This is a genomic window from Pseudomonas frigoris (assembly GCF_047758635.1).
Classification (GTDB): domain Bacteria; phylum Pseudomonadota; class Gammaproteobacteria; order Pseudomonadales; family Pseudomonadaceae; genus Aquipseudomonas; species Aquipseudomonas frigoris.
In genome coordinates this window covers 1,719,883-1,834,551 of record NZ_CP180479.1, presented here as the reverse complement: position 1 = coordinate 1,834,551, position 114,669 = coordinate 1,719,883, and the positions used below count along the sequence as shown (strand labels likewise).

The 114,669-nt window shown below is 57.2% G+C and carries 99 protein-coding genes, 4 tRNA genes, 3 rRNA genes, 4 pseudogenes and 1 riboswitch (2 of these 111 cut by a window edge); of the genes and pseudogenes, 47 read left to right on the top strand and 63 right to left on the bottom strand.

All coding sequences use genetic code 11. The features are described from left to right. Window positions 1-637, bottom strand: the 5' portion of a protein-coding gene (cysM, locus tag ACMXYH_RS08285) for a cysteine synthase CysM (RefSeq protein ID WP_415766803.1). Its footprint begins 266 nt before the window's first position; only the first 637 of its 903 coding nucleotides appear in the window; the start codon lies at window positions 635-637; its stop codon lies beyond the left edge, outside the window. A 344-nt stretch (window positions 638-981) separates the two neighbouring features. Between cysM and ACMXYH_RS08280 the strand changes: the two genes are divergently transcribed. The 6 genes from ACMXYH_RS08280 (at window position 982) to ACMXYH_RS08255 (ending at window position 7,965) form a co-directional block, all read left to right on the top strand. Next, a complete protein-coding gene (locus ACMXYH_RS08280; protein WP_415766802.1) occupies window positions 982-2,262 on the top strand; it encodes an HlyD family secretion protein in 1,281 nt (426 codons plus the stop codon). Window positions 2,263-2,301: 39 nt separating this feature from the next. Continuing rightward, a complete protein-coding gene (locus ACMXYH_RS08275; RefSeq protein ID WP_415766801.1) occupies window positions 2,302-2,487 on the top strand; it encodes a response regulator transcription factor in 186 nt (61 codons plus the stop codon). Window positions 2,488-3,011: 524 nt separating this feature from the next. Then, window positions 3,012-3,323: a hypothetical protein gene (locus ACMXYH_RS08270; protein WP_415766800.1), complete on the top strand. Its 312-nt coding sequence runs from the start codon at window positions 3,012-3,014 to the stop codon at window positions 3,321-3,323. 57 nt (window positions 3,324-3,380) lie between these two features. Continuing rightward, a complete protein-coding gene (locus ACMXYH_RS08265) occupies window positions 3,381-4,535 on the top strand; it encodes a JmjC domain-containing protein (RefSeq protein ID WP_415766799.1) in 1,155 nt (384 codons plus the stop codon). A 32-nt stretch (window positions 4,536-4,567) separates the two neighbouring features. Beyond that, window positions 4,568-6,655, top strand: a complete 2,088-nt coding sequence (locus tag ACMXYH_RS08260; protein ID WP_415766798.1) for a peptidase domain-containing ABC transporter — start codon at window positions 4,568-4,570, stop codon at window positions 6,653-6,655. A 29-nt stretch (window positions 6,656-6,684) separates the two neighbouring features. Beyond that, the gene (locus ACMXYH_RS08255) at window positions 6,685-7,965 is read left to right on the top strand and encodes a TolC family outer membrane protein (RefSeq protein WP_415766797.1); all 1,281 of its coding nucleotides are present in this window, start codon (window positions 6,685-6,687) and stop codon (window positions 7,963-7,965) included. A 34-nt stretch (window positions 7,966-7,999) separates the two neighbouring features. Here the strand turns inward: ACMXYH_RS08255 and ACMXYH_RS08250 are convergent. The 3 genes and pseudogenes from ACMXYH_RS08250 to ACMXYH_RS08240 form a co-directional block, all read right to left on the bottom strand. Further along, window positions 8,000-8,404 (bottom strand): annotated as a pseudogene (locus ACMXYH_RS08250) (DUF1016 N-terminal domain-containing protein); the annotation flags it as partial. Between the two features lie 188 nt (window positions 8,405-8,592). Further along, window positions 8,593-10,023 carry a histidine kinase sensor domain-containing protein gene (locus ACMXYH_RS08245; RefSeq protein WP_415766796.1) on the bottom strand — a complete coding sequence of 477 codons (1,431 nt, stop codon included), beginning with the start codon at window positions 10,021-10,023 and terminating at the stop codon, window positions 8,593-8,595. Beyond that, on the bottom strand, window positions 10,010-10,732 hold the full coding sequence (locus ACMXYH_RS08240; RefSeq protein ID WP_415766795.1) for a response regulator transcription factor: 723 nt from the start codon (window positions 10,730-10,732) through the stop codon (window positions 10,010-10,012). Before ACMXYH_RS08240 ends, ACMXYH_RS08245 begins: the two co-directional genes overlap by 14 nt. 214 nt (window positions 10,733-10,946) lie before the next feature. Between ACMXYH_RS08240 and ACMXYH_RS08235 the strand changes: the two genes are divergently transcribed. The 4 genes from ACMXYH_RS08235 to ACMXYH_RS08220 all read left to right on the top strand — a co-directional run bounded on the left by ACMXYH_RS08235 (window position 10,947) and on the right by ACMXYH_RS08220 (window position 15,630). After that, window positions 10,947-13,700: a response regulator gene (locus ACMXYH_RS08235; protein WP_415766794.1), complete on the top strand. Its 2,754-nt coding sequence runs from the start codon at window positions 10,947-10,949 to the stop codon at window positions 13,698-13,700. Window positions 13,701-13,721: 21 nt separating this feature from the next. Then, on the top strand, window positions 13,722-14,714 hold the full coding sequence (locus ACMXYH_RS08230; protein ID WP_415766793.1) for a 2-hydroxyacid dehydrogenase: 993 nt from the start codon (window positions 13,722-13,724) through the stop codon (window positions 14,712-14,714). A gap of 77 nt (window positions 14,715-14,791) precedes the next feature. After that, the gene (locus tag ACMXYH_RS08225; RefSeq protein ID WP_129437562.1) at window positions 14,792-15,226 is read left to right on the top strand and encodes a hypothetical protein; all 435 of its coding nucleotides are present in this window, start codon (window positions 14,792-14,794) and stop codon (window positions 15,224-15,226) included. Next, a complete protein-coding gene (locus ACMXYH_RS08220; RefSeq protein ID WP_134422728.1) occupies window positions 15,226-15,630 on the top strand; it encodes an META domain-containing protein in 405 nt (134 codons plus the stop codon). Before ACMXYH_RS08225 ends, ACMXYH_RS08220 begins: the two co-directional genes overlap by 1 nt. 111 nt (window positions 15,631-15,741) lie before the next feature. Here ACMXYH_RS08220 and ACMXYH_RS08215 read toward each other — a convergent pair whose 3' ends face one another. Next, complete coding sequence (locus ACMXYH_RS08215) at window positions 15,742-16,209, bottom strand: TlpA disulfide reductase family protein (protein WP_415766792.1); 468 nt, start codon at window positions 16,207-16,209, stop codon at window positions 15,742-15,744. Window positions 16,210-16,323: 114 nt separating this feature from the next. Between ACMXYH_RS08215 and arsC the strand changes: the two genes are divergently transcribed. From arsC to ACMXYH_RS08200, 3 genes are read left to right on the top strand one after another with little or no spacing between them, the layout of a single operon-like run. After that, window positions 16,324-16,677: an arsenate reductase (glutaredoxin) gene (gene arsC / locus ACMXYH_RS08210; RefSeq protein ID WP_129437568.1), complete on the top strand. Its 354-nt coding sequence runs from the start codon at window positions 16,324-16,326 to the stop codon at window positions 16,675-16,677. Next, window positions 16,674-17,270, top strand: coding sequence for an NAD(P)H:quinone oxidoreductase (wrbA, locus tag ACMXYH_RS08205; RefSeq protein WP_111451702.1), 597 nt, complete (start codon window positions 16,674-16,676; stop codon window positions 17,268-17,270). The genes arsC and wrbA overlap by 4 nt, the downstream gene beginning before the upstream one ends. A 1-nt stretch (window position 17,271) precedes the next feature. Continuing rightward, window positions 17,272-17,697, top strand: a complete 426-nt coding sequence (locus tag ACMXYH_RS08200) for a DUF2069 domain-containing protein (protein ID WP_347802256.1) — start codon at window positions 17,272-17,274, stop codon at window positions 17,695-17,697. Between the two features lie 99 nt (window positions 17,698-17,796). On the opposite strand, the gene ACMXYH_RS08195 is transcribed toward ACMXYH_RS08200, so the two are convergent. After that, on the bottom strand, window positions 17,797-18,471 hold the full coding sequence (locus tag ACMXYH_RS08195) for a DNA-3-methyladenine glycosylase I (protein WP_415766791.1): 675 nt from the start codon (window positions 18,469-18,471) through the stop codon (window positions 17,797-17,799). Window positions 18,472-18,609: 138 nt separating this feature from the next. Next, a complete protein-coding gene (gene ttcA / locus ACMXYH_RS08190; RefSeq protein ID WP_129437571.1) occupies window positions 18,610-19,434 on the bottom strand; it encodes a tRNA 2-thiocytidine(32) synthetase TtcA in 825 nt (274 codons plus the stop codon). 371 nt (window positions 19,435-19,805) lie between these two features. On the opposite strand from ttcA, the gene ACMXYH_RS08185 reads away from it, so the two are divergent. Together ACMXYH_RS08185 and ACMXYH_RS08180 are read left to right on the top strand one after the other, a co-directional pair. Beyond that, window positions 19,806-20,408, top strand: coding sequence for a Yip1 family protein (locus ACMXYH_RS08185; RefSeq protein ID WP_008147981.1), 603 nt, complete (start codon window positions 19,806-19,808; stop codon window positions 20,406-20,408). Window positions 20,409-20,566: 158 nt separating this feature from the next. Then, window positions 20,567-21,061 (top strand): SprT family zinc-dependent metalloprotease, encoded by a 495-nt coding sequence (locus tag ACMXYH_RS08180; RefSeq protein ID WP_033055255.1) that lies wholly within the window; start codon window positions 20,567-20,569, stop codon window positions 21,059-21,061. Between the two features lie 120 nt (window positions 21,062-21,181). Here the strand turns inward: ACMXYH_RS08180 and ACMXYH_RS08175 are convergent, their stop codons facing one another. Together ACMXYH_RS08175 and ACMXYH_RS08170 are read right to left on the bottom strand one after the other, a co-directional pair. Continuing rightward, complete coding sequence (locus ACMXYH_RS08175) at window positions 21,182-22,363, bottom strand: CaiB/BaiF CoA transferase family protein (protein WP_129437573.1); 1,182 nt, start codon at window positions 22,361-22,363, stop codon at window positions 21,182-21,184. A gap of 144 nt (window positions 22,364-22,507) precedes the next feature. Next, window positions 22,508-23,842 carry a dicarboxylate/amino acid:cation symporter gene (locus ACMXYH_RS08170; RefSeq protein WP_415766790.1) on the bottom strand — a complete coding sequence of 445 codons (1,335 nt, stop codon included), beginning with the start codon at window positions 23,840-23,842 and terminating at the stop codon, window positions 22,508-22,510. A gap of 339 nt (window positions 23,843-24,181) precedes the next feature. Here ACMXYH_RS08170 and ACMXYH_RS08165 point away from each other — a divergent pair, with 339 nt between their 5' ends. Next, window positions 24,182-25,180: an AraC family transcriptional regulator gene (locus ACMXYH_RS08165; protein ID WP_415766789.1), complete on the top strand. Its 999-nt coding sequence runs from the start codon at window positions 24,182-24,184 to the stop codon at window positions 25,178-25,180. A gap of 108 nt (window positions 25,181-25,288) precedes the next feature. Here the strand turns inward: ACMXYH_RS08165 and ACMXYH_RS08160 are convergent, their stop codons facing one another. The 4 genes from ACMXYH_RS08160 to ACMXYH_RS08145 form a co-directional block, all read right to left on the bottom strand. Next, complete coding sequence (locus ACMXYH_RS08160) at window positions 25,289-25,543, bottom strand: DUF6124 family protein (protein WP_149631650.1); 255 nt, start codon at window positions 25,541-25,543, stop codon at window positions 25,289-25,291. A 448-nt stretch (window positions 25,544-25,991) separates the two neighbouring features. Further along, window positions 25,992-27,338 (bottom strand): ATP-binding protein, encoded by a 1,347-nt coding sequence (locus ACMXYH_RS08155; RefSeq protein WP_129437583.1) that lies wholly within the window; start codon window positions 27,336-27,338, stop codon window positions 25,992-25,994. Further along, window positions 27,335-28,012, bottom strand: a complete 678-nt coding sequence (locus ACMXYH_RS08150) for a response regulator (protein WP_008029360.1) — start codon at window positions 28,010-28,012, stop codon at window positions 27,335-27,337. The genes ACMXYH_RS08155 and ACMXYH_RS08150 overlap by 4 nt, the downstream gene beginning before the upstream one ends. A gap of 116 nt (window positions 28,013-28,128) precedes the next feature. Further along, window positions 28,129-28,731, bottom strand: coding sequence for a hypothetical protein (locus tag ACMXYH_RS08145; RefSeq protein ID WP_415766788.1), 603 nt, complete (start codon window positions 28,729-28,731; stop codon window positions 28,129-28,131). A gap of 144 nt (window positions 28,732-28,875) precedes the next feature. Here ACMXYH_RS08145 and ACMXYH_RS08140 point away from each other — a divergent pair, with 144 nt between their 5' ends. Beyond that, window positions 28,876-29,667: a dienelactone hydrolase family protein gene (locus tag ACMXYH_RS08140; protein ID WP_415766787.1), complete on the top strand. Its 792-nt coding sequence runs from the start codon at window positions 28,876-28,878 to the stop codon at window positions 29,665-29,667. Between the two features lie 97 nt (window positions 29,668-29,764). Beyond that, window positions 29,765-30,490, top strand: coding sequence for a 4'-phosphopantetheinyl transferase family protein (locus tag ACMXYH_RS08135; RefSeq protein WP_415766786.1), 726 nt, complete (start codon window positions 29,765-29,767; stop codon window positions 30,488-30,490). 126 nt (window positions 30,491-30,616) lie between these two features. Here ACMXYH_RS08135 and ACMXYH_RS08130 read toward each other — a convergent pair whose 3' ends face one another. Beyond that, window positions 30,617-32,227 (bottom strand): ATP-binding protein, encoded by a 1,611-nt coding sequence (locus ACMXYH_RS08130; protein ID WP_415766785.1) that lies wholly within the window; start codon window positions 32,225-32,227, stop codon window positions 30,617-30,619. Then, window positions 32,224-32,937, bottom strand: coding sequence for a response regulator (locus ACMXYH_RS08125; protein ID WP_415766784.1), 714 nt, complete (start codon window positions 32,935-32,937; stop codon window positions 32,224-32,226). The genes ACMXYH_RS08130 and ACMXYH_RS08125 overlap by 4 nt, the downstream gene beginning before the upstream one ends. Before the next feature lie 739 nt (window positions 32,938-33,676). On the opposite strand from ACMXYH_RS08125, the gene ACMXYH_RS08120 reads away from it, so the two are divergent. Next, window positions 33,677-36,571, top strand: a complete 2,895-nt coding sequence (locus ACMXYH_RS08120; RefSeq protein ID WP_129437593.1) for a ribonucleoside-diphosphate reductase subunit alpha — start codon at window positions 33,677-33,679, stop codon at window positions 36,569-36,571. Window positions 36,572-36,822: 251 nt separating this feature from the next. Here the strand turns inward: ACMXYH_RS08120 and flgE are convergent, their stop codons facing one another. The 6 genes from flgE to ACMXYH_RS08090 all read right to left on the bottom strand — a co-directional run bounded on the left by flgE (window position 36,823) and on the right by ACMXYH_RS08090 (window position 41,899). Further along, the gene (flgE, locus tag ACMXYH_RS08115; RefSeq protein ID WP_415766783.1) at window positions 36,823-38,127 is read right to left on the bottom strand and encodes a flagellar hook protein FlgE; all 1,305 of its coding nucleotides are present in this window, start codon (window positions 38,125-38,127) and stop codon (window positions 36,823-36,825) included. Between the two features lie 31 nt (window positions 38,128-38,158). After that, a complete protein-coding gene (flgD, locus tag ACMXYH_RS08110) occupies window positions 38,159-38,881 on the bottom strand; it encodes a flagellar hook assembly protein FlgD (protein ID WP_415766782.1) in 723 nt (240 codons plus the stop codon). A gap of 15 nt (window positions 38,882-38,896) precedes the next feature. Further along, window positions 38,897-39,340 (bottom strand): flagellar basal body rod protein FlgC, encoded by a 444-nt coding sequence (flgC, locus tag ACMXYH_RS08105; protein ID WP_007937507.1) that lies wholly within the window; start codon window positions 39,338-39,340, stop codon window positions 38,897-38,899. 3 nt (window positions 39,341-39,343) lie between these two features. Continuing rightward, on the bottom strand, window positions 39,344-39,751 hold the full coding sequence (flgB, locus tag ACMXYH_RS08100) for a flagellar basal body rod protein FlgB (protein ID WP_007980125.1): 408 nt from the start codon (window positions 39,749-39,751) through the stop codon (window positions 39,344-39,346). 341 nt (window positions 39,752-40,092) lie between these two features. Then, window positions 40,093-40,920, bottom strand: a complete 828-nt coding sequence (cheR, locus tag ACMXYH_RS08095) for a protein-glutamate O-methyltransferase CheR (protein ID WP_008147958.1) — start codon at window positions 40,918-40,920, stop codon at window positions 40,093-40,095. A gap of 46 nt (window positions 40,921-40,966) precedes the next feature. Continuing rightward, window positions 40,967-41,899 (bottom strand): chemotaxis protein CheV, encoded by a 933-nt coding sequence (locus ACMXYH_RS08090; protein ID WP_008147956.1) that lies wholly within the window; start codon window positions 41,897-41,899, stop codon window positions 40,967-40,969. Window positions 41,900-41,981: 82 nt separating this feature from the next. On the opposite strand from ACMXYH_RS08090, the gene flgA reads away from it, so the two are divergent. The 4 genes from flgA to ACMXYH_RS08070 all read left to right on the top strand — a co-directional run bounded on the left by flgA (window position 41,982) and on the right by ACMXYH_RS08070 (window position 44,591). Continuing rightward, window positions 41,982-42,743 (top strand): flagellar basal body P-ring formation chaperone FlgA, encoded by a 762-nt coding sequence (gene flgA / locus ACMXYH_RS08085; RefSeq protein ID WP_046046517.1) that lies wholly within the window; start codon window positions 41,982-41,984, stop codon window positions 42,741-42,743. 166 nt (window positions 42,744-42,909) lie between these two features. Beyond that, window positions 42,910-43,236: a flagellar biosynthesis anti-sigma factor FlgM gene (gene flgM, locus ACMXYH_RS08080; protein WP_129437605.1), complete on the top strand. Its 327-nt coding sequence runs from the start codon at window positions 42,910-42,912 to the stop codon at window positions 43,234-43,236. Window positions 43,237-43,284: 48 nt separating this feature from the next. Further along, entirely contained in the window at window positions 43,285-43,752 is a 468-nt protein-coding gene (locus tag ACMXYH_RS08075) for a flagella synthesis protein FlgN (RefSeq protein WP_123368748.1), read from the top strand. 92 nt (window positions 43,753-43,844) lie between these two features. Next, a complete protein-coding gene (locus ACMXYH_RS08070; protein WP_129437609.1) occupies window positions 43,845-44,591 on the top strand; it encodes a flagellar brake protein in 747 nt (248 codons plus the stop codon). 72 nt (window positions 44,592-44,663) lie between these two features. Here the strand turns inward: ACMXYH_RS08070 and ACMXYH_RS08065 are convergent, their stop codons facing one another. The 4 genes from ACMXYH_RS08065 to ACMXYH_RS08050 form a co-directional block, all read right to left on the bottom strand. Beyond that, the gene (locus ACMXYH_RS08065) at window positions 44,664-46,034 is read right to left on the bottom strand and encodes an MFS transporter (protein WP_415766781.1); all 1,371 of its coding nucleotides are present in this window, start codon (window positions 46,032-46,034) and stop codon (window positions 44,664-44,666) included. Window positions 46,035-46,105: 71 nt separating this feature from the next. Continuing rightward, window positions 46,106-47,347: a glutamine synthetase family protein gene (locus ACMXYH_RS08060; protein ID WP_415767666.1), complete on the bottom strand. Its 1,242-nt coding sequence runs from the start codon at window positions 47,345-47,347 to the stop codon at window positions 46,106-46,108. Window positions 47,348-47,688: 341 nt separating this feature from the next. Beyond that, the gene (locus tag ACMXYH_RS08055; RefSeq protein WP_415766780.1) at window positions 47,689-48,381 is read right to left on the bottom strand and encodes a sensor histidine kinase; all 693 of its coding nucleotides are present in this window, start codon (window positions 48,379-48,381) and stop codon (window positions 47,689-47,691) included. Beyond that, window positions 48,378-49,982 carry a response regulator gene (locus ACMXYH_RS08050; RefSeq protein ID WP_415766779.1) on the bottom strand — a complete coding sequence of 535 codons (1,605 nt, stop codon included), beginning with the start codon at window positions 49,980-49,982 and terminating at the stop codon, window positions 48,378-48,380. The genes ACMXYH_RS08055 and ACMXYH_RS08050 overlap by 4 nt, the downstream gene beginning before the upstream one ends. Window positions 49,983-50,188: 206 nt before the next feature. On the opposite strand from ACMXYH_RS08050, the pseudogene ACMXYH_RS08045 reads away from it, so the two are divergent. Next, window positions 50,189-53,591, top strand: a pseudogene (locus tag ACMXYH_RS08045) (chemotaxis protein CheB). A 7-nt stretch (window positions 53,592-53,598) separates the two neighbouring features. Here ACMXYH_RS08045 and ACMXYH_RS08040 read toward each other — a convergent pair. From ACMXYH_RS08040 to ACMXYH_RS08020, 5 genes are all read right to left on the bottom strand, one after another. Continuing rightward, the gene (locus ACMXYH_RS08040; RefSeq protein WP_415766778.1) at window positions 53,599-54,138 is read right to left on the bottom strand and encodes a hypothetical protein; all 540 of its coding nucleotides are present in this window, start codon (window positions 54,136-54,138) and stop codon (window positions 53,599-53,601) included. A gap of 258 nt (window positions 54,139-54,396) precedes the next feature. Next, window positions 54,397-54,512: ribosomal RNA gene (gene rrf / locus ACMXYH_RS08035) — 5S ribosomal RNA — on the bottom strand. A gap of 173 nt (window positions 54,513-54,685) precedes the next feature. Next, window positions 54,686-57,577, bottom strand: a 23S ribosomal RNA gene (locus ACMXYH_RS08030). Between the two features lie 315 nt (window positions 57,578-57,892). Next, window positions 57,893-59,431, bottom strand: a 16S ribosomal RNA gene (locus ACMXYH_RS08025). Together the 16S, 23S and 5S rRNA genes form the textbook arrangement of a ribosomal RNA operon. Window positions 59,432-60,058: 627 nt before the next feature. Continuing rightward, a tRNA-Arg gene (locus ACMXYH_RS08020) sits at window positions 60,059-60,135 on the bottom strand. 292 nt (window positions 60,136-60,427) lie between these two features. Between ACMXYH_RS08020 and ACMXYH_RS08015 the strand changes: the two genes are divergently transcribed. Together ACMXYH_RS08015 and ACMXYH_RS08010 are read left to right on the top strand one after the other, a co-directional pair. Continuing rightward, window positions 60,428-60,661 (top strand): hypothetical protein, encoded by a 234-nt coding sequence (locus ACMXYH_RS08015; RefSeq protein ID WP_415766777.1) that lies wholly within the window; start codon window positions 60,428-60,430, stop codon window positions 60,659-60,661. Between the two features lie 22 nt (window positions 60,662-60,683). Further along, entirely contained in the window at window positions 60,684-60,863 is a 180-nt protein-coding gene (locus tag ACMXYH_RS08010) for a PA3371 family protein (protein ID WP_415766776.1), read from the top strand. Here the strand turns inward: ACMXYH_RS08010 and phnN are convergent. Together phnN and ACMXYH_RS08000 are read right to left on the bottom strand one after the other, a co-directional pair. Continuing rightward, window positions 60,838-61,410: a phosphonate metabolism protein/1,5-bisphosphokinase (PRPP-forming) PhnN gene (phnN, locus tag ACMXYH_RS08005; protein WP_415766775.1), complete on the bottom strand. Its 573-nt coding sequence runs from the start codon at window positions 61,408-61,410 to the stop codon at window positions 60,838-60,840. The genes ACMXYH_RS08010 and phnN overlap by 26 nt on opposite strands. A 120-nt stretch (window positions 61,411-61,530) precedes the next feature. Continuing rightward, on the bottom strand, window positions 61,531-61,686 hold the full coding sequence (locus tag ACMXYH_RS08000) for a hypothetical protein (protein WP_165353230.1): 156 nt from the start codon (window positions 61,684-61,686) through the stop codon (window positions 61,531-61,533). Window positions 61,687-61,796: 110 nt separating this feature from the next. Here ACMXYH_RS08000 and ACMXYH_RS07995 point away from each other — a divergent pair, with 110 nt between their 5' ends. Then, on the top strand, window positions 61,797-62,123 hold the full coding sequence (locus tag ACMXYH_RS07995) for an Arc family DNA-binding protein (RefSeq protein ID WP_003178899.1): 327 nt from the start codon (window positions 61,797-61,799) through the stop codon (window positions 62,121-62,123). Between the two features lie 100 nt (window positions 62,124-62,223). Here the strand turns inward: ACMXYH_RS07995 and mgtE are convergent, their stop codons facing one another. Further along, a complete protein-coding gene (gene mgtE / locus ACMXYH_RS07990) occupies window positions 62,224-63,666 on the bottom strand; it encodes a magnesium transporter (RefSeq protein WP_150657158.1) in 1,443 nt (480 codons plus the stop codon). 319 nt (window positions 63,667-63,985) lie between these two features. On the opposite strand from mgtE, the gene ACMXYH_RS07985 reads away from it, so the two are divergent. Then, a complete protein-coding gene (locus ACMXYH_RS07985) occupies window positions 63,986-64,504 on the top strand; it encodes a cell envelope protein SmpA (RefSeq protein WP_415766774.1) in 519 nt (172 codons plus the stop codon). Window positions 64,505-64,523: 19 nt separating this feature from the next. On the opposite strand, the gene ACMXYH_RS07980 is transcribed toward ACMXYH_RS07985, so the two are convergent. The 7 genes from ACMXYH_RS07980 to ltaE all read right to left on the bottom strand — a co-directional run bounded on the left by ACMXYH_RS07980 (window position 64,524) and on the right by ltaE (window position 70,493). Next, window positions 64,524-64,600: transfer RNA gene (locus ACMXYH_RS07980), tRNA-Arg, on the bottom strand. Between the two features lie 71 nt (window positions 64,601-64,671). Continuing rightward, window positions 64,672-64,748: transfer RNA gene (locus tag ACMXYH_RS07975), tRNA-Arg, on the bottom strand. A 107-nt stretch (window positions 64,749-64,855) separates the two neighbouring features. Next, window positions 64,856-64,946, bottom strand: a tRNA-Ser gene (locus ACMXYH_RS07970). Window positions 64,947-65,008: 62 nt separating this feature from the next. Beyond that, window positions 65,009-65,197, bottom strand: a complete 189-nt coding sequence (csrA, locus tag ACMXYH_RS07965) for a carbon storage regulator CsrA (RefSeq protein WP_002554426.1) — start codon at window positions 65,195-65,197, stop codon at window positions 65,009-65,011. A 187-nt stretch (window positions 65,198-65,384) separates the two neighbouring features. Next, window positions 65,385-66,626, bottom strand: a complete 1,242-nt coding sequence (locus ACMXYH_RS07960; RefSeq protein ID WP_129437628.1) for an aspartate kinase — start codon at window positions 66,624-66,626, stop codon at window positions 65,385-65,387. Window positions 66,627-66,717: 91 nt separating this feature from the next. Continuing rightward, on the bottom strand, window positions 66,718-69,342 hold the full coding sequence (gene alaS, locus ACMXYH_RS07955) for an alanine--tRNA ligase (RefSeq protein WP_415766773.1): 2,625 nt from the start codon (window positions 69,340-69,342) through the stop codon (window positions 66,718-66,720). Between the two features lie 146 nt (window positions 69,343-69,488). Further along, on the bottom strand, window positions 69,489-70,493 hold the full coding sequence (gene ltaE, locus ACMXYH_RS07950; protein ID WP_415766772.1) for a low-specificity L-threonine aldolase: 1,005 nt from the start codon (window positions 70,491-70,493) through the stop codon (window positions 69,489-69,491). 195 nt (window positions 70,494-70,688) lie between these two features. After that, window positions 70,689-70,859: riboswitch (FMN riboswitch) on the top strand. A gap of 102 nt (window positions 70,860-70,961) precedes the next feature. Here ltaE and ACMXYH_RS07945 point away from each other — a divergent pair. After that, a complete protein-coding gene (locus ACMXYH_RS07945; protein ID WP_007943897.1) occupies window positions 70,962-71,471 on the top strand; it encodes a 6,7-dimethyl-8-ribityllumazine synthase in 510 nt (169 codons plus the stop codon). A 143-nt stretch (window positions 71,472-71,614) separates the two neighbouring features. Here ACMXYH_RS07945 and astE read toward each other — a convergent pair whose 3' ends face one another. The 7 genes from astE to ACMXYH_RS07910 form a co-directional block, all read right to left on the bottom strand. Further along, window positions 71,615-72,625, bottom strand: a complete 1,011-nt coding sequence (gene astE, locus ACMXYH_RS07940; RefSeq protein WP_415766771.1) for a succinylglutamate desuccinylase — start codon at window positions 72,623-72,625, stop codon at window positions 71,615-71,617. 12 nt (window positions 72,626-72,637) lie between these two features. Further along, window positions 72,638-72,925, bottom strand: coding sequence for a hypothetical protein (locus ACMXYH_RS07935; protein ID WP_033056735.1), 288 nt, complete (start codon window positions 72,923-72,925; stop codon window positions 72,638-72,640). A gap of 21 nt (window positions 72,926-72,946) precedes the next feature. Further along, window positions 72,947-74,293: an N-succinylarginine dihydrolase gene (gene astB / locus ACMXYH_RS07930; protein ID WP_033056736.1), complete on the bottom strand. Its 1,347-nt coding sequence runs from the start codon at window positions 74,291-74,293 to the stop codon at window positions 72,947-72,949. Window positions 74,294-74,435: 142 nt separating this feature from the next. Continuing rightward, on the bottom strand, window positions 74,436-75,905 hold the full coding sequence (astD, locus tag ACMXYH_RS07925) for a succinylglutamate-semialdehyde dehydrogenase (RefSeq protein WP_165353308.1): 1,470 nt from the start codon (window positions 75,903-75,905) through the stop codon (window positions 74,436-74,438). Next, entirely contained in the window at window positions 75,902-76,927 is a 1,026-nt protein-coding gene (gene astA, locus ACMXYH_RS07920; RefSeq protein WP_129437640.1) for an arginine N-succinyltransferase, read from the bottom strand. The genes astD and astA overlap by 4 nt, the downstream gene beginning before the upstream one ends. Window positions 76,928-77,010: 83 nt before the next feature. Further along, window positions 77,011-78,030: an arginine/ornithine succinyltransferase subunit alpha gene (aruF, locus tag ACMXYH_RS07915; RefSeq protein ID WP_008154316.1), complete on the bottom strand. Its 1,020-nt coding sequence runs from the start codon at window positions 78,028-78,030 to the stop codon at window positions 77,011-77,013. A gap of 223 nt (window positions 78,031-78,253) precedes the next feature. Then, window positions 78,254-79,474, bottom strand: a complete 1,221-nt coding sequence (locus tag ACMXYH_RS07910; RefSeq protein ID WP_129437644.1) for an aspartate aminotransferase family protein — start codon at window positions 79,472-79,474, stop codon at window positions 78,254-78,256. Window positions 79,475-79,761: 287 nt separating this feature from the next. Here ACMXYH_RS07910 and ACMXYH_RS07905 point away from each other — a divergent pair, with 287 nt between their 5' ends. After that, entirely contained in the window at window positions 79,762-84,627 is a 4,866-nt protein-coding gene (locus tag ACMXYH_RS07905; RefSeq protein WP_415766770.1) for a dermonecrotic toxin domain-containing protein, read from the top strand. A 32-nt stretch (window positions 84,628-84,659) separates the two neighbouring features. On the opposite strand, the gene argR is transcribed toward ACMXYH_RS07905, so the two are convergent. From argR to acs, 7 genes are all read right to left on the bottom strand, one after another. After that, window positions 84,660-85,640 (bottom strand): transcriptional regulator ArgR, encoded by a 981-nt coding sequence (gene argR, locus ACMXYH_RS07900; protein WP_129437648.1) that lies wholly within the window; start codon window positions 85,638-85,640, stop codon window positions 84,660-84,662. A gap of 302 nt (window positions 85,641-85,942) precedes the next feature. Beyond that, window positions 85,943-86,707: an ABC transporter ATP-binding protein gene (locus ACMXYH_RS07895; protein WP_008154324.1), complete on the bottom strand. Its 765-nt coding sequence runs from the start codon at window positions 86,705-86,707 to the stop codon at window positions 85,943-85,945. A 27-nt stretch (window positions 86,708-86,734) separates the two neighbouring features. Next, window positions 86,735-87,847, bottom strand: a complete 1,113-nt coding sequence (locus ACMXYH_RS07890; RefSeq protein WP_415766769.1) for a M14 family metallopeptidase — start codon at window positions 87,845-87,847, stop codon at window positions 86,735-86,737. A gap of 1 nt (window position 87,848) precedes the next feature. After that, window positions 87,849-88,547, bottom strand: coding sequence for an ABC transporter permease (locus ACMXYH_RS07885; protein ID WP_415766768.1), 699 nt, complete (start codon window positions 88,545-88,547; stop codon window positions 87,849-87,851). Then, entirely contained in the window at window positions 88,544-89,233 is a 690-nt protein-coding gene (locus tag ACMXYH_RS07880) for an ABC transporter permease (protein WP_008154330.1), read from the bottom strand. The genes ACMXYH_RS07885 and ACMXYH_RS07880 overlap by 4 nt, the downstream gene beginning before the upstream one ends. 91 nt (window positions 89,234-89,324) lie before the next feature. Then, window positions 89,325-90,098, bottom strand: coding sequence for an ABC transporter substrate-binding protein (locus ACMXYH_RS07875; protein WP_008154331.1), 774 nt, complete (start codon window positions 90,096-90,098; stop codon window positions 89,325-89,327). Between the two features lie 703 nt (window positions 90,099-90,801). After that, entirely contained in the window at window positions 90,802-92,757 is a 1,956-nt protein-coding gene (acs, locus tag ACMXYH_RS07870; protein WP_129437654.1) for an acetate--CoA ligase, read from the bottom strand. A 506-nt stretch (window positions 92,758-93,263) separates the two neighbouring features. Between acs and ACMXYH_RS07865 the strand changes: the two genes are divergently transcribed. The 5 genes from ACMXYH_RS07865 to ACMXYH_RS07845 all read left to right on the top strand — a co-directional run bounded on the left by ACMXYH_RS07865 (window position 93,264) and on the right by ACMXYH_RS07845 (window position 97,799). Beyond that, window positions 93,264-94,259: an IS110 family transposase gene (locus ACMXYH_RS07865; RefSeq protein ID WP_415765780.1), complete on the top strand. Its 996-nt coding sequence runs from the start codon at window positions 93,264-93,266 to the stop codon at window positions 94,257-94,259. A gap of 235 nt (window positions 94,260-94,494) precedes the next feature. Then, entirely contained in the window at window positions 94,495-94,758 is a 264-nt protein-coding gene (locus tag ACMXYH_RS07860; RefSeq protein ID WP_129437656.1) for a DUF2790 domain-containing protein, read from the top strand. Window positions 94,759-94,804: 46 nt separating this feature from the next. Next, on the top strand, window positions 94,805-95,080 hold the full coding sequence (locus ACMXYH_RS07855; protein WP_415766767.1) for a hypothetical protein: 276 nt from the start codon (window positions 94,805-94,807) through the stop codon (window positions 95,078-95,080). Window positions 95,081-95,598: 518 nt separating this feature from the next. Then, a complete protein-coding gene (locus ACMXYH_RS07850; protein WP_008034875.1) occupies window positions 95,599-96,849 on the top strand; it encodes a ribonucleotide-diphosphate reductase subunit beta in 1,251 nt (416 codons plus the stop codon). A 419-nt stretch (window positions 96,850-97,268) separates the two neighbouring features. Beyond that, window positions 97,269-97,799, top strand: a complete 531-nt coding sequence (locus ACMXYH_RS07845; RefSeq protein ID WP_149632013.1) for a BRO-N domain-containing protein — start codon at window positions 97,269-97,271, stop codon at window positions 97,797-97,799. 172 nt (window positions 97,800-97,971) lie between these two features. Here the strand turns inward: ACMXYH_RS07845 and ACMXYH_RS07840 are convergent, their stop codons facing one another. Both ACMXYH_RS07840 and ACMXYH_RS07835 read right to left on the bottom strand, forming a co-directional pair. Continuing rightward, a complete protein-coding gene (locus ACMXYH_RS07840) occupies window positions 97,972-99,069 on the bottom strand; it encodes an HNH endonuclease (RefSeq protein WP_415766766.1) in 1,098 nt (365 codons plus the stop codon). Between the two features lie 113 nt (window positions 99,070-99,182). Further along, complete coding sequence (locus ACMXYH_RS07835; protein ID WP_415766765.1) at window positions 99,183-99,428, bottom strand: type II toxin-antitoxin system Phd/YefM family antitoxin; 246 nt, start codon at window positions 99,426-99,428, stop codon at window positions 99,183-99,185. A gap of 273 nt (window positions 99,429-99,701) precedes the next feature. On the opposite strand from ACMXYH_RS07835, the gene ACMXYH_RS07830 reads away from it, so the two are divergent. Further along, window positions 99,702-100,691, top strand: coding sequence for a hypothetical protein (locus tag ACMXYH_RS07830; RefSeq protein WP_415766764.1), 990 nt, complete (start codon window positions 99,702-99,704; stop codon window positions 100,689-100,691). 30 nt (window positions 100,692-100,721) lie between these two features. On the opposite strand, the gene ACMXYH_RS07825 is transcribed toward ACMXYH_RS07830, so the two are convergent. From ACMXYH_RS07825 to ACMXYH_RS07815, 3 genes and pseudogenes are all read right to left on the bottom strand, one after another. Beyond that, the gene (locus ACMXYH_RS07825) at window positions 100,722-101,417 is read right to left on the bottom strand and encodes a DUF6933 domain-containing protein (RefSeq protein ID WP_415766763.1); all 696 of its coding nucleotides are present in this window, start codon (window positions 101,415-101,417) and stop codon (window positions 100,722-100,724) included. Window positions 101,418-101,454: 37 nt separating this feature from the next. Continuing rightward, window positions 101,455-101,822 (bottom strand): annotated as a pseudogene (locus ACMXYH_RS07820) (hypothetical protein). Window positions 101,823-101,893: 71 nt separating this feature from the next. Continuing rightward, window positions 101,894-102,709, bottom strand: coding sequence for a sulfite exporter TauE/SafE family protein (locus ACMXYH_RS07815; RefSeq protein ID WP_415766762.1), 816 nt, complete (start codon window positions 102,707-102,709; stop codon window positions 101,894-101,896). Window positions 102,710-102,819: 110 nt separating this feature from the next. Between ACMXYH_RS07815 and ACMXYH_RS07810 the strand changes: the two are divergent. Then, window positions 102,820-103,586: pseudogene (locus ACMXYH_RS07810) on the top strand (AraC family transcriptional regulator). A gap of 259 nt (window positions 103,587-103,845) precedes the next feature. On the opposite strand, the gene bglX reads toward ACMXYH_RS07810, so the two are convergent. Continuing rightward, window positions 103,846-106,110: a beta-glucosidase BglX gene (bglX, locus tag ACMXYH_RS07805; RefSeq protein WP_415767665.1), complete on the bottom strand. Its 2,265-nt coding sequence runs from the start codon at window positions 106,108-106,110 to the stop codon at window positions 103,846-103,848. A gap of 277 nt (window positions 106,111-106,387) precedes the next feature. Between bglX and ACMXYH_RS07800 the strand changes: the two genes are divergently transcribed. Genes ACMXYH_RS07800 through ACMXYH_RS07790 form a run of 3 tightly spaced genes read left to right on the top strand, consistent with a single transcriptional unit; the run spans window position 106,388 to window position 107,425 of the window. Further along, complete coding sequence (locus tag ACMXYH_RS07800) at window positions 106,388-106,705, top strand: helix-turn-helix domain-containing protein (protein WP_149632022.1); 318 nt, start codon at window positions 106,388-106,390, stop codon at window positions 106,703-106,705. A 44-nt stretch (window positions 106,706-106,749) separates the two neighbouring features. After that, window positions 106,750-107,112 (top strand): type II toxin-antitoxin system RelE/ParE family toxin, encoded by a 363-nt coding sequence (locus ACMXYH_RS07795; protein WP_129437678.1) that lies wholly within the window; start codon window positions 106,750-106,752, stop codon window positions 107,110-107,112. Next, window positions 107,105-107,425: a helix-turn-helix domain-containing protein gene (locus tag ACMXYH_RS07790; RefSeq protein WP_129437680.1), complete on the top strand. Its 321-nt coding sequence runs from the start codon at window positions 107,105-107,107 to the stop codon at window positions 107,423-107,425. The genes ACMXYH_RS07795 and ACMXYH_RS07790 overlap by 8 nt, the downstream gene beginning before the upstream one ends. Window positions 107,426-107,448: 23 nt before the next feature. Here the strand turns inward: ACMXYH_RS07790 and ACMXYH_RS07785 are convergent, their stop codons facing one another. Next, window positions 107,449-108,507: an MBL fold metallo-hydrolase gene (locus ACMXYH_RS07785; protein ID WP_415766761.1), complete on the bottom strand. Its 1,059-nt coding sequence runs from the start codon at window positions 108,505-108,507 to the stop codon at window positions 107,449-107,451. A 214-nt stretch (window positions 108,508-108,721) separates the two neighbouring features. Here ACMXYH_RS07785 and ACMXYH_RS07780 point away from each other — a divergent pair, with 214 nt between their 5' ends. After that, window positions 108,722-109,333, top strand: a complete 612-nt coding sequence (locus tag ACMXYH_RS07780) for a TetR/AcrR family transcriptional regulator (protein ID WP_415766760.1) — start codon at window positions 108,722-108,724, stop codon at window positions 109,331-109,333. Window positions 109,334-109,457: 124 nt separating this feature from the next. After that, the gene (locus ACMXYH_RS07775; protein ID WP_415766759.1) at window positions 109,458-109,997 is read left to right on the top strand and encodes a DUF1003 domain-containing protein; all 540 of its coding nucleotides are present in this window, start codon (window positions 109,458-109,460) and stop codon (window positions 109,995-109,997) included. Window positions 109,998-110,004: 7 nt separating this feature from the next. Here ACMXYH_RS07775 and ACMXYH_RS07770 read toward each other — a convergent pair whose 3' ends face one another. Beyond that, window positions 110,005-110,946 (bottom strand): LysR family transcriptional regulator, encoded by a 942-nt coding sequence (locus ACMXYH_RS07770; protein ID WP_415766758.1) that lies wholly within the window; start codon window positions 110,944-110,946, stop codon window positions 110,005-110,007. Between the two features lie 15 nt (window positions 110,947-110,961). Here ACMXYH_RS07770 and ACMXYH_RS07765 point away from each other — a divergent pair, with 15 nt between their 5' ends. Together ACMXYH_RS07765 and ACMXYH_RS07760 are read left to right on the top strand one after the other, a co-directional pair. After that, a complete protein-coding gene (locus ACMXYH_RS07765) occupies window positions 110,962-111,669 on the top strand; it encodes a CTP synthase C-terminal region-related (seleno)protein (RefSeq protein ID WP_415766757.1) in 708 nt (235 codons plus the stop codon). Beyond that, window positions 111,666-111,989, top strand: coding sequence for an antibiotic biosynthesis monooxygenase family protein (locus tag ACMXYH_RS07760; RefSeq protein WP_415766756.1), 324 nt, complete (start codon window positions 111,666-111,668; stop codon window positions 111,987-111,989). Before ACMXYH_RS07765 ends, ACMXYH_RS07760 begins: the two co-directional genes overlap by 4 nt. A 125-nt stretch (window positions 111,990-112,114) precedes the next feature. Here the strand turns inward: ACMXYH_RS07760 and ACMXYH_RS07755 are convergent, their stop codons facing one another. Continuing rightward, window positions 112,115-112,441 (bottom strand): DUF2025 family protein, encoded by a 327-nt coding sequence (locus ACMXYH_RS07755; RefSeq protein WP_415766755.1) that lies wholly within the window; start codon window positions 112,439-112,441, stop codon window positions 112,115-112,117. A gap of 234 nt (window positions 112,442-112,675) precedes the next feature. On the opposite strand from ACMXYH_RS07755, the gene ACMXYH_RS07750 reads away from it, so the two are divergent. The 3 genes from ACMXYH_RS07750 to ACMXYH_RS07740 form a co-directional block, all read left to right on the top strand. Further along, window positions 112,676-113,803, top strand: coding sequence for a glycerophosphodiester phosphodiesterase (locus tag ACMXYH_RS07750; protein ID WP_415766754.1), 1,128 nt, complete (start codon window positions 112,676-112,678; stop codon window positions 113,801-113,803). Between the two features lie 110 nt (window positions 113,804-113,913). After that, a complete protein-coding gene (locus tag ACMXYH_RS07745; RefSeq protein WP_415766753.1) occupies window positions 113,914-114,231 on the top strand; it encodes a PepSY domain-containing protein in 318 nt (105 codons plus the stop codon). A 134-nt stretch (window positions 114,232-114,365) separates the two neighbouring features. Beyond that, window positions 114,366-114,669 carry the start of a GAF domain-containing sensor histidine kinase gene (locus ACMXYH_RS07740; RefSeq protein WP_415766752.1) on the top strand. The gene runs 869 nt beyond the window's last position, so only the first 304 of its 1,173 coding nucleotides appear in the window; the start codon lies at window positions 114,366-114,368; the stop codon falls past the right edge of the window.

Sequence of the window (114,669 nt, the reverse complement as noted above, 5' to 3'; positions counted from 1 at the left end):
TACCCGGAATCGCCGAGCCTTCCATCGGTTGCAGGCCGATGATCTGCACGCTCTCGTTCTGCTCTTTCAAGTAGCGCGAGACGCCCATGATGGTACCGGTGGTGCCCATGGAGCTGACGAAATGGGTGATGGTGCCTTCGGTCTGACGCCAGATTTCCGGGCCGGTGGTGGTGTAGTGCGCTTGCGGGTTGTCCCCGTTGGCGAACTGATCCAGCACCTTGCCGCGGCCTTCGGCTTCCATTCGCTGGGCGAGGTCACGAGCGCCTTCCATGCCCTCTTCCTGAGTGACCAGAATCAGCTCGGCGCCATACGCCGTCATGGCGGCTTTACGTTCGGCGCTGGAATTGTCCGGCATGATCAGGATCATCTTGTAACCCTTGATCGCGGCGGCCATCGCCAGGGCGATACCAGTGTTACCCGAGGTCGCTTCGATCAGCGTATCGCCGACGTGGATCTGCCCGCGCAATTCAGCGCGGGTGATCATCGACAGCGCCGGACGGTCCTTGACCGAACCCGCCGGGTTATTCCCTTCGAGCTTGAGCAAAAGGGTATTGCTGGTGTCGCCAGGCAGGCGCTGCAAACGGACCAGCGGAGTGTTGCCGACGCAATCGGCGATGGTTGGGTACTGCAAGGTCATGGCGTATTCGCAATCCAGACTGCGGGGGCGCCTATCATACCGGCAAACCGACCCAGGCCATATCACGCAAAGTACGGTGCTTATGGTTTATGGGAATAAGGGTGACGAGGTGTGCAGTCGCTAGCGTGCAAGCCTCGCCTTACAGACGGAAGCATTGAACATGTAGGAAAAACTGACTTTCTAAAAAATGTCGGTTTTTAAGGACGCTTTCGTCGGACGTTTCACTCAAGCTTTGGCGGTTTGCGTGAACTGGTGGGTAATGACTTTCATCGATAGCCTTTGTAGTGCGATCACGCTAAGTAGCGCGATGCTGCACATCGATAACCTGCCAAAGACTAAAAACGATGTCCGACGCTTTAGCTTTATTTCGCTCTGAAGCTATCAGTGCGAAGAACGAACAACGCTTCGGTAGCGTACTGATACATCAACCTTGGGGATATGGTGTCGCAGCCATCTTGGCCGGAGCTTTAATACTGGTGGTCTTGATCTATTCTTACTTTGGAACGTATACCCGTAAAGCTACCGTGGGAGGTTTGCTCATGCCTGAGCAGGGCATGTTACGCCTGACATCTCCCACTACAGGGCTACTCACTGAAGTTTTTGCTCACGAAGGCCAGACTGTAGGCGTTGGTGAAGACCTGTTTGTAATCTCCGGCGAACGCGTCAGTGCCACCGGAGGTACACAACAGTTGATAGCGGAACAGCTCACTCAGCGTTTACTGGTGCTGGAACGTAATCGCATATCCGCAAATGATCGCATCGCCGGACAAGTTCGCCTACTTGATAGCCGACTCGTCACGATTACCGGAGAGCTGGGTCAGTATCGAGAAGAGATACGCCTGATCGCTCGACGTGTAGATTTGTCCGAGATTCAGCATAAGAGACTAAAAGACCTAGTAGCGGCTGGCTTCATTTCTGTCGCCCAGTATCAACAGGAGGAAGGACAACTTCTCGCATTGCTTGGACAACAGCAAAGTATTCAGCGAGCTCGCGCTAGCCTCAATCGCGAACACATGGAATTGCAGATGCAGCGTCAGGAGGCCGAGTTACGGCACCGCAACGAAATCGCCGAGATAGACAAAGGCATCTCACTGGTTAGACAGGAACAGGCGGAAAACGACATCCGCAACAAGCAAGTTAGCTCTGCGCCATTTGCCGGAACTATAACCGGATTGAATATTCAAATTGGGCAACAGGTCACAGCTGGGGCACTTCTTGCCAGCCTCATTCCCCAAGGTGCTGATCTTATAGCTCACATGTATGTAGCCTCACGAAAAATGGGTTTCATAGAAAAGGGCCAGACAGTACTCATCCGATATTCCGCATATCCCTATCAAAAATTCGGTATGGCACGAGGTCGAATTATCGATATGGCGAAAAGCCCTTATGCAGTTCAGGAACTACCAGCGCACATTGCAAGCGTTGTTCATGAAACAACCCAGCCAACCGAACTCTTCTACCGCGTAACCGTCAAGCTCGATTCTCAGACGATTAATCTATACGGCAACTCACAACCACTGCAGGCTGGAATGTTGCTTGAGGCTGATATCGTGCAAGATAAACGCCGGCTCTATGAATGGGCACTGGAGCCGATTTATTCAATCACTGGAAAACGCTCGCATTGAGTCTGCCTTTAATCACGAACAGCATGGAGCAACACCTAATTGACTAACAGAGAAAAAGAAATCCTACATTTACTTCTACAAGGAAAGACCAACAAACAAATCGCTCGGGAGCTTGGGATAAGCGACTTCACGGTGCGCGATTACGTATCTTCGATCTTTCATCAACATGGGGTTAAATCTAGAGCTGAGCTATTTGTAGCAAAAATGAAAAACTCAAATATTTAAGCCATACCCTACACATGTAGGATTACATCACCAAACCATTCAAAGCAATACTCTTATACCGATCTACCACCCAAAAATAAAAATACTTTAAAGCTTAAACCGATAAAACCGATAAAACCGATAAAACCGATAAAACCGATAAAACCGAAATTCGACTTTACACCACTCAAAAATATAAAACACAACTAAAAACCACCAAATAGGTATTGACAAACAGAGCACAAAAACCTCATGACCAAGCAAAACCTTACTGATAACAATGAAGAGTGGAGTATGTATATATTTGGCATACGCTTTGTGGAGGGCACAGTCTCTGACGCCCTTACCCCCTCTATTGTCGTTGCCATTTCATTTCTCCTCTACTATTGCTTTTTCAAACTGCTGCGCATGCGATGGGGGATACAGAGAAGCATAGCAATAACCATATTGACAGCCTACATAGTTCTACTTACAGCATATTTAACAATAACGCATATTCTCCCAACCATTACAAGATAGACAAAATAGAACAATGGAGCTTAACCATGAAAGAACTCTCAATATATGATTTAGAATTTGTTTCAGGTGCCGTAGGGCCACCCGGAGCCTTAATTGGTGGTGTTACAGCAGCAGCTGGATATATAGGAAACTCCATGGCAACCGGAGAAGGTAGTGCTGAAGGACTTGTCGGAGCTACCGTGACCGGCGCAGTCGGAGGATTTATCTTAGGACCAGCAGGTTTAGGGGCGGGGCAAATAGCAGCATCAACCGCTGTTGGCGCCCATATTGGTTACTACGGCGGAATGCTAGGCGGCCAGGTTCAAAATGCTTTCACAGCAGGGACAAATTACAACTAATCCTAGCTGCTAAAAAACAACCTGAACAAATAATTAAAATACACTTGAGGCTATCGGATGAGCATCGCATTCAACATATCTCCTGGTGATTTCGCCGAGCAATATCAGGAAAAAAAGCCGCTACTAATAAAGAGCGCAGTCGCCAAAACCTATTTCCCTTGGCAAGAGGCGAATGAAGTCTATAACAATAGTGACGTCGCATCCGAAGACCTCAAATTATTTCTGAATGGTTTGATACCCAAACACGAATACACCGAAAAATACCTAGAAATCGGCACATTGCGACATAGACTTGTCAAACCGACTGTCTATGAGTACTTAAAAAACGGCGCTACATTAATCGCCAATAAAATTAAACACTCTGGAAAAGTCGACCAACTTTCAAGACAAGTAGCAGTATTTACTGGAAGACAGGTAGTTAGTAGTGCTTACGTGGCGCTAGGTGAAAAGGAATCATCTCCCTGCCACTGGGATACCCGGGATGTGTTTGCAATTCAATTGATTGGTCGTAAGCGTTGGATAATTTATGAGCCGTCAATGGAGTCTCCCATATTTACTCAACAAAGCAAAGACTACAAAGATCAGCATCCTTGCCCATCAGATCCTTACATGGACATTATCTTGGAAGCCGGGGATATCTTATATATTCCACGCGGTTGGTGGCATAACCCTCTACCATTGGGAGAGCCAACTTTCCATCTATCCGTGGGGACGTTTCCTGCCTTAACGGTAGATTATCTATCTTGGCTATTCACACATATTGAAAATTACGCAGACTCACGAAAATCTCTCAATAATTGGCGACAGGATGGTAGAACTCTCGCCTCCGTAGGTAATCATATCAATGAGTTGATAAACAACCCTGAAAACTATCATCGTTTCATAGATGAGTTTACCGGCGCCACTCGCATAGATTCACCATTAGCTCTGGAGTTTTTTGGAAATCCTAGCGCCAGCGCACTGCCCGAGCACCTTGGTGTTCGGATTTGTGCAATCTGTTATCCAGGCTTAGACAGTGGTTATATTATTGCTAACGGCACTCGACTAAACCTCGACTTAAAAAGCTTAAAAATAGTTCAACACATAGCAGAGTCGCCTGGATCCAGCATCATAAAACTAAGAGACAAACTCCCAGAAATCCCCTACAGCGAACTAAACACGATAATCACCCAACTATGCCGGCAAGACATTTTAGAAATACTCGATTACTGATTGAAGTTTTATTTCTTAGGGCATGCTGAACTATGCGAGTAACGTTACAAGCAGAAAGGCAGGAGTGCGGACTCGCCTGCCTAGTCATGATCGCGGCTTTTCATGGATTGCATTTGGACCTAGCGAATATTCGCAGACGCTTCTCCATTTCCCTAAAAGGAACAAACTTAGCTCAACTGATGCGCTACGCCCATTCATTAAACTTCTCGTCTCGCCCACTGCGCTTGGAGTTAGACGAAGTATTTAGGCTGAAAACTCCATGCATCTTGCACTGGGACCTTGATCACTTCGTAGTACTGGAGAAATTAAAAGGACAAAAACTAATACTGCTAGACCCTGCTTTTGGTCGAAAAGTCATGACGATCGCAGAGTCATCACAACATTTTACCGGAGTAGCATTAGAGTTAACGCCCAATGCGATATTTCAACCCGAGTCTCTGAAGCCTCGGATCCGCCTGAGTTACTTCACTAAACATGTTGTCGGATTAAAGCGTGCCTTGGCCAACATTTTCGTCCTTGCATTAGGAATAGAAATTGTTGCATTGCTAGCTCCACAAGTAACTCAGTGGGTGGTAGATGGCGCACTGGTATCGGCGGATCACGATCTATTGCTGCTAGCGGCAATTGGTGGCTGCCTGTTAATGGTGACTAGTTTTGTGCTGAGGATGGCGCAAGGATGGATGGGATTGCGCCTGAGTCAACAGTTAGCAATTCAGCTATCGGGAAACTTATTCAGTCATATGTTACGCCTACCTTGGTCGTATTTTGAAAAGCGTCAACTTGGGGATATTGCGGCTCGCTTTCAATCGCTTTCCGCTATTCGCAACGTTTTAACCAACAGTGCAATCACCGCGATCCTCGACGGGGTGGTCACATTGATTACTCTGACCATGATGTTTCTTTACAGCACAACACTAACAGTGATCGTTTTAACCGCGCTAGCCTTATACTGCACATTAAGAATTATATTTTACTTTCCCTTGCGTAATGCTTCTGAAGAACGCATCGCGCTGAGCGCACGAGAAAACTCGTACTTTCTGGAAACCATAAGAGCAGTTTTACCTCTCAAGCTATTCAATGGCACTACATTGCGCTTGGCAACCTGGCAAAATCTGATTATCGACGTTCAAAATAGAGATATAACAACACAAAAGTTATTATTGATGTTTGCCAGCCTTAATACCCTGATATTTGGACTGGAAGGAATGTTACTTCTCTATGTCGGAGGAGTAGCGGTACTACACGGCGCACTATCGTTAGGCATGCTACTGGCCTTCATTGCCTACAAGGGGCAATTCACTGGACGTGCAAGCAAACTAATAGATCTGAGCATCGAAATCCGGATGCTTTCGCTCCATACCGAACGGCTAGCAGACATCGCGTTAGAAGAACCAGAGCCGGACGAAGCAATTGAAACGGACCTGGAACGTATAGAACCAAGCATTGAATTCAGAGAAATTTCTTTCAGATATGCTCCAAACGAACCATGGGTAATTAAAAATCTTTCACTTATGGTCCACGCAGGAGACTCAGTTGCTATCGTCGGCCGTTCTGGCTGCGGAAAAACAACATTATTCAAGTTATTACTTGGCTTGCTTACACCGACAGAAGGGGAGATTTTGATCGGGGGAATACCAACGCGTCAACTCGGAAGTCTGGCTTGTCGAAATTTGGTCGGATCGGTGATGCAAGATGATCAATTACTGGCCGGTTCATTAGCTGAAAACATCTGTTGTTTCGAACCTCACTTCTGCCAGGAACGCATGAAAGAAGCAGCTAAACTTGCAGATATCGACAAAATTATAGGCAGTATGCCTATGGGCTACCAGACATTGGTATCTGAGTTGGGAACGGGGCTCTCCGGAGGAGAGAAACAGCGAATTTTATTAGCGCGAGCCTTATATCGAAAACCGAAAATACTTGCTTTGGACGAAGCCACTAGCCATCTAGATTTACACAGTGAACAGAATGTAACTAAGGCGTTAAACGAAATGCCGACGACTCGAGTATTTATTGCTCACCGTCGTGAAACCCTCGCTTTCGCTAAGCGCCTTGTTCGCCTAGATAATGGGGCGCTCGTGGAAGACGTCTGTCTCGATAAAACAAAGGCTCACGTGTGAAGACAGGGAATATTGTGCTAGGAGCAACAATGTTACTAGGCGCAGTAGTCGCTCAGGCCAACGGCTGTGATCTTCTGCAAACCTATCGACAAGCATTAGTTCATGATGCCCATTACTCTGCGGCAAAAGCCCAACTACGCGCGGGATATGAACGTTCAACACAAGGCCGAGCTGGGCTTTTGCCCCATGTATCGCTAGATGCCCAGACTCATTGGATGGAAACAGACTACCAAGTCCCGAACGGTAACATTCAACACAAAAGACAAAATCGTAGTTACGGTATACAGCTAATACAGCCAGTCTTTCGTTGGCAGAATTGGATTCAGTTTCAGCAGGGAGAGCTTCAACGTGTACAAGCGCAAATTCAGTTCGAACGCGCGGTGCAGGACTTGCTGCTGCGGGTCGCTCAAGCCTATTTTGAAATCCTAAATGCAACTGACGTACTTGAGGCGGTTCGAGATCTGCGCACCGCGGATGCAGAACAATTGGAGAGCGCCAAAAAAATGTTTGAAATTGGTAACGTCAGCATTATCGATGTACATGAAGCTCAAGCCAGTTTTGATCGAAGTATGGCGCAGTTTATCAAAGCTAGAAGTGATCTTGATCTAGCTCAATTCAACTTAGTTCGAATCACTGGGCAGAATCCCAGCGCACTGAAAGGCTTGCACGACAGCGTGGTTCTTTCACCTCCGCAGCCATTTGAGCTCGCCACATGGGTAGCGGCGGCTCAGCGGGATAATCTTGGCGTGCAAACTCAAGAGCTACTCCTAGATATCGCCGGTAGCGAAGTACAAATCCGAAAAGCAGAACATCTTCCGACAGTTGATCTGGTAATCGGTCAAAACATGCAGCAAAACCCGAATGCCAATATCAATCGTACAAACTCATCTAGTATCGGACTGCGTTTGAACATACCAATTTATAGCGGGGGCAAAATTGGCTCTGCTACTCGGCAAGCGTTGGCTATGCAGGAGCAAACCGAGTTTGAATTGGATGATGCACGCCGTGCGGCTACGCTAGCAGCCAGACAGGCTTGGTCGGGGGTAGTGGATGGAATGGCGCAGGTTAAGGCGCTTGAGGCTGCGAAGTCGTCCGCACATTCGGCGCTGGCCTCCAATCACATCGGCTACAAGGTAGGCATGCGAGTTGGTATCGATGTATTGGAGGCTCAAGGCAAATTGAGCGACATCGTTCAACAGTTGTCTCGCGCCCGTTATGACACTTTGCTGGCTCAGCTACAGCTCAAGGCCGCAGCCGGAGCCTTAAGTGAAGTTGATATTACTGAAGTCAACGCATTGTTGAGCGGATAAAAACACGACCTCTGGCGGACTTAAAAATTCACGCTTTCGACCACTTTTCCTGACCCGCCATACACACATAGAACTCCCGCTCTTCCGGGTGTCCGCTCTGGCTGAAAATGATCAGGTTGTGCGACCAGGACAATTGCCGCACCAGTGGTGCGACTTTCTCTTCAGCGTGATAAGTCTCATAGAATTGGCGCATCCGGAACAAATTCGACCGGGTAAACCCGCGCAACCCCGGTTGAGTCTGAGCCAGATGCTCGGCCAATTGACTGACCACAGAATCGCCCCACTCAGCCTGTTCCAGCTTGCGACTGATGTAAGCACCCACCTGCCAATACAGCTCAATCAACTGGGTATTCACCGCCTGCATGGCCTGCTGCTTGGCACTGTGAATCAGCGCAAGTACTTCAGTCGTCGGCTGCGTTGCCGGGGACGCTGGATGCATTCATGCCGAACTCCTGCTGGACGAGGAAAAACGCGAGTCTATTCCGTCAAGTCAGGCTTAAGGTGTCGGCGATACCCTTTAGGAAAGGTCGTACAAAATAACGGGAATGCTCCGGCAAAATCAGAATGGTGGTGTCAGTGACGACGCCATCGCGAGCAAGCTCGCTCCCACATGGGGATCGGGGGTGATCACACCATTTGTGGCCGGCACACCTCCACTGTGGGAGCGAGCTTGCTCGCGATGGCGTCATCACTCACACCATCAATATCAGCCACCAACCGCATATTCAGTCGCAACCCTACCTCAGTATTCTCGGCCCACAAACTCCCGCCCTGACGCTGCACCGCATTCCGGGCAATGCTCAACCCCAAGCCGAACCCACCATCCCCCGGCCGTGAACCGTCGAGTCGAATGAACGGACAGAAGATCCGCTCAAGATCCGCCTCTGCCACCCCGCCGCCCTCATCCTCCAGCCACACATGCCAGAAGTCGCCATCGCGCTGCCCACCAAGGCGTACAACGCTGCCCTGCGGTGAATGACGAATGGCATTGCGCAGGATGTTTTCCAGCGCTTGAGCCAACGTATTGAGATGGCCGCGCACCCAGCAGGACGAATCCACCGCACACTGCAACTGGCTCGCCGGCCAGCCACTTTCATAGCAGGCATTTTCCGTGAGCATTTCCCACAACGCCTGAATCTGGATCGATTCGTCGGGCAGCGGCGCGCGTTCGGTGTCGAGCCAGGCCAGTTGCAGGGTGTCTTCCACCAGACGCTGCATGCCATCGACCTCTCGGCCAATGCGCTCGCGCAATTGCGTCAACCCCTGCTCGCTTTCGCTGGCCACCCGCAGGCGACTCAGTGGCGTGCGCAATTCGTGGGACAGGTCGCGCAGCAGTTGTTGTTGCAGGGCCACCGTGCTTTGCAGACGCTCGGACATGTGATCGAAGGCCCGGCCCAGTTCACCCAGCTCATCCGGGCGATTGGTGATGCGGCTCGACAAACGCACGTTCAACGGGTCGGCACGCCAGGCATTGGCCTGTTCGCGCAGACTGTTCAACGGCACGACCAGCAACCGATACAGACCGACGCACAACAGTAAGGTGAACAGCCCGGGAATCACCCCGTTGGTGATCACCCGCCAGAACACCCGGTATTGCCCGGGCACGAAACGCCGGGGCAGTTCGATCACCAGACTGCCGGCGGACGGATCGTTGGGAAAAGGCACTCTCAACCACGGCAAGCCTTTGGTATGGCGACTCGTCGGCCAATCCAGACCGCGTAAAAAGGTCAGGCGCCGGGTTTCTTTTTCCGTCAGCGGGTAACTGCTCAATGACTGCAAGTCACCGCCAATCACACCGACCCATGTCGACTCACGATGGCCGACGCTCTGCAACCAGGCATCGACACCTGCACTCTGACGCTGATTCCACGCCTGCTCGGCTTCGGCGGCGTAGCGCATCAGCGTGCCCCGTGCCTCGTCGGACAGGAACAGGTTTTTCTGTTCCATGTAGCGCCCCCAGGACCAACTGAGCCAGATCATCAGCAGACAGAACGCCACCAACAAACACGCCAGTTTCCAGAACAGCGAATGCCTGCCCGGCAGGTCAGTCCAATTCATCGCCAGCACTCAATACGTAACCCTTGCCCCAGACCGTACGCACTTCGCGCTCGAGGTAACCGACGGCCTTGAGCTTGCGGCGGATCTGGCTGATATGCATGTCGAGGCTGCGGTCATGGGGCGCGTAACCGCGCTGCAACACATGCTGGTAAAGGAAGGCTTTGCTCAGGACTTCATCGCCATTGCGGTTCAGCGTTTCCAGCAACCGGTACTCGCTACGAGTCAGGCCGGCAGCGTGTTCGCCATAAAAGACATCACAGCATTCATCGTCGAAACGCAGGCTGTCCGCCGAAGGGGCAATCGGTGCCGGCGCTGGCCGGCGGTCGAGCGCGACCCGTCGCAGGATCGCTTCGATGCGCACCCGCAACTCGACCATGCTGAAAGGTTTGGGCAGGTAATCATCGGCGCCCAGCCGAAAACCACTGATGCGATCCGCCTCGGCACCGAGCGCCGACATCAGCACCACGGGGGTGGAATGGCTCTGGCGCAACTGCGTCAGTACATTCAGCCCGTCCAGGCCCGGCAGCAGAATATCCATCAGCACCACATCGAAGGCTTGCTGGCGGGCGATGGTCAAGCCTTCCAGACCGTTCTGGCACCACGTCACCTGAAAACCGCAACGTCCCAGGTGCTCATGAACATAGGCGCCGAGTATGAGGTCGTCTTCTATAGACAGGATACGAGGGTGGCCAGCAGTGATGGGAGTCATGACTATCTGCAAATAATTCTCAGTTGGCGATTATTCAAGATTGCCTCGCTGTGGGCAACACAAGGTTTGCCCGTGACGTAAAAGTGGTGATCCGGCCGACGAATGCCGACATCAATTTTACGAAGATTGCCCGCCTGCAAATCGCTACACTGCGCAGGTGGCGCGTGCTGGACGTACGTGCAGGTCATTAAATCGCTGGATGCAGGAGAGATGCGTGCTCAAGAAACTGGGAATTAAAGGCCGCGTGCTATTGCTGACCCTGTTGCCGACCAGCCTGATGGCCTTGGTTCTGGGCGGCTATTTCACCTGGATGCAGCAATCCGACCTGCAAACCCAGCTTATGCAGCGTGGCGAGATGATCGCCGAACAACTGGCGCCCCTGGTGGCCCCGGCCATGGGCCACAAGAACACCGACTTGCTGGAACGCATTGCCACCCAATCCCTCGAACAAACAGACGTGCGCGCCGTTTCGTTCCTCGCGCCCGACCGCTCCCTGTTGGCCCATGCCGGCCCGACCATGCTCAATCAAGCGCCAATCGGCAACAGTTCGCAGATGCTGCGCCGCAGCGGCAATGACGCGACGCGTTACTTGCTGCCAGTGTTCGGCAAGCACCGCAATCTGGCCGGTGACGTGATTCCCGATGAAGCCGACCGCCTGCTGGGCTGGGTCGAACTCGAACTGTCCCACAACGGCATGCTGCTGCGCGGTTACCGCAGCCTGTTCGCCAGCCTGCTGCTGATCGGCGCAGGCCTGGCCGGTGCGGCGTTACTGGCGTTGCGCATGGGCCGGAGCATCAATCGGCCGCTGAGTCAGATCAAGCAAGCGGTGGCGCAACTCAAGGACGGTCATCTGGAAACCCGCCTGCCGCCCCTCGGCAGCCAGGAGCTGGACACACTGGCGTCCGGCATCAACCGTATGGCCGGCACCTTGCAGAATGCGCAGGAAGAATTGCAGCACAGCATCGACCAGGCCACCGAAGACGTACGCCAGAACCTGGAAACCATCGAGATCCAGAACATCGAACTGGACCTGGCACGCAAGGAAGCCCTTGAAGCCAGCCGGATCAAATCCGAGTTCCTGGCCAACATGAGCCATGAAATCCGCACGCCGCTCAATGGCATTCTCGGCTTCACGCATCTGCTGCAAAAAAGCGAGCTGACCCCGCGCCAGCTCGACTATCTGGGTACCATCGAAAAATCCGCCGACAGCCTGCTGGGGATCATCAACGAGATTCTCGATTTCTCGAAAATCGAGGCCGGCAAACTGGTGCTCGACCATATTCCGTTCAACTTGCGCGACCTGCTCCAGGACACGCTGACCATCCTCGCCCCGGCCGCCCACGCCAAGCAACTGGAGCTGGTGAGCCTGGTTTATCGCGATACGCCGCTGTCGCTGGTGGGTGATCCGCTGCGGCTCAAGCAGATCCTCACCAACCTGGTCAGCAATGCGATCAAGTTCACCCGCGAAGGCACCATCGTCGCCCGGGCCATGCTTGAAGAAGAGCATGAAGACAGCGTGCAACTGCGCATCAGCATTCAGGACACCGGCATCGGGCTGTCGAACCAGGACGTGCGCGCCTTGTTCCAGGCCTTCAGCCAGGCCGACAACTCGCTGTCCAGGCAACCTGGCGGCACCGGTCTGGGGTTGGTGATTTCCAAACGTCTGATCGAACAGATGGGTGGCGAGATTGGCGTCGACAGTACGCCCGGTGAAGGCTCGGAATTCTGGATCAGCCTGAGCCTGCCCAAAACCCGCGACGATGCCGAAGACCTGCCCGGACCACCGTTGCACGGGCGTCGGGTGGCAGTGCTGGAAAACCACGAACTGGCCCGACAGGCGTTGCAGCATCAACTGGAAGACTGCGGCCTCGAAGTCACCCCGTTCAATACGTTGGAAAGCCTGACCAATGGCGTGACCGGCGCGCATCAGACCGATCAGGCGATCGACCTGGCGGTGCTCGGCATCACCAGCAACGACATGCCGCCAGAGCGCCTCAATCAGCACATCTGGGACCTCGAACATCTGGGCTGCAAGGTGCTGGTGTTGTGCCCGACCACTGAACAGACGCTGTTCCACCTCTCGGTGCCCAACCCGCACAGCCAGCTCCAGGCCAAACCGGCCTGCACCCGCAAGCTGCGGCGGGCCTTGTCCGACCTGGTCAACCCGCGTCAGCACCGCAGCGAACCCGGCGAACCGGTGTCCAGCCGTGCGCCAAAAGTGCTTTGTGTCGATGACAACCCGGCCAACCTGCTGCTGGTGCAAACCCTGCTCGAAGACATGGGCGCCAAAGTCCTCGCGGTGGAAAGCGGTTACGCGGCGGTCAAGGCGGTGCAGACCGAAACCTTCGACCTGGTGCTGATGGACGTTCAGATGCCCGGCATGGACGGGCGGCAAAGCACCGAAGCGATTCGCCAGTGGGAAAGTGAACGGCATTGCACGCCGCTGCCGATCGTTGCCCTCACCGCTCACGCCATGGCCAACGAAAAGCGTGCGCTGCTGCAAAGCGGCATGGACGATTACCTGACCAAACCGATCAGCGAACGACAACTGGCCCAAGTGGTGCTGAAGTGGACCGGCCTCGCGCTGCGTAACCATGGGCCCGAGCGCTCCAGCGACAGCCACGGTGGCGGTCATGAATTGCAGGTGCTCGATCACGAAGAAGGTTTGCGCCTGGCCGCCGGCAAGGCTGATCTGGCGGCGGACATGCTGGCAATGCTGCTGGCGTCGCTGGAAGCCGACCGCGAGGCGATTCGCTTCGCCCGGGAAAACAACGACCAGAACGCCCTGATCGAGCGCGTCCATCGTCTGCATGGCGCGACACGCTATTGCGGCGTCCCGCAACTGCGCGCCGCCTGCCAGCGCAGCGAAACCCTGCTCAAGCAACAGGACCCCAAAGCCCCCAGCGCGCTGGAAGACCTCGACCGGGCCATCAATCGCCTGGCCGCCCATGCCCGTATAAATGCCTGATGTACATTCCAGGAGGACCGCATGCGCACGATTCTTTTCAGCAGCCAGACCTACGACCGCGACAGTTTTCTCAGTGCCGAGCTACCGGCCGGCATTGAACTGCACTTTCAATCGGCGCGACTGAGCCTTGATACGGTGGTGCTGGCGGAGCATCACGAGGTGGTCTGTGCTTTCATTAATGATGACCTCAGCGCGCCGGTGCTCGAACGCCTGGCCGCGGGCGGCACGCGCCTGATCGCCCTGCGCTCGGCCGGTTACAACCATGTCGATCTGGCAGTGGCAAAGCGTCTGGGGCTGGCGATTGTGCGAGTCCCCGCCTACTCGCCCCACGCGGTGGCGGAACATGCGGTGGCGCTGATCCTGGCGCTCAACCGACGCCTGCACCGCGCCTACAACCGCACGCGCGAAGGGGATTTCAGCCTGCACGGGCTGACCGGCTTCGACCTCGTGGGCAAGACCGTCGGCGTGGTCGGCACCGGGCAGATCGGCGCGACCTTCGCGAAAATCATGAACGGCTTTGGCTGCCAATTGCTGGCGTGCGACCCCTTCCCCAACCCGCAAGTCGAAGCCCTCGGCGCCCGTTACCTGAGCCTGCCGGAACTGCTGGCCGAGTCGCAGATCATCAGCCTGCACTGCCCGCTCAACGAACAAAGCAAACACGTGATCAATCGCGAGTCACTGGCGCACATGCAACCCGGTGCGATGCTGATCAACACCGGCCGTGGTGGTCTGGTGGACACGCCAGCGCTGATCGACGCGTTGAAGGACGGTCAGCTGGGTTATCTGGGGCTGGATGTGTATGAAGAGGAGGCGCAGCTGTTCTTCGAGGACCGTTCCGACCTGCCACTGCAGGACGATGTGCTGGCGCGGCTGCTGACCTTTCCGAACGTGATCATCACCGCTCACCAGGCCTTCCTGACCCGCGAGGCCCTGGGCGCGATTGCCGCGACCACCCTGCAGAACATCGCCGCCTGGGTGGCGGGCGCGCCAACGAATCTGGTGACGGGTGACTGAACCAGATCGAAGGTCATACGCCCGCGCCATGCTGCGCTGATGTCCGTGCTAGCATGCCGCGCATATTTGGAGGACCCATGGTCGAACACGATTTCCGCTACAGCCTGATGAACCCGCAACACACCCTCACCGAATGCCGCGCCCTTGTGCCGGGGCGTTATCAAGTCACCGGCAACGGCGGCTCGATTCGTAACAACGACGTGCTGGTAGTGACCCTCAAAGGCGCCAAGGACTTGTCCATGCGCCTGACCGTCGAAACGGTTCGCCACTTGATCAATCCGCCAGGCCAATGGGTCGCGGTGGCCAGTGGTCCGGTGTTCGGTGAACTGGCGATCCATACCTGGAAAGTCAACTGCGACAGCTGCGCCAAAGAGCTGAGCTTCGAGTTCGCGGTCGACGCCAAGCTGGGCAACAAGGCTGAAAAGCCTGCTGCCACCGCGCGGATCACCGAACTGGGCTGGACCACGGTTGGCGAGAAGCACCTGTGCCCGAAATGCCAGGAGCCCGCGTGATGAAACGCCTCGCTCTGACCGCTATGGTTGGCGCCAGCCTGCTGGGCTGCGCCGCCGAGCCGGTGCAATTGCAACAGAACCGCAGCTACATTCTGGAGTGGATTGGCGAACGTCCATTGATGGACTACAGCCACCTGACCGTCACCCTCGGTGAAGACGGTCGGGCCTACGGCAACGGCGGCTGCAACCACTGGTTCGCGCCGTACACCCTGGAAGGCGACAAGCTGAGCTTCGGCAAGGTCGGCAGCACGCGCAAACTGTGTGCGCCGGCGTTGATGGAGCAGGAGAAACGTTTCCTTCAGGCGTTGGAAAACGTTCAGCGTTGGGATGTCTCGCCGATCGACCAGATGCGTTTCTGGCCGGCAGAAGGGAAGCCGCTGCGTTGGTGGCTTGAAGAGGGTTGATCATCAGCCCCGAAAAGATCGCAGCCTCGCCAAGGCTCGACAGCTCCTACATGGATTACCGAACACCCTGTAGGAGCTGTCGAGCCTTGGCGAGGCTGCGATCTTTTGCTTCTAGTTCTTGGCCTGCAACGCCTCAAGCTTCGCCATCACCCCCGCCGCCGTCTGCTCCCCCATCAGTTGCTCCCGTACCTTGCCCTTGTTATCGATGATGTAAGTCACCGGCAACGCCTCACTGCGCGGCAACTCGAAAAGATCGGCCGGATCAGAAGCCAGCACGGTGAACTTGATGCCCAGTTTTTCACTGGCGCTTTTCAGCTCTTCACCCTGCACATTGTCGAAGTTGACCCCGAACACACCAATCTTCTTGGCCTTTAGCTGATCGGCCAGGGTGTTCAATTCCGGGATCTCGGTCCGGCACGGCCCGCACCATTCCGCCCAGTAATTGAGCACCAGCCATTGTTTGTCCAGACGTTCGGCGGCGACTTTCTGGCCGCTCTGGTCGATGCCATAGTCGTTACCACAGCCCCCCAGCAATAACGTACCGATGATCGCCAATGCCGCTGCCAGTCGCCTAGTCATGTCGTATTCCTTGTTCAAAATTGAATGCGCCTGCGACCCATCGCCTCCCAAGGTTCTGGATTACGCGCTGCACAGTTAGAATAGCCGTCACCTTACGCAAGATGCGAACCGCACATGACCGATCTGACGCTTTATCACAACCCGCGCTGCTCGAAATCCCGCGGTGCGCTCGAACTGCTCGAAGCCCGTGGCCTGACCCCGACGGTGGTCCGCTACCTGGACACCCCGCTCAATGCCGCGCAAATCCAGAGCCTGCTGACCAAGCTCGGCATCAGCGCCCGGCAACTACTACGCACCGGTGAGGACGAGTACAAAACCCTCAACCTGGCCGACAGCAGCCTCAGCGAGGCGCAATTGATCGCCGCCATCGCCGCCAACCCGAAACTCATGGAGCGACCGATTCTGGAAGTCGGCGACAAAGCCATCATCGGCCGGCCGCCGGAGAATGTGCTGGAGTTGCTGCCGTGAGTGCGCCGTACATTCTGGTTCTGTATTACAGCCGCAGCGGCTCGACCAATGAAATGGCCCGGCAGATCGCCCGGGGTGTCGAGCAGGCCGGCCTTGAAGCCCGGTTGCGCACGGTCCCGCCGATCTCGACCGAATGCGAAGCCGTGTCGCCGGACATCCCCGACGAAGGTGCGCTGTACGCCAGCCTCGACGATTTGAAGAACTGCGCGGGCCTGGCCATGGGCAGCCCGACCCGGTTCGGCAACATGGCCGCGCCGCTCAAGTACTTCCTCGACGGCACCAGCAACCTGTGGCTGACCGGCGCTTTGGTGGGCAAACCGGCTGGCGTTTTTACCTCCACCGCGAGCCTGCACGGCGGCCAGGAAACCACGCTGCTGTCGATGATGTTGCCCTTGCTGCACCACGGCATGCTGATCACCGGCCTGCCTTATAGCGAATCGGCCCTGTTGGAAACCCGTGGCGGCGGCACGCCTTACGGCGCCAGCCATCACGCCGGGGCCGATGGCAAAAGCGGCTTGAATGAACATGAAGTCGCGCTGTGTCGGGCCTTGGGCCTGCGCTTGGCGAAGACTGCACAGAAACTGGGGAACTGACGTGGCCAAAAAGCCGAAGATTTTACCCTCCATCGAATGGCTCGAACCGCGGGTCCGAGCGATGCGTGTCATCAGCCTGCTGTGCTACTTCGGTTTGGTGGGTTTGCTGTGCGCCTACTACCTGGTGGTCGCCGACCTGCACGGCGCCCGGCCGTGGGTGATTCTGCTGATCGAACTGGTGCCGCTGCTGTTGCTGGCGCCGGGGATGATTATCGGCAGTGCGCGCGGGCATTCATGGATGTGCTTTGTGGTGAACCTGTATTTCATCAAGGGCGCATTGGCCGCGTATGACCCGAACCGGCAGCTGTTCGGTTTGCTGGAAATGGGCGCGAGCCTGGCGGTGTTCTGCTCGGCGCTGTTGTATGTGCGGTGGCGGTTTCAGTTGAACCGCAAGTTGGCGGGTGAAGGCGAGACCTCCGCTGCCTGACACACCGCCATCGCGAGCAAGCTCGCTCCCACATTGGATCTGCGTCGTTCACAAATCCCCTGTGGGAGCGAGCTTGCTCGCGATGGGCGCGACTCGGTCTCAATGATTCACTGTGTACGCGAGCATCATCGAAATCTGGCTCATCGGCCGCCCGCCACTCTCTTCATGCCACTGGTTGAATACGCCCTGCACCGTGGCCAGATCCCGCAGACTGGTCGGCACCTTGTCGACGATCTTCTGCGCATTCAACGCCGCGACCACGTCGTAGCTCGGCACAAACGTGTCCTTACCCACCATCCGCAAGAACCGCGGTGCCGACAACCCGCCCAATTGATGACCGCGCTTTTTCAGGTAGGTCCACAACCCAACGATATCCGTGACCGGCCAATCGGCGATCAACGCGCCGAAGCTGCCCTTCTCATGCGCCACATCCAGAATGAACTGCGCGTTGCGCGGCACGCTCTTGAGTTTGCCCAGGTGACGAATGATCCGCGCATCCTGCATCAAACGCTCAAGGTGTTCGGCGCTCATCAGCACGACTTTCTCAGGGTCGAACTTGAAGAACACCTCTTCAAACGCTGGCCATTTGGCGTCCACCAGGCTGTGCTTGAGCCCGGCGCGGAAGACGCGCAGTGCCATGGTCGAGAGGTAGCGGTCGTCGCTGATCTTGCGCAATTGCGCCGAGGTTTTCGGAACGGGCAGATGGGCTTCCAGTTCAGCCGCTGAACCGAAGCGGTTCAGACAGTATTCGTGTAGCCACTTGTAATCGCGCATGCCCTCTCCTGAGGTAATCGAAAAACCTGTGGGAGCGAGCTTGGTCCGGGCGGCGTTCCGACGATTGCGGAGTATCAGTCGACATCTCTGCTGAATGACACACCGCTATCGCGAGCAAGCTCGCTCCCACAATTTTGTTCAGATGTTTACAACATTGACGAAGCGCGAAGCTGCGGTTTCATCGATCTTGAGGTTGGTGAAGTCGAACAGATTGCGGTCCGCCAGCTGCGACGGGATCACGTTCTGCAAGCTGCGGAATATGCTTTCGGTCCGGCCTGGCGTCTTGCGTTCCCACTCCTGAAGCATGTCCTTGACCACCTGACGTTGCAGGTTTTCCTGAGAACCGCAGAGGTTGCACGGGATGATCGGGAATTGCTTGAAGTCCGAGTAGGCCTGGATGTCTTTTTCGTTGCAGTAGGCCAGCGGGCGGATCACCACGTTGCGGCCATCGTCGGCGCGCAACTTCGGCGGCATGGCTTTGAGCGAACCGTTGAAGAACATGTTCAGGAAAAAGGTCTCGACGATGTCGTCGCGGTGATGACCGAGGGCCATCTTGGTCGCGCCGATTTCGTCAGCGAAGGTGTAGAGCGTGCCGCGACGCAGGCGCGAGCACAGCGAACAGGTGGTCTTGCCCTCCGGGATCAGCTCCTTGACCACTGAATAGGTGTCTTTCTCGACGATGTGGTACTCGATGCCCAGCTCTTTGAGGTAGGCCGGTAGCACGTGCTCAGGAAAACCCGGCTGCTTCTGGTCCATGTTCACGGCCACGATCTCGAACTTGATCGGAGCGACCTTCTGCAAGTGCATCAGCACGTCGAGCATGGTGTAGCTGTCCTTGCCACCGGACAGGCAGACCATGACCTTGTCGCCATCTTCAATCATGTTGAAATCGGCAACAGCCTCACCGGCCTGGCGGCGAAGGCGCTTTTGCAGTTTGTTCTGGTTGACCGTAAGAGTGCCCATGACGCGAAATCCGTGAGGTGTGACGAAAGGCCGGCATTTTACGCAAAAACCGGTCACGGGCGAAGAGCCCCCTATCCTCTGTGGGAGCGGGCTTGCTCGCGAATGCGGTGTGTCAGTCGAAACCATATTGCCTGACACACCGCATTCGCGAGCAAGCCCGCTCCCACATGGATTGTGGTGACAGACCCTGCGGCGATTAGCAGGCGTGTTTACAGCGCAATTTGCTCTAAAGCCCTGCAACCTGCGTCGTTAAGTCCTTTCTATACTGCGACATAAGGTCGCACACATATCCAGACCTTTCCTTACTCGGCCACTTTGGCCCGTAGGCGCTCCACTGGGGGGCGACGGCAAAAACAAGAGGAGTGACTGGCATGATCCATCACGTAGTGGGGCTCTTCACCCACCCTGACCAAGAATGGAAAGAGATCCGTGGCGATCAGGAGGAAAGCATCAGCCACATGTATCTCACTCATACCCTGATTCTGGCGGCGATCCCCGCGGTGTCCGCGTTTATCGGCACCACTCAGGTCGGCTGGGTCATTGGCAGTCGCGCACCGGTGATGCTCACGGTGGAAAGCGCGATATGGATGACGGTCATGTCGTACCTGGCGATGCTCGGCGGTGTGGCGGTAATGGGCGCGTTCATCCACTGGATGGCTCGTACCTATGACGCCAACCCTAGTCTGGCACGCTGCGTTGCATTTGCGACCTACACCGCGACACCGCTGTTTATCGGCGGTCTGGCGGCGCTGTACCCACACATGTGGCTTGGGATGATCGTCGGCACCGCGGCCATCTGCTACACGGTGTACCTGCTGTATGTGGGGCTACCCACTTTCATGAACATTCCATCAGACGAGGGATTTCTGTTTTCAAGTTCGGTGCTTGCTGTTGGCCTGGTGGTGTTGGTGGCCATCATGGCGTTCACTGTAATTGTCTGGGGACTCGGCGTGGGGCCGGTCTACACCAATTAGCAACACATCACCCAAAAACAAGATCTGCCAACACAGGCCGCCGCAAGGCGGCCTTCTAATGCTCAAGGATAGAAAACGGTGACGACCATTCGGCGCCTCGGCGATTCGCAACTCTCGAGGGTTGCGGCATACTCGACGTCTCTGGAGATCCATCAAGCATGCCCGAGCAACTCAATACCCGCGTCGAAGACTGTTACCAACTCGCCGAATCCTTTTTCAAACGACCTTTCAAACGCCCCGTGGTGAGCCTCAAGCTGCGCGGGCAAAAAGCCGGTGTCGCGCATTTGCACGAGAACCTGCTGCGCTTCAATCCGCAGCTGTACCGGGAAAACACCGAAGACTTCCTCAAGCAGACCGTGGCCCACGAGGTGGCGCACCTGATCGCCCATCAACTGTTCGGCGATCGCATCCAGCCGCATGGCGAAGAGTGGCAACTGATCATGCGCGGCGTGTACGAGCTGCCGCCCAATCGTTGCCACACCTATGACGTCAAACGCCGCAGCGTGACCCGCTACATCTACAAGTGTCCGTGTGCGGACAGTGACTTTCCGTTTTCGGCCCAGCGCCATGGCTTGGTGCGGCAAGGGCGGCGGTATTTGTGTCGGCGGTGCCGGAGTACGTTGGTGTTCAGCGGGGAAATGCGGGTCGAGTAGTTAGATTTTCTGTGTTTGTGCCGGCCTCTTCGCGAGCAAGCCCGCTCCCACACTGGATTTATGTCACGCCGAAGATCCCCTGTGGGAGCGGGCTTGCTCGCGAAGGCGTCCTGGCAGGCGCTACACAACCACCTTGGCAGCCCGCAATTGCTCGATCCGCTCAGCACTAAACCCCAACTCCCCCAACACCTGATCCGTATGCTGCCCCAGCGCCGCGCCAATGTGCTTCGGCTCAGGCAACCCCTCTGAAAACTTCAACGGACAGGCCATCTGCGCCTGAGTCGTCCCATCCCCACGCGGCACTTCGGTCACCAGCGCCCGAGCCTTCAACTGCGGATGCCGCACCGCTTCGCCCAAACTCAACACCGGCTCGACACACGCATCCAACGTGGCAAACAGCGCGCACAACTCGGCGAAATCGCGCGTCTCGAATTCAATCCTCAGCGCGTTCTTCAGCGCCTTCTGCAAGGCTGGTTCAGGCGATAAGCCCAAAGTTTCCAGCTCCTCCAGCCCCAGCGCCGCACACAGTTGTTTCATAAACGCGGGCTCCAGACTGCCCACCGAGAACCAGCGCCCATCGCGGGAACGGTAATAGTCATAGAAACTGCCACCGTTGAGCATCTGATCCTCCCTTCCCGGCTCCACGCCACAGGCCAGATACCCGGCGCCGGCCATGGCGTTCAGGCTGAACACGCAGTCGGTCATGCTCACATCCAGTTGCTGCCCCTGCCCGGTCTGCTGCCGGGCGATGACCGCCGCCAGCAGCCCGATCACCCCGTGCAACGAGCCACCGGCGATATCCGCCACTTGCATGCCCAACGGCAGCGGCCCGCTGTCGGCGCGGCCGGTGTAGCTCGCCAGCCCCGCCAGCGCCAGGTAGTTGATGTCGTGGCCGGCGCGGTCCTTGTAGGGGCCGGTCTGGCCGTAACCGGTGATCGACACGTAGATCAGTTTCGGATTGATCGCCTTCAAGGCTTCATAACCCAGGCCCAATCGTTCCATCACACCCGGGCGGAACTGCTCCAGCACGATGTCGTAGTCCGCAAGCAACTGCTTGATCACCTCCAGCGCCTCAGGTTGCTTGAGGTCCAGCGCCAGGCTGCGCTTGTTGCGATTGAGGTAGGCGTGGCTGGCAGAAACACCCTGATCGTGAGGCGGCAATACCCGCAGCAGGTCCATGCGCGTAGGCGATTCTATGCGCAGCACCTCGGCGCCCATGTCTGCCAGCAACAACGAGGCGAACGGCCCCGGCAGAAGTGTCGAGAAATCCAGAACCTTGAGTGATGCCAGTGGACCGAGCATGGGCGTTCTCCGTAAACGATGTTCCCAGACTAGGCAGCCGACGGCGTTGCAGCAATCACCTTATGCATCAGTTGCGCTGACCGTTGCGCTCAAATCCCAGGCATGAAAAAACCCGCCGAAGCGGGTTTTTTCAGTGCAGCCGTCTTACTTGACGTTGCTTGGGGTTGGGCCTTCGGCCACGCCCAGGTCGTCTTCAACGCGTTCGTCGGAGATACCGCGACCGCCAGAAGCCAGTTCCGCGTGCATCACGTCGGTGTCCAGTTCCTTGACCCACTTGGCGACAACCAGGGTGGCAACAGCGTTACCGACCAGGTTGGTCAGGGCACGGGCTTCGGACATGAAGCGGTCGATACCGAGGATCAGCGCCAGGCCGGCAACCGGCAAGTGGCCAACAGCGGACAAGGTGGCCGCCAACACGATGAAGCCACTACCGGTCACACCGGCGGCGCCTTTGGAGGACAGCAGCAACACCACCAGCAGGGTGATCTGGTGAGTGATGTCCATGTGGGTGTCGGTTGCCTGAGCAATGAACACCGCTGCCATGGTCAGGTAGATCGCCGTACCGTCGAGGTTGAACGAGTAACCGGTCGGGATCACCAGACCCACAACGGATTTCTGCGCGCCCAGACGTTCCATCTTGATCAGCATGCGTGGCAGTACCGATTCCGAAGAAGAAGTACCCAGCACGATCAGCAGTTCTTCACGGATGTAGCGGATCACTTTCAACACGCTGAAGCCGTGAGCGCGAGCGATACCGCCCAGCACCACCAGAACGAACAACAGGCAAGTGATGTAGAAGCACAACATCAACTGGCCCAGTTGCACCAGCGAACCCACACCGTAGGCACCGATGGTGAACGCCATGGCACCGAAGGCACCGAGTGGCGCGAGTTTCATGATCATGTTGATGATGTTGAACATCACGTGAGCGAAGCGATCGATGAAGTCCAGGATCGGCTTGCCGTAGGCACCCAGGCGATGCAGGGCGAAACCGAAGATCACCGAGAACATCAGCACTTGCAGGATATCGCCTGTGGCGAACGCGCCGACGATGGTGGACGGGATCACGTTCAACAGGAAGCCAACAACGCTTTGATCAGCACCGGCCGCTACATAAGCAGCGACTTTGGAGGCATCCAGCGTAGTGACGTCGATGTGCATGCCAGCACCCGGCTGCACGATATTGACCACCACCAGACCGACCAACAATGCAATGGTCGAAACGATTTCGAAGTAGAGCAGCGCGTAACCGCCGGTCTTGCCGACCGACTTCATGTTCTGCATGCCCGCGATACCGCTGACGACGGTGCAGAAGATGATCGGGGCGATGATCATTTTGATCAGTTTGATGAACCCGTCACCCAGCGGCTTGAGGGCTACACCGGTCTGCGGGTAGAAGTGACCGAGCAGGATGCCGATGGCAATAGCAACGATCACCTGGAAATACAGGGATTTGTACAGTGGCTGACGAGTCGTCATTGCAAAGTTCCTCAAGAGTGCCCGGTGACAACATCCATCTGTTGCCCAAGACACTTCAATTGCGAACCCTCCTGCACTGGAGGGATTTGTTTTGTCGAGCTGCGCAACGGCAGGCATCTGCGGGTTGTATCGCAAGGCCCGTGCCACCTTCTTCAAATCGCCATCAAGCCTTTTGACATCAAGGGTTGCAGGTTTTTCTTTGTCACCAAACGGTTACGGCAAAGTGGCGGATTTCCGCCCATCGACCAGACCTCGTCCTACAAATTGGCGGATATCCGCCTTGTTCATCATCAGGCACCACGGCTACCATCCGCCGTTCAATGGACGGACCTGCCTTCTATGCGCGAACGCACCATCGCCAGTCATTTCGCCCGTGCCGCCCTCGGTGGCGCACGCCGGCTGGGTTATGACTATTCAAATTTGCTGCAACAACTCGGCATCAGCCCGGAGTTGCTTGAAGAGCCACGAGCGAGAATCGCGCCTGAACAGTTCACCCGATTGATCCAGGGACTGTGGCTGGCACTGGACGACGAATACCTGGGCTTCGGGCCGGTCCCGAGCAAAACCGGCAGTTTCGCGATGATGTGCCATGCGGTGATCCACTGCCGCAATCTGGAGAAAGCCCTCCACCGCGGCATATTGTTCTATGGCTTGTTCCCCGACAGCCCGCGTCTGACCCTGACCCGCGAAGACGACATGATTCGCCTCAGCCTCGACGATTCGCAGTTCCGCGACCCGGACCACTTCCTCACCGAGAGCCAGCTGATGGTGTGGCATCGACTCGGCAGCTGGCTGATCGGCCAGCGCATTCGGCTGGAACAGGCGACGTTCAGCTACCCAAGGCCCGAGCACGGCGCCGAGTACGATTTGCTATTCCCCTGCCCCATGGCCTTTTCCACGGCTCAGAGCAGCCTGTTGTTTCACAGTCGCTACTTGAACATGCCACTGCTGCAGGACGAACGGACGCTCAAACATTTCCTCGAACGCTCCCCCGCCGACCTGTTGTCGCGCCCGGATGACGGTGACAGTTTGAGCAGCCAGTTGCGAAGGTTGCTCAGCCGCGACAGTTCACACTGGCCGGACCTGGAAGCGGTGGCCGCGCACTTGCACATCAGCCCGCAGACCTTGCGTCGGCATTTGCGTGAAGAAGGGTCGAGTTTTCAGGAGTTGAAGGACCAGTTGCGCCGGGACATTGCGATTTATCACCTGGGGCGTGCGGACCTGTCGTTGCAGCAGATTGCCGAGCAACTGGGGTTTTCAGAGCCTTCGGCGTTTCATCGGGCGTTCAAGAAATGGACCGGGTTGACGCCTGGGGCCTACCGCGCGCAAGAGAATTAAGATCAAAAGATCGCAGCCTCGTTTCACTCGACAGCTCCTACGGGGTTTGGCGTACACCTGTAGGAGCTGTCGAGTGAAACGAGGCTGCGATCTTTTGATCTACCGCTACTACTGAAGATCGAGCCTATCCAGCGCCCGATTCACCGCCAGTTCACCCAGCATGATGATTTGCGCAATGCCCAACAGCGAATTGCGACTCGTCCCCTCCATATGATCCGCGAGATCCATGGTCATGACATTGGCCGAGGCCAGCGACTCGCACGCATGGGCCAGCAGGGTTTCGGTATCGAGCTCCGGGTTGACGATGAACATCGTGCTGGGTGTGCGCGGGGTTTCAGGCGGATTGGGGGTGATCTTGAACATTTGAGCTCCTAGAGTAATGGAGCCGCTACGCATCGCTGCTAAACGAAAAAGGGGTGGCGGCTGTACGCGGGTTAGCAGACCAGGACTCTAGAACCCGGCGCACCGAAGTGCCCCACGCAAAGCCGCCATAACATCTACGGCGGACGCTGTACGTCTAGAGATGACCCGAGCTGCTAAACCCGATCGCTGATGGTCAGCGACAGGGAAACGATAGAGCCCCAGACCCAAGGCGCACAAGCCGGCGGATTCTGGCGTAGTCGTAGGCAGCGGCGCAAGGATGTGTAGCCTGCGTGAGTGTCTGGAGATGTGTTTTAAACACTAACTATTTCATTGCTTACACGGGCCTCTTCGCGAGCAAGCCCGCTCCCACATTTGAACGAGTTATTCAGGAGAAATGCGATCGAATGTGGGAGCGGGCTTGCTCGCGAAGAGGCCCGTAAGAACACCATCAAACCACCGGAAAATGAATCCGAAACGCCGCCCCACCCATGGGCGAGTCCCCCAGCGTCAGCTTCGCGCTGTAGCTTTCAATAATGTCCTTGACCACCGCCAACCCAATCCCCTGCCCCGGATGCTGCCGATCCAGCCGCTCGCCCCTTTGCAGAATCCGCGCCCGCTGATCCGGTGGCACGCCCGGCCCATCATCCTCGACACACAACTCAACCCCGCCAAGGCTTTCACGCACGCTAATGCGCACTTCGCCGAGGCACAGGCGATAGGCGTTTTCCAGCAGGTTGCCCATCATTTCCAACAAGGCGCCCTGCTCGATTGGCACGTAACACGGGTCTGGCAGATCGAAGGCGACGCGCACGCGTTTGTCGCGGTAGACCTTGTCCAGCGTGTCGCACAGGCTTTGCAGCACCGGGCGCAGGCGTACCTGATGGCGTACCAGGCCGCTTTTGCGCAGGCTGGCGCGTTGCAGTTGATAGCTGATCTGCTGACTCATGCGTTCGATCTGGGTTTGCAGCACCCAGGCCTGATTACGATCGGCCGGGCGCTGGGCCATGTCTTCGCTGACGCCTTGCAGCACGGTCAGCGGGGTTTTCAGGCTGTGGGCCAGGTCGTCGAGGGAATCGCGATAACGGCTGCGCTGTTCACGCTCGCTGTGCAGTAAGCGGTTGAGGGAGCCGGTCAGGCGCAGCAGTTCGCGCGGGTGTTGTTCGCTGAGGCTTTCGCGGGTGCCGCTTTCGATCTCGTCCAGTTCCTGACTGAGCCGGCGCAACGCCTGCAAGCCCCAGGTCAAACCGATCCACAGCAGCGCGAGCAACACCAGCAAGGCGGCACCGAATCCGAGGTAGAGGTTTTCCCGCAGGCCCTCGAGGGTGGCTTCGTACTCACGTACCGGTTGCAGCGCGACGATGCTGAACGCCGCGCTTTTACCGCCGAGCAGTTTGACTTCGACGTCGTAGACGAAGAATTCCTGACCGTCGGCCTCGCGAATTCGGGCGAACTCGTTGCCGCGTCCGTCGTAACGCGGTTTGTAGTTGATCTTCTCTTCGCGGGTGGCTTTCGAACGCCACACCAAGTGAGCTTCGCGGTCGTAGATGTAGCCGAGCAAACGGCTGTCGGTCAGGTTGAAGCGCTCGTCGGGCAACTGCGCCGGCATTTGCAGGGTGTTATTTTCCACCCGCGCAGCGGAGATCAGCGTGGTGACGTCCGACGCCAGGCGTTGTTCGATCGAGTCCTGCAACGCCAGGCTGAACGCGCCCTGCATCGCCGGCAGCAACGCCAGCATGAACAACACCGCCAGGATCGTGGCGGCGAGCATCAAACGGACACGAAGGGAACGAATCAAGTGCAGCGCTCATTGAACAGGTAGCCGAGGCCACGCACGGTATCGATCGGTTTGAAGCCGGCCGGACCTTCAAGTTTGCGGCGCAGACGGCCGACCAACACTTCGATCACGTTCGGATCGCGCTCGTCGTCGTCCGGGTAGAGCTGCTCCATCAAGCGGTCCTTGGCCACCACTTGCTGGTGATGCCGCATCAGGTACTCGAGGATCCGATACTCGTAAGCGGTCAGCGCCAGCGGCTGTTCATCGAGGGACGCCTGTTTGCGATTGAGGTCCAGCAGCAACGGCCCGGCGACGATGGTCGACTGGGTGAAACCGCTGGAGCGGCGCAGCAAGGCATTCAGGCGCGCATCGAGTTCTTCGAACTGGAACGGCTTGACCACGTAATCGTCGGCGCCGGCGGCGAGGCCTTCGACCTTGTCCTGCCAGTTGCCGCGGGCGGTGAGGATCAGGATCGGGAACGTCTTGCCGCGCGAGCGCAGTTGACGAATCAGGTCGAGCCCGCCCATGCCCGGCAGGCCGAGGTCGATCACCGCCAGGTCATGGTTGAACTGCTCAGTCTGGTACAGCGCCTCTTCGGCATTGGCCACGGACTCGACCACGTGGCCGCTGTCCGTCAGGCGGGTTTGCAGGTGATGGCGCAACAGCGCTTCATCTTCGACGACCAGCAGTTTCATAACGCTCTCCCAGGCAAATCATCATCTCCAGAGGCATGCGTACCTCGATGGCTAACATGGCGACGCCGGATCAGTCTTTTGGATTGATCCGGCGCAGGCCTTTTCGGACGCGCTTCTTAGAAAGCGTAGTTCGCCGACAGGTAGGTCTGGGCGCTGCTGGTCAGGTCCAGCGAACCCTGTTTGCTGCCACCGCGCTCGCTCATCTCGGTGCTGGCGTTGCTGCGCAGGTAACGGTAACCCAGTTCCACCGAGGTATTTTGCGAAACCTGTTGCAGGACACCCAACTGGCCGCCGATGGCGTAACCGATGTCGCTGTCGCGGCTGAAGCCTGGCGACTCCTGAGTCATTTTGGTCAAACCGGCCGTGGCGCCGCCGAACAGTTTGGTGCTGCCGCCCACCGGGTAGAACAGATCGTAGCTGCCCAGGAGGTTTTCCTGACGCAGTTTAATGCCATTGTGTGAGCCCGACACGTTGTCGTAGGTGGCGTAGTAGCGGCCCTGGCTGTTTTGCTGGCCTAGACGCACACCCCAGGTATTGTCCTTGCCGATCACGCCGTCTGCGTTCGGGTGGTTGAGATTGTCGTTCAGGGCGTGAGACTTTTTGACCTTGTCGCTGGTCTGTCCAAAAGTAAGGCTGGCGAAATTGTCGTCGGAAGCGAAAGCCGCGGTACTCCCGCTCAGGACAGTGAAAGCCAGAAGCAGTTTTTTGAAGCCAGTCATAGGGGAGTTCCTTATGCGCTATGTGCTATTTGGGTACGGGGCAAGGTTACTCACCCGGCCCTGAACTCCCCCTGAACGCACTCTGAACCTGAGCTGAATCAAATCGACTAGGCTGTTTTGATAACTTTTGCAGGAGATCCGACGATGCGTATTTTCCTCGCCCTCGTATTACTGGCCTTGAGCGGGCTCAGCCAAGCCGCGATCAAGACTCAGGAAATCCCCTATCAAAGTGCTGACGGCACCAAGATGATCGGCTACTTCGTCTATGACGACGCCATCAAAGGCGCACGCCCTGGCGTTGTGGTGGTGCACGAATGGTGGGGGCTCAACGACTACACCAAGCGTCGCGCCCGTGACCTCGCCGGTCTGGGTTACAGCGCGCTGGCCATCGACATGTATGGCGATGGCAAAAACACCGAACATCCCAAGGATGCCATGGCCTTCATGCAGGCAGCGTTGAAAGACAGTGCCGCGGCGAGCGTGCGCTTTCAGGCCGGGCTCGATCTGCTGAAGAAACAACCGCAAACCGACCCGAACAAAATCGCCGCTATCGGTTATTGCTTCGGCGGCGGCGTAGTGCTGAATGCGGCACGTCAGGGCTTGCCGCTGGCGGGCGTGGTGAGTTTTCACGGTGCGCTGGCGACTAACACGCCTGCAACGCCTGGCAGCGTGAAAGCGAAAATTCTTGTTGAGCATGGGGCGATGGACAGCATGGTCACGCCGGATAACGTTGCAGCGTTCAAGGCTGAAATGGACAAGGCCGGGGCTGACTATAAGTTCGTCAGCCTGGAAGGCGCCAAGCATGGGTTCAGCAACCCTGATGCGGATCGCCTGAGCCATGGTGATCATGCAGGGCCGGATATTGGCTACAGCAAGGCGGCGGATGAAAAATCCTGGGCGGATATGCAGGCGTTTTTCAAGAAGATTTTTGGTTGATCAGGTAGACCGCGGCGCGGCCATCGTCGGATCGCCGCGACGCCAATCCAAAGCTTTGTACTACCCAGCCTGAGAGCAACCCGGCAAAATGCCCCACATGAATCGCGCCCCCGCCCTCCCCGTCTGCTGCACTCCACTCGATGCCCATTGGCCGCTGCCGTTTGCGCTGCCGGATACGGTGCTGTTGAGCACTCACTTCGATACCTCGCAACTGGCCAGCGATGATTTCCAGCGCAGCGCCATCGAGCCACCGCCCACCATCCAGCGTTCGGTCGCCAAGCGTCAGGCGGAGTTCCTCGCCGGGCGGGTTTGCGCTCGGGCTGCGTTACAACAGTTGGAAGGGCTGAGCTTCATCCCGGCCATCGGCGAGGACCGGGCACCGGTATGGCCGACGCACATCACGGGCTCGATCACCCACAGCACCGGCCGGGCCTCGGCGATTGTCGCGAAGAAAACCCACTGGCGCGGCCTGGGAATGGATCTGGAAAACCTGCTCAACCCTGAACGGGCCGAACGACTGGCCGGGGAAATCCTCACCCCGCCCGAGTTGCAACGCATGACCGCTGGCCGTCGCGATCAGTTGGCGATGCTGGTGACCCTGACGTTTTCGGTGAAGGAAAGCCTGTTCAAGGCGCTGTATCCGATCGTTCAGCAGCGCTTTTATTTTGAACATGCCGAAGTTCTGGAGTGGGCGGAAAGCGGTGAAGTGCGGCTGCGGCTGCTGACTGATTTGTCCAGCGAATGGCGCAATGGCACTGAGCTGGATGCGCAGTTCGGGGTGGTGGATGGGCAGTTGCTGAGTCTGGTCAGCATCAAGGCCTGAATATTTATAGCGTCTGTGAGGGCCCCATCGCGAGCAAGCTCGCTCCCACATTGGATCTATGCAACACCACAACCCCCTGTGGGAGCGAGCTTGCTCGCGATGAGGCCAGAACAGACACCAACAATCTCACCGCTTCTCCTGATTCCTCGGCCAGCTCAGGCTGAAACACGCCCCCCCCAAACTCTTGCTCTTGCTGATCAACGCCCGGCCATCATGCCAATGGATGATTCGCCGCACGATGGACAGCCCCAACCCATGCCCACCGGAGGCGCGGGTGCGACTGTCATCGAGGCGCAGGAATGGTGTAAAAATCTTCTCCCAGGCTGTTTCCGGTACGCCCGGCCCGTCATCCTCGACATCCACCCGACAGCGCTGCTGCCCGACCTGATAGCTGACGGTCACCCGTGATTGAGCGTGGCGCATGGCATTGCTCACCAGATTCTGCAACGCCCGGTGCAGGTAACGCGGCTCGGCCTCGACCCAGGCGTCGTCGTTGTCAGCGGCGGACAAACACAAACCGCGCCGGACCGTGACCTCGGCGCGTAACGGCGCCAGTTCTTCGATCACCTGATTGACCAACGCATCCAGATCGATCCGCTGAAAGTTCAGCGCCGGTGAACCCTGCTCCAGTCGTGCGTAGGTGAGCATCTCGTCCACCAGTCGATCGAGATCCTCGATGTCGTGGTCCATGCCTTCACAGTATTTTTCCAACGCCTGCGGCGTGGTGGCCGAGCCGATCATTTCCAGACCAAAACGCAACCGCGCCACGGGTGTGCGCAGCTCATGAGACACGGCGCGCACCAGCTCACGCTGAATCGCCAGCAGTTGCTGCAAGTGCTCGGCCATGCCGTTGAACGCCGAGGCCAGCCGTCCCACCGAGTCCGCGCCGCGTGCCGGCACGCGGGTTTCCAGGCTGCCCTTGGCGATGCGCGTGGCGGCCGCTTCCAGGCCACGCAAGCGGCGCTCAAGTTGGCGCACCAACAAATAGACGATCAAACCGATCAGACTCAAACCCAGGGCGGCGATCAGCACCAGCCACTCCGGCGGATAAGGATTCATCTGATACAACGGGCCAATTTCCAGCACCCACGGCGTACCGACCATGCCGGCAAACACCCGGATCGAATCGCCGCCCTTGCCCAGCGCCATCACCGTGTCGCCCTCGGACACCCGGCGACTCTGGTCCTCGTCCATGTCCGCCTGTTCGATCGTCACCAGCCGCAAGTCGAAACCAAACCCTTTATCGCGCTTCAACTGCGCCAGGCGCTCGGGTTGCTCGGCCACCGGGTAGCGCACCAGTTCGTCGGCCAGCAGGTAAATAGTCGCCCGGGCCAGTTGTTCGCTGATCTGTTGGACTTCACCGGTCAGCACCAGCTGTTCCTTGTCGCTGACCAGTCGATACACCTTCGCTGCATGCGGACCGGTCTGCTCCACCAGCGCCTGACCGCGGAGCACTCGGGTGCGCTGGGTGAGGTCGAGGTCGGTTTGTGCAAAGGTTTTCAGCGCCAACGGAATGCCCAGCAAACGCTCCCACACCAGCAAGGCCCGGTGCCGCTCGGTTTCGTTCATCGGGTTCAGATTGTCGGCCATCAGCGAGAACGTGCCGTGGGCGAGGCGTTCGCGGTATTGCTCGCCGCGCACCTGGTTAAGCAGGTGCAAGGCCAGCACGCCGAGTACGGCGACCAGAATCAGCGCCGCGCACATGCCGCCGTAGATGCGCAGGAAGATCGAGTTCACAGGGTGCAGGCTTCCGGAACGAACAGATAACCTTTGCTGCGGATGGTCTTGATCAGTCGTGGATGCTCCGGGTCGTCGCCGATTTTCGGACGGATGCGTGAAATGCGCACGTCGATGGAACGGTCCTGGCCGTCATAGCCAATGCCACGCAGTGCGGTGAAAATCTCTTCCCGGGACAGGATGCGCCCGGCGTTGGCGACCAACAGCCAGAGCAAGTCGAACTCGGCACTGGTCAGTTCGATGCCGTTGTCATTCAGCCAGGCTTCGCGCAATGCGTTGTCCACTACCAGCGGCCCGAACTGCAGACGCCGTTGTTTTTCCGGCGCCACTTCAGGGGCTTCACTGCGTCGCAACAGGGCCTGGATGCGCGCCAGCAGCAGGCGTGGGCGAACCGGTTTGCACACGTAGTCGTCGGCACCCAGGTCCAGGCCAAGAATCTGATCGGTGTCGTCGGAGCGGGCAGTGAGCATCAGGATCGGGCCGTCATACTTGTCGCGGACCTTGCGGCAGATGCTCAGGCCATCTTCGCCCGGCAACATGAGGTCGAGGATCACCAGGTCCGGTTTCTCCTTGATGATGCGGGCCGCGGCCAAGGCGCCGTTGCCCTCGATCGATACGCGTAGGCCATTGGCTTCCAGGTAATCGCGGGTCAGTTCGGCCAGACGCTGGTCGTCCTCCACAATCAATACCTGCCAGGCTTCTTGCTCCACGGTGACCTCTGCTTGCCAACAACACTTAATAAGGAAGGATCCACCCGTCTTTTTGTAATGATTGGGGAGGATAAGAATGCGTACGCACTGGCCGATTGTATAAACGCCGCCCGCCGAGAACACAAGCCGGTAAATGCGTTCGGACAACCCGGATTTTTGTGATAGGGTTCGCGCCCTTAAAAACCCGAGCGACTGTTTTCAATCGGTGAAAATCAGTGAAAAACGGTCCGCTCCAGCTAGGTCGCGGCCTACACGCTCGTTCCACGTTTCACACACAATTTACGCACAGGTTTATCCACAGGTAGTACGTTGCAACACCCTCCAAAACGCATTATCTTGTACCTCGTCGCGAAAAAAACCCTACATGTAGGGTTTTACGCCAAAAACCAAACACAAACCGGATACCGATTTCAAGCGCTTTTATTGCCTCTTTCCGGTTGAACCAAACGTATTTTCGAAAGACCAAACCGCGCGTGCGGATGGCTACTGTTTTTGAGCCGAAAACGGCGTTAACGGTACGGGTGTTGCAGTCAATTACTGTCACCCAAAAGGATCCCGGTTTCAGGTTCAAGGCCTGGGACTAAAGACTTCGGCATGGAAGCGGCGCCCCAATTGCCCCTTCCTGATCTGTCCCGAAGTTGGTATGCCCGGCCCCTCGCCGGTTGTAGTGCTTCAGGACGGAACGGTGGGCACCGTGATGGTGCCCAAACAAACATAGAGAATGTGGAGACAACCCCCCATGCAAACCGACACAACTCGCGAGAACCCGCAGGGCACCTTGCCGCAGGCCGCTGATTCGACTTCGGATCTGTCCGCCACCGCGCCTGGCCAGCTGCGCGTGATCAAGCGTAACGGCACTGTCGTTCCTTACACCGATGACAAGATCACCGTCGCTATCACCAAAGCGTTTCTCGCAGTTGAGGGCGGCACCGCTGCCGCTTCGTCGCGAATCCACGACACCGTTGCCCGTCTGACCGAACAAGTCACCGCGACCTTCAAGCGTCGCATGCCCTCGGGCGGCACGATCCACATCGAAGAAATCCAGGACCAGGTCGAACTGGCCCTGATGCGTGCCGGCGAGCAGAAAGTGGCGCGCGACTACGTGATCTACCGTGACGGTCGTTCGAAAGAACGCGCCGCCCACGCACCGGCCGAAGAAGCCGTCAACGCTCATCCGTCGATCCGCATCACCCGCGCCGATGGCACCTTTGCTCCTCTGGACATGGGCCGCCTGAACACCATCGTCACCGAAGCGTGCGAAGGCCTTGCAGAAGTCGACGGCGACCTGATCCAGCGTGAAACCCTGAAAAACCTGTACGACGGCGTGGCCCTGACCGACGTCAACACCGCTTTGGTGATGACCGCCCGTACCCTGGTTGAGCGTGAACCGAACTACTCGTTCGTGACCGCTCGCCTGCTGATGGACACCTTGCGTGCCGAAGGCCTGAGCTTCCTGGAAGTCGCCGAAAGCGCGACCCACCACGAAATGGTCGACCTGTACGCCAAGGCCTTGCCTTCGTACATCGCCAAGGGTATCGAATTCGAATTGCTGAACCCGATCCTGGCGACCTTCGACCTGGAAAAACTCGGCAAGGCGATCAACCACGAGCGCGATCAGCAGTTCACGTACCTGGGCCTGCAAACCCTGTACGACCGTTACTTCATCCACAAGGACGGTATCCGCTTCGAACTGCCGCAAATCTTCTTCATGCGCGTGGCCATGGGCCTGGCGATCGAAGAGAAGAACAAAGAAGACCGTGCAATCGAGTTCTACAACCTGTTGTCGTCCTTCGACTACATGTCCTCGACCCCGACCCTGTTCAACGCCGGCACTCTGCGTCCACAGCTGTCGAGCTGCTACCTGACCACCGTGCCGGATGACCTGTCGGGCATCTACCACGCGATCCACGACAACGCCATGTTGTCGAAATTTGCGGGCGGCCTGGGCAACGACTGGACCCCGGTTCGTGCACTCGGTTCGTACATCAAGGGCACCAACGGCAAATCCCAGGGCGTTGTTCCGTTCCTGAAAGTCGTGAACGACACCGCCGTCGCCGTTAACCAGGGTGGCAAGCGCAAAGGCGCTGTCTGTGCCTACCTGGAAACCTGGCACATGGACATCGAAGAGTTCATCGAACTCCGTAAGAACACCGGTGATGATCGTCGTCGTACCCACGACATGAACACGGCCAACTGGATCCCTGACCTGTTCATGAAGCGCGTCTTCGATGACGGCAAGTGGACCCTGTTCTCGCCGTCCGAAGTTCCAGACCTGCACGACCTGACCGGCAAGGCCTTCGAAGAGCGTTACGAGTACTACGAAGCCCTGTCCGAGTACCCGGGCAAGATCAAGCTGTTCAAGACCATCCAGGCCAAAGACCTGTGGCGCAAAATGCTGTCCATGCTGTTTGAAACCGGCCACCCATGGCTGACCTTCAAAGACCCGTGCAACCTGCGCAGCCCGCAGCAGCACGTCGGCGTGGTTCACAGCTCGAACCTGTGCACCGAGATCACCTTGAACACCAACAAGGACGAGATCGCCGTTTGCAACCTGGGCTCGATCAACCTGCCGAACCACATCACCAACGGCAAGCTGGACACCGCCAAGCTGGAACGCACCGTGAACACCGCCGTTCGCATGCTCGATAACGTTATCGACATCAACTACTACTCGGTGCCACAAGCGAAGAACTCCAACTTCAAGCACCGTCCGGTCGGTCTGGGCATCATGGGCTTCCAGGACGCGCTGTACCTGCAGCACATTCCTTACGGTTCCGACGCTGCCGTCGAGTTCGCCGACAAGTCGATGGAAGCGGTCAGCTACTACGCGATCCAGGCTTCCTGCGACCTGGCCGACGAGCGCGGCGCCTACGAGACGTTCCAGGGTTCGCTGTGGTCCAAAGGCATCCTGCCGCTGGATTCGCAACAGATCCTGATCGAGCAACGTGGCCAGAAGTACATTGACGTTGACCTGAACGAATCCCTGGACTGGGCACCGGTTCGTGCCCGTGTGCAGAAAGGCATTCGTAACTCCAACATCATGGCCATCGCACCGACCGCGACCATCGCCAACATCACTGGCGTATCGCAGTCGATCGAACCGACCTACCAGAACCTCTACGTGAAATCGAACCTGTCGGGCGAATTCACCGTGATCAACCCGTACCTGGTTCGCGACCTGAAGGCTCGCGGTCTGTGGGACTCGGTCATGATCAACGACCTGAAGTACTACGACGGTTCGGTGCAACAGATCGAGCGCATCCCGCAAGAACTCAAAGAGCTCTACGCGACCGCTTTCGAAGTGGACACCAAGTGGATCGTTGACGCGGCAAGCCGTCGTCAGAAGTGGATCGACCAGGCTCAATCGCTGAACCTGTACATCGCCGGCGCATCGGGCAAAAAGCTGGACGTGACCTACCGCATGGCCTGGTACCGTGGTCTGAAAACCACTTACTACCTCCGTGCCCTGGCCGCAACCAGCACCGAGAAATCGACCATCAACACCGGCAAGCTGAACGCTGTTTCCAGCGGCGGCAACCACGGTGAAGATTCGGTCCTGGCAGCGCCTGCCGGCCCTGCTCCAGTGCCGAAGGCTTGCGCCATCGACGAGCCGGATTGCGAAGCTTGCCAATAAGCTGAGCCGGTGAGCGCTGAAAGGCGCTTACCTGGATAACCCCCGATCGGTCCTCTGGATTGTCGGGGGTTTTCTTTTGCCTGCCTTTCAAGATCAAAAGATCGCAGCCTCGTTTCACTCGACAGCTCCTACAGGGGCCCCCTATTTCCTGTAGGAGCTGTCGAGTGAAACGAGGCTGCGATCTTTTTGCCAGCCATAAAAAAGCCCCTCGATTGAGGGGCTCTTTGTGCAGCGCTTTCAGCCAACCCGCATCAGGTCATCTGAATGATGGTTTGCATGATGGTGCTCTGAGTCGAGATGGTCTTGGCGTTCGCCTGGTAGTTGCTCTGTGCCTTGATCAGGTCGACCAGTTCATTGGTCAGGTTGACGTTGGACTCTTCCAGAGAGTTGGAGTGGATCTCGCCCAAGGTACCGGTGTTCGGCGCATCGTAGCCCGGGATACCCGACGAGTAGGTTTCTTTCCAACTGGTGCCGCCTACAGGCTGCAAACCTTGTTCGTTGGTGAAGCTGGCGAGCGAGATCTGGCCGATGGGCTTGGTCTGGCTGTTGCTGAAGTTGGCCAGCATGACACCGCTGGTGTCGATGGTCAGGTTGGTGATCTGGCCGGTGGCGTAGCCGTTCTGCGTAGGAATCGAACGCGCGGTGTCAGCGTTGTACTGCGTGGTTTTGTCCATGGAGACCGTAACGACGCCGGACGCAGCGCCGTTGGCTGTCCACACGCCATTGGTCACGGTACCCGGAATCCAGCCGGTGACTTTCAGGTCAGGGCTGACAATCGGCAAAGGGGCAGCTGGAGTGGTGACGGAAACCAGTTTGCCTGACGAATCGAACGCCATGGTCGAAGCGACAGGAGGAGTAAGAGTAGGGTCGCTGCCATCCGGGTTGCGACCCTCGATCAGGGTGTAGGTCTTCCAGGTGTTGTCAGCAGTCTTGACCATGAATTGGTCCATGACGTGCTTGTTACCCTGGGTATCGTAAATAGGGGTACTGAACTGCTTGGTGAAGGACGCTTCCTTGGACGGGTCAAACGGATTGGTAATCTGGTTGATGATGGGAGCTGTGGAGTTCAGGTTGATCGTCGACGAAACCGTGGAGGTGTTTTTTGGCGCCAGGTTCGACGTATCGATGCGCAGGTCAGTCAAAACGCCATTGAGGATCTTGCCATTGGCATCCACGCCATAACCCTGCAGACGCGCAGAGCCATCGGTGTTGGTAACGTAACCGTCTTTGTCGACCTTGAACGTACCGGCACGGGTGTAGGACATCGAACCATTCTCGCTCAGCACGAAGAAGCCGGAACCGTTGATGCCCATGTCCAGCACATTGCCGGTGTTGTTGACGTCGCCCTGGGTGAACTGCTGGGAAACGTTGGCCAGGCGCACGCCGTTACCGATGGTTTTGCTGCCGGAACCCAGCTTGGTGGCCGAGTAAACGTCTTCGAATTCCGCACGGGACGATTTGAAACCGGTGGTCGCGACGTTGGCGATGTTGTTGCCGGTCACGTCCAGTTGTTTGTTGGCTGCATAGAGACCGCTAAGGCCGATATTGAAAGACATATTCCACTCCTTTGTGCCGTGTTAGTCGGCTCTACATACCAATAGTTTGTACTTTGGACAGCGCGATGCTGCCCGCCCCGGCTAGGTTGAGCATCAACTCACCGCCTGTCTGGCTGATGGTCACGCTGTTGACCGTTGCCGGCAGGTACGTCACCAGCGAGGTCGCCTTGCCGTCGTAGGTCGCCGTAGCGCCGAAGGTATAGGTACCCGCCTTGGCCACTTCGCCTGCGTCGTTTTTGCCGTCCCAGATGAAAGTGGAAGTACCGGCGACTTCGCTGCCCAGGTCGATGGTGCGGACAACCTTGCCATCGGCATCGGTGATCTTGACCTTGACCGGGTCCACCGACGCCGGTACGGCAATGGTGCCGCTGAAACTCTTGGAGGTATCGACCACCGCCGTGCCGCCCGGTGCAATAACCGAACGCCCGACCAGCGACGACGCCTGCAACGCCTGGGACGAGTTGTAATTGCTCGCCAGGCCACTGACGGTGTCGTTGAGCGTGGTGATACCTTCCAGACTGCTGAACTGGGCCAACTGGGCGACGAACGCACCGTTGTCTTGCGGTTCCAGCGGGTTCTGGTTTTTCAGTTGCGTTACCAGCAACTGCAGAAACGCGTCCTTGCCCAGGGCCTTTTTACCGGTGGCGCTATTCGTCGCCGACGCCAGGCCATCCGTCGTGGTGCTGGTCTTGATCGAGGAGTTGGCCAGGATGTCCTTGAGGCTCAAACCACTGGTGGTATCGGTAACACTCATCTGAGTCGCCCCTTATCACTGACCGAGGGTCAGGACCTTTTGCATCATGGTTTTGGCGGTGTTCATCATTTCGGCGTTGGTCTGGAACGAACGGCTCGCGGAAATCATGTCAGCCATTTCTTCCACCACGTTGACGTTCGGGTAGTAGACGTAGCCCTTGGCATCGGCCGCCGGATGGTTCGGCTCGTAGCGCGCTTCAAGGTTGCTTTGGTCTTCGACCACGCCCAGCACTTGCACGCCTTGACCGGCGGCGTCCTGGTTCTGAAACAGCGAGTCACTGCCGCCGCTCTGGCCGCCCTGGAACATGGTGGCGAATACCGGGTGCCGTGCACGGTAGGTCTGGTCGATGCTCGACGAGACGGTTTCGGCGTTGGCGATGTTCGAGGCGACGGTGTTCAAGCGAGTGGTTTGCGCACTCATGCCGCTACCGGCAATGTTGAAAACACTGGATAGGGACATGGCTTACTCTCCACGAAGGGCTGACACCAGCCCTTTGAATTTGCTGTTGAGCAGGGTGAAGCTGGCCTGGAAGTTGACCGCGTTTTCCGCGTAGTTCGACTGTTCCAGCTGGGCGTCCACGGTGTTCTGGTCGATCGACGGTTGCATCGGCGTGCGATACAGCAGCGATTCGTCGCCATTGCCCAGGCCTTCGGCTTCGATATGACGGCTGTTGGTCATGTTCAAGGCGAAAGTGCCGCTCTTGGTCTTCTCGTTCTGCTCGGCAAGCACTTTCGAGAAGTCCAGATCCCGAGCCTTGTAGTTCGGGGTGTCGGCGTTGGCGATGTTGTTGGCCAGGACTTCGGCACGCTGAGCGCGGAAGCCCAGGGCTTGTTCGTGGATACCGAGCGCTTTATCGAAGCTGATGCTCATGTCGGAAACCTTCGGGTGACCTGATTTTTCGTAACAGGGACATAGCAAGCGTCGTGCCAATTCAAAAAACCCCGTAAACTGGGGCTTTGCGGGCAGTGGCAACGTGGCAATGCCAGAAAAGCGGCAACCGATTTCCGCCGCCTGCCGCTTTTCTGCCGCTTTCCTGGATTGCACCCGCCCCCCTGTAGGAGCTGCCGAAGGCTGCGATCTTTTGATCTTGATCGTAAAAAACAAGATCAAAAGATCGCAGCCTTCGGCAGCTCCTACGTGATGCAAAGCGGCAGGCATAAAAAAAGGGAGCCCTTAAGGGACTCCCGTTTTTTTTGCCTGCCGCTTTTGCATCACTTCGCCTGGTAAATGATCCCCGGGCTGCATTGGACCATCTGGTAATGATCCGGCAAACCGTTCAGCGCCTCGGAAGCACCGAGGAACAGATAACCGCCTGGCTTCAACGTGCTGTGAATGCGCAACAGGATGTCCTTCTTCACCTCGGCGGAGAAGTAGATCAGTACGTTGCGGCAGAACACGATGTCGAACTTGCCGAGGCTCGCGTAGCTGTCCAGCAGGTTGAACGAGCGAAACTCCACCCGGCTCTTGATCGGCGCCTTGATTGCCCAGCGCCCTGGCCCTTTCGGGTCGAAATAACGTTGAAGGCGCTCGGGCGACAGGCCACGGCCGATGGCCAGGCTGTCGTACTCGCCGGTCTTGCAGTTGGTCAGCATGGTGCCGGACAGGTCGGTGGCAACGATCTGCACGCCCATCTTCAACTGGCCCATGTTCACGCGCTCGAACTCATCGATCGACATCGACAGCGAATACGGTTCCTGACCCGACGAACAGGCCGCCGACCAGATCCGCAGACGCTGGCCGGGGGCGGCCTTGATCGCTGCGGGCAGCACCTTGTTCTTCAAGACTTCAAACGGATAGGTGTCACGAAACCACAAGGTTTCGTTGGTGGTCATGGCATCCACCACCATCTCGCGCAAACCGCTGCGCGGCTGGGTCTGGATGCGCTGGACCAGCTCACCCAGGGACTTGATGCCTTGCTGTTCCATCAGTTTGTTGAGACGGCTCGAGACCAGGTACTGCTTGTTTTCACCGAGCAAAATGCCACAGGCTTTTTCCAGGAAGACCCGGAACTGTTCGAAATCCAAATTACCCGTAGACAAAGATGCCGCCTCTTAAATCGTATTAACCGTTAGGGGCAGAAGGCCCCTAGCTGATGTCTGCTGCTTTGATCCGGTTGACTACCCGGGATGCCAGGTCATCAGGACGGAATTTGGCAAGGAAGTCATCGGCACCGACCTTCTTGACCATCGCCTGATTGAATACACCCGACAACGAAGTATGCAGGATGATGTGAAGCTTTTGCATGCGAGGGTCGTTGCGGATCTCGGCCGTGAGGGTGTACCCGTCCATCTCCGGCATCTCGATGTCGGAAATCATCATCAGGAACTCTTCTTCCGGCTTCTTGCCCTCGTCGACCAGCTTGCGCAGGTAATCCAGCGCTTGCCGACCGTCGTTCAACGCCACCACTTCGACTCCGACCGTCTGCAGGCAACGGGTCACCTGCTTGCGCGCCACCGACGAGTCATCGACCGTCAGTACTCGCAAAGAGAGCGCCTTGTGCTGGGTTTCGACATCCACCACGCCAACGGAAATCGCTTCCGGTGTCGGCGCCACTTCTGCCAGCACTTTCTCGACGTCGATGATTTCGACTAACTGATTGTCGACCCGAGTCACAGCCGTCAGGTAATGATCGCGTCCCGTGCCCTTGGGGGGCGGATGAATCTCCTCCCAATTCATGTTGACGATGCGTTCCACCGACCGCACCAGGAAACCCTGGGTCTTGGTGTTGTACTCCGTGATGATCACGAAGGGATTGCTTTGATCTTTCAGCGCACCGGAACCGGTCGCCATCGCCAGATCAAGGATCGGAATGGTCGCCCCCCGAATATTTGCCACACCGCACACGACAGGACTGGACTTGGGCATCAGAGTCAGTTTGGGGCATTGCAGCACCTCCCGAACCTTGAACACGTTGATCCCATACAGCTGCTGGCCGTCGAGACGGAACAACAACAGCTCAAGGCGATTCTGCCCTACCAGTTGCGTGCGCTGGTTTACCGCATCCATTACACCAGCCATGCACAGACTCCTACACCAACGCTTAAGTGTGTTGCGACGCACATTCATCACTAAACGGCACGGCGCTTGCTTTTTAACTCTTATGAACACAGAACCGACATTTTTCCGACGCCTGACATCAAACGCCCGCAAATTGCTTTGCGCGGTGTCGGCCGTCTGCCTGTTCAACGCTGGCTGCCCTGCCCTTGCTGACGCGGTTACCTTGCCTGACATGCTTATCGGCGTCACTCAGGGCTTTCTTGAATTCACCGTAGAAGACTATTTGGCAACCAGTCAAACGGAAGGCCGCTACGAGATCGAGGTCAAGCAGCTCGATCCACGGCTGCGCATGCCCATGTGTGACAAGGAATTGACAGCCACGCTTGAGAGTCCGGCAAGGCCGCTGGGGCGGGTTACCGTCAAGGTTGCTTGCGAAGGCACGTCCCCCTGGACCGTGTTCGTACCCGCTCAAGTGCGCCTGTTTCGCGACATTGTGACCACCACCCGTGCGCTGCGGCGCGCCGGCATCGTCGAGCCTCAGGATGTGACCCTGCGCGAGCGCGACATCAGCCTGATCAATCAGGGTTACCTGACCTCCGTCGACCAGGCGATCGGGCAGAAGCTTACCCGACCAATGGTCGCCGACCAGGTCATGACCCTGGTGCACATGGAACAGGCAGAAGTCATCAGCAAGGGCGACCAGGTGGTGATTACCGCCCGCAGTGGAACGCTCAGCGTGCGCATGCCGGGTGAAGCGCTGTCCAACGGCGGCTTGCGCGAACAGATTCGGGTGAAAAACCTCAACTCCCAGCGGGTCATCAAGGCGCAAGTCACCGCGCCCGGCCAGGTGGAAGTGGCCATGTAGAACTCTCTGCTTGTGAAGATGTGGCGCGCCACTCGACTGTTCCCTAGACTGTGCCCTATGCAGGGCAAGCGCTGACGCGCGCAAGCTCATTGATAATTGGGCCTAAAGTTTTTCCGGGTATGGCCGAAAACATGGCAAGCGTCCAAATACCCAGAGGTTTTTTGTCATGGTCATCGATTTCAGCCGTTTAAACAGTTCCTCGTCACTTACCGGTAGTACACGTACCAGCGCAGCGAAGGAAACCGCCGAAGCCGGCAAATCCGCGCCGCTGAATACCCCGGCCGAACAGGCCAGTACCGTCAAAAGCGGGGAATCGGTACATCTCAGCAATGAGGCTCAACAGTTGCAGAAGGTCACTGACAAGCTGCGCGATCAGCCTGCCGTCGACAACGCCCGCGTGGCCGAGTTGAAAGCAGCGATTGCCGATGGCAGCTACAAAGTCGACAGCAACCGTGTAGCCAGCAAACTGCTCAACTTCGAAGCCCAGCGCTAGGCCAAGGCCTGCGCCAGGCTTTTGGACGCTTAAAACCCAAGGCCAGCCATGCACGACACTAATTTACTGCAACTGATCACCGACGATTTCGCTCCAGCACAGCACTTGCTGGAGTTACTGCAAACCGAGTCCCTCGCCTTGCATGGTCGCGACATGCCACTGCTCGAAGAGATTCTGGCGCAGAAACAGGCATTGATCATTTTGCTCGATCAGCATGGCCGCAAGCGCAGTGAAATCCTCGCCAGCCTCAACCTGCCGACCAACCGCAACGGCCTGGAGCAACTTGCCAGCCATTCGAGCATTGGCGATCAGCTGTTGGAACAAAGCGATGTATTGACCGATCTTCTGGCTCAGTGCCAGGCGGCCAACGTCAAGAATGGCCAGTCGATCCTGGTGCAACAGGCCGCGACGGCCAATCAGCTGAAAATCCTCAACGGCGGCGAGCCGCCAGCGCTCTACGATGCGCGCGGATCAACCTCCATGCTTGCGAAGCCACGCCCGCTCAGTCAGGCTTGAACCTGCTGAAAAGCGCGCACTATCAAGACGCGCAACATGCTGGCAATATGCTGGCCAGTCGTAGTCATATTTTGTCTGGAGATTGATGAACCGTGTTCAATGCCTTAAGCGCGGAAGATGCTCCGCAGCCACCCAAGGTGCTCACCACGCCGTTGGAGATCTCCGGCAACCTGCGCCAGCTGCAAGACAGCCATGATCCGCTGATCATCACGTTCCATGAGCGCAGCCAGCGCTTCCAGAGTTATCTGGTGGACATTGACCGTGACAGCAACATGATTGCCCTGGACGAAATGATTCCCCGCGATGGTGAACGCTTCCTGCTCGCCGGCGAACCGTTCAAGGTCGAAGGCTTTCACGACGGCGTGCGTATTGCCTGGGAAAGCAACGGCCCGTTGACCATCGACGAATCCGGTGGCGGTCGCTGCTACCGTGGCGCCCTGCCCGCCGAGGTGGTTTACCACCAGCGTCGCAATGCATTCCGCGCAGCATTGAAGCTGGCACAACTGGTCAACGTCGATCTGGGCGGTGAAAAGCTCAAGTCGCCGATCAGCGGCAAGCTATTGGACATCTCAGCCACCGGCTGCAAGTTGCGCTTCGAAGGCGACATCACGGACAGCCTGCAACTGGGTCAGGTCTATGACCGCTTCATCGCCGCCCTGCCCTTTGGCAACATGACGGCACCCGTCGAGCTGCGTTACCTGCACTTCGAAGAAAGGATCTCCATCACCTTCGCCGGCGTACGCTTTCACAACATGAGCGGGCTGGTACAGCGGCAGGTCGAGCGGTTCGTCTATCAGCTTCAGCGTGAAGCGCGACGCTTCGACAAAGACGACATGTAATACGACGCTTCAATAGAAAACGGGCAGTCCCTTGCGGTGACTGCCCGTTTTTTTATGCGTTGTTTTTATGCATTAAGGTCTGGCCTCGGTAAAACTTTGCTCGCGAGCTGCATCAGGGTCTTCGGGCGGCGGATCGGTTTCGGGCTCTGATTCGGGTTCCGGGTCCGGCTCAGGGTTGATCGGGTTTTGCATCTGATCCTGAACCACCTGCTCATCGACACGCGGGTCGAGGCAAGCGACCAACGGCGAACTCGACATACTGTCCGGCATGGCGACGTGATGCAGCGGTGCATCGTCGACCTGATGCAGGTTGGTCACCGCTTTCGGGCGAATCCGCCACACCAGCACCAACGCGAAGAAACTGAAGAAGGCATAGAGCATGTGGCTACCGAACAGTTTCATCAGCACCCCCGCCACCAGCGGCCCGATACTGGCGCCGACACCGTAGGTCACCAACAGCATCGCTGTCAGGGACACCCGGCGATCACCCTCGACGTGGTCGTTGGAGAATGCCACCGCCAGCGGATACAGGCAGAACATCACCAGCGAACAGCAGAACCCGGTGATGAACAAAATCTCCAGCGGTACCTGTTGCATGATTGCCAGCGGCAACGCGGTAAGCGCCAGGACCAGCGCAAAACAGCGGATCAACAGCGCCCGGTCATAACGGTCGGACAGCCAGCCCAACGGCCATTGCACCAGCAACCCCGCAAAAATGCAGCTACCCATGAACAGACCGACCTGCTCCGTGGACAATCCCTGCTGCGAGGCATACAGCGGTGCCAGACCGTAGAACGAACCGATGATCAGCCCCGCCCCCAGCACCGTGCTCAACGACTGCGGCACGCGCTTGATGAAGAACCGTGGCTCCATCGGTGCCGGGTGCAATGGCGCCGGGTGAATCCGCCGGGTCAGGGCCACCGGCACCAGACAGAGCGCGAAGCACAAGGCGACCAGCATCAGCAGCTCAAGACCCAGGCCCGGGTGCATGACCAGAATCAACTGACCCAGCACCAGCCCCAGGTACGAGGCGATCATGTAGCCGCTGAACACCGTTCCGCGCTGCGAGGCTTCGGCCTGCTCATTGAGCCAGCTTTCGATGACCATGTACTGGCACATCATGCCGAGGCCGACGATGACCCGCAGGAATATCCAGGCAGGCAACCAGTCCACCAGGCCATGGCCCAGCACCGCCGCGCCGACAATCCCGGCGCAGGCCGAATAGGCGCGAATATGCCCGACCCGGGCAATCAGCCGGTGGCCGATCTTGCCACCCAGCACCAGGCCGCAATAGTTGGCCGCCATCAACGCACCGACCCACAGGCTGTCGACGTGATCGGCGGCCAGGCGCAAGGCCAGGTAAGTACTCAACAGGCCAGAGCCGATCAACATCATCAGCGAGGCAAAATAAAGCGCTCGAAAGGGTTTCCAGATTTGGCGCATCGGCGTTCCGAGCGGCTCCTTGCAGTGAGTTTCAGGCTACCGACAAACGATAGCCTGATGTCGACGGATCGTCAGGCCTGGGCCGCTAAAACACGCCGCTCCCAGGGAGTAATTTCATCAAAGAAGCTGGTCAACTCCATGGTCTTCGAGGCGATGTAGCCTTCGATGAACTCCTTGCCAAACAGTTCCTTCGCCAATTGGCTACGTTTCAGACGCTCAAGAGCCGCATGCAAGGTACACGGCAACGAAAGATTGTCCGGCACTTCGAATTCACCCTGAATAGGCTCGCTCGGCTCCAGTTTGTGTTCAATGCCATACAACCCTGCGGCAAGACTGGCGGCGATCGCCAGGTAAGGATTTGCATCAGCCCCCGGCAAGCGGTTCTCGACCCGACGAGCGGCGGGCGAACTGGCCGGAATACGCAATCCGGCCGCACGGTTGTCGTGGGACCAGCAGGCATTATTCGGCGACGCATACGGATGGCACAAGCGCTGATACGAGTTCACGTTCGGTGCGAACAACGCGGTGAAATCCGCCATGCTGGCCTGCTGACCCGCGATGAAATGACGGAAGGTCGCGGTCGGCTCACCAGCCTTGTCGCTGAACACGTTACGCCCGCTGCCGATCTCGATGATGCTCTGGTGAATATGCATCGAACTGCCCGGCGTGTGCGCCAGCGGCTTGGCCATGCAAACCACGGTCAGGCCATGCTTGAGCGCGACTTCTTTAAGCAGATGTTTGAACAGGAGTGTCTGGTCGGCCAGCAGCAGTGGGTCGCCGTGCAGTAAGTTGATCTCGAACTGGCTGACGCCCATCTCGTGCATGAAGGTATCGCGCGGCAAGCCCAGGGCCGCCATGCATGCGTAGACTTCACTGAAGAACGGCCGCAAACCATTATTGGAACTGATACTGAACGCCGAATGACCGTCCTCGCGACGACCGTCCAGGCCCAGCGGCGGCTGGAACGGTTGAGTCGGGTCGGTATTGGGTGCGAAGACAAAAAACTCCAGCTCGGTCGCCACCACCGGCGCCAGGCCGAGGGCCGCGTAACGCGCGATCACGGCTTTGAGTTGGCCGCGGGTCGACAGAGACGAGCTTTCGCCGGTCAACTCATCCGCATCGCAAATGGCCAAGGCGCGCGGCTGCTGGCTCCACGGCAAGCGATGGATCTGTGCAGGGTCGGGCACCAGCGCCAGATCGCCATCATCGCTGCCGTAAAAGCGCGCTGGCGGGTATCCGCCCATGATGCATTGCAGCAGCACACCCCGCGCCATCTGCAAACGTCGTCCTTCGAGGAAGCCCTCGGCGGTCATTACCTTGCCGCGGGGTACGCCATTCAAATCCGGCGTAACACATTCGATCTCATCAATGCCCGTCAATCGCTCCGCGAATGAACTATGGCCATCGGTTGTCATGACGCAATCCTTTGTTGTTGTGCAAGCCGCGAACGGCGACCCGTACAAAATAGGCTCCGCCTGTTCGGAATATCAAGCACCGCACAAAAAGAAAATCATTGGCTGAACACCTCTGATTTTCGGCCACCACAATCCGGTAGGAGCTGGCGAAGCCTGCGATCTTTTGATCTTGCCTTTAGTTTAGACAGCAACGTCAAAAGATCGCAGGCTCCGCCAGCTCCTAGGGGGGGATGTGCCCGTCAGGGGAGGTAAAGGCTGAACACGCCGCCGCCCAGCGGGCCGCCATTGCTGATTTCGGTGCGTCCACCCTCGCCATTGCGTTGATGAAGTGCGGCAATCCGCCCGGCAAAATACAGGCCCAGGCCAGTGCTTCCGCTGCTGTGGTTGATGCCCTGCACGTAATCGGCCTGACGCTCGATCATTTCGGGTGGATAACCCTCGCCATCGTCGTTGACGGTCAGCACCAGTTGCCCGGCTTCATCGCTGACGCTGATCAACACCGCGTGGCGGGCGTAACGAATGGCGTTGTTGATGCTGTTGCCCAGCACCGAAGCAATCAGTTCCCGGTCGAAGAAACCCAAAGGGCTCAACGGTTCCACTTCATAGGTCGCCATGATGCCGCGACTGGCAAACACGTCCTGATGGCAGGCCAATTGCGCTTCGATGAAGTCATCCAGTTCATGGTAGGCCGGTTGCAACGGCATCTGGTTGACGCCGAGTTTGTACAGCCCCAGCAACTGCACCAGCATGCCATTGAGATGCGCGAACTCGAATTCGATCACGCCCTGCTCCGGGGTGTGCTGCTGCGGATCCGGCAAGCGCGCCAACCATTGGCTGTGGGCCTGCATCAGCATCGCCAGAGAGTTCTTCATGTCGTGCACGGTGGAGGCAATCACCGTGGAAAAATCGAGTGCCTGTTCGCTGTCGTTCATTCGCCAAACGCCTTGCTTCGCAACTTCTGATAACGGGGAAAACGCGCATCGGAGTCGGGCATCAGGCCGACCATTTTCAGGCACGTCCGACATTCCTCCAGCTCCGCCGAGGGGACACTGGTGTCGGTGCCATGCAGCAGCGACTGCGCCATGTTCAGCGCGATACTGATGTTCTTGGGTTGCAGCGCCAGGGCTTTGCGGAACACCTGCCGCGCCTCCACCAGGTTGCCGGTCTTGTACACCCGCACGCCCTGACGGTTGAGGTCGGCAGCGGCGTTGCCGGAGTTGAGAATGGTCGGATCGTCGGTCAACTTGGCGATGCCCTTCATCACCGTCGGGTCGTCGCCGTAGATTTCCGCGCAGTTTTTCAGCATCGAGGCACCGGCGCTGGCCTGGCCGAGCATCTGCAGTTGCTTGGCCACCAGCAGCGCCGCTTCGGCGCTCATGAACTGCTCCATGCCATCGAGGCGCATCATCGCCTGCTCGGTGAGCTTCTCGGCGGTCTCGGCATCGTTGAGCAGCAGGCTGGTGGCTTTCATCAACCGCGCACGAATCTGCAGACCCGGGTCGGAAGGGTTTTCCTTGGCCACCGCACTCAGCGTCGTGTTGATTTCCAGTCGAGTCCGGGTATCCAGACCTTTTTCGCTGCCTTTACTGATCAAGGCATGGGCCAGGCCAAGGTTGCTCTCCGCATCCTTGAAACGTGACTGCGCGCCCTGCGCCACGGCCTGGCGATAGGCTTTGGAGGCGGTGTCGAAATCTTCGTTGGCCATCGCCAACTTGCCCAACTGCGCTTGCCGGCGCACCGCCAGCGGCGACAAACGGATGGCCTCTTCCAGCACACTCTGGGCCGCCTTGGTGTCGCCTTCGGCGACCAGCACATCGGCCATGCCGTCGTAGAGCGCCGGCATCATCGGGAACACTTTCAGGGCTTTTTCATACACGCCTTTGGCCTGAGCGACCTGGCCACGCTTGAACAGCAATTTGCCCAGACCGGCAAACGCCCACGGCAACGGTCGATCAGCAATGATGCTGTCGTAGAGACGCTCCAGCGCCTCGTTCTGATTCAGGTCGCGCAAGGCATCGGCGCGGTAGCGCAGGCACAACGGCGAGTAGCGGATGTCTTGCTTGCACAGGGCGATGCAGGCATTGAGCACTTCAACCGGTTTGCCCCGGTCAAGGGCCTGCAGAATCGGCTTGAGCAAGGTCTTGCGCTGCTCCAGCCGCTCCAGCCGTTGAGCCAGGCCGGAACGGTTGAACGGTTTGGTCAGGTACGCATCGGGTTCGTGTTCCAACGCACTGAGCACCATTGCTTGACTGGTCTCGGCGGTGACCATGACGAACACGGCCTCATGGCTGATCAGCTTCTCGATCATCAGGTCTTCAAGCACCTGCTGACCGTTCTTCTTGCCGTCGCCCAGGTGAAAGTCCTGCAGGATGAAATCGTAGGCCTTCTGCGAACACATACGCAGCGCCTGTTCACCGGAGTCGGCGGTGTCGACATCCTTGACGCCCAGTTCGCGCAGCATGGACCTGACGGAACTGCGGAAATCCGAGAAATCATCGACGATCAAAAAACGCTTTTGGTGATACGACAGCATCGAAGATTTCCAGGCAATTTTAAGAAGAAGACCATGAGTGTTCGGGTTATCGGCCAGTAGTGGCGTTCCCTTAATGAAGTCATGCCGCTCAGTACGCGCTTAATATTTGAAGGTGTTATTGAAAATCGGGATTATCCTGATTTATTAAGGCGCACCCACACCCCACTTGAGTTCGAGGCGTTTCCCCCTCGCCAAAGGCAAGCGTTATGACCACCACTCCCAAGCACTCGGCCCCTGCTCCCGAGCGAAAGGCCCTGAGCCCCAGCACCCTGGATTTTCCGGTGGTGGGCATCGGTGTGTCGGCGGGCGGGCTGCAAGCGATCAAACTGTTCTTTGAAAACATGCCTCAAGACAATGGCATGGCGTTCGTGATCATTCTCCATCTGTCGCCCGACCACCAGAGCATCGCTGACAAGATCATCCAGGAGTCGACCAAGATGCCGGTTCTGCAGGTGACCGAAACGGTGGCCATCGAGAAAAACCGGGTGTACGTCATTTCACCGGCGCAACGGCTGGCAATGAACGATGGCTTTCTGGAGGTCAGCACCACAGACCCGCGCGAAGGTCGCCACGCGTCCATCGATCTGTTCTTCCGTGACCTGGCCGATGTGCACCGCGAGCGCGCCTTCTGTCTGGTGTTGTCGGGCACCGGTTCGGACGGCGCGGTTGGCTTGTCACGGATCAAGGAACAAGGTGGCATTACCCTGGCCCAGGCACCGGAAGATGCCAAATTCGATGGCATGCCTTGCGCCGCCATCGAAACCCGCATGGTTGACCTGGTGCTGCCCGTGGTGGAAATGCCGCAAAAGCTTCTGGAGCTTTGGCGCAACTCCATAGAAATCTGTTTGCCCACCGCCAACGATCCAGAACTGCAAACCATTTTGCTGCGGTGTCCGAGCGTGACGCGGCACTTGCCGAACACGTGCTGCGCGACGTCCTGATTCAGTTGCGCACCGGCACCGGCCATGACTTCAAACACTACAAACGCGCCACCGTGTTGCGCCGGATCGAACGCCGGATGCAGGTGACCCGCCAGCCGGACCTGAGCGCCTATTACCAGTATCTGCAAGCCAACCCCGAAGAAACCAAGGCGTTGCTGGGCGACATGTTGATCGGCGTGACCAACTTCTTCCGTGACAGGGAGGCTTTCGAAGCCCTCGAGCGGGATGTCGTGCCGCAATTGGTCAGCGCTGTCGTGTCCGCGCAACCCGAGAAAGAAGAAATCCGCGTCTGGTCCACGATCATCACCGATGTGCCACCCTCGCGGCTGCGCCACTACTTCATCAAAGCACTGCGCCGCGCAAACTGTCATTCGGCGATATCCATCAACGCGCCCTCGAACAGTCCGCACCACCGAGCGTGATCGTCGACGCCAACGCCGATATTCTGCACATGAGCGAGAGTGCCGGGCGTTTCTTGCGCCATGTCGGCGGAATTGTCGCGCAACTTGCTGACGCTGATTCTTCCGGAACGGCGCAAGCGTGATGAGCGCAGTTGCCTGATCGATCTGGTCGCGCATCCCTACAAGGATGAAAAATCGGACGGCGAATACGTTCTGGTGATTTTCGAAGAAGTCGAGGTCGACCCTTCCGAACGAGCGGCCACCACCGTGCTACAGACGGAAAGCCAGTTGCTGTCCAACCTTGAGCGCGAAAGAACTAGAGACCAGCAAGGAAGAGCTGCTGACGGTCAACTACGAGCTGAAAACCAAGGTCGAAGAAACCGACAGGATCAACGACTACCTGACCAACCTGATCGCCTCCACCGACATCGCCACGGTGTTTGTCGATCGCAGCATGCGCATCAAGTGGTTCACCCCGCGCGCCACTGACATCTTCAGCATGTTGCCGGTGGATACCGGGCGCTCCTTGCTCGACATTACCCATCGCCTGCATTACGAGAACCTGGTCGCAGACGCGTCGCAAGTGTTCGAATCGCTGAACATGATCGAACGCGAAGTCAGCAGCACCGACAACCGCTGGTACATCGCCCGCCTGCTGCCCTATCGCTCCAGCGAAGACCACATCGACGGCACCGTGCTGACGTTCATCGACATCACCAAACGTCGAGCGGCTGAAGAAGAGCTGCGACTAGGCGAAGAACGCATGCGCCTGGTCGCCGAAAGCACTCGCGACTACGCCATCATCACTCTCGATGAGCAGGGCGTGATCACCACCTGGAACAAAGGTGCCGAATTGATCTTCAGCTACAGCAAGGCCGACGCCGAGGGCGCCTATTACGACTTCATTTTCTCGGCTGAAGATCGCGCATCCGGCGTACCTGAAAACGAACTGCTGGCGGTGCGCACCCATGGTCGCAGCGAAGATGAGCGCTGGCATCTGCGCAAGGACGGCAGCCGCTTCTTTTGCAGCGGCGAGGTGACCCTGCTCAGCGGCGATAACCTTCAGGGCTACGTGAAAATTGCCCGGGACCTGACCGGCCATAAGCGCCAGCATGAAGAGCAGAGCCAACAACTGGCCGAAACGCGCAACACCAATTACCTCAAGGACGAATTCTTCGCGGTCATGTCCCACGAACTCAAGCATCCGTTGAACCTGATTCAGCTCAATGCAGAACTGCTGCGTCGCTTGCCGGTGACCAAGTCGGTGGAGCCGGCCGCCAAGGCCGTCAACACCATCTGCGACGCCGTCAACAGCCAGGCACGGATCATCGATGATCTGCTGGATGTTGCCCGGGGGCGCACCGGCAAACTCAAACTGAAACCAATCGCCGTGGATCTGGCCGGTGTGTTGCGCGACATTCACGCCGTCGTGCTCAACGACCGACACGACGCCATCGTCGAACTGCACGTGCCTTCAGGCGCCTGATGGTCCATGCCGACCCGACGCGCCTGGAACAAATTATCTGGAACCTGGTGAACAACGCACTGAAGTTCACGCCCTCCAACGGCCACGTGCAATTGATCGCCAGCCAGGTTGGAAACATGGCCCGGCTGGACGTCAAAGACAACGGTGCAGGCATCGCACCCGAGAATCTCGATCACGTGTTCGACCTGTTCGGCCAGGCTGAAAAGCAGCACGTCAGCCACAACCGTGAAGGCCTGGGAATCGGCTTGTCACTGGTCCGCCAGTTGACCGAGGCCCAACGGGGAACGGTTGAGGTGAACTCTGCCGGGGTGGGAACAGGTTGTACCTTCACGATTTACCTGCCCCTGGCCCACACCAAAGATGAACCGCAATCCCCGACTCAGGTCGAAGAATCCTCTGGCAGGCTGAGTGGTTTGACGATCCTGCTGGTCGACGACTCCGCCGATGTGCTGGAAACCTTGAAAATGCTGCTGGAAATGGAAGACGCGCAAGTGATTGCATTCGATCGACCGGTGGCGGCTTTGGACGCGGCAAAAGCACCCGTTTCGACCTGATCATTTCTGACGTGGGCATGCCGGTCATGAACGGCCACGAGCTGATAAACGCATTGCGTCAGTTGCCGCTCGTCAAAGATGTGCCGGCCATTGCGCTGACCGGCTATGGCGCCCACAGCGACATTCAAAAGTCACAGCAATCGGGCTTTGACCAGCACATTGGAAAACCGCTGTCCTACGATGAGCTGATCGAAACCATTGAGGCTCTGCGACGCTCCCAGACCTGAGACAGAGTCAGCGCAGGTAGGCGCGTTGTACGCAGGCTCGTCGATCGATGGCCTGCCTGAGTCGATCCTTGTGATCAGCCCAGACCCTGGGGTCGACTTTGGTTGAGCGCATCAGCACCAGCATGGCTGCCTTGGCAGCCAAGTACTCCACCCAGGCATCGTCAGACCTGAGCTTCAACGACTCGCGCTCGGTCATTTCCATCCGCCGCAGCGCCAGTACCGACTCATCGGTGATCACCGGACTCAAGGTCAGCTGCACCCGGTGCGGCGAGACGAATTCCTGCGTGTCCGCCACAACTTCCCTCGCCCGCTGCGCCCCCCACTTCAACGCCACACAGTAATGCTCACCCGCGTAGCGGTCATGAAACTCCTCGCAAATCGCCCAGCCATCGGTGTCGTAGACGCCTATAAATACCTGGGTAACCCCCTCATGACTGACCCGTGCCTGCACCTCGATGTGCACGCCATTGCTGAGTACCTCTTCATGCGTATGGAGGGGTAACCGCGTGTTGGTCCACAACCAGAATTTTGTGCCTCTACGCCGCATCGACGTGGCTCCATGAGTTGTGTCTGGAGTAAGGCACAGCAATGACGGACTTTCCATGTAGATCGTCGGGTGATTACGCGTAAAAAAGCCCGCAGGACAGACAATGTCTGGCGGGGCTATTTCATGCCTCAAACGATTTTCGATGTCGCACTCCTGAGACTGTGACAGCCGGGAGCCGTCCGGTAATGCTGTGCGAACTTTCCTGCGGACAAAACAAAACCCCTACCTGCATACGCAGATAGGGGTTTCGGAATTTAATCTTGACGATGACCTACTCTCACATGGGGAAACCCCACACTACCATCGGCGATGCATCGTTTCACTGCTGAGTTCGGGATGGGATCAGGTGGTTCCAATGCTCTATGGTCGTCAAGAAATTCGGTAGCCAGGTCGTGGGCCTTTGCAGGTTCACGCTCCAGCGAATGGGTATGCGATAGTTGGGTGTTTTGTGAGTATCTCGAACTTTCGGTTCGTTTCGTCTTCACACACCGCAATCTGGTGCTCTTTCGCTTTTTAGCTCGAAGCATGCAAATTGCTTGGGTGTTATATGGTCAAGCCTCACGGGCAATTAGTATTGGTTAGCTCAACGCCTCACAGCGCTTACACACCCAACCTATCAACGTCGTAGTCTTCGACGGCCCTTCAGGGGACTCAAGGTCCCAGTGAGATCTCATCTTGAGGCTAGTTTCCCGCTTAGATGCTTTCAGCGGTTATCTATTCCGAACATAGCTACCCGGCAATGCCACTGGCGTGACAACCGGAACACCAGAGGTTCGTCCACTCCGGTCCTCTCGTACTAGGAGCAGCCCCTCTCAAATCTCAAACGTCCACGGCAGATAGGGACCGAACTGTCTCACGACGTTCTAAACCCAGCTCGCGTACCACTTTAAATGGCGAACAGCCATACCCTTGGGACCGGCTTCAGCCCCAGGATGTGATGAGCCGACATCGAGGTGCCAAACACCGCCGTCGATATGAACTCTTGGGCGGTATCAGCCTGTTATCCCCGGAGTACCTTTTATCCGTTGAGCGATGGCCCTTCCATACAGAACCACCGGATCACTAAGACCTACTTTCGTACCTGCTCGACGTGTCTGTCTCGCAGTCAAGCGCGCTTTTGCCTTTATACTCTACGACCGATTTCCGACCGGTCTGAGCGCACCTTCGTACTCCTCCGTTACTCTTTAGGAGGAGACCGCCCCAGTCAAACTACCCACCATACACTGTCCTCGATCCGGATAACGGACCTGAGTTAGAACCTCAAAGTTGCCAGGGTGGTATTTCAAGGTTGGCTCCACGCGAACTGGCGTCCACGCTTCAAAGCCTCCCACCTATCCTACACAAGCAAATTCAAAGTCCAGTGCAAAGCTATAGTAAAGGTTCACGGGGTCTTTCCGTCTAGCCGCGGATACACTGCATCTTCACAGCGATTTCAATTTCACTGAGTCTCGGGTGGAGACAGCGCCGCCATCGTTACGCCATTCGTGCAGGTCGGAACTTACCCGACAAGGAATTTCGCTACCTTAGGACCGTTATAGTTACGGCCGCCGTTTACCGGGGCTTCGATCAAGAGCTTCGCGTTAGCTAACCCCATCAATTAACCTTCCGGCACCGGGCAGGCGTCACACCCTATACGTCCACTTTCGTGTTTGCAGAGTGCTGTGTTTTTAATAAACAGTCGCAGCGGCCTGGTATCTTCGACCGGCATGGGCTTACGCAGTAAATGCTTCACCCTCACCGGCGCACCTTCTCCCGAAGTTACGGTGCCATTTTGCCTAGTTCCTTCACCCGAGTTCTCTCAAGCGCCTTGGTATTCTCTACCCAACCACCTGTGTCGGTTTGGGGTACGGTTCCTGGTTACCTGAAGCTTAGAAGCTTTTCTTGGAAGCATGGCATCAACCACTTCGTCACCCAAAGGGTAACTCGTCATCAGCTCTCGGCCTTAGAATCCCGGATTTACCTAAGATTCCAGCCTACCACCTTAAACTTGGACAACCAACGCCAAGCTGGCCTAGCCTTCTCCGTCCCTCCATCGCAATAACCAGAAGTACAGGAATATTAACCTGTTTTCCATCGACTACGCTTTTCAGCCTCGCCTTAGGGACCGACTAACCCTGCGTCGATTAACGTTGCGCAGGAAACCTTGGTCTTTCGGCGTGGGTGTTTTTCACACCCATTGTCGTTACTCATGTCAGCATTCGCACTTCTGATACCTCCAGCAAGCTTCTCAACTCACCTTCACAGGCTTACAGAACGCTCCTCTACCGCATCACCTAAGTGATACCCGTAGCTTCGGTGTATGGTTTGAGCCCCGTTACATCTTCCGCGCAGGCCGACTCGACTAGTGAGCTATTACGCTTTCTTTAAAGGGTGGCTGCTTCTAAGCCAACCTCCTAGCTGTCTAAGCCTTCCCACATCGTTTCCCACTTAACCATAACTTTGGGACCTTAGCTGACGGTCTGGGTTGTTTCCCTTTTCACGACGGACGTTAGCACCCGCCGTGTGTCTCCCATGCTCGGCACTTGTAGGTATTCGGAGTTTGCATCGGTTTGGTAAGTCGGGATGACCCCCTAGCCGAAACAGTGCTCTACCCCCTACAGTGATACATGAGGCGCTACCTAAATAGCTTTCGAGGAGAACCAGCTATCTCCGAGCTTGATTAGCCTTTCACTCCGATCCACAGGTCATCCGCTAACTTTTCAACGGTAGTCGGTTCGGTCCTCCAGTTAGTGTTACCCAACCTTCAACCTGCCCATGGATAGATCGCCCGGTTTCGGGTCTATTCCCAGCGACTAGACGCCCTATTAAGACTCGCTTTCGCTACGCCTCCCCTATTCGGTTAAGCTCGCCACTGAAAATAAGTCGCTGACCCATTATACAAAAGGTACGCAGTCACCCAACAAAGTGGGCTCCCACTGCTTGTACGCATACGGTTTCAGGATCTATTTCACTCCCCTCTCCGGGGTTCTTTTCGCCTTTCCCTCACGGTACTAGTTCACTATCGGTCAGTCAGTAGTATTTAGCCTTGGAGGATGGTCCCCCCATATTCAGACAAAGTTTCTCGTGCTCCGTCCTACTCGATTTCATGACCAAGAGATTTTCGCGTACAGGGCTATCACCCACTATGGCCGCACTTTCCAGAGCGTTCCGCTAATCTCAAAGCCACTTAAGGGCTAGTCCCCGTTCGCTCGCCACTACTAAGGGAATCTCGGTTGATTTCTTTTCCTCAGGGTACTTAGATGTTTCAGTTCCCCTGGTTCGCCTCTTAAGCCTATGTATTCAGCTTAAGATAACCATCTTATGATGGCTGGGTTCCCCCATTCAGACATCTCCGGATCAAAGTCTGTTTGCCGACTCCCCGAAGCTTTTCGCAGGCTACCACGTCTTTCATCGCCTCTGACTGCCAAGGCATCCACCGTATGCGCTTCTTCACTTGACCATATAACCCCAAGCAATCTGGTTATACTGTGAAGACGACATTCGCCGAAAATTCGATTCTTGCTCATAAAGAGCAACTCACAAATTTTACCTTAGCCTGATCCGTTACCAGTGAAAGTAACGTCCAGTCTATCTTTCTATCACATACCCAAATTTTTAAAGAACGATCTAATCAAAGACTAGAAATCAATATTCATTTTCGAATACTCATTTCTAAACTCTAACGACACAAGCCACCTTAGAGGCTGGCTTATCGTCTTCTTCAATGAATCAAGCAATTCGTGTGGGAACTTATGGAGCAGCTGATGTCGTCGATTAAGGAGGTGATCCAGCCGCAGGTTCCCCTACGGCTACCTTGTTACGACTTCACCCCAGTCATGAATCACACCGTGGTAACCGTCCTCCCGAAGGTTAGACTAGCTACTTCTGGTGCAACCCACTCCCATGGTGTGACGGGCGGTGTGTACAAGGCCCGGGAACGTATTCACCGCGACATTCTGATTCGCGATTACTAGCGATTCCGACTTCACGCAGTCGAGTTGCAGACTGCGATCCGGACTACGATCGGTTTTCTGGGATTAGCTCCACCTCGCGGCTTGGCAACCCTCTGTACCGACCATTGTAGCACGTGTGTAGCCCAGGCCGTAAGGGCCATGATGACTTGACGTCATCCCCACCTTCCTCCGGTTTGTCACCGGCAGTCTCCTTAGAGTGCCCACCATTACGTGCTGGTAACTAAGGACAAGGGTTGCGCTCGTTACGGGACTTAACCCAACATCTCACGACACGAGCTGACGACAGCCATGCAGCACCTGTCTCAATGTTCCCGAAGGCACCAATCCATCTCTGGAAAGTTCATTGGATGTCAAGGCCTGGTAAGGTTCTTCGCGTTGCTTCGAATTAAACCACATGCTCCACCGCTTGTGCGGGCCCCCGTCAATTCATTTGAGTTTTAACCTTGCGGCCGTACTCCCCAGGCGGTCAACTTAATGCGTTAGCTGCGCCACTAAGAGCTCAAGGCTCCCAACGGCTAGTTGACATCGTTTACGGCGTGGACTACCAGGGTATCTAATCCTGTTTGCTCCCCACGCTTTCGCACCTCAGTGTCAGTATCAGTCCAGGTGGTCGCCTTCGCCACTGGTGTTCCTTCCTATATCTACGCATTTCACCGCTACACAGGAAATTCCACCACCCTCTACCATACTCTAGCTTGTCAGTTTTGAATGCAGTTCCCAGGTTGAGCCCGGGGATTTCACATCCAACTTAACAAACCACCTACGCGCGCTTTACGCCCAGTAATTCCGATTAACGCTTGCACCCTCTGTATTACCGCGGCTGCTGGCACAGAGTTAGCCGGTGCTTATTCTGTCGGTAACGTCAAAACACTTACGTATTAGGTAAATGCCCTTCCTCCCAACTTAAAGTGCTTTACAATCCGAAGACCTTCTTCACACACGCGGCATGGCTGGATCAGGCTTTCGCCCATTGTCCAATATTCCCCACTGCTGCCTCCCGTAGGAGTCTGGACCGTGTCTCAGTTCCAGTGTGACTGATCATCCTCTCAGACCAGTTACGGATCGTCGCCTTGGTGAGCCATTACCTCACCAACTAGCTAATCCGACCTAGGCTCATCTGATAGCGCAAGGCCCGAAGGTCCCCTGCTTTCTCCCGTAGGACGTATGCGGTATTAGCGTCCGTTTCCGAGCGTTATCCCCCACTACCAGGCAGATTCCTAGGCATTACTCACCCGTCCGCCGCTCGCCACCAGGTACAAGTACCCGTGCTGCCGCTCGACTTGCATGTGTTAGGCCTGCCGCCAGCGTTCAATCTGAGCCATGATCAAACTCTTCAGTTCAAACATCTTTGGGTTTTTAAGAAACCCTAAACTTGGCTCAGCAATCGTTGGTTACATCTTTGATTTCTCGCGGAGTAACTTGTGATGCTGATAATCTTGTTGACTATCAGTCTGACTCCACAAGCACCCACACGAATTGCTTGATTCAGTTGTTAAAGAGCGGTTGGTTAAGATCTTTCGTCTCAACCGAGGCGCGCATTCTACAGCAAACGCCCTCAAGTAGCACCCTTAAAAGCTCCTAATTTTATTAATAAAATCAATCACTTAGGCCTGAAACAACATCAAGCTGCTCGTTAGCGGGAGGCAAATAGTACAGGATTAAAATACGTGGTCAACCCCCATCTAAAAATTCTTTTTCTTACCAAAGAGCCTAGGCCGAATTCAGCCCTTGGCGAGCGCCAGTTTTGGGTCAACAGCACTGCCCTCTGACAGACGCAATTGTGGCCAGAGCGAACTTATCAGCGTATCCATACCTTTCCTTAATATGAAGGAACGGTTATGAAAAAGCCCCGCCAGAGAGTTATCTGAGCGGGGCTTTTTTATGCCTGAAGCAATCCGCCTGCACCCACCCAGCACCCATGAGGGTTTATCGGAGGGGTCATGAATTTCTAGAGGCCTTGAGTTATATGGTGTCCCAGGGCAGGTTCGAACTGCCAACCTTCCCCTTAGGAGGGGGATGCTCTATCCAATTGAGCTACTGAGACACAGATCGACCACAAAGAAACACGGTGCGATAGACGGCGTGCATGTTAACGGGCAGGCCCGCTTTTGTCATGTCGTCCGTTGGGCTTTTTAAGTGTAGGCAGACGCCTCGCAGGAGCGCGGCTTTGTTTACCGTGCAAATTGCATCACCGCAAAAAGCCATCATTGCAAAATGCAATGCGAGCACTTCGGAAAAATATCTTAATTCATTGTTTTTAAAGGATTTAATTATCGTTAGACTCTTGGCATGCGGGCTGCTTTAGCTGTTCTCGAAGAACAACGGAGGCAAGCCTCATGAACAGCGCCCTTTTACTCTCGATCGCGATCGCTCTAGTGATTCTGTTGGGCTTTCATTTTGTCCCCGAGAGCGGTGTTGAGCCGGTTGCTCAACGCATGCCTCATTACCTTCAGGTGCAAAGAGCACCTCAACTGGCGGTAATGAGCGATCAGCGCAGCTTTGTCAGGCAAGAGGTGAGCCAAGAAGGCATTCTGCTGCCAGCTCAGTCTTCAGAACGTTTGGTATTTTGAATCACCCCATCAGGAGCACCGCATGTCCAAATCAGCCGCAGGGTTTTTCATCCTCGCCTTACTGAGCGGCATTCTTCATCTGTCAGTGGTCCAGGATACGATCCTTACCCTGCCTTTGATCGCCAGCGGCGTGTTCGGTGCGCTGTTTGTGCTGGCGCTGATTGCCGGGCGCAAGATCAAGTTCGATCCGGTACTGCGTTAATCCTCAACAGGTCCAGCAAATTGGCAACTGTGGTGGACAGTTCACCTGAATTGTCGAGTCGATGGATCCGCGTGTCTCCGTTTGAACCCTCTGCCGTGAATAACCCATTGCGATGCAGCCTCGCTTCAATCTCAGCAAAACTTTCGCGACCACGGCGCAGCAGGCGCTCTCGCAGGACTTCATCCTTGACCGTCAATAGAACCGGCAATAGCGTTGGATACCGGTGCAGCGCCTGAGCCAGATGGCCGCGAGAGCCGTTGAGCAAGACATGCCGACCGTCATTGAGCCATTGATCTATTTCGATCGGAATACCGTAATCCAGGCCATTGGCGTTCCAGCACAGCGCGAAATCGCCCTCGACTCTGTGTTGCTCGAACTCTTCCCGGGAAACGCCAATCGCATCTTCGCCCACTGATTCGGCCGAACGCGTGATGACCCGACGCACCACTTCACAATTGAGCGTCTGCAACGGCTCTCGAGCGGCTTCGATGAGGCTGTCCTTGCCGGACCCAGAAGGCCCCATCAAGTAAATCAGCCTGCCATCCATCCTGAAATCACCTCCCACTGCACGTCTTCCCCTAGTAAATCGGCCAATTGCCACTATCCTGTACAAGTAAGGAACACCGATCGAATCTGCACAGCATGCGCCTTCAGGCGTCCCAGGACATCACCTGTCGGGCAAGGGGAGGCGGTCAGTAATACGGACCAGCGCAAACTTTTCAAACCAGTCCGCATTTCTGATAATTGGTGCTGGCATAACGCCTTTATCCAGTTCAATATTTGTCACAGAATTGACGCCAACGAACTGGCTACTTTGAGGCATGATGCGAGCCTTTATCAATTCAGGTTGAACATTTGGCCAGACCGCTTGTCCTATCAGACATCCTGCGGCCAATCCCGAGAACCGCTCCCCTGAACTAACCGGTTAAATATATGCGCCCATTGAAACAGGCAATTTATTCCAGCCGTACGGCTGACAAGTTCGTCGTACGTCTGCCAGACGGAATGCGTGAACGCATTGCCGAGGTGGCTCGCAATCATCATCGCAGCATGAACTCCGAAATCATCGCGCGCCTTGAGCAGAGCCTTATTCAGGAAGGCGCGCTGGGCGAAGAATTGAGCATGCGCCTGGACAGCCCGGAGCTGTCATTGCACGAACGTGAACTGCTGCAACGCTTCCGCCAACTCTCCCACCGTCAGCAGAACGCACTTGTTTCGCTGATTGCGCATGATGCCGAAATGGCCGCAGACGCTTCCTGATTTCATCCGAAAGTTCAAGCCAGCTTAATTGCTGGCTTTTTTTTGCCTGAAATTCAGGCATAAAAAACCCGCCGATTGGCGGGTTTCTGATGTCGGTAAGTCAGAGCAGGAAGATCGTCGCCAACCCGAGAAAGATGAAGAACCCGCCACTGTCCGTCATGGCGGTGATCATCACACTGGCGCCCATCGCAGGATCGCGCCCAAGCCGCGCCAGGGTCATGGGAATCAACACCCCCGCCAATGCCGCCAGCAACAGGTTGAGCGTCATGGCAGCGGTCATCACTACCCCCAGAGACCAACTGCCATACAGCAGATAGGCGACGACGCCGATCACACCGCCCCACACCAGGCCATTGATCAGCCCTACCGCCAATTCCTTGCGCATCAGGCGCGAAGTATTGCCGGTACTGACCTGATCCAGCGCCATGGCCCGAACGATCATGGTGATCGTCTGGTTACCCGAGTTACCACCGATACCCGCCACGATCGGCATCAGTGCCGCCAACGCCACCAATTTCTCGATGGAGCCTTCGAAAAGACCGATCACCCGGGATGCGATGAACGCGGTGATCAGGTTAATTGCCAGCCAGGCCCAACGGTTACGCAGGGATTTCCAGACTGACGCAAAAATATCCTCCTCTTCACGCAGACCCGCCATGTTGAGAACTTCGTTTTCGCTCTCTTCACGAATCAGGTCGACCATTTCGTCGATGGTCAGACGGCCGATCAACTTGCCGTTTTTGTCGACTACGGGCGCCGAGATCAAGTCGTAACGTTCGAACGCCTGAGCAGCGTCATAGGCGTCTTCGTCCGGATGAAAACTCACCGGGTCGCTGGCCATGACTTCAGAAACCTGTTTTTCCGGGTCATTGACCAGCAAACGCTTGATTGGCAGCACGCCCTTGAGCACGCCGTCGTAATCGACCACGAACAGTTTGTCCGTGTGGCCAGGCAGCTCTTTGAGGCGGCGCAGGTAACGCAAAACCACTTCGAGGCTGACGTCCTCACGGATCGTCACCATCTCGAAGTCCATCAGCGCACCGACCTGCTCCTCGTCGTAGGACAACGCAGAGCGTACGCGCTCACGCTGTTGACCATCGAGGGTTTCCATCAGCTCGTGGACGACGTCTCGCGGCAGCTCGGAGGCCAGGTCAGCAAGTTCGTCGGCGTCCATGTCCTTGGCCGCAGCCAGGAGCTCGTGATCATCCATGTCGGCGATCAGCGTTTCACGAACCGAATCGGATACTTCGAGCAGAATGTCGCCGTCGCGATCGGCCTTGACCAATTGCCAGAGCGTCAGACGATCGCCCAGCGGCAAGGCTTCAAGGATGTAGGCGACGTCGGCGGAGTGCAGATCATCGAGTTTGCGTTGCAACTCGACGAGGTTTTGTCGGTGAACCAGGTTCTCGACCCGGTCGTGATGCGGACCTTCCTGGCGGTGAGTCAGGTCTTCGACCACCCGCTGACGCTGCAGCAGCTCAACAACTTGAGCGAGGCGGTCCTGCAAGCTTTCCTGCGTTTTCTTTACTTCAACTTCAGACATAGGCGAACTCCACTCCCAGCAGCGGGGCACGCCGGAAGGATCAATCAGTCAATTCATGATTGGAAAAACGGGGTACTGAGTAACTACTGGGTAAGTCCATGGAGGTATTCCACAAGCCCCGGCGGGGCTGACGGGCGCAATGATACACCGCCCGACGGTTTTAAACGTTAAAAAATCGTGGCTGAAACAAGCGCTTGCAAGACAAACCTGAGCACTGCCTGATCCATCAAACTGCGACGACTCATCCTGAAAAGAAAACACACCACAGCCGAAAAATGTAACGACTACCCTTCAGATGGACCGTCATGGAGGACGTTTGATGCGATCGAATGCACATTATTTTTTATTGATCACCCTGCTCTGCCCGTCGCCCTGGGCGCTTGCCACGACCGTTCACCGCTGCGAGGCGGCCAACGGGCGCATTACCTTCACTACGTTGAGCTGTACGGCCGGAGACAGCCTTTCGCTTCAGGATGTCCGCACCTTCACACCGGGCAGCGTGACCGCTCTCATGCCGGAAGCCGGCATTCGCGAAACATCAGGTATGAAAATCAAAAGGAGAGATCCGACCGTCGTCGGCAAGACCGAGGACAAATGTGGAAACCTCATCAGCGCTAAAGAACGCCGCGAAGCGATCACCAATCAGCGGATTGTTGCCGGCATGAGTCAGCAGGATGTCGAGAGCGCCCTTGGCAAGCCAGACAAGATCAGTATTCGCAATTCGGCCACGAGCTACCGTTACGACACCCAGCGAGGTCGTAGCGCACACGTTGAGTTCGATGAGAGAGGATGCACCAAGGGTAAAGCCAAATCCCAGACGGCAAAAAGCCCGCGTTAAACGCGGGCTTTTTGGTGTTTGGTGCACTCGACAGGATTCGAACCTGTGACCGCTCGGTTCGTAGCCGAGTACTCTATCCAGCTGAGCTACGAGTGCATTTGTGTTTTTATACCAGATCACAACTGGTTGAAGCCAAGTCATTCACATTACTGCAAACAACTCTTAAATGGTGCACTCGACAGGATTCGAACCTGTGACCGCTCGGTTCGTAGCCGAGTACTCTATCCAGCTGAGCTACGAGTGCATTTGTTGCCGCGCATTATAGGCCGTTTAATCTCTATGTAAAGCACTTTTTCTAGTAATTTCAAACACTTACCGAAGAAGCTAGATTACAACGTACTACGCAAATAATGGCGGAGAACGGGGGATTCGAACCCCCGACACCCTTTTGAGGTGTACTCCCTTAGCAGGGGAGCGCCTTCGGCCACTCGGCCAGCTCTCCGCAACACGGGGCGTATATTAACCAGCTTCTTCCCCGTTTGCAAACATAAAAAACGATAAAAATTAATGGCTTGGTTCTTCGTCCTTCTCTTTCTTTATACGCAGGTAAATTTCCTCACGGTGGACCGCAACCTCTTTCGGGGCGTTGACACCAATACGCACTTGATTTCCTTTGACGCCGAGCACGGTCACGGTGATTTCGCCATCACCAATAATCAGGCTTTCTGCGCACCGACGAGTCAGAATCAGCATACCTTTCTCCTCACGCATTTCATTTCAGGGACAACAGTCTGCAAAAAAAAGGCACTCGACCTACAACCGGAACGATCGCAGCCCTACATGCCTGAGTATTGACTAGCGCGAGCAAAAGAACAGCCTCGAGTCGCACCATTCAAAAAAACAAAAGGGCGCGGTCAGACCGCGCCCTTCGGTTAACGCATCACTCGCCCTGACGGGCCGGTGCGTCCAGTTCGAATGCGGTATGCAGAGCGCGCACAGCCAGCTCCAGATACTTCTCTTCGATCACTACGGAGACTTTGATTTCCGAAGTCGAGATCATCTGGATGTTGATGCTTTCTTTCGCCAGGGATTCGAACATGCGGCTGGCCACACCTGCGTGGGAGCGCATGCCGACACCGACGATCGACACCTTGGCAATCTTGATGTCGCCAACGACTTCACGGGCACCGATCTCGCGAGCGGTGTTTTCCAGCACGGTTTGCGCGGCCTGGAAGTCATTGCGATGCACGGTGAAGGTGAAGTCGGTGGTGTTATCGTGCGCAACGTTCTGCACGATCATGTCGACTTCGATGTTCGCGGCACTGATCGGGCCGAGAATCTTGAACGCAACGCCCGGGGTGTCTGGCACGCCACGGATGGTCAGCTTGGCTTCATCGCGGTTGAAAGCGATGCCGGAAATGATCGGCTGTTCCATGGTTTCCTCTTCATCAATAGTAATGAGGGTGCCCGGACCCTCCTTGAAGCTGTGCAGTACGCGCAGCGGAACGTTGTACTTGCCGGCGAATTCCACCGCACGGATCTGCAACACCTTGGAACCGAGACTGGCCATTTCCAGCATCTCTTCGAAGGTAATCTTGTCCAGGCGCTGAGCCACGGACACCACACGCGGGTCGGTGGTGTAGACGCCGTCGACATCGGTGTAGATCTGGCATTCGTCAGCCTTCAAGGCTGCCGCCAGGGCCACGCCGGTGGTGTCGGAACCGCCACGACCGAGGGTGGTGATGTTGCCGTGCTCGTCGACACCCTGGAAACCGGCGACAACAACCACACGACCGGCCTTCAGATCGCCACGAATCTTCTGTTCATCAATCTGCAAGATACGCGCTTTATTGTGAGCGCTGTCCGTCAGAATCCGCACCTGACTGCCTGTGTAAGACACCGCTGGCACGCCGCGCTTGATCAGCGCCATGGCCAACAGCGCAATCGTCACCTGCTCACCGGTGGAGACGATTACATCCAGCTCACGAGGAACTGGTTGGCCGTCGCCACTGATTTGCTTGGCCAGATCGATCAGACGGTTGGTTTCGCCGCTCATTGCAGACAGCACAACCACCAGGTCATCGCCGGCCTCGCGGAATTTCTTAACCTTGTCGGCGACCTGCTCGATTCTCTCGACAGTGCCGACCGAGGTGCCTCCAAATTTCTGTACGATCAAAGCCATTTCAAAGCCGCCTCTGCCCATGAAGGGCGCCCAAATAATCACTCAAACAGCGTTCGGGCCCGCCACTAGACTGCGGGCCGGACACACTGCCTTATAAACCCTGCTCTACAAATGGAACAGTCAGGGCCAATGCCGCATCCAGTGCGCCAGCGTCAGTACCACCGCCTTGCGCCATATCTGGACGACCACCGCCCTTCCCGCCCACTGCCGCAGCGGCTTGCTTCATCAAATCACCGGCTTTGAGTTGGCCAGTCAGGTCTTTGGTTACGCCTGCAACCAGAACGACCTTTTCCTCATGGACACTGCCGAGCAGGATCACTGCGCGGCCGAGTTTGTTTTTCAGTTGATCGACCAGCGCCAGCAGCGCCTTGCCGTCCTGACCGTCCAGACGCACGGCCAGCACTTTCACGCCTTTGACATCCAGGGCAGAAGCCGACAGATCGTCGCCCGCCGCGCTGGCAGCCTTGGCCTGCAACTGCTCGAGTTGCTTCTCCAGCAGACGGTTGCGCTCCAGCACAGCCGACAGCTTGTCGATCAGGTTGTCGCGGCTACCCTTGACCAGGTTGGCCGCTTCCTTGAGTTGTTCTTCAGCAGCGTTCAAGTATGCCAGCGCCGCGGCGCCAGTGACCGCTTCGATACGACGCACGCCGGAAGCCACACCGCCTTCACTGATAATCTTCAGCAGGCCGATGTCGCCGGTACGGTTGGCGTGGATACCACCGCACAGCTCGACGGAGAAATCACCGCCCATGCTCAGTACGCGCACATTGTCGCCGTACTTCTCGCCGAACAGCGCCATGGCGCCCTTCTGCTTGGCGGTTTCGATATCGGTTTCTTCGGTTTCAACTTCGGAGTTTTTGCGAATCTCGGCGTTGACGATGTCTTCCAGAGCCTTCAACTGCTCAGGTTTGATGGCTTCGAAGTGGCTGAAGTCGAAGCGCAGGCGCTGACTGTCGACCAACGAGCCTTTCTGCTGAACGTGCTCGCCCAACACCTGACGCAATGCCGCGTGCAGCAAGTGAGTCGCCGAGTGGTTCAGCGAAGTCGCGTGACGCACTTCGGCATCAACATGAGTCTCTACCGGCGCGCCGATGGTCAGGCTGCCCGACGCCAGCACCCCGTGATGCAAGAAGGCGCCACCGGTTTTGGTGGTGTCGCGTACGTCAAAGCGCGCGTTGCCGACCTGAAGGAAACCGCAGTCGCCAATCTGACCGCCGGATTCAGCGTAGAACGGCGTCTGGTTCAGTACGACCACACCCTCTTCGCCTTCGCTGAGTACGTCGACCGACTGGCCATCTTTATAGAGACCAACGACTTTCGCCGAACCTTTAGTCGCTTCATAGCCGGTGAATTCGGTGGCCTCATCAACCTTGACCAGGCTGTTGTAGTCCATGCCGAAGGAGCTGGCGGAACGGGCACGGACGCGCTGGGCTTCCATTTCGCGCTCGAAGCCTTCTTCGTCGATGGTCAGGCTGCGTTCGCGAGCGATGTCGCCGGTCAGGTCCATCGGGAAACCGTACGTGTCGTAGAGTTTGAACACTACGTCGCCCGGCACCACGTCGCCTTTGAGCTCGGCCAGATCCTGCTCGAGGATTTTCAGGCCCTGCTCCAGGGTCTTGGCGAACTGCTCTTCTTCAGCTTTCAGTACGCGCTCGATGTGCGCTTGCTGGGATTTCAGCTCAGGGAAGGCTTCGCCCATCTCGGCGACCAGTGCCGCAACGATCTGGTAGAAGAAGCTGCCCTTGGCGCCCAGCTTGTTGCCGTGACGGCAGGCGCGACGAATGATCCGGCGCAGCACGTAGCCGCGACCTTCGTTGGACGGCAGCACGCCGTCGGCAATCAGGAAACCGCACGAGCGAATGTGGTCGGCGACGACTTTCAGCGACGCCTGATTGTCGTTGGTGCAGCCGATGGCCTTGGCCGATGCGCTCAGCAGGCTCTGGAACAGGTCGATTTCATAGTTCGAGTGAACGTGCTGCAGCACGGCACTGATCCGCTCCAGGCCCATGCCGGTATCGACCGACGGCGCTGGCAGCGGGTGCAACACGCCATCGGCGGTGCGGTTGAACTGCATGAACACGTTGTTCCAGATTTCAATGTAACGGTCGCCGTCTTCTTCCGGCGAGCCCGGTGGGCCGCCCCAAATGTCGGCGCCGTGATCGTAGAAAATCTCGGTGCAAGGACCGCACGGGCCGGTATCGCCCATGGTCCAGAAGTTGTCGGACGCGTACGGCGCGCCTTTGTTGTCGCCAATACGAACCATGCGCTCGGCCGGAACGCCGATTTCCTTGGTCCAGATGTCGTAGGCCTCGTCATCGCTGGCGTAGACGGTGACCCAGAGCTTTTCTTTCGGCAGGTTCAGCCACTTGTCGGACGTCAGGAAGTTCCAGGCGTAGGTGATCGCATCGCGCTTGAAGTAATCACCGAAGCTGAAGTTACCCAGCATTTCGAAGAATGTGTGGTGACGGGCGGTATAACCGACGTTTTCCAAGTCGTTGTGCTTGCCGCCGGCGCGCACGCATTTCTGGCTGCTGACCGCGCGGGTGTACGCGCGTTTTTCCTGGCCCAGGAAGCAGTCCTTGAACTGGTTCATCCCCGCGTTAGTGAACAGCAGGGTTGGGTCGTTGCCCGGAATCAAAGAGCTGGAGGCTACACGGGTGTGGCCTTGCTCTTCGAAGAAGCGAAGGAAGGCTTCACGGATTTCTGCGCTTTTCATTAGGTTCTTCCACGGAGGCTGCGGCCAAAGGCCTGTGCGAAACGTCAACAGACGAAGCGACGGCAAAGGGCCGCATTATATCGGCCCTGCGCGCGGGGTACAGCGTGTTTATACGATAGAAACGGTCAATTGGACCGCTAACGCTATCAGTTGCGCGAAAACTCGACGAATGTCGCGACGACCTGCTCGATTTGAGCACGGCTGACGTCCATGTGCGTGACCATGCGCAGACGTCCGGCAGCGCTCAGCTTGATCCCGCGTTCGGCGGCAAACGCCTTGATGGCCTCGGCCTTGTCGCCCATCTGCACGTAAACCATGTTGGTCTGCACCGGCTCAACCTCGTAACCCGCCGCTCGCAAGCCTTCGGCCAGCAACTGCGCATTGGCGTGGTCGTCAGCCAGACGCTGAACATGGTTATCCAGCGCGTACAAACCTGCCGCCGCCAGAATCCCGGCCTGGCGCATGCCGCCGCCGACCATCTTGCGCAGGCGTCGCGCCTTGCCGATCAACTCGACCGAGCCACACAGCACCGAACCGACCGGCGCGCCCAGGCCTTTGGACAGACAGACCGAGACGGAATCGAAATACTGGGTGATCTCGCGGGCATCGACACCCAATTTGACCGCCGCGTTGTACAGCCGCGCGCCGTCCAGGTGCAGCTGCAACCCATGTTCACGGGTAAAGCTTCGAGCCTGCGCCAGATACTCCAGCGGCAAAACCTTGCCCTGCATGGTGTTTTCCAGCGCCAGCAAACGGGTGCGGGCGAAGTGGAAGTCATCCGGTTTGATCGCAGCTGCCACGTGCGCCAGGTCCAGCGAGCCGTCGGCCTGCACTTCCAGCGGCTGTGGCTGGATCGAACCGAGCACGGCCGCACCGCCGCCTTCGTACTTATAGGTGTGAGCCTGCTGGCCGACGATGTATTCGTCACCGCGTTCGCAGTGGGCCATCAAGCCCAGCAGATTGCTCATGGTGCCCGTAGGAACAAACAGCGCTGCAGCAAAACCCAACTGATTCGCAAGCTCGGCTTCCAGTCGATTGACCGTCGGATCTTCGCCGTAAACGTCGTCACCGGTGGCCGCTGTGGCCATCGCGTCGAGCATCCCTGCGGTCGGTTGGGTGACGGTGTCGCTGCGAAGATCAATAACGCTCATGAATCTGGCCTCGGTAAGCAGGGAAAATCCCTTTCAGTCAGGAATTACTGCGGTCATGCCGACGAATAATCAACCCTTGGGTACGAAAAGGCTTCTTGAACTGACGAAAAAATCGATAGCAATCATCAGATAGCAGCAATGCACAGGTGAGAAATATGTGTTAAAAACGCTTCGCCGCCAAACAATCTGGCGGCAAAACGTTCTCAGGGCGGGGTGCAACTCCCCACCGGCGGTAATTGCGCGCAATGCGCATAGCCCGCGAGCGCTTGGCGACAGGCACGGCAATGGCTGTGATGGCGGCAAGGTCAGCAGACCCGGTGTGATCCCGGGGCCGACGGTCATAGTCCGGATGAAGAGAGAACGGGATTGGCGCCAAAGGGCCGTCCGCAGGCATTCGTGCGAGCGTGCGTACCCTTAAATCCCATTCGATTCATATGCCCTGTTTTTTACATAAACAGGAGTCAGAACATGCAACCCACCGCAATCGATAGCAAAAGCAAAAACCATCAGGGCGAGCGCGTTGCGTTCATCCAGGCCTGCTGGCACAAGGAAATCGTCGATCAGAGCCGTAAGGGCTTTGTGGCCGAAATGATTGCTCAGGGTTATCAGGAATCGGAGATCGATTTCTTCGAAGTCGGCGGCGCCTTTGAAATACCGCTGCACGCCAAGCTGCTGGCCAAGTCCGGTCGTTATGCCGGCATCGTCGCGGCGGGCCTGGTGGTCGACGGCGGGATCTACCGCCACGAATTCGTCGCCCAGTCGGTGATCAGCGGTTTGATGCAGGTTCAGCTGGAAACCGAAGTGCCGGTGTTCTCGGTGGTCCTGACCCCGCACCACTTCCATGCTGGCGAAGAACATCAGAAGTTCTTCTTCGAGCACTTTGTGCATAAAGGCCAGGAAGCGGCGAAGACGTGCGCGGATACGCTGCACAAAATGCGTGCATTGCGTCGTAGCGAGCCACGTGCGGTAGCTGTCTAAACGCTTAACCTGTGGGAGCGAGCTTGCTCGCGATGGCGGTTTAACATTCAACGATGATGTCGTTTGTTACTCCGCTATCGTCGGAACGACGCCCGGACCAAGCTCGCTCCCACATGGGTTTTATGCCTGGCTTGAGATCAGGCTCAGGCGAGGTTTTCGTCGGTAGTCGGCACAATCAGGATGCCGGCGCGCAGGCCGTTCTTGACCTTGGGGTTCGGGAAGATGATCCGGGCACCCTCCTCCTCAATGATCCACCGGGTCTGGGCGATGTCTTCGGCCAGCAGGTAACCCACTTCCAACTCCGAAAAGTTCTCGATGTCCGCTGGCAGGTTCAAGCGGAAGCTATCGCTGTGCTTGATGATTTCTCGCGCCACGCTAAACAGCTGCAAACCGTCCAGCGCCTCTTCGGTCTGGGCCGGCTCGCTGCCTTCGATGATCTGTTTGAGGCGAGTTTCCAGCAGATCGACGTTGACCCCATCGTTCTGCCCGAATGGCCGCGCCTTGCCCAACTCGAGGGTAAAGGACTCCGCACCGAGCTTGTCGTAGGTATAGGAGCTGAAAACGATGGACGGCTTGTTTTGCAACAACACTGCTTCCATGCCGGCGGCACGCAGACGCGCCAGTTCCAGGCGTGAATGCTGACGGCCTTCTTTCCAGGGATACAGCGCGAACTGCTCGATTTTCGAACCGCGAATGGCCGTGTGCAGGTCGTAGTGCAGACGGTTGCGATCCGGCAGGCTGAAGAAACTCGCCGCCAGCCGCTCCAGTTCACAGGCGCGCAGGGCTTCGGAGCCGCTGCTTTGTTCGTGACGGCCGTTGAACAGCCGGTTGACGTCCTGCTCGATGAAACGCTCGCCTTTGCGAATCGCTTCCGGGTTGCCGAACAGGAACAGAATACGTGTACGCGGCTTCAAATCGCCGCGGGCGAGGTCATGCAACAGGCGATCGAGCAACTCGATCGGCGCTGTTTCGTTGCCATGGATGCCGGCCGATAGCAGCAGGTCCAGGCCGTTGTCGCGAGCTTCAGGTGGCCGAACTTCCAGCGCACCTTCGCTCAACCAGCGCATGCGCACGCCTTCGACAGTCAGTTGAGTCTTCTCCGCCGGTTCGCGGCCGGCGAGGGTCAGTTCAAGCAGTTTGCCGAGGGCGAGCATAGAGCGGTTTCCTTAGTGGTCGTGTGCGCAATCCGGGCCGTGCACGTGGTCTTCGTCACCGACTTCAGCCGGTTCCATTTCCAGTTGCAGACTTACCAGATTAGTCGCCAATGGGCGCAACAGCAGGTTTGCGTACTCAGCGTCACCTTCTTCGACGTCCACGCCGATCAGCAATTGGCCGCGGCCGTCTTGCTGAATCCACAGCTCTTTGCCTTGCCACATGACCGCGACGCGGGTGCAGGAAGTTTCCAGTTGCGTGCCGTCGGTGTCTTCAAGGATCAGCTGCAGGGTATCGCTCATGATTTTTTACGCTCTCGACGTTCAATTGATCTGGAATGGATAAACCGCGCCCAGTTTAAGGATTTGTGTCAGTTCATCCAGTGCCGTCCGGCACTCAAGCAGCAATTGCGGGTCCGCGAGATCGTTTTCGGTCATGCGGTCGCGGTAGTGCTTGTCGACCCATTCGGTCAGCGTGCCGTACAACGGCGCCGTCATGATAACCCCTGGGTTGACGGCCGCCAGTTCGGTTTCGTTGAGCGCGACGCGCAGTCGCAGGCAAGCCGGGCCGCCGCCGTTCTGCATGCTCTGCTTCAAATCGAACACTTTCACTTCGCGGATCAGGCCGCCAGAGCTGGTCAACCCTTGCAGGTACTGCCAGACACGCTCGTTGCCTCGGCATTCTTCCGGCACGATCAACAGCATCGAGCCGTCAGGACGCGACAGCAGTTGGCTATTGAACAGGTAGGAACGAACGGCGTCTTCCACGGTGACCGCGGAACGCGGTACGCAGATCGACTGAAATTTCCCACCGACTTTGGCGAGTTTGCTCTGCAATTCGGCCAGCATCTGCTCGGTGTCGAGGAACGCATCCTCGTGATAGAACAAAACTTCGCCGTTACCCACCGCGATCACATCGTTGTGGAACACGCCCTGATCAATCACCGAAGGGTTCTGCTGAGCGTAGACCACGCCGTCATCGCTCAGGCCGTGCAGGCGGGCAACCGCCTGGGAGGCTTCGAGGGTCTGGCGTGCCGGGTATTTCTGCGGTGCCGGGTAACGGGTGTCGAACGCGCTGCGACCGAACACGAAGAACTCGACGCCTGCTTCGCCGTATTCACGGCAGAAACGGGTGTGGTTGGCTGCGCCTTCGTCACCGAACTGCGCCACGGCCGGCAAGGCGGCGTGATGAGCGAAGTGCTTCTGGTCAGCGAACATCGCCCCCAGCACGCGACTGGTGGTCGGGTGTTCGATGCTGCGGTGATATTTGCAGTTCAGGTTGGCCGCGGTGAAATGCACACGGCCATCCGCGGTGTCGGCGCTCGGGCTGACAGTGGCGGCGTTGGCCACCCACATGCTCGACGCAGAACAACTGGCGACCAGCAGCGGCATCGCATCTTTAGCCGCCTGTTCGATCACCTGAGCGTCGGTACCGCTGAAACCCAAACGACGCAGGGCTGCCACGTCCGGGCGTTCCTGCGGGGCCAGCACGCCCTGTTGAAAGCCCATTTCCATCAGCGACTTCATTTTCGCCAGGCCTTGCAGCGCGGCTTCCTTCGGGTTCGAAGACTGCTGGCTATTGCTCTGGGACGCGACGTTGCCGTAGGACAAACCGCCGTAGTTATGGGTCGGCCCCACTAGACCGTCAAAATTGACTTCATAGGATTTCATCAGCGAGGCTCCACGAGAATCTGTTGTTATAGGCTTCAGTAACTAACTGTTCAGTGCGACCGAGTCGCGGCCATCGCGAGCAAGCTCGCTCCCACAGGGAAATGCATTCCAATGTGGGAGCGAGCTTGCTCGCGATTGGGCGTTACGCCATTTTCACGCCTGGCGTAAGGGTCGCAGGCATCACCAGGCTCGGCGTTTCCAGCGAAGCAACCGGGTACGCGCAGTAATCTGCCGCGTAGTAGGCGCTGGCGCGGTGGTTGCCCGAGGCGCCGACACCGCCGAATGGCGCGCTGCTCGCAGCACCGGTCAGCTGTTTGTTCCAGTTGACGATGCCAGCACGGCTTTCCAGCCAGAACTGCTGATAACGCGCTTCGGAATCCGACAGCAGACCGGCCGCCAGGCCATAGTCGGTGTCGTTGGCTTCAGCGATCGCCGCCTCAAAATCAGCGTAGCGGATCACTTGCAGCAGCGGGCCGAACAGCTCTTCGTCAGGGCGATCAGCCACTGCCGTGACGTCCAGAATGCCCGGGGTCAGCAAGGCGGCTTGAGCCTGTGGTTGAGTCATTTCCAGCAATGCTACTGCGCCGTTACCCAGCAGATGTTCCTGCGCATCCATCAGGGCTTTCGCAGCGCCGAGGGAAATCACCGAGCCCATGAACGGTGCCGGTTGCTGATCAAACGCGCCGACTTCAATCGTACGGCTGACCGCCACCAGACGCGCCAGCAGCGTGTCGCCCCAGGCGCCCTGCGGCACCAGCAAGCGGCGTGCACAAGTGCAACGCTGACCGGCGGAAATGAATGCCGACTGAATGATGGTGTAAACGGCAGCATCGAGGTCTGCGACCTGATCAACGACCAGCGGGTTGTTACCGCCCATCTCCAGCGCGAGGATCTTGTCCGGACGACCGGCAAACTGTTGATGCAGGTGATTGCCGGTGCGGCTGGAGCCAGTGAAGAACAAACCGTCGATGCCTGGGTTCGCCGCCAGGGCGATACCGGTTTCACGAGCGCCTTGCAGCAGGTTCAACACGCCTGCCGGCAGACCGGCTTCGATCCAGCACTTGACCGTCAGCTCGGCGACTTTCGGCGTCAGCTCGCTGGGTTTGAACAGCACGCTATTACCGGCCAGCAGCGCCGGCACGATGTGACCGTTCGGCAAGTGACCCGGGAAGTTGTAAGGCCCGAACACCGCGACCACACCGTGTGGCTTGTGGCGCAACACGGCGGTGGCGTCGCCCAACGGGCCGCTCTTCTCGCCGGTACGTTCGCGGTAGCTCTGCACCGAGATCGCAATCTTGTTGACCATGCTGGTGACTTCAGTCGCCGCTTCCCACAAAGGTTTGCCGGTTTCCTCACCGATAGTGCGAGCCAGTTCGTCAGCATTGTTCTTCAGCGCGGCGGCAAAGGCCTCCAGCACTGTAATGCGCTCTTCCAGGGTACGCCGGGCCCAGCTCGGGAATGCCTGGCGCGCGGCTTGCACGGCCGATTCAACCTGAGCAGTGGTAGCGCCCTCGCCGGCCCACAGCACTTGCTGGGTGACCGGGTTCAGCGACTGAAAGGCTTCACCCTGGCCGGCCAGCCATTCACCTGCGATGTATAGCGAATTCATTATTTCGACTCCCTGGCAGCGGACAACGGAACGGCGCGCACTTGATCGCCGGCGTTGAGTTGAAGACGTTTGGCAGTCAGTGGATCGACCACCAGCGTACCGGCGGCGAAACGTGCAGGAGCAGCAGTGATCCGGCAGTCTTCGCGCTTGCGGTTATGAATCAGGAACGGCGTGGCGTCGTCACCCGGCGTGCCGATGGCCAGCACCAGCGCCTGGCTGTCGCGCACTGCGCGGATCTTGCCGGTTTCACACTCCACCGCAGGACCGGCGTCGAAGATGTCGACGTAGCCCTGATAGCTGAAACCTTCGCTTTTGAGCATGGCCAACGCCGGCTCGGTGTCCGGATGAACCTGGCCGATCACGTTGCGTGCATCTTCCGACAGGAAGCAGGTGTACAACGGGAATTTCGGCATCAGTTCGGCGATGAAGGCCTTGTTGCCCACGCCGGTCAGGTAGTCAGCCTGGCTGAATTCCATCTTGAAGAAGTGACGCCCCAGACTTTCCCAGAACGACGAACGCCCGGCTTCGTCGGACATGCCGCGCATCTCGGCGATGATCTTGTTGCCGAACAGCTGCGGGAACTCGGCGATGAACAGCATCCGCGCCTTGGCCAGCATGCGACCGTTAAGGCCAGTGCGGTAGTCGGCGTGCAGGAACAGCGAGCACAGCTCGGAATTGCCGGTCAGGTCATTGGCCAGGAACAGCGTTGGAATTTCGCGATAGATGTTCAACTCTTGCGAAGCGCTGACGGTCAGGCCAACCCGGAAGTTGTACCAAGGCTCACGCAGACCGACGGCTCCAGCGATGGCGGAAATACCCACCACGCGGCCGTCATCATCTTCGAGCACGAACAGGTAGTCCGCATCGCCCCGCCCGGCTTCGCCGCGGAAGGTCTTCTCGGCCCAGCCGACCCGATGGGCCAGACGCTCTTCATTGGCCGGCAAGGTGGTCAGGCCGGTGCCGGTGCTGCGGGCCAGGTCGATCAGAGCGGGTAAATCGCTGCTGCGTACGGGACGAACGATCATGCTATCTCCTCAAACGGGTCGCAGACGCCACCCGTGAAACTTCGCTGCTTTCTAGGCAATTCTCTCTAGGATTAAAGCAGGCGCTAAACCGCCACCAGGCGCACGCTGGCACCTTCACCGACGCCCAGGGCTTCGGCCGCTTCAAGATCCAGGGTCACGGGTTTGCCCGGCGCGTAATCGAGCTCAAGCAAAACGGCGCGGTAATCCTGCAACTGGGCGTTGGCCACCAGGTACTGACGACCGGCGCCTTTGACCGGCTCGCCGATTTTCACCGGGACTACCCGGCTCTGAGCGATCGAACGGATCCCCGAGACACGGGCGTGCAGGGTCGGGCCGCCGTCGAAAATGTCGATGTAGTGATCGGTCTCGAAGCCTTCGCGCATCAGTATGTCGAAGGTGATCTGCGCCCGCGGGTGCACCTGGCCCATCGCTTCTTGAGCGGAGTCCGGCAGCAGCGGCACATAGATCGGGTAATGCGGCATCAGCTCGGCCAGGAACGTCCGGCTCTTCAGACCGCACAGACGCTCGGCAGCGGCGTAGTTGAGGTCGAAGAAGTTGCGGCCGATGGCATCCCAGAACGGCGAATCACCATTTTCATCGCTGTAACCGACGATCTCGGTCACCACCGAATCGGCGAAGCGCTCCGGGTGGCTGGCGACGAACAGCAAGCGACCACGGGAGTTGAGTTCCGACCAGGCCGAACCCACCAGCTCCGGCAGCACGTAGAAACTGGTCAGCAAACTGTTGCCGGTCAGGTCGTGGCACTGGGAGAGCACATGGATCTTGTTGTGAATCTTCAGCTCGCGAGAAGCGTGCACAAAGGTTTCATTACGGAAGCTGTAGAACGGCTCGGAATAACCGGCCGACGCAACGATGGCCGAGCAGCCCACCAGTTTGCCGGTGGCGGTGTCTTCGAGGACGAAGAAATAGCTCTCTTCACCGTTGAAGCTGACTTCGGCGGCGAACGAGGCTTCGCTTGCTGCGATCTTGTCGCTCAGGCGTTCAACGTCATCCGGCAAGGAAGTGACACCAATCGGGCTGTCCGCAGCCAGACGCTGTACCTCGCCCAGATCAGCCATTTGCGCGGGGCGCATCACCAGCATGGTGTCACTCCTTTCTAAAAATTCTTTGAGGAAAATAAGCCGGGCGAGCATTCAAGCTACTCAGTGTCCAGTGTGGGAGCGGGCTTGCTCGCGAAGGGGTCAAAACATTCAACATCAATGCTGAATGTCAGTCCGCCTTCGCGAGCAAGCCCGCTCCCACATTGAATCTGGCCCGGCATAAAAATTTGGTTCGACGCCTGAAACTCAGGCGTCGAAGGGCCTATCAGGCTTGAGTCAGTTTGGCTGCGGCGCGTTCGAAACGGTCCAGACCGGCATCGATATCGGCGTCTTCAACCACCAGGCTTGGCGCGAAACGAACCACGTCCGGGCCGGCTTGCAGAATCATCAGGCCTTCTTTTTCAGCGGCGTTGAAGATGTCCTTGGCCTTGCCTTTCCAGGCATCGTTCAGCACGCAACCGATCAACAAGCCCATACCACGGACCTGGGTGAACAGGCCGTACTTCTCGCCGATCTGCTCCAGGCGAGCCTTGAACTTGTCGTGCTTGGCGTTGACGCCGGCCAGTACTTCAGGGGTATTAACCACGTCGATCACAGCTTCAGCGACAGCGCACGCCAGCGGATTGCCGCCATATGTGGTGCCGTGAGTGCCGACGACCAGGTGTTTGGCCAGGTCTTCGGTGGTCAGCATCGCGGCGATCGGGAAACCACCGCCCAGGCTCTTGGCGCTGGTCAGGATGTCTGGGGTCACGCCGTAATGCTGGTAGGCGAACAGCTTGCCGCTGCGGCCCATGCCGGTTTGCACTTCGTCGAAAATCAGCAGCGCGTTGTGCGCGGTGCACAGTTCACGGGCGCCTTGCAGGTACTCGAGTTCGGCCGGGATCACGCCGCTCTCGCCCTGGATCGGCTCCAGAACCACAGCGCACGTCTTGTCGGAAATGGCGGCTTTCAGCGCGGCCAAATCGTTGAACGGCACGTGGGTGATACCGGTGATTTTCGGACCGAAACCGTCGGAGTACTTCGACTGGCCACCGACGTTCACGGTGAACAGGGTACGACCGTGGAAGCTGTTGAGCGCGGCGATGATTTCGTACTTCTCGCTGCCGAAACGATCGAAACCGACGCGACGGGCCAGCTTGAAGGCGGCCTCGTTGGCTTCGGCGCCGGAGTTGCAGAAGAACGCGCGGTCGGCAAACGTGGCGTCGATCAGCTTATGGGCCAGGCGCAAGGCCGGCTCATTGGTGAAGACGTTGGACACGTGCCACAGCTTGTTCGCCTGCTCGGTCAAGGCAGCGACCAGCGCCGGGTGCGCATGGCCCAATACGTTAACGGCAATCCCGCCGGCGAAGTCGATCAGCTCGCGGCCAGACTGGTCCCAGACGCGGGAGCCGGCGCCACGAACAGGAATGAAAGCGGCAGGCGCGTAGTTGGGAACCATTACCTGGTCGAAATCGGCGCGTTGTACCGCAGCGTGCTCAACGGACATCGGAGTCTCCTGATGAGGAACACTCGCCTGAAACTGGCGAGCGATGGGGGGATTGTAAGGACAGTTTTCAGCCCGGCCTTGCCGCCAAGCGACAACTTCTTATAGCGCAAACCCCGGTTTTTCCCGGGTTTACGGCAATGCGACATATAGGGTCGCAAAGGCGCAGTTTAAACCGCCGGCACAGGTTATAGGCAGGCTTGTCGAACGGTGCGGTAAATATGTACCGCACGGAACCGATCATCGTCTGTTTTGCTGGCGGCTCATCCAAAACGCTAAGGGAATAGCGCATGAGCCAATACGAGAACGATCGCCTTTCCACTACTGGAGGCAGTGAATCCGCTACGCAGCCGGACGATCACTACCATCACCTGTTCAACAATCTGCCAGTCTGGGTATTAGAAGCACCGTCCAGTACGCATAGCGCCCTCAAGAACGCCACGCTTATGACGCCGGACTGGCATGGCACCGCAACACCGCAGCAGCACCAATCGCTGAAAAAGATCAGTCAGGAACACTGGACCCATCGAAATCGTCTGGACTCAATGCTGTCGAAGCTGCAAAGCGCACAAGCCTTTGCCGAACCGCTGCTGAGCGACGCCCTGAAAACCCGGTTTGACCTGGAACTGGACGTCAAAACCACCTTCCTGCGCCTGTATATCCCTCAAACCGTGCCGCTTTTCGGAATCAAGACTGGCGCCGCGCGCACCTGGACCGTGTCGATGCTCGACGCCGCCCTGCATAACTTTCAGGAATCGGAAACAGCGGCAGGGGCTTACGAGTCAGCCTCGACGTTCATCACCAAACCTTCGCCCTCAGGGCAGTTCGATACGCTGCCGGCGGTCAAGCAAAAGCTCACTATCCCGGCCTTTGCCCGGTTATGCCGGGAACTGGATATCGGCGCCCGGTACAACGCTTACCTCAAAGACAATCTGGGGCCGTCCAACCCGGTGGCCGGTGCGGTGTTGAAATCGAAGGTGATCGGCTCGCACAAAACAGCACTCCAATCTGCGCTGCAGATGGCGCAAGTCCGAAAGGATATTTCAGCGGATGCCCATCTCTCGATCCTGCGCATTCTGGAAGGGCGTTCGGGTGCTCGACTGGATGGGCAGCCGCTATATGGTCACGATTTGACAATGATGTCCTCCTCACTGACCGGCATTGTCATTTTCGCGACGAGCCTGGAGCGAGCACGCACGGCAACACGGATCATTGCCTACATTCCCGATGATCCAGAGCATCCTCTCAAGGAATACCCGAATACATTGGCGTTCATGGCCGAGTTGACCCGCAAACTGCGCTCGCCCGCTTATCAAACGTTCTTCAGTCGCTTCGTCGACCATAAGGAAAGAGGACATTTTTTCGCGGACCTCAACCGTCGCCTCCAGAGCGTGACCTGGCATCAACACCGACAGGGCGACCCACTGCCGAGCTGGCGCGAAACGCCCATCGACAAGCCTGATCTGCGATTTTCGGCGATCCCGTTCAGAGCGGACCTGTGGAACCATCTCTATCAGCGACAGCTGAACAAGATCCTCAGCGATGCAAGCACGCTCGCCGTCTCCACCGCCACTGCCGACAGCAACGCGCGATGGGCATTGTGGAATGCCTTCAGCAAAGTGGCCTCGACAATCCTTGAAATCGCGACGTTCGTTGCGTTGCCTTTCGTCCCGTTTCTCGGCGAATTGATGTTGGGCTACATGGCTTACCAGTTACTCGACGAAACCTTCGAAGGCATAGTGGACCTGGCTGAAGGGCTGAAAACAGAAGCGTTCGGGCATCTGATGACGTTCGTCGAAACGGTGGTTCAGGTGGGGACATTTGCGGTGGGCGGCGCCATCGCTGCCCGAACCCTCAGCCGTCTGCTCTCTCGTGAAGCTATTGCGCTTGTCGACCCACTCAAACCCGTCACAACGCCCGAAGGAAAAACCCGCTACTGGAAGCCGGATCTCAAGCCTTACGAACAAGCACTCATTTTGCCCGAAGGAGCAAAACCCGATCACCTCGGCCTCTATCAAAACGAGGGCAAGACGCTGCTGCCATTGGAGGGAAAACTGTATGCCGTGAAGCCCGACCGCGTGCCAGGCACGTTTCAGATTAAGCATCCGAACCGAACTGATGCCTATCAGCCGCCTCTGCTGCATAACAACCACGGCGCCTGGCACACGGAACTGGAGCAACCGCTGAACTGGGACCGGGAAAAGGTCATGCGCCGCCTCGGCCACAGCGTCGAGTCGTTCACCAGCACCGAGCGCGAACAGATCCTGCGGATCAGCGGTTACCACGACAACGTAATGCGCGAAATGCATGTCGAACATTATCGCCCGCCTTCGCTGCTGACAGACACGATCAAGCGCTTCAGGATCAACCGGGACATCGAAACCTTTATCGAACAGATCGGCAGCGACCAGCCCGAGCGCTATCGCAAGGCCAATCTGATCCTGCAACATCAATTACTGAGCAGCTACGACGATTGGCCTGTCGACACGCCAATGCCGGCACCGGAAACCCAAACGCAAGCATTCAGAAAACAAACGGCCGCACTTGCCCTGAAGCATCACAAATCGCTGTTCGATACACGCTATCGCGCGCAGGAGAAAACCGACAACGTGCAGGTCCAGCGACTGCTCGACGACGTGCATGGATTGCCGACCGATGTCGCGCAAGAGCTGGTGAGCAATGCAACCGGGACCGAGTTACGCCAGCTGCACAACGGTCGCGCGCCCCAACGGCTCAAGGAAGCAGCACTAAAAGCCATGGAGGCCGTACGCGCAACCAGAGCCTGTGAAGGCCTTTATTCCGACGTTCTGGACAACACCGACGCCCACCGACTGGCCTTGCAAAGCCTGAGTTCCCTGCCCGGTTTTCCCGCCGAGCTGCGTATCGAAGTGAGGGATTATGCCCATGACGGACTTGTGCGCGACAGCATTGGCCAGTCCGATGCACCGATCGTGAAAACACTGGTGCGCGCTGAAGACGGCACTTACCAGGTTTATCAAGACAGCGAATCGGTGCCCGGTGATTTTTATCAGGGACTTTTTCAGGTGCTGCCGCAAGCACAGCGCAATGCGTTGAACCCTTCTATAGCAAACGCTCAGTCACTCAAAGTACGCATCGCCGAACATGCATTGAACCAACCGGCACTGCGCAAGCTGTTCGCAAAAAATCCCCATCGAAAACCGTTCTACGATCCGACGACCATGCGCTTACCCGGCGGCACAGAGGGTTACAGGCGCAGTTACGCCCCGACGCCATCTCTCAACGACCGGGTTCGCGAGGTTTACCCCAGCCTTTCCGAGGAGGAACTCCAGTCTGTTGTTGTCCAGTTACAAACGCATCCCGATGGCGCACGCACGGAGCTCTCACGCCTGTCCAGCGAGCTCTCGCGACTGCATCAGGATCTGAACACCTGGCTAAACGACTCGCCCACTGTTCACCCGCGAACCCGGGCCCCTCTGAGCGAATTGGAACAACAGGCCGCTCGACACAATCGCAGGCTGCTGGCCCAGGAAATCCAGCGCAGCTGGCGTCGACAATCAGAGCGAGACTTCGATGGCCCGAATGACACGCCGCGCTACACACTCAGATTTGCCGGGCCGATTCTTGGCGATCTACCGACGCTGACGGCCGATTTCCCCCATGTGTCATTGCTGTCCCTTGAAGGCAGCAATGCTGTGCAGGGTGTTCCCGAGTTTCTTCAGCGCTTCAACAGTTTGCGCCACCTCGATTTAAAACGCTTTTCCCTGACCTCCCTCCCCGAGGCCATTCCTCGAATGAAGGACCTTGATACGCTGGTGTTAAGCGATTGCGGAATCAGGTTCGACGCAGCCAACTGGGCGAAACTGTCTTCATTGACCAAACTGGTCATGCTGGATCTGCACCAGAACCCGTTCACTATGGTGCCCAGTGTCGAATCCATGCCTGAGCTTGTTCACCTGGACCTGAGCCGTACCGGTCTGACCAACATTCCCGACAGCGTAGTTCGCCACCCTAAACTCGATACCGCCAAGCTGCTACACAACAGGATCAGTGAACTGCCTTCGCAATTATTCGAAAGCCCGGTGTACACCAAACGCGCAATACACCTGACGCACAATCCGCTTTCGGATAACGCCCGACAACTGATCAAGCATCACTACTTCGACAGCTCATACGATTTGGGTATCTATGCCCCAGAGGCGGACATCAACCGAGTCAGGGCGCTGTACCCGAACCTGGAGGTCGAACAGGCGAGCGAGTTTGTCTATGAACTGTCAGGCACCCTGGCAGACGGCCGGATCGAGCTGACAAACCTTGAAGCAGAGTTGGCACAACTGAGCAACGACTTGGCGGCATGGACCGCCGACCTTCCGGCCCAACACCCGTTGACGGGCGCACCGTTCACCGCCCAACAACAGCTTGTCGAGCACATGAACCGCGACCAGTTCAAACAGACACTGGAGCAGTGCTGGCGGCATGAAAGCGAACAGGATGATTTCAATGAGGCGCTGGAGCCCACCTATGAACTCGTTTTCGATTCCTACATCAACGGCGACCTGCCTACCCTGAACGCCGACTTCAGTCATGTGACATCGCTGGGGTTACGCAGCGCCGACGGAGTGACCCGCGCCGGGCATTTTCTGGAGTCTTTCCCCAACCTCAAAAGCCTCAAGCTTCGCGCCTGTAATCTGGGCAACATTCCCGATGCGGTGTTCAAGATGGGTCAACTGCGGTCGCTGTCGCTCCCTGAATGCCGCGTCAGACTGTCAGCGGAATCGGCAAGTGCGCTGGCGGGAATGGAACATCTCGATTATCTCGATCTGGCCCACAATCCCCTGGGGCAAACGCCTGACCTGAGTCAGATGATGGAGCTCGCGACCGTACTGCTGAATGACACCGGTATCACCGAAATACCGCACGGCCTGCTGCAAATGACAGAGCTGGACTGGGCCGACCTCAGTGGCAACGCCATCACCGAAGTCCCCAGCGACGTACTGGAACTGCCGGTGGAAATCGCTGAAAACATCAGTTTTCGAGGTAATCGGTTTTCCGAAGAGAGCCTGCTACGGCTGATCGGTTACTTCGAACGGACGGGCGTGGACTTTGGCGTGGAAGAGGTGATCAATCGAGGTGAGATGGATATCTCGACTTCTGAAGGCTCCGACATGGAGGAATAAATCAGCCTTCAGCCGGTGGCGTGGTTGCTCTGTCACCCACGCTCCGAGGGCACCGACGACAGTTCGAACGGGCTGCTGCTGCGCCGCTGGTTGCGATCTTCCCGCGGCGTGGCGCCGAAGAAGTTGCGGTAGGCGCTGGAGAAATGCGGCCCTGAGGAGAAGCCACACGACAGGCCGATCTGGATGATCGACTTGCTGGTTTGCATCAACATTTGCCGGGCCTTGTTCAGGCGCAGTTCCAGGTAATACTGGCTCGGCACACGGTTGAGGTATTGCTTGAAGATCCGCTCCAGCTGCCGACGGGACACGCACACATGCTGGGCGATTTCGTCGGTGGTCAGCGGCTCTTCGATGTTGGCTTCCATCAGAAGCACGGCTTGCGTGAGCTTCGGATGGCTGGAACCGAGACGATTCTGCAGCGGAATGCGTTGGCGTTCGCCACCCTCGCGGATGCGCTCGACCACCAACTCTTCGGATACCGCACCGGCCAGCTCGGCGCCGTGGTCGCGGGCCAGCACGGCCAGCAACAAATCGAGTACCGACAGGCCGCCGCACGCGGTCAGACGATCGCGATCCCAGTCGAACAGATGGCTGGTAGCAATGACTTTCGGGAAGCGTTCGGTGAAATCGTCCTGCCAGCGCCAATGCACGGCAGCGCGATAACCGTCGAGCAAACCCAGTTGGGCCAACGGGTAAACACCGGCAGACAAACCACCGATCACGCAGCCAGCACGCACCAGTTGTTTCAGCGAACTACTGAGCGCCGGCGCGAGCGTAGTCGGCGGCTCATCGGCGAGCAGGAACAGTTTCTGGAAGTTCTCGAGCTTGCCGGCCCACGGCTCACCCGGCAATTTCCAGGCGCCTTCGGTCGGCGGTTCGGCCTGCAAAAACGACAGTTCGTAGACAACGTCCGGATGCACACGCTGGGCAACACGCAAGGCCTCCTCAGCCAGCGCAAGCGTTAGTGCTTTAGTGCTGGGCCAAATCAGGAAACCAATTCGATGGGCAGTCATGGCGGGCAATCCGAAACGAAAACAGTGTTAAAGGCATGGGCCAATGCTAGCCCGTAAATGAACGCAAATCTCAAAACCAACAGAGATCAAATGTGGGAGCTGGCTTGCCAACCCCTGTAGGAGCTGTCGAGTGAAACGAGGCTGCGATCTTTTGATCCTGGCTTTTTAAAAGATCAAAAGATCGCAGCCTCGTTTCACTCGACAGCTCCTACAGGGGTTGGCAAGCCCGCTCCCACAGGGAATCGGGGCCAGCCTCTAGATTGCGAAGCATGCACTATCCCGGTGCGCAACGGGAGATCGGTTTACTTGAGGCTACCCGAGAGGAATTGTTGCAGACGTTCGGACTGTGGATTGACCAGCACCTCACGCGGGTTGCCGCTTTCTTCGACGACACCTTTGTGCAGGAACACCAGTTGATTCGACACTTCACGGGCGAAGCCCATTTCGTGCGTCACCACCACCATGGTCCGGCCTTCCAGCGCCAGGGCCTGCATGACTTTCAGCACGTCGCCAACCAGTTCCGGGTCGAGTGCCGATGTCGGTTCGTCGAACAGCATCACCTCGGGTTCCATCGCCAGCGCACGGGCAATCGCCACACGCTGCTGCTCGCCGCCGGACATGTGGCCCGGATAAGCGTCTTTACGATGAGCCACACCGACCTTGTTCAGGTAGTGCTCGGCTTTTTCACGGGCTTCAGCCTTGGACATGCCGAGCACGTGGACCGGCGCTTCCATGATGTTTTCCAGCGCGGTCATGTGCGACCACAGGTTGAAATGCTGGAACACCATCGACAGGCGCGAACGCATGCGTTGCAGCTGTTTCGGGTCGGCCGCCTTCAGCGCGCCGTCCTTGTTGGCGACCAGTTTCAGCTCTTCGTTGTTGAGCAGAATCTTGCCCGCGTGCGGCTGCTCCAGCAGGTTGATGCAGCGCAGGAAAGTACTTTTGCCGGAGCCACTGGAGCCGATGATGCTGATCACATCGCCAGCCGCCGCTTTCAGGGACACGCCCTTGAGCACTTCGTGACTGCCATAGCGTTTATGCAGGTCTTGGACTTCAAGTTTGTACATGCGGTCGGTTCTCACAAAAACAGTCAGTCAGTCGTTGAGCAAGCGCCCGTGACGCAGCGCTTCGCGCCCCGCCACCTTGGCCAGCCAGAAACCGGGTTGGGCATAACGCAGCCGTTCAATGGCAAACAGCACCCCGGACGTACCAGCACACACCGTGCTGACCCGATCCGATAACGGATCGATCACTTCGAAAATCTCATCGCCGGCTTCAATCCATTCACCGGGTTTACGCAAGAAACTGATCACGCCAGGGTGTGGCGCAAACAGTAATTCGGTGCCTTCGAACGGCATGCCTTCGCAAGCATCTTGCGCAGGTTTTGGCCATTCGCCGCTGATCAGGCCTTGCTCGGCGAGGAACGCCAGAATGCCTTCGGCGTAAGCCATCGCTTCTGGGCGACCGGTATCGGCCTGACCACCTAATTCAATGGTAGTCGCCAGGCAGGCCAAGGGAATCTGCGCATCAGGAAACAGACGCGACAGACGCAACCACGGCAGCGAGCACGCTTCGTCAAACGAACTGCCGCCAGAATCTTCCGCCAGCAGCCCCACCTTTACGTTCAAGTGCGCGGCCAACGAACGCCATTGCGGCCAGTGTTGCGGCAAGGCGTACATGTGCAGCGCCGCTTCGGCATCGCAATGCAGATCAAGCACCACGTCAGCGGTGCAGGCATGACTGAGCAAAATGCGCTGCATGCCTTGCAACTGACTGGCGGCTGGTGGCAATGCGGCGAGCACATCGTTCATGGCCTGACGGATCAGCTGAATATTGGCGTGCGGATCATCACCCAGGCGCCCTTCCAGCTCGGCGGCCACTGGCCCGCTCAGCTCGACGAAATCCCGGTTGAAGTTCTTGCCGCTGCCCGCCTCAAAACGCCCTTGATGACTGCCCTGAAACAGTTGGCCGAGGCCCAGTGGATTGGCCACCGGCACCAGTTCGATCACACCGTTGAGCAAGCCTTGGGCTTCAAGTTCGGTCAGGCGCTTTTTCAGCTCCCAGGCCGTGCGCATCCCCGGCAGTTCATCGGCGTGCAGGCTGGCCTGGATGTAGGCCTTGCGCTCGCCACTACCGAAGCGGAACACCGAAATCTGGCGTTCGCTGCCCAAGTGGCTCCACGGCAATGAATGATCGATGCGTTCCATATCAGTGCTTCCGCGGGGCCAGATAGCCCAGCCAGCGGCGCTCGGCCAGTTTGAACATCCGCACCAGAATGAAGGTCAGGCACAGGTAGAACACGCCGGCGGTGATGTAGGCTTCGAACGGCAGGTAGAACTGCGCGTTGACCGTGCGCGCGGCACCGGTGATGTCGATCAGGGTCACGATGGACGCCAGACTGGTGGTCTGCAGCATCATGATCACTTCGTTGCTGTACTGCGGCAGTGCCCGGCGCAAGGCCGACGGCAGCAAGATGCGCTTGTACATCTTGTAGCGCGACATGCCCATCGCCTTGGCCGCTTCGATCTCACCGTTCGGCGTGGCCCGCAGGCTGCCGGCGATGATTTCAGCGGTGTAGGCGCTGGTATTGATCGCGAAGGCCAGACACGCACAGAACGTCGCGCTGGACAGCCACGGCCAGAGGAAGCTTTCACGTACCGCTTCGAACTGCGCCAGACCGTAGTAGATCAAGAACAGCTGCACCAGCATCGGTGTACCGCGGATCACGTAGGTGAAAAGCCAGGCACTCATGTTCACGACAGCATTCTTCGAGACCCGCATCAGCCCCAACGGCAACGCCGCCAACAGACCGAAAAACAGCGACAGCGCGAGCAATTTGAGGGTGGTCACCAGGCCGCCGAAGTACAGCGGCAGGGCCTCCCAAATGACGTTGTAGTCGAAGATCATAGATCAGCCGCCCTTACGCCTACCGAGTAGCGCTTCTCAAGGTGACGCAATGCCAGCAACGAGACGCTGGTGATCACCAGGTACATTGCCGCCACTGCGAGGAAGAAGGTGAAAGGCTCGCGGGTGGCATCTGCCGCCTGCTTGGCCTTGAACATCATGTCTTGCAGCCCCACCACCGAAATCAGCGCGGTGGCCTTGGTCAGGACCAGCCAGTTGTTGGTGAAACCCGGAATCGCCAGGCGAATCATCTGTGGCACCAACACCCGGAAGAACACCTGAAAACTGCTCATGCCGTACGCCATGCCGGCTTCTGCCTGACCTTTGGGGATCGCCATGAAGGCGCCACGGAAGGTTTCCGACAGGTACGCACCAAAGATGAAGCCCAGGGTGCCGATACCGGCGGCCAGCGGGTTGAGGTCGATGTAGTCGTCAAAACCGAGCATTGGCGCGACGCGATTGAGCAGGTCCTGACCGCCGTAGAAAATCAGCAGGATCAGCACCAGGTCGGGAATACCGCGGATCACCGTGGAATACAGGTCGCCCAACCAGGCTAGCCAGCGAATCGGGGACAGACGCAGCGCAACGCCGATCAGACCCAGAACAATGGCCAAGACCATGGACGACAAGGCGAGCTGAAGCGTCAGCCATGCGCCATCGAGGATGACAGCCCCGTAGCCTTTCAACATGTTTCAGGTCCTCGAAAAGGGGGATGAAAAAATGGCGCAAACCTCAGAGATCCTGTTGCTTGCGCCATTTCGGACTTGTCGCCGGGACGTGTTACTTGCCGTAGATATCGAAGGCGAAGTATTTGTCCTGGATTTGCTTGTACTTGCCGTTCTCGCGAATGGCGGTGATCGCGGTGTTGATCTTGTCTTTCAGCGCGTCACCCTTGCGAACTGCGATACCTACACCGTCGCCGAAGTATTTGACGTCGGTGAAGGCCGGGCCAACGAAGGCGAACCCTTTGCCAGCGTCGGTTTTCAGGAAACCGTCATCCAGCAGCGTAGCGTCTGCCACGGTGCCGTCGAGGCGGCCAGCGGCGACGTCGAGGTAAATTTCGTTTTGCGAACCGTAAGGCTTGATCTCGGCACCCAGCGGGGCCAGCACTTCGCGGGCGAAACGCTCGTGGATCGAACCACGTTGCACGCCAATGTTCTTGCCCTTGAGCTCAGCCAGGCTGTCGCTGACTGGAGTGCCGGCCTTCATGACCAGGCGAGCCGGGGTGTTGTAGTACTTGTTGGTGAAGTCCACGGACTTCTTGCGATCTTCAGTGATCGACATGGACGACAGGATCGCGTCGATCTTGCGCACTTTGAGTGCCGGGATCAGACCGTCGAACTCTTGCTCGACCCAAACGCACTTGACCTTCATCTCTTCGCACAGAGCGTTGCCGATGTCGTAGTCGAAACCAACGATGCTGCCGTCCGGCGCTTTGGAAGCGAACGGAGGGTAAGCCGCTTCGATACCAATTTTCAGAGGCTTTTCATCGGCGAAAGTCGGCAGGGACAGCACGGACAGTGCCAGGGCGCCAAGCAGCACGAGTTTCTTCATCTTGGGACTCCATCGGTAAAGGGCTAAAACGGCAGAGTGAGCGATAGCCCAATATGCGAATGAGTGGAACCGCAAAGCGGTGCTGCGTCGTAGGAATCGCGCGCTTTTTTCAACGCGAGCAACAACGAGCGAGTGATCGGCATTCTAACGACAGGCCCGAAGCCGATATTTCTTCAATGCGACAACTAATTACAGAAGCACCGAGAAAGCCGCTTGGGCGCGTTGACAGCCTTGCAAATTCATGCAAGAGCAAAAGACAGTGAACCGATCTATACTGCAAATTGCGGGCCTATTATTGGCAAACCCTTCTAATCCGGCAAGCGTAGCGTTGTGTCTTATTTTTTGCAGGGGCTGAGGAGGCCCGATGATGGGACTTTGCGTTTCCCAATGCCCCGTATCGGAGCGAGCGGTTACACATTCAGTTACTTGAAAGGTGATGGGTAACAGTGGGAAATCACCTACAGGTGAAGCCGATAATTATTGGCAGTTGTTTATGTGGCGTCTGACAGATCGCCTTCGCGAGCAAGCCCGCTCCCACATTGGATCTGCTTCTGGCACAAATTCTCTGCTCACTGGAGATCTAGTGTGGGAGCGGGCTTGCTCGCGAAGAGGCCCGCCCAAGCAACGGAAAATCCAAACCTGATCGACATAAAAAAACCCCACCAGGCTCAACACCTGGCGGGGTTTAGATGACTCGGAACGCTTACGCGACGTTCATGATCTTGTGCTCATCAATCAAATGCTGCACCACACCCGGATCCGCCAAGGTGGAGATATCCCCCAACCCATCGTATTCGGCCGTGGCAATCTTGCGCAGGATACGGCGCATGATTTTGCCCGAACGCGTTTTCGGCAGACCCGGCGCCCACTGGATGACATCCGGCGAGGCAATCGGGCCAATCTCTTTGCGCACCCAGTTTTTCAGCTCCAGACGCAGCTGCTCGCTCGGCTCTTCGCCACCGATCAACGTGACATAGACATAGATGCCCTGCCCTTTGATGTCGTGCGGCACACCGACCACGGCCGCTTCGGCGACTTTCGGGTGGGCGACCATCGCGCTTTCGATCTCGGCGGTCCCCATGCGGTGGCCGGACACGTTGAGCACGTCATCCACGCGGCCGGTGATCCAGTAGTAACCGTCTTCGTCACGACGCGCACCGTCACCGGTGAAGTACATGCCGCGGAACGTCTTGAAGTAGGTATCGACGAAGCGGTCATGGTCGCCATACAGCGTGCGCGCCTGGCCCGGCCACGAATCGAGAATCACCAGGTTGCCCTCGGCAACGCCTTCGATGATGTTACCCAGGTTATCCACCAAGGCCGGCACCACGCCGAAGAACGGACGTGCCGCAGAACCCGGCTTGAGCGCGTGCGCACCCGGCAACGGGCTCATCAGGGTCGCGCCGGTTTCGGTCTGCCACCAGGTGTCGACGATCGGGCAACGGGATTGGCCGACGTTCTTGTAGTACCAGTCCCACGCTTCCGGGTTGATCGGCTCACCGACCGAACCCAACAAACGCAAACTGCTGCCATCGGCGCCTTCAACGGCCGCCTTGCCCGACGCCATCATCGCGCGGATTGCGGTGGGGGCGGTGTAGAGAATGTTGACCTTATGTTTGTCGACGATTTTCGCCACCCGGGTGATGTCCGGGTAGTTCGGCACGCCTTCGAACAGCAAGGTGGTCGCGCCATTGGCCAGTGGGCCATAGACAATATAGGTGTGGCCAGTGACCCAACCGACGTCGGCGGTGCACCAGTAGACTTCGCCCGGACGGTAGTCGAACACGCGCTCGTGGGTCATCGCCGCGTACAACAGATAGCCGGCGGTGGTGTGCTGTACACCCTTCGGCTTACCGGTCGAACCGGAGGTATAAAGGATGAACAGCGCTTCTTCAGCACCCATTTCTTTCGGCGCGCACACCGTGCCTGCCACTTTCATCAGGTCTTCGTACCAGATGTCGCGATGCTGGTTCCACTTGATGTCGCCACCGGTGCGCTTGCACACGATGACTTTTTGAATGCTGCTGGTTTCCGGGTTGGTCAGCGCGTCGTCGACGTTGCTCTTGAGCGGGATCTTCTTACCGGCACGAATGCCTTCATCAGCAGTGATCACCACTTTGGATTTGCAGTCGATGATCCGGCCCGCCAGGGCTTCCGGCGAGAAACCACCGAACACCACCGAGTGAATCGCGCCAATCCGGGTACACGCCAGCATGGCGACCACGGCTTCGGGGATCATCGGCATATAGATAGTCACCACGTCGCCGCGGTGCACATCCTGGCCGCGCAGGGCGTTGGCGAACTTGCAGACTTGTTCGTGCAGCTCGCGATAGGTGATGTTGCGGCTTTCGGCAGGGTCATCCCCTTCCCAAATAATCGCGATTTGGTCGCCGCGCTCGGCCAGATGACGGTCGAGGCAGTTGTAGGAAACGTTCAGGGTGCCGTCGGCGAACCATTTGATGTCGACATGGTGATCGTCGAAGGAAGTCTGTTTCACCGTGGTGAAAGGCTTGATCCAGTCGAGGCGCTTGGCTTGCTCGCGCCAGAAGCCGTCCGGGTTAACGACGGACTGCTGGTACATGGCCTTGTAGGTCGCCTCATCAGTCAGCGTGTTGGCCGCAACCTCGGGACGAACGGGATACAGAGAAGCCGCACTCATCTTTGTTACCTCGGTGGAATAGTTGTTTTTGTATGACCCAGTTGTAGCCGGGCCGGGCCTATAGAACCATTCGACGATGGTAGTAACAAGCCCCTACTAAATGTCGTGACTATTCCCACAGGTTTTGTGCAAACGCTCTATTCCGGCCACCAATGGCCAATGTAGGAGCTGCCGAAGGCTGCGATCTTTTGATCTTCGAGGACCGCCAAGATCAAAAGATCGCAGCCTTCGGCAGCTCCTTGTATGTTGACCTTGATTCCAACGAGAGAGGTTACGCTCAAGGATTCATACAACAGCAAGTGCGTTTCTGGGGGAGGCCGATCGCTCCTGAAGGCAGGATTTGCTCCTGACCTTGTCTGTAGAGAGGCCCCCCCGCCTCATTGCCCACCACGAAGAGTATCGAGAAGCCGACAAGTCGGACTTCGCATTACAAGGTTGCAGTGGCATGAAGTTCGAGGTCGGGGGAACCAGGAGCAATCTTACCGAAAGTCAGGGAAGTGAAAAGCATGAATACTCATGTCGGCATAGACATTGGTGCGCGCACGTCTGTCATGGGATGGCGGCAGAGCGGTAGAACATCAGGCCAGTGGGATATTCAGCACACGCCCAAAGGACGTAAGGCTGCCGTGACAAAAATGTTGGGTCTCAAACCGCTGAGCGTGGTCATGGAGGCCACCGGCATTTACTACCTGGATCTTGCATTGGAGTTGCACGCCGCCGGCCTGCCGGTCTCGGTGATCAACCCCAAAAGCTTCCACAATTTTGCAAAATTGATGCTGCAAAACAGCAAAACTGACCAGATAGACGCTCAATTGCTGGCTGAATATGGCGAGCGCATGACTCCCAGGCTTTGGGTTGCGCCTACTGCCGATCAAATGACGCTGCGTGCGATTGGCCGCCATATCAATCGGCTGATTGGTCATCGAACACGAGCCAAAAACGAATTACACGCGCTACAAGCGACAGAAACGAGTGTGGAGCTGCTGATCGAGGATGAGAAAGAGGCGATTGCAGGGCTGGACACACGGATTGATCGCTTGAAGAAAGCCGCACGTGATGCCATCGCCAAATGCCCGGATCTGAGTTTGCAGTTTCGCTGCATGATGGCGGCCCCCGGCGTTGGAGAAGCCTCAGCCATCGCCGCACTGGCTGAGCTGACGACCCTTCCGGTAACGCTTAAATCGGCGCAGGTAAGCCGCTATGCAGGCCTGGATGTCAGGTTGACCCAGTCAGGCACCAGCGTGAACCGACCAGGGCGAATGTCCAAATGCGGTAATGCTTACTTGCGCGCAGCGATGTTCATGCCGGCGATGACGGCAATTCGTTGTGATGAGAATGTGAAGGCCTTCTACGAGGCTCTGGTAGCGCGCGGCAAGAAGAAAATGCAGGCCATCGGTGCGGTCATGCGCAAATACCTAACCGGGTTATGGGCATGCATGCGCTCCGGAGAAGAATTTAATACGGCCAAGCTTTTTAGCGAAAAACATCTCGCGAAAGCTTGACCGTGAACAGAGTATCTACAGGGATTGTTACGAAATTCGCCAAAGGTGTTTATCAAAAGCACGCCTATATGAATGTAACCCCCACGCCTAAAATCAGCCTCGCCAACCAGGCAACGTGATTAACCAAGTTGCAGCCCCCACGAAGGCAGTTAATCCAAAACCTAGTACTTAAGTTCCACACGCAACCCCAAAAAGGTTGCGTGACCCCACTCGACCTCTAAAAGGTAAATTTGAAATGAAAGCTTTATTAGTTCTGGCCCTCAGCAGCCTGTGCGCAACCGCCATGGCAGACGAGGTCCCGACTGATGTCGCACAGCAGCAACCCGCCATCGAGGAATACACTTACTCCACTCACCTGGACATCGCCAAAGTTGTCTCCATGAGCGAAATCCCGAATGTGTGTGAAGTTGTTCCAGCAACAATGGAATACGACGACTCCAAAGGCCAACGCCACATTCTGCGCTACAGCGTTATGGGTAACGGCTGCTCTAACGGCTAATCACCCGCCCAAGGCACACAACGCCAACGAACCTGGAGCCACTACCATGAAAACCAAACTGATCCTCGCCCTGACCCTCTCTGTCCTGGCCGCTAACACCTTCGCCGCTGACGGCTACGACCGCACTGGCTCGGCTGCTTACAGCACGCAAGCGGCTGTCGCTTCTGATGGTTACGACCATACCGGGTCGGCGTCTTTCGCCTCCGATGGCTCCGATCACACAGGCGCTGCCAAACTCGCTTCTGACGGTTTTGATCACACCGGCGCTGCTAAAGTGGCTGCCGATGGCGCAGATCACGTGGGTGCCGCCCGCTTCAGCTGATCATCAAGCGTGACGTTACAGCCCGACCTCGGTCGGGCTTAGTTGTGTCTGGAGCCATCGAAAACCGACTCAAAACACAACATGTAGTGAAAAAGGCGGTTTTCTGGCTGTTTTTTGAACAAAAAAATTGCCCGCCAAAATTTATGAAAAAAAATCTGCACCCGCGACATCCAGCCAAAGCCCTGTAAACCCTCGCTCCGACCGAAAAACCTGCCTTCTCGACCGCTCCATGCGCGGATTCGCCCCACCACGGCCGCAAAAATTTCCTTATAATGCCGCCTTAAACGGGCCTGCAATATTCCCTTACAGGGATAACAGCCAGTCTGAAGCCCACGCCGAAGTCTTCACCGATTTCTGCGCCCGTCGGAGGCTCTCGGAACCCCGTACAAAATTATGTTTATTTGCCTGCGTGTACCGCTGCAAAAAACGCTATCCAACGCGGCCAGTACGGTCGTGTGAAAAACCAACCAATCAGTTTTCACACGGGCATCTGGCCCTCACGCAGGAGACGACACGTCATGCTGAGCTGGGACGAATTCGACAAAGAAGACAGCGGCGAAACCGTTGTAAAAGGCGCCAACGCTGGGCACGCAACTGAAGCCAACATGGACCGCCTCGACACCGCTGGTGGCGTCGCGGCTCAAGAAGCCCGCGCTGTAACCGCGTCCGACTCCGCCGCAATCGCCCGTGCAAAAGCTGCCCTGGACAACCTCGACATCGCCGAAGGGCTGGCCGAACTCGAAGGCGCCTCCGCCCGTGTGGCGGTCGACGAAAAGCGCATGATCAACTGCCGCGCCGACCTCAACCAGCTCGTCCCGTTCAAGTACGACTGGGCCTGGCAGAAGTACCTGGACGGTTGCGCAAACCACTGGATGCCGCAAGAAGTCAACATGACCGCCGACATCGCCCTCTGGAAAGACCCGGAAGGCCTGACCGACGACGAGCGCCGCATCGTCATGCGCAACCTCGGCTTCTTCTCCACCGCCGACTCCCTGGTTGCGAACAACCTGGTGCTGGCCGTGTACCGCCTGATCACCAACCCGGAATGCCGCCAGTACATCCTGCGCCAAGCCTTCGAAGAGGCGATCCACACCCACGCCTACCAATACTGCATCGAATCGTTGGCCATGGATGAAGGCGAGATCTTCAACATGTACCACGAGATCCCATCGGTCGCGAAAAAAGCCACCTGGGGCCTCAAATACACCCGTTCGATCTCCGATCCGAAGTTCGAAACCGGCACCGTCGAAACCGACAAAGAATTGCTGCGCAACCTGATCGCCTACTACTGCGTTCTGGAAGGCATCTTCTTCTACTGCGGCTTCACCCAGATCCTTTCCATGGGCCGCCGCAACAAAATGACCGGCGTCGCCGAGCAGTTCCAATACATCCTGCGCGACGAATCCATGCACCTGAACTTCGGCATCGACGTGATCAACCAGATCAAAATCGAAAACCCGCACTTGTGGGATGCCGAAATGAAGGAAGAAGCTTCGCAGATGATTCTGCAGGGCACTCAGCTGGAAATCGAATACGCGCGTGACACCATGCCTCGCGGCGTGTTGGGCATGAACGCGGCGATGATGGAGGATTATCTGAAGTTCATCGCTAACCGTCGTTTGTCGCAGATTGGGTTGAAGGAAGAGTATCCGGGGACGACTAACCCGTTCCCTTGGATGAGCGAGATTATGGACTTGAAGAAAGAGAAGAATTTCTTTGAGACGCGGGTTATTGAGTATCAGACTGGTGGGGCGTTGAGCTGGGATTGATTCCTGGAGCTCGCCGCGATTTGCTGATTGCAACCTGAATCGACAAATCGAAAAAGCAAAAGCCCCGATCTGATCGGGGCTTTTTTATGGTCGGATGAATATGTTTTTTTCATCCCTACGCTACGACGCTAAAACTCCTACAAAACTTACAGCTGCTTCCGCGTTGATGCCCGACCAAAGCACCTCTAAGCTCCATTTCAGGTGCCTAAGAAACGCCCAACGTAGAAAGCTTGGTCAATCACACAGACACGCAACTCACCCTTTGGTGATTTGTCGTTCGGATGTGCGAAGGCTTTGCTCGTTGGGATTTTTTAAGTCCACTCTACGTTGGGGTCAGGCCCTCCTAAATCTACACGTAGAGGTACTGGATATGCCTGAACACGATTTACCCCGCACTCTCGCCATTCTGGAGATCAGTCATGACTGATCCCTTCTCTGTAACAGTCTTCACTCGCCACAACCTTGCCCTCCATGCCCTCCTCCTAGAAAACCAACCATGGTTCTGTGCCCGAGATCTGGGTCGTTTGATGGGTTTCCATCTGAATGATCGTGTGGTCAGCAAACTGGACGAGGATCAGAGACATACGTTGTTGATTGAGTACCACGGCCAACCGGAGAAACGGTTGATGATCAGCGAGTCCGGTGCGTATGCATTGCTGGTATATCACTACGCGCCAGGGCATCGGTTGCTGCGTGAATGGTTGACTCATCAAGTGGTGCCAGCCTTGCGTGATGCGGGGCAATCGAACTCTGATCGGCCGATGTTGAGTCTGTTGGATTGGCCGGAGATGTCGTTGAGTCTGTTGCATTGGCAGGATGAAGGCTGGATTCGGCTGCGGGATATGCCTTATCTGTTGCTCAATCGCACGCGGCGGCGCGTTCCAGCGGTTAAGCCTTGGTGGCGTAAAGTCTTGGAGGCGCTTTACTCTTCGAAGCATTCGATCGGTTAGATCTTGTAGGTTCGACAGAAAGAAGCGTCGCAGTTCACCGTAGGAATTTTCGTAGACAGTCCACTCAGTATCGTCCGAGGGTTTTCAACCCTCGGCGATGTTATGAGCGTAAAAAAGAAAGCGACTGAAGCGCTCTTGAGATTAGGGCCAATTGCCTTGGCGCATCGCTCAATCAGCTTTCAATTACTTCCAGCCGTTGCTTCAGCCTCTCATTCACCAACGCCCCGTGCACTCCAGAATGAATTTCCCGATGACAACTTGGGCATACAGCCCCCACATAGCGTGGGTGATCTAACCCACCATCTGAGAGCCGGTTGACGTGATGCGGCTCTAGGTAGGGCTTGCCATCCTTTTTCATAAAAGGGGCCGGCTTCTCACAGCTCTCGCATGCACCCTCGGCACGCATCAGCACATAGTGCGCAACCTTACGGCTGCGCTGATAGATCTTACGAGGAGCGGATTGCCCTAACTCATCACTGCCAGGCTTACATGCAGCCAGCGCAGCCAACCGCGCAGCAGCCAGAGAGTCGGGAAGGTTAGCCTTTTCCTCATCCTCTTCTTCAGCCTCAATCATTCCACTAGGAATACCCACAGGGACTAATCGAAAAACAATTGCCGTCCGAGCCTGGCCGCTCACATCCGGCTGGGTTCGCTGAAACATGTCGGCGCAAGAAAACTCGCCCACGTATGCGTAGCCATTACCTTTACCGCGGGACTTAAACAAGTGCAGCGCTCGGCCATCATTGGCATGCTCAGCAATGGCTCGGTTGCCTCGAGTCAAAGTCATCGGCCCGCGTTGTCCTTGACCGGTATAAAAGAAGGCGCCGTCTTCCCAATGGTCGGCATACCCGTATTGCTCACCGCTATCGCCCGTGAACAAAAAAATCGCAGGGTAGGTAGCGGACGCTGCAATGCCGTTTTGCAGGCTTCCACCGAACGGTCCATTGATCTCAGTTTTTCGGTCGTAAACAGCCCCCGGCGTGAACTGCAATACAGGCGCGCCCTCCTCACGCGATAGCTCCACAATAGTGAAGCCTCGCTTTTCTAGGTAACTGTTGGTCGGGTGTCCACCGGAGAACTCGCCTACTGCAATACCGGTCGCCAAAGAGACGATTTTCTTCGCCGGATACAGTTCACCGCCCGAGTGAACCGCATAACGGTGAGCTAGGTTGTTTTCCCATCCTTGCCACTCACGCCTACTCCGAAATTTATGATCAAACTCCAGCATCGCTTTGTCTATTCGTTCCTTCGAAACCGCTTTGATCGCCACGAGCGCTGCCCTTTATCGACAATTGCCGTAGGAATATTCCTACCGTCGTCAAAGTAGCAAAGGGTTTCAATACGTAACAGGGCGAATAGCCACTATTTCTAAGAACAATTGCCTCACAGGTGACTCTCAAATCCCTCGGTGATGTCCACTGCGGGCTTTTGAAAATCCGCATAAATTCGGATTTTTTCCTTCAACCGCCCCGGCTTACGTGCCCGAGATGTTTTGACATGAGGTAGCAGGTTTAGATAGGGCTTGCCGTCCTTGGTGATCACAACCGTATCACCCCGCCAGGCAAGCTCAGCGAGTTGATCGAGCTGGGATTGTGCTTCATGCATGTTTACTGTTATCCGTTCAGTCATATGGCACCTCCATGGAGTTGGCCACGCTAGCTGAAGGCTGAGATTTTCGATAGGCGTGGCGAGCCGGCTCTTGGCGGTGTTCCGTTGCAAGTTGTGAATGATGGTGCGTAGAACCAGATACTCAGTGGCGTTCTTGAGTTTTTCGCGAGCAAGCTCGCTCCCACAGGTTTGGTGTGTTGCCGCAGATTTTGCGCTGTGATGAAAACAGTGAGTGCAACCCGTCCCACCTCCCGCTATTAATACCCTTCCCCCCCTCAAGGACCCGAGCCCACCATGAAATTCGACCTCGCCTACTGCCTCAGCCTCGACGACAAGCTGTCGATCTATGACGTGCGCGATTTGAATTTCGACGAGACCATGGAGTTCGATTCCGCTAAGGAACACTTCCAATGTCCCAATGACGCATGCAGGACGGCCTTCGATGCGGCGAATGTGTTGACGACGTTCAACGCCAAGAATGTGAATTACGTTCGCACCCCGCACTTCAAGAACACGCCCAGCACCCGCCATGTTGCGGATTGTCCTTATGTCAGCCTCAAGACGCCGCCGTCAGGTGTGGACGCGGACGGTGCGGAAACGGATGACAGTCGCGAGGAGCACTTCCCGTCGGAGTTGTTGCTGACTCGGCGTCAGTATGTGCGTAAGCCGTCGAACCCGGCGGTGGCGGCAGACGTGATGCGGGACGATCCGAAATCCTCTTCAGCGGCCAGTAATGTCGAACACCCGAGCCGCGAGTCGGCACCGGACAAGACAAGTGTCTTCGCCCATCCGGTGGAGTGTTTTGTGTCGAATTTCGAGGACAAGGAGTTGCTCAAGCGCATGCCGCTGAAGATTGGCGAGCACACGGCGCCCTACAGTTCTTTCTTCAAGAAAATCGAGTTTCTGCTGGACAACAAAGGGCTGATTTACTGGGGCAAGATCAAGAAAATCGAGGATTACCACAGCGCTAGTTTTCGCATCGACTTCGAACAGAAGGTCTGGTTCAAGCAACCGGAAGAGGCGAAGAAGAAGCCTTACTCGGTCAACGTTTACCTGAGCAAAAAACTGATCGACAACTACCGCAAGCGCAAAGCGTTTCTGCAAGAGATCAAACACGCTATCGAGAGCGAAAAAGAGTTGTTTTGCTTTTTCTATGGTGTGACGCCGGAATTGAAACAGGTACCGAGCAAGAAAAACCCCGAGCAGATGTTCGGGGTGTTCAGTGCCCATATCGAGAACCTGGATCACTTCATCATTCGTGAGGCGCCGGGGCTCAAAGGTTAAAGGACCGGGTCACGGCGTTATTGCGACGGCTCATTGCGCTTCGAGATTAAGCTGCCTTACGACCTCCCGAATCTCCCGTTTCACCTCCTTGTGCCGCTCACGGGCTGCTTGAATGCCAAGCTCATCAAGGCCGCCGTAACGGCTTAACCAGTGAACGATCATTTCCTCATCCGGGTAGAAGTAATCCTTGTGTTCTTTACCGCCTCTCGGGTAGTTGTTCATGTCGGTATCGAAGCGGCCTGCCGAGAACTCGTCAGGGGGTAAAGAACCTCGTTCGGCAGCACATCCCTCAAACACCCAGGCGATGTCATTGATGTGTTTCTGCGCACCGCGATGTCCGCGTTTGTAAAACACGTACTCGCGACAACTCTCTTGGAATCGCTCCGCTATCAGTTCGTCGTTGAACCAACGAAGTATGTCGTGTTGCACCGCATGCTGAATCACGCCGTTTATCCAACGCTCGGAAAAACGTTGAAGAAAACCTTTGATGTCCGCTTTTTTCGCGTCCGCAAAAATCATGCAATAACGAGTTTTTACGTGAATGACGTACAACACATGCTTGCGTTGAACAGTGACAGCGTGAACCAGCCACTGTTCGGCGGACTCATCAGGCACATCATCTTCAATGACGGACGATGGCGGTTTGTGCACCGGGTTGATTTTTTTACCCTTGTGCACGCGGCTGAAGAAGTTACTTGCCGCTTCGGTGCAATTGAAGATCCACATCCATCGTTCTCTTATAAAGGGCTGGTGATAACCGTTTTCAGTCCTGCCGCACGATCTCTTCGACCCATTCAAGCTCATAGGGCCGGCGAATGACATCCGAGATGTAGTCCAGCGCATCTTCACTGAGCACTGATAACTCTGCGTCGGTCAGCAAGTCATGCATGACAAACAACCTCAATGCGGTGAGAGCACTGGAGCGGGATTGGCTGTGATGGTCAAAGGCCCGGCCATGTCCTTATTCCGATCATGGATCAAGCCGTAGAGCATTCCATATCGAGCGTGAGCAGACAGCGCACCGTGCAGGGTAATGGCTTTTGCATCGGCAAGAACGCCCTGGCAAAACCGATCGAGCGCGATCTTGCGCAGTTCCTTGAATTTCTTCCAGTCACTTTCGAGGATCGACATGGCATTCTCCTGCGTGAAATCTTGGACAGTGCGAAGGCGCATTGTTGCGAATAAGGCTACCGATTCCAACCCTACGTGACGCACATACTCAGCATCACCAAAACCAGCAAACCAACATATACCCGCGCATGCATTCGGTCCGGTATCCGCCCAATCCACGGCGTAGCCAACCGAATCCCCACCATAGACCCCACCGTCAAAACTGCAAACGCCAGCACATCCACATAACCGATAAACCACGGCCCCAGATCAAGCTCGGTAAACCCAGCCAACGCCATATAAGTCAGCGTCCCGGCCAGCGCCACGGGCAAACTGAGCGGATTGGCCATGGACGTCGCCTGGGACATGTTCAATCCACAACGCCGCAACAACGGCACGGTCATGACGCTGCCGCCTACGCCGAGAAACGTGGCGATGGTGCCGATTCCTACACCGCCGCCAGACACTTCTGCCCTTCCCAATCGTCGTGGGATGACGGTGTCGGACGCTGTAAGAAAGCCGCGTCGAAACAGGCAATCCGCGATGGTCACGCCCAGGTACGCGATGAAGGCATAGCGAATCACCTCGCCACTCACCCACATCGCCGCTACGGCGCCGACTACCGCGCCCACGCCGATAAACCCGCCCAACGGCCACAGGTAATGACGAATGAGATTACCGGCGCGTCGGTGTTTTCCGGTGGCGATCGTTGCGTTGACGATCATCACGCAGGTCGAGGTAGCTACAGCAATGTGCATCGCCGATTGGCCGACGGGGTCGTCTGTGCCGTGGCTGGTCATGAGCATGCGGTACAGCAATGGCACGACGACGAAACCGCCGCCGAAGCCGAACAGCACCGCGGTGATGCCGGTCATGCAGCCGAAGAGTGCCAGCAGGAGATAGAACATGGGTGTCGTCCGTTGGTTGAGAGCGGTCGACGATAGAACGATGCGCCTTGGCCTGCCTCAGCAAGTCAGCCAATAATGTTCGCGTTTACGCCAACCGCTGGGACTGCTCGATGCGCAATGTTTCGGTTATCTACTGGACCACACGCCACGACCGGTGGTGGCCATCGGTACGGATTATTCCCACGGCCATGTGTTGCCTCGTCATACACATCGGCGGGCGCAATTGTTGTACGGCGCCACCGGGGTGATGCAGGTCAGCACGCACGACGGCAATTGGGTAGTACCGCCGCAGCGGGCGGTATGGATTCCTGCGGGGGTGGCGCATGAGGTGGTGATGTTGGGGGTGAGTACTCGCAGTTTGTATATCGAGCCGGGCGCGGTGGATCTGGGGGATCGCTGCCAGGTGATCAGCGTTTCGCCGTTGATGCGGCATTTGCTGATGGAGGCGGTGGAGATCCCGCTGGCGTATGACGAGCGCGGGCGCGACGGTACGCTGATCGGCTTGCTGCTGCATGAACTGGCGCGCAGCACTCACCTGCCGTTGCACATTCCGCTGCCCGTCGATGCGCGGCTACTCGCGTTGTGCCAGGGCTTTGTGCAGCGGCCCGACGCTCATCAGTCGCTACAGCAATGGGCCGATCAGTTGCACATCAGCCTGCGTACTTTCAATCGCCTGTTCCGCCAACAAACCGGTATGAGTTTCAGCCAATGGCGGCAGCGGGCTTGCGTGGTGCTGGCTCTGGCGCGGCTGGTGGTGGGCGAACCGGTAACGCGGATTGCACTGGATTTTGGCTATGACAGCCCCGCTGCGTTCTCGACAATGTTCCGCCGCGTACTGGGGCAGGCACCGTCCGTCTGGTTGGAGGGGGCGAAGTAGTCAGCCCAAAAAAGAGAGGCCGCTGCCGTTAATACCAGTCAGTTAAGCAATTTCAGCCGCGACGCACACTTTGTAGCAGCTGGCGAAGCCTGCGTTCGGCTGCGAAGCAGTCGTGAATCCGACTGACGCGGTCTGCCTGATGCACCGCAATCTCTGGTCTTACGACTGCTACGCAGCCGAACGCAGGCTTCGCCAGCTGCTACAGATCGCATAACGGTTCAACTGACTGGCATTAGCCACTGCCGCTAATGCCTCGACCTTAAAGCAGCTCAAAACTCTGCTCCTTTACATCCTGAGAATCCAGACCGATCTGCACCCGGAACTCGCCCGGCTCGGCGGCGTATTCCAACTGAGCGTTGAAGAACTTCAAGTCGTTCTCATCAATGCTGAAGTGGACCGCTTTCTCTTCTCCGGCCTTGAGCATGATTTTTTGAAAGTTCTTCAGTTCTTTGACCGGACGGCTGAGGGAGCCAACGACATCGCGGATATACAGCTGAACTACCGTTTCGCCGTCGCGCTGGCCGGTATTCTTCACGATGACGCTGGCGACGAGCTTGTCGGTTTTGTTCAGTGTGGTCGAAGACAGGGCCATGTCAGTCAGGCTGAAGTCGGTATAGCTCAGTCCATAGCCGAAGGGATAAAGCGGACCATCGGATTGATCGAAATATTGAGATGTGTAGTTGCGAGGCGCACCCGGCAGGTAGGGGCGGCCGGTGTTCAAGTGGCTGTAGTAAATCGGGATCTGCCCCACGGAGCGTGGAAAGGTGATGGGTAACTTGCCGGACGGGTTGTAGTCACCAAACAATACATCGGCAACGGCGTTGCCTCCCTCGGAGCCGCTGTACCAGGTTTCCAGAATCGCATCGGCCTGTTTCTGCTCCTTGCCGATGGAAAGTGGCCGGCCGTTCATCAATACCAGTATCAGCGGCTTGCCGGTGGCTTTCAGGGCGGCGATCAATTCACTCTGGCGCCCCGGCAGATCGAGGCTGGTTCGACTGGCCGCTTCATGAGACATACTGCGGGGCTCGCCCACCACTGCAATCACAACATCGGCTTGCTGTGCAGCCTTGACCGCTTCGTCAATCATTTCTATTGCCGGCCGAGCGTCGTTCTCGATTTCGGCCACTCCCAGATATTTAACAACCTCCGGATCTTCCGTGAGATTGGCGCCTCGGGCATAGATCAGCGAGCCCTTATCCATAGCGTTTTTCAGCCCGTCGTAGATCGTCACCGATTGCGAGGGCACGCCGCTTGCGGACCAACTGCCCATGATGTCGACGGTACTTTTTGCCAACGGGCCTATGAGCGCGATCACGCCCTCTTTCTTTAGTGGCAAAAGCCCGTTTTCATTCTTCAGCAGCACCAATGTCTTGCGTGCCACCTCACGGGCCTGCGCTCTGTGCAGACGGTTTTCGGCATTGTTATCAGCGGGGTCTTCACCGGCAACGCCGATGCGCCGGTAAGGGTCTTCGAACAGCCCCATGTCGTACTTGGCCCCCAGGACTTCCCGCACGGCGTTATCGATATTGCTCTGGGAAACAGCGCCAGACTCAAGCAGCCCGGGTAGCTCCGGGCCATAAGAGGAGTCGTTCATGCTCATATCAATACCGGCCCTGATCGCGAGCCTGGCCGCTTCGCGGTGATTCTTCGCAACGCCATGCTGAACCAGATCGGTTATCCCGTTATGGTCGCTGATGACCAGCCCCTTGAAGCCCCATGCTTTGCGAAGCAGGTCTTGCATCAACCATGCATTGGCAGCTGCTGGCACGCCATTTATCGAGTTAAGCGCTGCCATCATCGCTCCCGCGCCACCCTCAATCGCCGAACGATAAGGTGGCAGGTAGTCCTGGTACATCCTGGCCAGGCCCATGTCGACGCTGTTGTAGTCGCGTCCACCCTCGACAGCACCATACAACGCGAAGTGTTTGGCGCTGGCCATGATGCTGTCGGGTGCATTCAGGCTTTTGCCCTGGTAGGCCTGAACCATCACTTTGGCAATGCGCGAAACCAGATAGGTGTCTTCACCGAAGCCTTCGGATGTACGCCCCCAGCGAGGATCACGGGCGATATCTATCATCGGTGCAAAGGTCAAATCGATACCGTCCGCACTGGCTTCTTTCGCCGCCGTTCGACCGCTCAACTCGATAGCGTCCATATCCCAGCTGGAGGCCAACGCCAGGCCAATGGGAAAAATGGTTCGATGGCCGTGTATCACGTCCCAGCCGAAAAACATCGGTATTTTCAGGCGGCTTTGTTGAGCCGCGTCCTGCATGGGTCGGTTTACGTAACGGCTCACAGAGCCGTACGTACCCCCAATGCGCCCGGCAGTGATTTCTTGGCACATCCTTTCGGGAGTCATCTCTTCATCAATAGCGATCAGCCGCAGTTGGCCGACTTTTTCTTCCAGGGTCATCTGATTCATCAGGTTGGTCACAAAGGCATCTTTGTTTGACGATGCCATATCGGCCAGGACGGGCAGACTTGTAAAACCGATCAGGGTACATAGCAGACGTAGTCTTTTCATGATTCCCTTCCCTGCATAACGCTGTGGCGCACAGCCTCTGAAACGCCACCTTTCCTTGTATTGAAAATCAGAAAGCTGACGTTCAAACATTGCCGCTGACGGGTGTTGAAAACCCATTGAGCTTTCAGGAGCCGCCTAAAAATAGCGTAGTCGGTCCAACGCTCCTGCCTGAGAGGAAAAATAGAACCGATCAAAAAATGAGTTTGATTCGGGCTTAAAACAACTGTACAAAAACACAGTATATTTTGAACCAGCACTCTTGAGCCCGGAGAACACCATGGCCTCTCTTGCGATGAAAATCACCCTGGAACGTATCGCCCTTTTCCAATTCACCCCCGCACATTGCGCTCAGGCCCGAGCGATGCTGGGCTGGAGTGTGGAGGAGTTGTCTCGGGAATCCGGGGTTTCGGTTGACGCTATTCAGCGATTTGAGGATGAACGCAATGTGCTGGATGTTACGCGGCTGGCACTGGCATATCGGTTTGAATCGGAGGGGTTGGTGTTCTTCCCGGGGTTTGTGCCGGGGAGAGGGATGAATGTGAGAGGGTCTACGCCTGATCCGGTGGGGCGGGCGGATTATGCGATGGTTGAGTGAGAAATCATCGATTGACGATTATTCCCATATAGGTATATTTTCGCATGAGTACAAGGAAGTCACTCCTGTGGGTTAGCAGCAGTAAGAAAGACCTCAAGCAAATGCCCGCAGATGTACAAGATGTTTTTGGTCATGCACTAGATCTGGCACAAAGCGGTGCAAAACATCCCGACGCGAAGCCTCTAAAGGGTTTTGGAGGTGCAGGTGTGCTTGAGATGGTGGATGACTTCAATACGAACACCTATCGCGCCGTTTATACCGTTCGTTTTGGTAATGCCATTTATGTTCTGCACTGCTTTCAGAAGAAGTCGACTACGGGCATCACAACCACGCAGTGCGACATCGATTTGATCAGAAAGAGACTTCAAGCGGCGCAGGATCACGCAAAAGGATCAGGAAATGATTGAAATCGAAGAGAGCAGCGGGAACGTCTATGAAGACCTCGGGACGCCCAACGCCAATGAAATGCGAGTCAAATCGCAACTGGCGGCCAAAATTGGCGAGATCATCAAGGCTCGCCATTTGACCCAAGTTCAAGCGTCAGAAATCTTGGGCCTCTCTCAACCCAAGCTTTCTGAGATGTTGCGCGGAAAGTTTCGCGGCATCAGTGAAGCCAAGATGATGGAATGCCTTTCCCTGCTCGGACGTGACGTGCAGATCGTGATCAAGACAGCCCCCCGATCACGAAAAGAGGGCCGTATTGAGGTGGTTTTCGCTTAAGACGCTCAGCCCGGTTTTACACGCTATGCGTTCTGAGGCTCCACCTGATCGCCAATGTTTTCCATCTCCGACCACCAAGTGCTACCCCGCTGCGGATACATCACATTGAACGCCTGACCCATCTGCGGCGTGGTGATCGAAACATTCCGCTCCCAGGCCAACGCCAGAATGCGGTCGAAGGGTTCGTACCAGGCGTGCATCGACAGGTCGAAGGTGCCGTTGTGAATCGGCAGTAACCAGCGGCCTTTGAGGTCGATGTGTGCTTGCAGGGTTTGCTCCGGCTGCATGTGCACATGCGGCCACTCGACGTTGTAGGCACCGGTTTCCATGAGCGTCAGGTCGAACGGGCCGTATTGCTCACCGATGCGTTTGAAGCCATCGAAATAACCGCTGTCGCCGCTGAAGAAGATTCGCGTGTCACCGTCGATCATCACCCACGAGGCCCACAACGTGCTGTTGCCATCAAACAGACCGCGACCGGAAAAGTGCTGCGAAGGCGTGGCGATGAACTGAATACCGTCGACCTCGGTGCCCTGCCACCAGTCCAGTTGTCGGACTTTGCTGGCATCGATGCCCCACTTGATCAGGGTGTCGCCCACGCCAAGCGGCGTCAGAAAGTACTGGGCCTTGTCCGCCAGTTTGAGCACCGCTTGATAATCGAGGTGGTCGTAGTGATCGTGGGACAGGATCACCGCTTCGATCGGCGGCAACTCTTCGAGGCTGATAGGCGGCTGGTGGAAGCGCTTCGGGCCGGCCCATTGCACCGGTGAGGCGCGCTCGGCAAAGACCGGGTCGGTGATCCAGAATTTGTCCCGCAGTTTCAGCAGTACGGTGGAATGACCGAGTCGGTAAACGCTGTGGTTGGGAGCAGCGATCAACGCTGCCTGAGTCAGGGTTTGCACCGGGACAGGCGCCGTCGGGCGGGTGTCGTGCGGTTTGTGGAAGATCATGCTCCACATGATGCGCACCATTTTGCGAAAGCCTTCACGTTGCACGGGCGCATGGTTTCGGAAGCTCCCTTCTGCCTGACGGGATGCTTCAGGCGTGGAGACGTTGTCCGCAGGGGAAGTTGAAGTGGCCATGACTGAATGACTCCAGGAAAACCACCTGATTCGCAGTTTTCCGCTTGGGACGATAAATGGCCAAGGCACGCACGCATCAGCCGGAGATTCTATTCTTCACTGCACAGGATTAACAAATCATTACACTGCACAGTGTAGTTTCTAGGTTGCATCAAAGCCGATCACAAGTAAACTGCCGAGTGTAATTCTCACTTCTTCCTGCCGAAGCGTACTTATGACAGCTCCACAGCGCCTCACTGACCGAAAACGCGAAGCCATCATTCAGGCGGCGATTGCCGAATTCCGTGCCAACGGTTTCGATATCACCAGCATGGACAAGATCGCCGCCACCGCCGGCGTGTCGAAGCGCACGGTGTACAACCACTTCCCCAGCAAGGAAGAGTTGTTCGCCGAAATCCTCAATCAATTATGGGCGCGGGTGACGTCAGAACAGGAAACGCCCTACCACCCTGACCTGCCGCTGCGCGACCAGATGCGCCGGATGCTGATGGCGAAATTGCAGATGCTGGGCGATGACAATTTTCTCGACCTGGCGCGAGTGGCCATCGCCGCCACCATCCATTCCCCCGAGCGCGCCCAGAATATGGTCGCCCGAATGGGTGAGCGCGAAGAGGGCCTGACGGTGTGGATCCGCGCTGCTCAGACTGATGGCCGTTTGAAGCCGGTGGCCCCCGAATTCGCCGCTCAACAGATTCAGGGAATGCTCAAATCCTTTGCATTCTGGCCGCAGATTTCCATGGGCCTTCCCGGCCTGTCAGCCGAAATGCAGACCACGGTGGTGGAGTCGGCGCTGGACATGTTTCTGGCCTGCTATCAGCTGCAATAAATGACAATGTCCGCCGCTTTAGCAGTGATCGGTAGCGTTGAATAAAACACCGCAATGTGTTTCAGAATGAAACTGGCGCTGGGGCTATAGTGAGCCTCAGTCCCAGCGCCATGCAGAGAGCACCATGACCACCACGACTTCCGACACTCAACCCGCCCTCCCCGTCGACCATCTGCGCTTTCATCGCCCCCACGCACATCTGGCGCCCACGTTCGGCAACGACAAGTTTGCCCTGCGCGCCGAGGCCTTCGCGCGGTTCTTCGGCACGCCGACCTTTCTCGGAGCGCAGACGCTGATCGTGGTGGTATGGATTTGCCTCAATCTGTTCGGCGTGGCCCACTTCGACCTCTACCCGTTCATCCTGCTCAACCTCGCATTCAGCCTGCAAGCGGCTTATGCCGCGCCGCTGATCCTGCTGGCCCAGACCCGCCAAGCAGCACGCGACAAAGCCCAGTCTGAAGCCGATGCGCTGCACCGCGAAACCCTGGCCGTCGCCAACAGTGAACGTCAAGCGCAAGCGGCGCAGAACACCGCGCAACTGCTGGAACTGCTCGAGCAAAACACTCGGCTCACCGAAATGACCAAGGCCCTCACCGAACGCATCGAAAGCCTGACCTCGGAAATGCATCAGCACTTCGTGCGCAAGGATCAGCCGAAGGTTTAGCGCTCGGTCAAGGCAATCGAAGCGCCCGCCCCAACTCATCGAACAACGTCACCACCGAGCGCAAGGCGCGGCAGTCGGGGCGGGTCAGCAACCAGAGTGCCGTGTCGTAACCGTGTAGTGGCTCGCTCAACGGTTGCAGCTCTTCACCGATGAGGAAGTCCGGCAATGCCGCGACACCGAGCCCGGCCCGCACCAGCTCAGTCACCGACAACATGCTGTTGCAGCGATAACCCGGTGTGACGCCGGGAAACTGCTGACGGCGCCACACGACGGTGGGGTGATCGGGGAGGAAGTCGTCCGGGGCGATCCAGGTCAGCGAAGCCAAGTCTTCGGAATCGACCGATTTCAGATACGCCTCACTGGCACAGACTCGATACGACACCTTAGCCAATCGCCGGCCAACCAAGTGCTCGGGCGGTGTGCGGGTCAGGCGCAAGGCGATATCCGCGTCCCGGCGGCTCAGATTGGCGAAGTCGTTGGAGGTACTCAACTCGATGGTCAGCGCCGGGTAAGACGGCATGAACCGCGCCAGCGCCGGCAACAGCAAACCCTGCAAGACCGAATCGGTGCAGGTCAGGCGCACCGTGCCGCTGATGACTTCACCGCCCTGCTCCACGCCAATGCGCGCCGCCTCCAGCGCCTGTTCGGCCCGCTCAGCCTGCTCGGCCAGGGTTTGCGCCAAGGTGGTGGGCAAGTAGCCGGCGCGGCTTTTTTCGAACAGTTGCTGGCCCAGCGCGGCTTCCAGTCGGCGCACGGCGCGAAATACGGTCGAGACGTCGACCTTCAACAGCGTCGATGCCCGGGCCAGAGAACCGCCGCGCACCAGCGCGAGGATCAGGGACAGGTCGGGGTAATCCAGTCGATAGTGCATCGGTGCATTGATCAATTGGGATAACGCCAATATTGAGTGCGTGAACGCCAATCTATAGTGGGTGCCAGGAATCAACAAGCGTGGAGCGCACTCATGGAAACCCGCCCAATCCGCATCGCCTTGATCGGCGATTACGACCCGCAAGTCACCGCTCACCAGGCCATCCCCATCGCCCTCGGCATGGCCGCCGAACAGGCGGGCACAGACGTGCAGCTCCAGTGGTTGGCCACCGACCGCATCAGCGCCGATGCGCCATTGGCTGGCTTCGACGGTTTCTGGTGCGTACCTGCCAGCCCTTACCACGATATGGACGGTGCGTTGCGGGCGATTCGTTTTGCCCGTGAACAGCAGCGACCGTTCCTTGGCACCTGTGGCGGTTTTCAACACGCAGTACTCGAATACGCCCGAAATGTCCTGGGTTGGGAAGATGCCGAACATGGCGAGACTTCACCCGATGCAACGCGAGCGCTGCTCACGCCACTGACCTGTTCGCTAGTGGAGGCCGTTGACAGCATTCATCTGGTTGAAGGCTCGTTGATCGCCCAGGCGTACGAAAACGCCGAGATTGTCGAAGGATATCGCTGCCGCTACGGCGTTAATCCAGCGTTCGAACGTGAGTTGTTGACCCAACAGCTGTACGCCGTTGGACACGATTCAACCGGCGACTTGCGGGCGGTGGAACTCAAAGGTCATCCGTTCTTCGTCGCGACGCTGTTCCAACCTGAACGCGCCGCGCTCAAAGGCAATCTGCCGCCGCTGGTCCGTGCGTTGATCGCAGCCTGCAAGAGGCAGAAGTCATGATCGCCAAGACTCCGCCAGCGCCTTACTACGCGGTGATTTTTACCTCCCTGCGCACCGACGGTGATCACGGCTACGAGCAGGCCGCCAGGCGCACGGTCGAACTGGCCCGTGAGCAACCTGGTTTCCTGGGTGTGGAATCGGCTCGGGGTGAGGACGGGCTCGGGATTACGGTGTCCTACTGGGCCAGCGAAGCAGCGATCCTGGCGTGGAAACATCATCCCGAGCACAGTGAGATTCGCGAGCGCGGGCGGTCGACCTGGTACTCGTCTTGCCATACGCGGGTGTGCAAGGTTGAGCGGGCGTATGCGTTCAAGCAGTAAATGATGCGGCGTTCTTCAGTCCGCCTTCGCGAGCAAGCCCGCTCCCACATTGGTCTTGTGATCGACACATAACCCATGTGGGAGCGGGCTTGCTCGCGAAGAGGCCAGCACAAACACCGCAAAACTCAGCTCTGCACCAAACTGCGAACCGCCAAAATCTGCGGCACGTCCCGCCGATTCATGTACACCCGCAACGGCTCGGTGATGTTGATCCGGTCATCGATGTTCTGATCCAGCAACAACTGAATCAACTCACGCTTGAGCGTCATGGCCTGCGCGGAACCTGGGGCCCAGACGAATTCACTGGTGGGAATAATGCCGTCATCCGCCACGTCCATGCCGAAGGCGTCTTCGCTGAAACGAACGATGTAGTGGCCGGTCTTGCGATTGAGGCCGACGAAGCCTTTGAGTTGGTCGGCGGCCTGGCAGATGAGCTCGGAAGTGATGCGCATGATAAACCTCACAGAAGGTCGCGAAGGACCGGTGATCGATGGTTTACACGCAGGGCAAGCGGATGGGCGTTCCCTCTGCCGGGGTAACTGCCGGGGCCAAGAGTACTGCAAAGAAGCGCACAAAAGCGCTGAAAAAATCTGCTTTAAACACGTTTATGTCGGTCTGGCGATAGCGCAAGCGGCGCTCAGTTGCTAAAAGGTACGTCTTTGAAAATCTGCGAAAGGACCTCGACCATGCCTGTTACCTTCACCAAGAGCGCCCTGTTGCTGAGTCTGATGCTGGGCCTCGGCCAGGCACAGGCCGCCAGCGAACCAAGCCCCACCGCATTGGCAACCCGCACGGGCATCCCCCATCCGGCCGTGATCGCCCACCGTGGCGCGTCGTTCGATGCACCGGAATCCACCGCCGCAGCCTACAAACTGGCCCGCGATCTGGGTGCCGACTACCTGGAAATGGACGTGCAACGCAGCAAGGATGGCGTGCTCTTCGCCCTGCACGACAACAACCTGCAACGCACCACCGACGTCGCCAGCAAATTCCCTGAACGCAAGGACCGCCCGGCCAACGAGTTCACTATCGCCGAGCTGAAAACCCTCGATGCCGGCAGCTGGTTCAACACCGCCTACCCGGATCGCGCGCGTCCTGCGTACGCCGGTCTGAAAATCCTGACCCTCGATGAAATCATCGATATTGCCCAAGGCAACCCGCTGCACAAACCCGGCCTGTACATCGAAACCAAAGAGCCGAAGCAGTTTCCCGGGATCGAGCGCGACCTCAAGGAAAAACTCCAGGATCGCGGCTGGTTGAGCCCGGCGGGTTCGAAACTGGCGAAGAGCGACCTGGCCGTCGGCCAGGGCAAAGGCAAGGTCGTGCTGCAAACCTTCGAGAAGAGCAGCCTCGAACTGCTCGAGAAGGAAATGCCGAAAGTGCCGAAAATCCTCCTGTTATGGGTCGGTGAAGGCAGCATCGAGCCGAAATCCAAGGTGACGTTTGCCGAGTCCGGCGACAAGGACAAAGCCACTTACTACGCCAAACAGCAACCGAAGGATAAAGCCGAATTCCAGCAATGGGTCGAGTACGCCAAAGCCCAGGGCGCGATCGGCACCGGTCCTTCTGCTGCGCTGACCACGGGTGGTGATCAGAGTTACTCGGACCTGGTGCAACCGTGGATGAACCAGTACACCCACGATCAGGGCTTGTTGGTGCACGTCTACACCATCGACGATGCCGTGGATTACCAGAAAGTCATGGACGCCGGCGTCGACGGCATCTTCACCAACCGCGCCAGCGAACTGCTCAAGTTCTACAAACGCCCGGCGGCGGCCAGTGTTGCGCAGTTGCTGCAGAACAACGGTTACTGATGAACGAGGGAACGATCTTCGCTCAGTCACGTTCGGTGAATTAAGGGTGGATTAAGTTGCGCCGGTTAGCCTGATCCCACTTAAACAGATCACCCCAAGGAAAGAATCTCATGAAAACCCTGACTGCCCTGTTCACTGCCGCTGCCCTGACTCTCACCGCTGGCCTGGCCCAGGCCGATGTTCGTCCTGACCTGATCCCGGGTCTGCTCAAGGCTGGCACCATAATGGACCTGGAAAAACTCAACCAGGCCGCCCTCGCTGAACACCCAGGCAGCACCGCAACGAACATCACCGATACCGAACTGGAACAGACCGCCACTGGCGCTTACGTCTACCAGGTGGAAATTCGTGACGCCAAAAACGTTGAGTGGGACGTGGATGTGGACGCCAAGACCGGCAAAGTCCTGAGCAACAAACAAGACAAGTAATCACATCGCAAAAAGCCGCACGATCTTCGGATCGTGCGGCTTTTTTGCACGTCAAATTCAGGCAATCAAGTCGCGCCAACGCCGCGCCAGCCCGCTAGAATCTCACCATACTGTTCATGCAGAGGTTGATTGAAATGGGGCAAGCAGCGGCTGCAGACATCGCCACGATCGGTCGGATCGGCGCGGTGCCGGCAATTCTTCAGGTGATCCGTGAGTTGACCGGCCTGCGCTTCGCCGCGGTGGCTCGCGTTACCGAAGACTCCTGGACCGCTTGCGCTGTGCTTGATCAACTGGATTTCGGATTGCAAGTCGGCGGCGAACTGGATGTGGTCACGACGCTGTGCCATGAAATTCGTCAGGCGCATCATTCGGTGGTCATCGACAAGGCCAGTGAAGACCCGCTCTACCGCGACCACCACACACCTCGCCTCTATCAGT

Bases quoted from the DNA above. Each gene is read 5' to 3' on its own strand.
- mgtE (WP_150657158.1), bottom strand. From the start codon at position 63,666: ATGTCTGAAGTTGAAGTAAAGAAAACGCAGGAAAGCTTGCAGGACCGC.
- astA (WP_129437640.1), bottom strand. From the start codon at position 76,927: ATGATCGTTCGTCCCGTACGCAGCAGCGATTTACCCGCTCTGATCGAC.
- ACMXYH_RS08015 (WP_415766777.1), top strand. From the start codon at position 60,428: ATGAACAGCGCCCTTTTACTCTCGATCGCGATCGCTCTAGTGATTCTG.
- ACMXYH_RS08180 (WP_033055255.1), top strand. From the start codon at position 20,567: ATGCCCGAGCAACTCAATACCCGCGTCGAAGACTGTTACCAACTCGCC.
- aruF (WP_008154316.1), bottom strand. From the start codon at position 78,030: ATGCTGGTGATGCGCCCCGCGCAAATGGCTGATCTGGGCGAGGTACAG.
- flgC (WP_007937507.1), bottom strand. From the start codon at position 39,340: ATGTCCCTATCCAGTGTTTTCAACATTGCCGGTAGCGGCATGAGTGCG.
- ACMXYH_RS07765 (WP_415766757.1), top strand. From the start codon at position 110,962: ATGGAAACCCGCCCAATCCGCATCGCCTTGATCGGCGATTACGACCCG.
- ACMXYH_RS07835 (WP_415766765.1), bottom strand. From the start codon at position 99,428: ATGACTGAACGGATAACAGTAAACATGCATGAAGCACAATCCCAGCTC.
- ACMXYH_RS07780 (WP_415766760.1), top strand. From the start codon at position 108,722: ATGACAGCTCCACAGCGCCTCACTGACCGAAAACGCGAAGCCATCATT.
- ACMXYH_RS07985 (WP_415766774.1), top strand. From the start codon at position 63,986: ATGCGATCGAATGCACATTATTTTTTATTGATCACCCTGCTCTGCCCG.
- bglX (WP_415767665.1), bottom strand. From the start codon at position 106,110: ATGAAAAGACTACGTCTGCTATGTACCCTGATCGGTTTTACAAGTCTG.
- ACMXYH_RS07910 (WP_129437644.1), bottom strand. From the start codon at position 79,474: ATGTCCGTTGAGCACGCTGCGGTACAACGCGCCGATTTCGACCAGGTA.
- ACMXYH_RS07960 (WP_129437628.1), bottom strand. From the start codon at position 66,626: ATGGCTTTGATCGTACAGAAATTTGGAGGCACCTCGGTCGGCACTGTC.
- ACMXYH_RS07895 (WP_008154324.1), bottom strand. From the start codon at position 86,707: ATGTACAAACTTGAAGTCCAAGACCTGCATAAACGCTATGGCAGTCAC.
- ACMXYH_RS08040 (WP_415766778.1), bottom strand. From the start codon at position 54,138: ATGCGGCGTAGAGGCACAAAATTCTGGTTGTGGACCAACACGCGGTTA.
- ACMXYH_RS08260 (WP_415766798.1), top strand. From the start codon at position 4,568: ATGCGAGTAACGTTACAAGCAGAAAGGCAGGAGTGCGGACTCGCCTGC.
- ACMXYH_RS08120 (WP_129437593.1), top strand. From the start codon at position 33,677: ATGCAAACCGACACAACTCGCGAGAACCCGCAGGGCACCTTGCCGCAG.
- ttcA (WP_129437571.1), bottom strand. From the start codon at position 19,434: ATGGGCACTCTTACGGTCAACCAGAACAAACTGCAAAAGCGCCTTCGC.
- ACMXYH_RS08055 (WP_415766780.1), bottom strand. From the start codon at position 48,381: ATGAACGACAGCGAACAGGCACTCGATTTTTCCACGGTGATTGCCTCC.
- ACMXYH_RS08135 (WP_415766786.1), top strand. From the start codon at position 29,765: ATGAATCGCGCCCCCGCCCTCCCCGTCTGCTGCACTCCACTCGATGCC.
- ACMXYH_RS07850 (WP_008034875.1), top strand. From the start codon at position 95,599: ATGCTGAGCTGGGACGAATTCGACAAAGAAGACAGCGGCGAAACCGTT.
- ACMXYH_RS07890 (WP_415766769.1), bottom strand. From the start codon at position 87,847: ATGGAACGCATCGATCATTCATTGCCGTGGAGCCACTTGGGCAGCGAA.
- ACMXYH_RS07855 (WP_415766767.1), top strand. From the start codon at position 94,805: ATGAAAACCAAACTGATCCTCGCCCTGACCCTCTCTGTCCTGGCCGCT.
- ACMXYH_RS08280 (WP_415766802.1), top strand. From the start codon at position 982: ATGTCCGACGCTTTAGCTTTATTTCGCTCTGAAGCTATCAGTGCGAAG.
- ACMXYH_RS08165 (WP_415766789.1), top strand. From the start codon at position 24,182: ATGCGCGAACGCACCATCGCCAGTCATTTCGCCCGTGCCGCCCTCGGT.
- ACMXYH_RS07745 (WP_415766753.1), top strand. From the start codon at position 113,914: ATGAAAACCCTGACTGCCCTGTTCACTGCCGCTGCCCTGACTCTCACC.
- ltaE (WP_415766772.1), bottom strand. From the start codon at position 70,493: ATGAGCGTTATTGATCTTCGCAGCGACACCGTCACCCAACCGACCGCA.
- astB (WP_033056736.1), bottom strand. From the start codon at position 74,293: ATGAAATCCTATGAAGTCAATTTTGACGGTCTAGTGGGGCCGACCCAT.
- ACMXYH_RS07845 (WP_149632013.1), top strand. From the start codon at position 97,269: ATGACTGATCCCTTCTCTGTAACAGTCTTCACTCGCCACAACCTTGCC.
- ACMXYH_RS08145 (WP_415766788.1), bottom strand. From the start codon at position 28,731: ATGACTGGCTTCAAAAAACTGCTTCTGGCTTTCACTGTCCTGAGCGGG.
- ACMXYH_RS08170 (WP_415766790.1), bottom strand. From the start codon at position 23,842: ATGACGACTCGTCAGCCACTGTACAAATCCCTGTATTTCCAGGTGATC.
- flgA (WP_046046517.1), top strand. From the start codon at position 41,982: ATGAACACAGAACCGACATTTTTCCGACGCCTGACATCAAACGCCCGC.
- ACMXYH_RS07785 (WP_415766761.1), bottom strand. From the start codon at position 108,507: ATGGCCACTTCAACTTCCCCTGCGGACAACGTCTCCACGCCTGAAGCA.
- ACMXYH_RS08060 (WP_415767666.1), bottom strand. From the start codon at position 47,347: ATGACCGCCGAGGGCTTCCTCGAAGGACGACGTTTGCAGATGGCGCGG.
- ACMXYH_RS08140 (WP_415766787.1), top strand. From the start codon at position 28,876: ATGCGTATTTTCCTCGCCCTCGTATTACTGGCCTTGAGCGGGCTCAGC.
- ACMXYH_RS08075 (WP_123368748.1), top strand. From the start codon at position 43,285: ATGCACGACACTAATTTACTGCAACTGATCACCGACGATTTCGCTCCA.
- ACMXYH_RS07815 (WP_415766762.1), bottom strand. From the start codon at position 102,709: ATGTTCTATCTCCTGCTGGCACTCTTCGGCTGCATGACCGGCATCACC.
- ACMXYH_RS08270 (WP_415766800.1), top strand. From the start codon at position 3,012: ATGAAAGAACTCTCAATATATGATTTAGAATTTGTTTCAGGTGCCGTA.
- ACMXYH_RS07830 (WP_415766764.1), top strand. From the start codon at position 99,702: ATGAAATTCGACCTCGCCTACTGCCTCAGCCTCGACGACAAGCTGTCG.
- ACMXYH_RS08160 (WP_149631650.1), bottom strand. From the start codon at position 25,543: ATGTTCAAGATCACCCCCAATCCGCCTGAAACCCCGCGCACACCCAGC.
- ACMXYH_RS07750 (WP_415766754.1), top strand. From the start codon at position 112,676: ATGCCTGTTACCTTCACCAAGAGCGCCCTGTTGCTGAGTCTGATGCTG.
- ACMXYH_RS08050 (WP_415766779.1), bottom strand. From the start codon at position 49,982: ATGCTGTCGTATCACCAAAAGCGTTTTTTGATCGTCGATGATTTCTCG.
- argR (WP_129437648.1), bottom strand. From the start codon at position 85,640: ATGACTGCCCATCGAATTGGTTTCCTGATTTGGCCCAGCACTAAAGCA.
- ACMXYH_RS08240 (WP_415766795.1), bottom strand. From the start codon at position 10,732: ATGACTCCCATCACTGCTGGCCACCCTCGTATCCTGTCTATAGAAGAC.
- astE (WP_415766771.1), bottom strand. From the start codon at position 72,625: ATGCTCGCCCTCGGCAAACTGCTTGAACTGACCCTCGCCGGCCGCGAA.
- csrA (WP_002554426.1), bottom strand. From the start codon at position 65,197: ATGCTGATTCTGACTCGTCGGTGCGCAGAAAGCCTGATTATTGGTGAT.
- ACMXYH_RS08150 (WP_008029360.1), bottom strand. From the start codon at position 28,012: ATGAAACTGCTGGTCGTCGAAGATGAAGCGCTGTTGCGCCATCACCTG.
- flgD (WP_415766782.1), bottom strand. From the start codon at position 38,881: ATGAGTGTTACCGATACCACCAGTGGTTTGAGCCTCAAGGACATCCTG.
- ACMXYH_RS07760 (WP_415766756.1), top strand. From the start codon at position 111,666: ATGATCGCCAAGACTCCGCCAGCGCCTTACTACGCGGTGATTTTTACC.
- ACMXYH_RS07825 (WP_415766763.1), bottom strand. From the start codon at position 101,417: ATGTGGATCTTCAATTGCACCGAAGCGGCAAGTAACTTCTTCAGCCGC.
- ACMXYH_RS08090 (WP_008147956.1), bottom strand. From the start codon at position 41,899: ATGGCTGGTGTAATGGATGCGGTAAACCAGCGCACGCAACTGGTAGGG.
- ACMXYH_RS08220 (WP_134422728.1), top strand. From the start codon at position 15,226: ATGAAACGCCTCGCTCTGACCGCTATGGTTGGCGCCAGCCTGCTGGGC.
- ACMXYH_RS07935 (WP_033056735.1), bottom strand. From the start codon at position 72,925: ATGAGCGATACCCTGCAGCTGATCCTTGAAGACACCGACGGCACGCAA.
- ACMXYH_RS07875 (WP_008154331.1), bottom strand. From the start codon at position 90,098: ATGAAGAAACTCGTGCTGCTTGGCGCCCTGGCACTGTCCGTGCTGTCC.
- ACMXYH_RS07945 (WP_007943897.1), top strand. From the start codon at position 70,962: ATGCAACCCACCGCAATCGATAGCAAAAGCAAAAACCATCAGGGCGAG.
- ACMXYH_RS08000 (WP_165353230.1), bottom strand. From the start codon at position 61,686: ATGCCTCAAAGTAGCCAGTTCGTTGGCGTCAATTCTGTGACAAATATT.
- ACMXYH_RS07795 (WP_129437678.1), top strand. From the start codon at position 106,750: ATGAGTACAAGGAAGTCACTCCTGTGGGTTAGCAGCAGTAAGAAAGAC.
- flgB (WP_007980125.1), bottom strand. From the start codon at position 39,751: ATGAGCATCAGCTTCGATAAAGCGCTCGGTATCCACGAACAAGCCCTG.
- acs (WP_129437654.1), bottom strand. From the start codon at position 92,757: ATGAGTGCGGCTTCTCTGTATCCCGTTCGTCCCGAGGTTGCGGCCAAC.
- ACMXYH_RS08065 (WP_415766781.1), bottom strand. From the start codon at position 46,034: ATGCGCCAAATCTGGAAACCCTTTCGAGCGCTTTATTTTGCCTCGCTG.
- ACMXYH_RS07880 (WP_008154330.1), bottom strand. From the start codon at position 89,233: ATGTTGAAAGGCTACGGGGCTGTCATCCTCGATGGCGCATGGCTGACG.
- ACMXYH_RS08010 (WP_415766776.1), top strand. From the start codon at position 60,684: ATGTCCAAATCAGCCGCAGGGTTTTTCATCCTCGCCTTACTGAGCGGC.
- ACMXYH_RS07755 (WP_415766755.1), bottom strand. From the start codon at position 112,441: ATGCGCATCACTTCCGAGCTCATCTGCCAGGCCGCCGACCAACTCAAA.
- ACMXYH_RS07800 (WP_149632022.1), top strand. From the start codon at position 106,388: ATGGCCTCTCTTGCGATGAAAATCACCCTGGAACGTATCGCCCTTTTC.
- ACMXYH_RS08245 (WP_415766796.1), bottom strand. From the start codon at position 10,023: ATGAATTGGACTGACCTGCCGGGCAGGCATTCGCTGTTCTGGAAACTG.
- ACMXYH_RS08185 (WP_008147981.1), top strand. From the start codon at position 19,806: ATGATCCATCACGTAGTGGGGCTCTTCACCCACCCTGACCAAGAATGG.
- ACMXYH_RS08265 (WP_415766799.1), top strand. From the start codon at position 3,381: ATGAGCATCGCATTCAACATATCTCCTGGTGATTTCGCCGAGCAATAT.
- ACMXYH_RS07775 (WP_415766759.1), top strand. From the start codon at position 109,458: ATGACCACCACGACTTCCGACACTCAACCCGCCCTCCCCGTCGACCAT.
- ACMXYH_RS08225 (WP_129437562.1), top strand. From the start codon at position 14,792: ATGGTCGAACACGATTTCCGCTACAGCCTGATGAACCCGCAACACACC.
- ACMXYH_RS08175 (WP_129437573.1), bottom strand. From the start codon at position 22,363: ATGCTCGGTCCACTGGCATCACTCAAGGTTCTGGATTTCTCGACACTT.
- ACMXYH_RS07790 (WP_129437680.1), top strand. From the start codon at position 107,105: ATGATTGAAATCGAAGAGAGCAGCGGGAACGTCTATGAAGACCTCGGG.
- flgE (WP_415766783.1), bottom strand. From the start codon at position 38,127: ATGTCTTTCAATATCGGCCTTAGCGGTCTCTATGCAGCCAACAAACAA.
- ACMXYH_RS07860 (WP_129437656.1), top strand. From the start codon at position 94,495: ATGAAAGCTTTATTAGTTCTGGCCCTCAGCAGCCTGTGCGCAACCGCC.
- ACMXYH_RS08215 (WP_415766792.1), bottom strand. From the start codon at position 16,209: ATGACTAGGCGACTGGCAGCGGCATTGGCGATCATCGGTACGTTATTG.
- ACMXYH_RS07885 (WP_415766768.1), bottom strand. From the start codon at position 88,547: ATGATCTTCGACTACAACGTCATTTGGGAGGCCCTGCCGCTGTACTTC.
- phnN (WP_415766775.1), bottom strand. From the start codon at position 61,410: ATGGATGGCAGGCTGATTTACTTGATGGGGCCTTCTGGGTCCGGCAAG.
- ACMXYH_RS08255 (WP_415766797.1), top strand. From the start codon at position 6,685: ATGTTACTAGGCGCAGTAGTCGCTCAGGCCAACGGCTGTGATCTTCTG.
- ACMXYH_RS07865 (WP_415765780.1), top strand. From the start codon at position 93,264: ATGAATACTCATGTCGGCATAGACATTGGTGCGCGCACGTCTGTCATG.
- ACMXYH_RS07905 (WP_415766770.1), top strand. From the start codon at position 79,762: ATGAGCCAATACGAGAACGATCGCCTTTCCACTACTGGAGGCAGTGAA.
- ACMXYH_RS07995 (WP_003178899.1), top strand. From the start codon at position 61,797: ATGCGCCCATTGAAACAGGCAATTTATTCCAGCCGTACGGCTGACAAG.
- flgM (WP_129437605.1), top strand. From the start codon at position 42,910: ATGGTCATCGATTTCAGCCGTTTAAACAGTTCCTCGTCACTTACCGGT.
- alaS (WP_415766773.1), bottom strand. From the start codon at position 69,342: ATGAAAAGCGCAGAAATCCGTGAAGCCTTCCTTCGCTTCTTCGAAGAG.
- ACMXYH_RS08195 (WP_415766791.1), bottom strand. From the start codon at position 18,471: ATGCGCGATTACAAGTGGCTACACGAATACTGTCTGAACCGCTTCGGT.
- arsC (WP_129437568.1), top strand. From the start codon at position 16,324: ATGACCGATCTGACGCTTTATCACAACCCGCGCTGCTCGAAATCCCGC.
- ACMXYH_RS08230 (WP_415766793.1), top strand. From the start codon at position 13,722: ATGCGCACGATTCTTTTCAGCAGCCAGACCTACGACCGCGACAGTTTT.